This is a genomic window from Allobaculum sp. Allo2 (assembly GCF_022701175.1).
GTDB lineage: Bacteria > Bacillota_I > Bacilli_A > Erysipelotrichales > Erysipelotrichaceae > Allobaculum > Allobaculum fili.
In genome coordinates this window covers 2,596,125-2,710,481 of record NZ_CP078088.1, presented here as the reverse complement: position 1 = coordinate 2,710,481, position 114,357 = coordinate 2,596,125, and the positions used below count along the sequence as shown (strand labels likewise).

At 51.6% G+C, this 114,357-nt stretch carries 102 protein-coding genes, 8 tRNA genes, 1 other RNA gene and 27 pseudogenes (1 of these 138 cut by a window edge); 105 read left to right on the top strand and 33 right to left on the bottom strand.

All coding sequences use genetic code 11. The features are described from left to right. From KWG61_RS16760 to istB, 4 genes are all read left to right on the top strand, one after another. On the top strand, positions 1-545 hold the 3' portion of the coding sequence (locus tag KWG61_RS16760; RefSeq protein WP_367614410.1) for a transketolase C-terminal domain-containing protein. It extends 463 nt beyond the left edge of the window; 545 of the gene's 1,008 nt are visible here — the last part of the coding sequence; the start codon falls outside the window, past its left edge; it ends in the stop codon at positions 543-545. Positions 546-1,310: 765 nt separating this feature from the next. After that, entirely contained in the window at positions 1,311-1,538 is a 228-nt protein-coding gene (locus KWG61_RS15575) for a hypothetical protein (protein WP_242744574.1), read from the top strand. A 4-nt stretch (positions 1,539-1,542) separates the two neighbouring features. Beyond that, positions 1,543-2,001: a hypothetical protein gene (locus KWG61_RS15570; protein ID WP_242744573.1), complete on the top strand. Its 459-nt coding sequence runs from the start codon at positions 1,543-1,545 to the stop codon at positions 1,999-2,001. A gap of 387 nt (positions 2,002-2,388) precedes the next feature. Continuing rightward, positions 2,389-3,210 carry an IS21-like element helper ATPase IstB gene (istB, locus tag KWG61_RS15565; RefSeq protein WP_242744572.1) on the top strand — a complete coding sequence of 274 codons (822 nt, stop codon included), beginning with the start codon at positions 2,389-2,391 and terminating at the stop codon, positions 3,208-3,210. Positions 3,211-3,289: 79 nt separating this feature from the next. On the opposite strand, the gene KWG61_RS15560 is transcribed toward istB, so the two are convergent. Both KWG61_RS15560 and KWG61_RS15555 read right to left on the bottom strand, forming a co-directional pair. Further along, complete coding sequence (locus KWG61_RS15560) at positions 3,290-3,499, bottom strand: hypothetical protein (RefSeq protein WP_242744571.1); 210 nt, start codon at positions 3,497-3,499, stop codon at positions 3,290-3,292. Between the two features lie 56 nt (positions 3,500-3,555). After that, complete coding sequence (locus KWG61_RS15555) at positions 3,556-4,299, bottom strand: TIR domain-containing protein (RefSeq protein ID WP_256460901.1); 744 nt, start codon at positions 4,297-4,299, stop codon at positions 3,556-3,558. Positions 4,300-4,647: 348 nt separating this feature from the next. On the opposite strand from KWG61_RS15555, the gene KWG61_RS15550 reads away from it, so the two are divergent. Continuing rightward, the gene (locus tag KWG61_RS15550) at positions 4,648-5,175 is read left to right on the top strand and encodes a flavin reductase family protein (RefSeq protein ID WP_230267509.1); all 528 of its coding nucleotides are present in this window, start codon (positions 4,648-4,650) and stop codon (positions 5,173-5,175) included. Between the two features lie 141 nt (positions 5,176-5,316). On the opposite strand, the gene KWG61_RS15545 is transcribed toward KWG61_RS15550, so the two are convergent. From KWG61_RS15545 to KWG61_RS15535, 3 genes and pseudogenes are all read right to left on the bottom strand, one after another. Then, a complete protein-coding gene (locus KWG61_RS15545; RefSeq protein WP_242744569.1) occupies positions 5,317-6,429 on the bottom strand; it encodes a glycosyltransferase in 1,113 nt (370 codons plus the stop codon). A 136-nt stretch (positions 6,430-6,565) separates the two neighbouring features. Beyond that, a pseudogene (locus KWG61_RS17915) lies at positions 6,566-6,940 on the bottom strand (glycerol-3-phosphate acyltransferase); the annotation flags it as partial. A 274-nt stretch (positions 6,941-7,214) separates the two neighbouring features. Further along, a tRNA-Asn gene (locus tag KWG61_RS15535) sits at positions 7,215-7,290 on the bottom strand. Between the two features lie 154 nt (positions 7,291-7,444). Between KWG61_RS15535 and KWG61_RS15530 the strand changes: the two genes are divergently transcribed. The 8 genes and pseudogenes from KWG61_RS15530 (at position 7,445) to KWG61_RS15495 (ending at position 11,719) form a co-directional block, all read left to right on the top strand. Next, entirely contained in the window at positions 7,445-7,675 is a 231-nt protein-coding gene (locus KWG61_RS15530; protein WP_242744567.1) for a hypothetical protein, read from the top strand. Positions 7,676-8,037: 362 nt separating this feature from the next. Beyond that, a complete protein-coding gene (locus tag KWG61_RS15525; RefSeq protein ID WP_242744566.1) occupies positions 8,038-8,283 on the top strand; it encodes a hypothetical protein in 246 nt (81 codons plus the stop codon). Then, on the top strand, positions 8,253-8,720 hold the full coding sequence (locus tag KWG61_RS16645; RefSeq protein WP_367614409.1) for an HAD family hydrolase: 468 nt from the start codon (positions 8,253-8,255) through the stop codon (positions 8,718-8,720). Before KWG61_RS15525 ends, KWG61_RS16645 begins: the two co-directional genes overlap by 31 nt. Then, positions 8,699-9,112 (top strand): HAD-IIB family hydrolase, encoded by a 414-nt coding sequence (locus KWG61_RS16640; protein WP_256460725.1) that lies wholly within the window; start codon positions 8,699-8,701, stop codon positions 9,110-9,112. The genes KWG61_RS16645 and KWG61_RS16640 overlap by 22 nt, the downstream gene beginning before the upstream one ends. A 178-nt stretch (positions 9,113-9,290) precedes the next feature. Then, positions 9,291-9,827, top strand: coding sequence for a manganese efflux pump MntP family protein (locus KWG61_RS15515; protein WP_242744565.1), 537 nt, complete (start codon positions 9,291-9,293; stop codon positions 9,825-9,827). A gap of 263 nt (positions 9,828-10,090) precedes the next feature. Continuing rightward, the gene (locus KWG61_RS15510) at positions 10,091-10,465 is read left to right on the top strand and encodes a sodium:calcium antiporter (RefSeq protein WP_242744564.1); all 375 of its coding nucleotides are present in this window, start codon (positions 10,091-10,093) and stop codon (positions 10,463-10,465) included. Positions 10,466-10,563: 98 nt separating this feature from the next. After that, a pseudogene (locus KWG61_RS17910) lies at positions 10,564-11,009 on the top strand (sodium:calcium antiporter). A gap of 170 nt (positions 11,010-11,179) precedes the next feature. Beyond that, the gene (locus tag KWG61_RS15495) at positions 11,180-11,719 is read left to right on the top strand and encodes a nitroreductase family protein (RefSeq protein ID WP_230267515.1); all 540 of its coding nucleotides are present in this window, start codon (positions 11,180-11,182) and stop codon (positions 11,717-11,719) included. A gap of 359 nt (positions 11,720-12,078) precedes the next feature. On the opposite strand, the gene KWG61_RS15490 is transcribed toward KWG61_RS15495, so the two are convergent. Continuing rightward, the gene (locus KWG61_RS15490) at positions 12,079-12,516 is read right to left on the bottom strand and encodes a hypothetical protein (RefSeq protein WP_242744562.1); all 438 of its coding nucleotides are present in this window, start codon (positions 12,514-12,516) and stop codon (positions 12,079-12,081) included. A gap of 19 nt (positions 12,517-12,535) precedes the next feature. Here KWG61_RS15490 and KWG61_RS15485 point away from each other — a divergent pair, with 19 nt between their 5' ends. Continuing rightward, the gene (locus KWG61_RS15485; RefSeq protein WP_242744561.1) at positions 12,536-13,429 is read left to right on the top strand and encodes a hypothetical protein; all 894 of its coding nucleotides are present in this window, start codon (positions 12,536-12,538) and stop codon (positions 13,427-13,429) included. Positions 13,430-13,495: 66 nt separating this feature from the next. On the opposite strand, the gene KWG61_RS15480 is transcribed toward KWG61_RS15485, so the two are convergent. Together KWG61_RS15480 and KWG61_RS15475 are read right to left on the bottom strand one after the other, a co-directional pair. Beyond that, positions 13,496-16,126, bottom strand: coding sequence for a transglycosylase domain-containing protein (locus KWG61_RS15480; protein WP_230267517.1), 2,631 nt, complete (start codon positions 16,124-16,126; stop codon positions 13,496-13,498). Between the two features lie 3 nt (positions 16,127-16,129). After that, positions 16,130-16,614: pseudogene (locus KWG61_RS15475) on the bottom strand (Holliday junction resolvase RecU). 398 nt (positions 16,615-17,012) lie between these two features. Here KWG61_RS15475 and KWG61_RS15470 point away from each other — a divergent pair. Both KWG61_RS15470 and rnpB read left to right on the top strand, forming a co-directional pair. Further along, positions 17,013-17,468 (top strand): DivIVA domain-containing protein, encoded by a 456-nt coding sequence (locus KWG61_RS15470; RefSeq protein ID WP_230267519.1) that lies wholly within the window; start codon positions 17,013-17,015, stop codon positions 17,466-17,468. A gap of 44 nt (positions 17,469-17,512) precedes the next feature. Then, positions 17,513-17,871: RNase P RNA component class B (gene rnpB, locus KWG61_RS15465), an RNA gene on the top strand. A gap of 156 nt (positions 17,872-18,027) precedes the next feature. Here rnpB and KWG61_RS15460 read toward each other — a convergent pair. From KWG61_RS15460 to KWG61_RS15430, 8 genes and pseudogenes are all read right to left on the bottom strand, one after another. Continuing rightward, positions 18,028-18,576: an energy-coupled thiamine transporter ThiT gene (locus KWG61_RS15460; RefSeq protein WP_230267520.1), complete on the bottom strand. Its 549-nt coding sequence runs from the start codon at positions 18,574-18,576 to the stop codon at positions 18,028-18,030. 323 nt (positions 18,577-18,899) lie between these two features. After that, positions 18,900-19,472, bottom strand: a complete 573-nt coding sequence (locus tag KWG61_RS15455) for a transposase (RefSeq protein WP_256460724.1) — start codon at positions 19,470-19,472, stop codon at positions 18,900-18,902. Between the two features lie 17 nt (positions 19,473-19,489). Further along, positions 19,490-19,687 (bottom strand): annotated as a pseudogene (locus KWG61_RS17905) (transposase); the annotation flags it as partial. A gap of 15 nt (positions 19,688-19,702) precedes the next feature. After that, positions 19,703-20,362, bottom strand: coding sequence for a transposase family protein (locus tag KWG61_RS15450; protein ID WP_242744560.1), 660 nt, complete (start codon positions 20,360-20,362; stop codon positions 19,703-19,705). 116 nt (positions 20,363-20,478) lie between these two features. Continuing rightward, the gene (locus KWG61_RS15445; protein ID WP_230267522.1) at positions 20,479-21,312 is read right to left on the bottom strand and encodes a VanW family protein; all 834 of its coding nucleotides are present in this window, start codon (positions 21,310-21,312) and stop codon (positions 20,479-20,481) included. Further along, complete coding sequence (locus KWG61_RS15440) at positions 21,309-21,848, bottom strand: YqeG family HAD IIIA-type phosphatase (RefSeq protein WP_230267523.1); 540 nt, start codon at positions 21,846-21,848, stop codon at positions 21,309-21,311. The genes KWG61_RS15445 and KWG61_RS15440 overlap by 4 nt, the downstream gene beginning before the upstream one ends. Continuing rightward, positions 21,842-22,285 carry a hypothetical protein gene (locus KWG61_RS15435; RefSeq protein WP_242744559.1) on the bottom strand — a complete coding sequence of 148 codons (444 nt, stop codon included), beginning with the start codon at positions 22,283-22,285 and terminating at the stop codon, positions 21,842-21,844. Before KWG61_RS15435 ends, KWG61_RS15440 begins: the two co-directional genes overlap by 7 nt. A 5-nt stretch (positions 22,286-22,290) precedes the next feature. Beyond that, on the bottom strand, positions 22,291-22,611 hold the full coding sequence (locus tag KWG61_RS15430) for a hypothetical protein (protein WP_242744558.1): 321 nt from the start codon (positions 22,609-22,611) through the stop codon (positions 22,291-22,293). A gap of 1,259 nt (positions 22,612-23,870) precedes the next feature. Here KWG61_RS15430 and KWG61_RS15425 point away from each other — a divergent pair. The 3 genes from KWG61_RS15425 (at position 23,871) to KWG61_RS15415 (ending at position 26,480) form a co-directional block, all read left to right on the top strand. Further along, complete coding sequence (locus tag KWG61_RS15425; protein ID WP_242744557.1) at positions 23,871-24,275, top strand: hypothetical protein; 405 nt, start codon at positions 23,871-23,873, stop codon at positions 24,273-24,275. Further along, a complete protein-coding gene (locus KWG61_RS15420; protein ID WP_242744556.1) occupies positions 24,275-25,060 on the top strand; it encodes an MBOAT family O-acyltransferase in 786 nt (261 codons plus the stop codon). The genes KWG61_RS15425 and KWG61_RS15420 overlap by 1 nt, the downstream gene beginning before the upstream one ends. Before the next feature lie 112 nt (positions 25,061-25,172). After that, positions 25,173-26,480: a DHHW family protein gene (locus KWG61_RS15415; protein ID WP_242744555.1), complete on the top strand. Its 1,308-nt coding sequence runs from the start codon at positions 25,173-25,175 to the stop codon at positions 26,478-26,480. 167 nt (positions 26,481-26,647) lie between these two features. Here KWG61_RS15415 and KWG61_RS15410 read toward each other — a convergent pair whose 3' ends face one another. The 3 genes and pseudogenes from KWG61_RS15410 to KWG61_RS15400 all read right to left on the bottom strand — a co-directional run bounded on the left by KWG61_RS15410 (position 26,648) and on the right by KWG61_RS15400 (position 30,571). After that, positions 26,648-27,688, bottom strand: a complete 1,041-nt coding sequence (locus KWG61_RS15410; RefSeq protein ID WP_242744554.1) for a metallophosphoesterase — start codon at positions 27,686-27,688, stop codon at positions 26,648-26,650. Positions 27,689-27,967: 279 nt separating this feature from the next. Further along, positions 27,968-29,775, bottom strand: a pseudogene (locus tag KWG61_RS15405) (ribonuclease J). Positions 29,776-30,115: 340 nt separating this feature from the next. Continuing rightward, positions 30,116-30,571: a hypothetical protein gene (locus tag KWG61_RS15400; protein WP_242744553.1), complete on the bottom strand. Its 456-nt coding sequence runs from the start codon at positions 30,569-30,571 to the stop codon at positions 30,116-30,118. Between the two features lie 139 nt (positions 30,572-30,710). On the opposite strand from KWG61_RS15400, the gene KWG61_RS15395 reads away from it, so the two are divergent. After that, positions 30,711-30,896: a hypothetical protein gene (locus KWG61_RS15395; protein ID WP_242744552.1), complete on the top strand. Its 186-nt coding sequence runs from the start codon at positions 30,711-30,713 to the stop codon at positions 30,894-30,896. Positions 30,897-30,939: 43 nt separating this feature from the next. On the opposite strand, the gene def is transcribed toward KWG61_RS15395, so the two are convergent. Beyond that, positions 30,940-31,485: a peptide deformylase gene (gene def, locus KWG61_RS15390; protein WP_230267529.1), complete on the bottom strand. Its 546-nt coding sequence runs from the start codon at positions 31,483-31,485 to the stop codon at positions 30,940-30,942. A gap of 224 nt (positions 31,486-31,709) precedes the next feature. Here def and KWG61_RS16635 point away from each other — a divergent pair, with 224 nt between their 5' ends. From KWG61_RS16635 to KWG61_RS15160, 50 genes and pseudogenes are all read left to right on the top strand, one after another. Next, positions 31,710-32,141, top strand: a complete 432-nt coding sequence (locus tag KWG61_RS16635) for an FtsW/RodA/SpoVE family cell cycle protein (RefSeq protein WP_256460723.1) — start codon at positions 31,710-31,712, stop codon at positions 32,139-32,141. Beyond that, the gene (locus KWG61_RS15385; protein WP_256460722.1) at positions 32,026-32,925 is read left to right on the top strand and encodes an FtsW/RodA/SpoVE family cell cycle protein; all 900 of its coding nucleotides are present in this window, start codon (positions 32,026-32,028) and stop codon (positions 32,923-32,925) included. Before KWG61_RS16635 ends, KWG61_RS15385 begins: the two co-directional genes overlap by 116 nt. A 5-nt stretch (positions 32,926-32,930) precedes the next feature. Next, the gene (locus KWG61_RS15380; protein ID WP_242744551.1) at positions 32,931-33,104 is read left to right on the top strand and encodes a hypothetical protein; all 174 of its coding nucleotides are present in this window, start codon (positions 32,931-32,933) and stop codon (positions 33,102-33,104) included. A gap of 162 nt (positions 33,105-33,266) precedes the next feature. Continuing rightward, positions 33,267-33,638 carry an adenylyltransferase/cytidyltransferase family protein gene (locus KWG61_RS15375; protein WP_242744550.1) on the top strand — a complete coding sequence of 124 codons (372 nt, stop codon included), beginning with the start codon at positions 33,267-33,269 and terminating at the stop codon, positions 33,636-33,638. Beyond that, positions 33,596-33,775, top strand: coding sequence for a hypothetical protein (locus KWG61_RS15370; RefSeq protein ID WP_242744549.1), 180 nt, complete (start codon positions 33,596-33,598; stop codon positions 33,773-33,775). Before KWG61_RS15375 ends, KWG61_RS15370 begins: the two co-directional genes overlap by 43 nt. 330 nt (positions 33,776-34,105) lie before the next feature. After that, the gene (locus KWG61_RS17900) at positions 34,106-34,537 is read left to right on the top strand and encodes a ribonuclease III domain-containing protein (protein WP_367614228.1); all 432 of its coding nucleotides are present in this window, start codon (positions 34,106-34,108) and stop codon (positions 34,535-34,537) included. Next, the gene (locus KWG61_RS17895) at positions 34,474-34,791 is read left to right on the top strand and encodes a putative dsRNA-binding protein (protein ID WP_367614227.1); all 318 of its coding nucleotides are present in this window, start codon (positions 34,474-34,476) and stop codon (positions 34,789-34,791) included. Before KWG61_RS17900 ends, KWG61_RS17895 begins: the two co-directional genes overlap by 64 nt. A 121-nt stretch (positions 34,792-34,912) precedes the next feature. Continuing rightward, positions 34,913-35,287: a hypothetical protein gene (locus KWG61_RS15360; protein ID WP_242744548.1), complete on the top strand. Its 375-nt coding sequence runs from the start codon at positions 34,913-34,915 to the stop codon at positions 35,285-35,287. Further along, entirely contained in the window at positions 35,245-35,922 is a 678-nt protein-coding gene (locus tag KWG61_RS15355) for a PHP domain-containing protein (RefSeq protein WP_242744547.1), read from the top strand. Before KWG61_RS15360 ends, KWG61_RS15355 begins: the two co-directional genes overlap by 43 nt. Then, on the top strand, positions 35,901-37,334 hold the full coding sequence (locus KWG61_RS15350; protein ID WP_242744546.1) for an exonuclease domain-containing protein: 1,434 nt from the start codon (positions 35,901-35,903) through the stop codon (positions 37,332-37,334). The genes KWG61_RS15355 and KWG61_RS15350 overlap by 22 nt, the downstream gene beginning before the upstream one ends. Further along, entirely contained in the window at positions 37,238-38,080 is an 843-nt protein-coding gene (locus KWG61_RS15345; RefSeq protein WP_242744545.1) for a hypothetical protein, read from the top strand. The genes KWG61_RS15350 and KWG61_RS15345 overlap by 97 nt, the downstream gene beginning before the upstream one ends. Positions 38,081-38,090: 10 nt before the next feature. Beyond that, a complete protein-coding gene (locus tag KWG61_RS15340) occupies positions 38,091-38,747 on the top strand; it encodes a hypothetical protein (RefSeq protein ID WP_367614408.1) in 657 nt (218 codons plus the stop codon). Beyond that, a complete protein-coding gene (locus tag KWG61_RS15335) occupies positions 38,740-39,123 on the top strand; it encodes a hypothetical protein (protein ID WP_242744544.1) in 384 nt (127 codons plus the stop codon). The genes KWG61_RS15340 and KWG61_RS15335 overlap by 8 nt, the downstream gene beginning before the upstream one ends. A gap of 245 nt (positions 39,124-39,368) precedes the next feature. Continuing rightward, positions 39,369-39,653, top strand: a complete 285-nt coding sequence (locus KWG61_RS15330; RefSeq protein WP_230267534.1) for a type II toxin-antitoxin system RelB/DinJ family antitoxin — start codon at positions 39,369-39,371, stop codon at positions 39,651-39,653. Positions 39,654-40,061: 408 nt separating this feature from the next. Continuing rightward, positions 40,062-41,309, top strand: a pseudogene (gene glyA, locus KWG61_RS17890) (serine hydroxymethyltransferase). Beyond that, positions 41,302-41,817 carry a 23S rRNA (pseudouridine(1915)-N(3))-methyltransferase RlmH gene (locus KWG61_RS15320; RefSeq protein WP_242744543.1) on the top strand — a complete coding sequence of 172 codons (516 nt, stop codon included), beginning with the start codon at positions 41,302-41,304 and terminating at the stop codon, positions 41,815-41,817. Before glyA ends, KWG61_RS15320 begins: the two are co-directional and overlap by 8 nt. Before the next feature lie 257 nt (positions 41,818-42,074). Next, the gene (locus KWG61_RS15315) at positions 42,075-43,703 is read left to right on the top strand and encodes a hypothetical protein (protein WP_230267537.1); all 1,629 of its coding nucleotides are present in this window, start codon (positions 42,075-42,077) and stop codon (positions 43,701-43,703) included. A gap of 382 nt (positions 43,704-44,085) precedes the next feature. Continuing rightward, positions 44,086-45,268: pseudogene (pgk, locus tag KWG61_RS15310) on the top strand (phosphoglycerate kinase). Positions 45,269-45,289: 21 nt separating this feature from the next. Continuing rightward, positions 45,290-46,044 (top strand): annotated as a pseudogene (gene tpiA, locus KWG61_RS15305) (triose-phosphate isomerase). A gap of 461 nt (positions 46,045-46,505) precedes the next feature. After that, a complete protein-coding gene (locus tag KWG61_RS15300; protein WP_230267540.1) occupies positions 46,506-46,844 on the top strand; it encodes a hypothetical protein in 339 nt (112 codons plus the stop codon). A gap of 132 nt (positions 46,845-46,976) precedes the next feature. Further along, positions 46,977-47,153, top strand: a complete 177-nt coding sequence (locus KWG61_RS15295) for a hypothetical protein (RefSeq protein WP_242744542.1) — start codon at positions 46,977-46,979, stop codon at positions 47,151-47,153. A 746-nt stretch (positions 47,154-47,899) separates the two neighbouring features. Then, positions 47,900-48,115, top strand: a complete 216-nt coding sequence (locus tag KWG61_RS15290; RefSeq protein WP_242743373.1) for a hypothetical protein — start codon at positions 47,900-47,902, stop codon at positions 48,113-48,115. Positions 48,116-48,120: 5 nt separating this feature from the next. Then, a complete protein-coding gene (locus KWG61_RS15285; protein WP_242744541.1) occupies positions 48,121-48,999 on the top strand; it encodes a transposase in 879 nt (292 codons plus the stop codon). Between the two features lie 286 nt (positions 49,000-49,285). After that, positions 49,286-50,017 carry a transposase gene (locus KWG61_RS16630; RefSeq protein ID WP_256460721.1) on the top strand — a complete coding sequence of 244 codons (732 nt, stop codon included), beginning with the start codon at positions 49,286-49,288 and terminating at the stop codon, positions 50,015-50,017. Then, positions 50,005-50,574, top strand: coding sequence for a transposase (locus KWG61_RS16625; RefSeq protein ID WP_256460720.1), 570 nt, complete (start codon positions 50,005-50,007; stop codon positions 50,572-50,574). Before KWG61_RS16630 ends, KWG61_RS16625 begins: the two co-directional genes overlap by 13 nt. Positions 50,575-50,864: 290 nt before the next feature. Then, a complete protein-coding gene (locus KWG61_RS15275) occupies positions 50,865-51,287 on the top strand; it encodes a nitroreductase family protein (protein WP_230267807.1) in 423 nt (140 codons plus the stop codon). Positions 51,288-52,172: 885 nt separating this feature from the next. Continuing rightward, on the top strand, positions 52,173-53,312 hold the full coding sequence (locus tag KWG61_RS15270) for a hypothetical protein (protein ID WP_242744540.1): 1,140 nt from the start codon (positions 52,173-52,175) through the stop codon (positions 53,310-53,312). 616 nt (positions 53,313-53,928) lie between these two features. After that, a pseudogene (gene ispF, locus KWG61_RS15265) lies at positions 53,929-54,403 on the top strand (2-C-methyl-D-erythritol 2,4-cyclodiphosphate synthase). Next, positions 54,400-54,842 (top strand): annotated as a pseudogene (gene dtd / locus KWG61_RS15260) (D-aminoacyl-tRNA deacylase). The pseudogenes ispF and dtd overlap by 4 nt, the downstream one beginning before the upstream one ends. Then, positions 54,799-55,674, top strand: a pseudogene (gene folD / locus KWG61_RS15255) (bifunctional methylenetetrahydrofolate dehydrogenase/methenyltetrahydrofolate cyclohydrolase FolD); the annotation flags it as partial. The pseudogenes dtd and folD, both read left to right, overlap by 44 nt. 24 nt (positions 55,675-55,698) lie before the next feature. Beyond that, positions 55,699-55,910: pseudogene (locus KWG61_RS15250) on the top strand (DUF951 domain-containing protein). A gap of 5 nt (positions 55,911-55,915) precedes the next feature. Further along, entirely contained in the window at positions 55,916-57,016 is a 1,101-nt protein-coding gene (gene ychF / locus KWG61_RS15245; protein WP_230267812.1) for a redox-regulated ATPase YchF, read from the top strand. A gap of 246 nt (positions 57,017-57,262) precedes the next feature. After that, the gene (locus tag KWG61_RS15240; protein ID WP_242744539.1) at positions 57,263-57,415 is read left to right on the top strand and encodes a hypothetical protein; all 153 of its coding nucleotides are present in this window, start codon (positions 57,263-57,265) and stop codon (positions 57,413-57,415) included. A gap of 23 nt (positions 57,416-57,438) precedes the next feature. Beyond that, the gene (locus KWG61_RS15235) at positions 57,439-57,630 is read left to right on the top strand and encodes a hypothetical protein (protein ID WP_242744538.1); all 192 of its coding nucleotides are present in this window, start codon (positions 57,439-57,441) and stop codon (positions 57,628-57,630) included. Continuing rightward, on the top strand, positions 57,627-57,926 hold the full coding sequence (locus KWG61_RS15230; protein WP_242744537.1) for a site-2 protease family protein: 300 nt from the start codon (positions 57,627-57,629) through the stop codon (positions 57,924-57,926). The genes KWG61_RS15235 and KWG61_RS15230 overlap by 4 nt, the downstream gene beginning before the upstream one ends. A gap of 451 nt (positions 57,927-58,377) precedes the next feature. Beyond that, positions 58,378-58,446 (top strand): annotated as a pseudogene (locus KWG61_RS17885) (zinc-ribbon domain-containing protein); the annotation flags it as partial. Between the two features lie 257 nt (positions 58,447-58,703). Next, positions 58,704-59,450, top strand: coding sequence for a hypothetical protein (locus KWG61_RS15225; RefSeq protein WP_242744536.1), 747 nt, complete (start codon positions 58,704-58,706; stop codon positions 59,448-59,450). Next, on the top strand, positions 59,447-59,764 hold the full coding sequence (locus KWG61_RS15220) for a hypothetical protein (RefSeq protein WP_242744535.1): 318 nt from the start codon (positions 59,447-59,449) through the stop codon (positions 59,762-59,764). The genes KWG61_RS15225 and KWG61_RS15220 overlap by 4 nt, the downstream gene beginning before the upstream one ends. Then, a complete protein-coding gene (locus KWG61_RS15215; protein ID WP_242744534.1) occupies positions 59,761-60,384 on the top strand; it encodes a hypothetical protein in 624 nt (207 codons plus the stop codon). Before KWG61_RS15220 ends, KWG61_RS15215 begins: the two co-directional genes overlap by 4 nt. A gap of 82 nt (positions 60,385-60,466) precedes the next feature. Then, positions 60,467-61,261, top strand: a complete 795-nt coding sequence (locus KWG61_RS15210) for a hypothetical protein (RefSeq protein ID WP_242744533.1) — start codon at positions 60,467-60,469, stop codon at positions 61,259-61,261. 2 nt (positions 61,262-61,263) lie between these two features. Continuing rightward, complete coding sequence (locus KWG61_RS15205) at positions 61,264-61,944, top strand: hypothetical protein (RefSeq protein ID WP_242744532.1); 681 nt, start codon at positions 61,264-61,266, stop codon at positions 61,942-61,944. A 56-nt stretch (positions 61,945-62,000) separates the two neighbouring features. Continuing rightward, complete coding sequence (locus KWG61_RS15200) at positions 62,001-63,311, top strand: type IV secretory system conjugative DNA transfer family protein (protein WP_230267818.1); 1,311 nt, start codon at positions 62,001-62,003, stop codon at positions 63,309-63,311. 427 nt (positions 63,312-63,738) lie between these two features. Then, positions 63,739-64,937, top strand: a pseudogene (locus KWG61_RS17880) (ABC transporter substrate-binding protein). Positions 64,938-65,009: 72 nt separating this feature from the next. Continuing rightward, positions 65,010-65,888 (top strand): branched-chain amino acid ABC transporter permease, encoded by an 879-nt coding sequence (locus KWG61_RS15190; RefSeq protein ID WP_230267820.1) that lies wholly within the window; start codon positions 65,010-65,012, stop codon positions 65,886-65,888. Positions 65,889-65,891: 3 nt separating this feature from the next. Beyond that, entirely contained in the window at positions 65,892-66,854 is a 963-nt protein-coding gene (locus KWG61_RS15185) for a branched-chain amino acid ABC transporter permease (RefSeq protein WP_230267821.1), read from the top strand. Next, positions 66,854-67,633 (top strand): ABC transporter ATP-binding protein, encoded by a 780-nt coding sequence (locus tag KWG61_RS15180; RefSeq protein WP_230267822.1) that lies wholly within the window; start codon positions 66,854-66,856, stop codon positions 67,631-67,633. Before KWG61_RS15185 ends, KWG61_RS15180 begins: the two co-directional genes overlap by 1 nt. 8 nt (positions 67,634-67,641) lie before the next feature. Next, positions 67,642-68,354: pseudogene (locus KWG61_RS15175) on the top strand (ABC transporter ATP-binding protein). A gap of 100 nt (positions 68,355-68,454) precedes the next feature. Beyond that, complete coding sequence (locus KWG61_RS15170; RefSeq protein WP_242744531.1) at positions 68,455-69,024, top strand: CBS and ACT domain-containing protein; 570 nt, start codon at positions 68,455-68,457, stop codon at positions 69,022-69,024. A 193-nt stretch (positions 69,025-69,217) separates the two neighbouring features. Beyond that, positions 69,218-69,790: an alpha-amylase family glycosyl hydrolase gene (locus KWG61_RS15165; RefSeq protein WP_242744530.1), complete on the top strand. Its 573-nt coding sequence runs from the start codon at positions 69,218-69,220 to the stop codon at positions 69,788-69,790. Positions 69,791-69,798: 8 nt separating this feature from the next. Beyond that, on the top strand, positions 69,799-70,512 hold the full coding sequence (locus KWG61_RS15160; RefSeq protein WP_242744529.1) for an alpha-amylase family glycosyl hydrolase: 714 nt from the start codon (positions 69,799-69,801) through the stop codon (positions 70,510-70,512). A 202-nt stretch (positions 70,513-70,714) separates the two neighbouring features. On the opposite strand, the gene KWG61_RS15155 is transcribed toward KWG61_RS15160, so the two are convergent. Then, positions 70,715-71,263: an SMI1/KNR4 family protein gene (locus tag KWG61_RS15155; RefSeq protein WP_367614226.1), complete on the bottom strand. Its 549-nt coding sequence runs from the start codon at positions 71,261-71,263 to the stop codon at positions 70,715-70,717. Between the two features lie 234 nt (positions 71,264-71,497). After that, positions 71,498-72,217, bottom strand: coding sequence for a hypothetical protein (locus KWG61_RS15150; protein WP_230267826.1), 720 nt, complete (start codon positions 72,215-72,217; stop codon positions 71,498-71,500). A gap of 496 nt (positions 72,218-72,713) precedes the next feature. Here KWG61_RS15150 and KWG61_RS15145 point away from each other — a divergent pair, with 496 nt between their 5' ends. From KWG61_RS15145 to rpoC, 8 genes and pseudogenes are all read left to right on the top strand, one after another. After that, positions 72,714-72,935 (top strand): hypothetical protein, encoded by a 222-nt coding sequence (locus KWG61_RS15145; protein WP_242744527.1) that lies wholly within the window; start codon positions 72,714-72,716, stop codon positions 72,933-72,935. 44 nt (positions 72,936-72,979) lie between these two features. Further along, positions 72,980-73,282, top strand: a complete 303-nt coding sequence (locus KWG61_RS15140; protein ID WP_242744526.1) for a hypothetical protein — start codon at positions 72,980-72,982, stop codon at positions 73,280-73,282. 146 nt (positions 73,283-73,428) lie between these two features. Then, positions 73,429-74,802, top strand: coding sequence for a Trk system potassium transporter TrkA (gene trkA / locus KWG61_RS15135; protein WP_230267828.1), 1,374 nt, complete (start codon positions 73,429-73,431; stop codon positions 74,800-74,802). After that, positions 74,799-75,611: a TrkH family potassium uptake protein gene (locus tag KWG61_RS15130; RefSeq protein ID WP_242744525.1), complete on the top strand. Its 813-nt coding sequence runs from the start codon at positions 74,799-74,801 to the stop codon at positions 75,609-75,611. Before trkA ends, KWG61_RS15130 begins: the two co-directional genes overlap by 4 nt. Then, a complete protein-coding gene (locus tag KWG61_RS16610; protein WP_256460717.1) occupies positions 75,596-75,997 on the top strand; it encodes a potassium transporter TrkG in 402 nt (133 codons plus the stop codon). Before KWG61_RS15130 ends, KWG61_RS16610 begins: the two co-directional genes overlap by 16 nt. Next, positions 75,892-76,425: a potassium transporter TrkG gene (locus tag KWG61_RS16605; RefSeq protein ID WP_256460716.1), complete on the top strand. Its 534-nt coding sequence runs from the start codon at positions 75,892-75,894 to the stop codon at positions 76,423-76,425. The genes KWG61_RS16610 and KWG61_RS16605 overlap by 106 nt, the downstream gene beginning before the upstream one ends. A 537-nt stretch (positions 76,426-76,962) precedes the next feature. Beyond that, a pseudogene (locus KWG61_RS15120) lies at positions 76,963-81,213 on the top strand (DNA-directed RNA polymerase subunit beta). Continuing rightward, positions 81,204-85,143 (top strand): annotated as a pseudogene (rpoC, locus tag KWG61_RS15115) (DNA-directed RNA polymerase subunit beta'). The pseudogenes KWG61_RS15120 and rpoC overlap by 10 nt, the downstream one beginning before the upstream one ends. Before the next feature lie 243 nt (positions 85,144-85,386). On the opposite strand, the gene KWG61_RS15110 reads toward rpoC, so the two are convergent. The 3 genes from KWG61_RS15110 to tnpB form a co-directional block, all read right to left on the bottom strand. Further along, positions 85,387-86,745: a transposase gene (locus tag KWG61_RS15110; RefSeq protein WP_242744360.1), complete on the bottom strand. Its 1,359-nt coding sequence runs from the start codon at positions 86,743-86,745 to the stop codon at positions 85,387-85,389. Between the two features lie 37 nt (positions 86,746-86,782). Further along, on the bottom strand, positions 86,783-87,226 hold the full coding sequence (locus KWG61_RS15105) for a hypothetical protein (RefSeq protein ID WP_242744358.1): 444 nt from the start codon (positions 87,224-87,226) through the stop codon (positions 86,783-86,785). Positions 87,227-87,318: 92 nt separating this feature from the next. Continuing rightward, a complete protein-coding gene (gene tnpB / locus KWG61_RS15100; protein ID WP_242744259.1) occupies positions 87,319-87,705 on the bottom strand; it encodes an IS66 family insertion sequence element accessory protein TnpB in 387 nt (128 codons plus the stop codon). A gap of 108 nt (positions 87,706-87,813) precedes the next feature. Between tnpB and KWG61_RS17875 the strand changes: the two are divergent. From KWG61_RS17875 to KWG61_RS15090, 3 genes and pseudogenes are all read left to right on the top strand, one after another. Beyond that, positions 87,814-88,009, top strand: a pseudogene (locus KWG61_RS17875) (cation-transporting P-type ATPase); the annotation flags it as partial. After that, positions 87,998-90,478 carry a cation-translocating P-type ATPase gene (locus tag KWG61_RS15095; RefSeq protein ID WP_242744524.1) on the top strand — a complete coding sequence of 827 codons (2,481 nt, stop codon included), beginning with the start codon at positions 87,998-88,000 and terminating at the stop codon, positions 90,476-90,478. The pseudogene KWG61_RS17875 and the gene KWG61_RS15095, both read left to right, overlap by 12 nt. Before the next feature lie 291 nt (positions 90,479-90,769). Then, entirely contained in the window at positions 90,770-92,278 is a 1,509-nt protein-coding gene (locus KWG61_RS15090) for a phosphomannomutase/phosphoglucomutase (RefSeq protein ID WP_230268006.1), read from the top strand. 170 nt (positions 92,279-92,448) lie between these two features. On the opposite strand, the pseudogene asnA reads toward KWG61_RS15090, so the two are convergent. After that, a pseudogene (asnA, locus tag KWG61_RS15085) lies at positions 92,449-93,455 on the bottom strand (aspartate--ammonia ligase). A 427-nt stretch (positions 93,456-93,882) separates the two neighbouring features. Here asnA and KWG61_RS15080 point away from each other — a divergent pair. From KWG61_RS15080 to KWG61_RS14980, 20 genes and pseudogenes are all read left to right on the top strand, one after another. Then, positions 93,883-94,946: pseudogene (locus tag KWG61_RS15080) on the top strand (branched-chain amino acid aminotransferase). Further along, complete coding sequence (locus KWG61_RS15075) at positions 94,906-95,682, top strand: sugar O-acetyltransferase (RefSeq protein ID WP_230268003.1); 777 nt, start codon at positions 94,906-94,908, stop codon at positions 95,680-95,682. The pseudogene KWG61_RS15080 and the gene KWG61_RS15075 overlap by 41 nt, the downstream one beginning before the upstream one ends. A 31-nt stretch (positions 95,683-95,713) precedes the next feature. After that, positions 95,714-95,980 (top strand): hypothetical protein, encoded by a 267-nt coding sequence (locus KWG61_RS15070; protein ID WP_242744523.1) that lies wholly within the window; start codon positions 95,714-95,716, stop codon positions 95,978-95,980. Positions 95,981-96,344: 364 nt separating this feature from the next. Then, entirely contained in the window at positions 96,345-96,548 is a 204-nt protein-coding gene (locus tag KWG61_RS15065; RefSeq protein WP_242744522.1) for a hypothetical protein, read from the top strand. 29 nt (positions 96,549-96,577) lie between these two features. Continuing rightward, the gene (locus KWG61_RS15060; protein ID WP_242744521.1) at positions 96,578-96,847 is read left to right on the top strand and encodes a hypothetical protein; all 270 of its coding nucleotides are present in this window, start codon (positions 96,578-96,580) and stop codon (positions 96,845-96,847) included. Positions 96,848-96,998: 151 nt separating this feature from the next. Beyond that, a complete protein-coding gene (locus KWG61_RS15055) occupies positions 96,999-98,399 on the top strand; it encodes an LTA synthase family protein (RefSeq protein WP_242744520.1) in 1,401 nt (466 codons plus the stop codon). Between the two features lie 497 nt (positions 98,400-98,896). Beyond that, on the top strand, positions 98,897-99,436 hold the full coding sequence (locus KWG61_RS15050; protein ID WP_242744519.1) for a thiamine pyrophosphate-binding protein: 540 nt from the start codon (positions 98,897-98,899) through the stop codon (positions 99,434-99,436). Then, a complete protein-coding gene (locus KWG61_RS15045; protein ID WP_242744518.1) occupies positions 99,415-100,527 on the top strand; it encodes a thiamine pyrophosphate-binding protein in 1,113 nt (370 codons plus the stop codon). The genes KWG61_RS15050 and KWG61_RS15045 overlap by 22 nt, the downstream gene beginning before the upstream one ends. Beyond that, a complete protein-coding gene (gene ilvN, locus KWG61_RS15040; RefSeq protein WP_242744516.1) occupies positions 100,527-100,922 on the top strand; it encodes an acetolactate synthase small subunit in 396 nt (131 codons plus the stop codon). Before KWG61_RS15045 ends, ilvN begins: the two co-directional genes overlap by 1 nt. Further along, positions 100,829-101,073 (top strand): annotated as a pseudogene (locus tag KWG61_RS15035) (hypothetical protein). The gene ilvN and the pseudogene KWG61_RS15035 overlap by 94 nt, the downstream one beginning before the upstream one ends. 86 nt (positions 101,074-101,159) lie before the next feature. After that, a pseudogene (gene ilvC, locus KWG61_RS15030) lies at positions 101,160-102,214 on the top strand (ketol-acid reductoisomerase). 468 nt (positions 102,215-102,682) lie between these two features. Continuing rightward, a pseudogene (locus tag KWG61_RS15025) lies at positions 102,683-103,534 on the top strand (CAP domain-containing protein); the annotation flags it as partial. Further along, complete coding sequence (locus KWG61_RS17870) at positions 103,453-103,758, top strand: hypothetical protein (RefSeq protein WP_367614407.1); 306 nt, start codon at positions 103,453-103,455, stop codon at positions 103,756-103,758. The pseudogene KWG61_RS15025 and the gene KWG61_RS17870, both read left to right, overlap by 82 nt. 217 nt (positions 103,759-103,975) lie before the next feature. Beyond that, positions 103,976-105,632 (top strand): annotated as a pseudogene (ilvD, locus tag KWG61_RS15020) (dihydroxy-acid dehydratase). Then, a pseudogene (locus KWG61_RS15015) lies at positions 105,629-106,845 on the top strand (ATP-binding protein). Before ilvD ends, KWG61_RS15015 begins: the two co-directional pseudogenes overlap by 4 nt. Positions 106,846-106,878: 33 nt before the next feature. Further along, positions 106,879-107,747, top strand: a pseudogene (gene ilvA, locus KWG61_RS15000) (threonine ammonia-lyase). Between the two features lie 131 nt (positions 107,748-107,878). After that, positions 107,879-108,022 (top strand): hypothetical protein, encoded by a 144-nt coding sequence (locus KWG61_RS14995; RefSeq protein WP_242744509.1) that lies wholly within the window; start codon positions 107,879-107,881, stop codon positions 108,020-108,022. A gap of 41 nt (positions 108,023-108,063) precedes the next feature. Further along, on the top strand, positions 108,064-108,435 hold the full coding sequence (locus KWG61_RS14990; protein WP_230267993.1) for a Rid family detoxifying hydrolase: 372 nt from the start codon (positions 108,064-108,066) through the stop codon (positions 108,433-108,435). Positions 108,436-108,801: 366 nt separating this feature from the next. Then, on the top strand, positions 108,802-110,454 hold the full coding sequence (locus tag KWG61_RS14985) for a sulfatase-like hydrolase/transferase (RefSeq protein ID WP_230267992.1): 1,653 nt from the start codon (positions 108,802-108,804) through the stop codon (positions 110,452-110,454). A 52-nt stretch (positions 110,455-110,506) separates the two neighbouring features. After that, positions 110,507-110,647 carry a hypothetical protein gene (locus KWG61_RS14980; protein WP_242744507.1) on the top strand — a complete coding sequence of 47 codons (141 nt, stop codon included), beginning with the start codon at positions 110,507-110,509 and terminating at the stop codon, positions 110,645-110,647. Positions 110,648-110,780: 133 nt separating this feature from the next. Here KWG61_RS14980 and KWG61_RS14975 read toward each other — a convergent pair. From KWG61_RS14975 to KWG61_RS14965, 3 genes are all read right to left on the bottom strand, one after another. After that, positions 110,781-110,856: transfer RNA gene (locus KWG61_RS14975), tRNA-Lys, on the bottom strand. 8 nt (positions 110,857-110,864) lie between these two features. Then, positions 110,865-110,940 (bottom strand) — tRNA-Thr (locus KWG61_RS14970). 3 nt (positions 110,941-110,943) lie between these two features. Then, positions 110,944-111,019 (bottom strand) — tRNA-Val (locus KWG61_RS14965). Between the two features lie 9 nt (positions 111,020-111,028). Here KWG61_RS14965 and KWG61_RS14960 point away from each other — a divergent pair. Beyond that, a complete protein-coding gene (locus KWG61_RS14960; RefSeq protein ID WP_242744505.1) occupies positions 111,029-111,373 on the top strand; it encodes a hypothetical protein in 345 nt (114 codons plus the stop codon). Between the two features lie 51 nt (positions 111,374-111,424). Here the strand turns inward: KWG61_RS14960 and KWG61_RS14955 are convergent. From KWG61_RS14955 to KWG61_RS14940, 4 genes are all read right to left on the bottom strand, one after another. Further along, positions 111,425-111,498 (bottom strand) — tRNA-Gly (locus KWG61_RS14955). Between the two features lie 11 nt (positions 111,499-111,509). Next, positions 111,510-111,585: transfer RNA gene (locus tag KWG61_RS14950), tRNA-Lys, on the bottom strand. 8 nt (positions 111,586-111,593) lie between these two features. Next, positions 111,594-111,669, bottom strand: a tRNA-Thr gene (locus KWG61_RS14945). Between the two features lie 3 nt (positions 111,670-111,672). After that, positions 111,673-111,748: transfer RNA gene (locus KWG61_RS14940), tRNA-Val, on the bottom strand. A 443-nt stretch (positions 111,749-112,191) separates the two neighbouring features. Between KWG61_RS14940 and KWG61_RS14935 the strand changes: the two are divergent. From KWG61_RS14935 to KWG61_RS14925, 3 genes and pseudogenes are all read left to right on the top strand, one after another. Beyond that, positions 112,192-112,466 (top strand): annotated as a pseudogene (locus KWG61_RS14935) (response regulator); the annotation flags it as partial. Positions 112,467-112,484: 18 nt separating this feature from the next. Further along, entirely contained in the window at positions 112,485-112,874 is a 390-nt protein-coding gene (locus KWG61_RS14930) for a DNA-binding response regulator (protein WP_367614406.1), read from the top strand. Beyond that, on the top strand, positions 112,867-114,096 hold the full coding sequence (locus KWG61_RS14925; protein WP_230267989.1) for a cell wall metabolism sensor histidine kinase WalK: 1,230 nt from the start codon (positions 112,867-112,869) through the stop codon (positions 114,094-114,096). The genes KWG61_RS14930 and KWG61_RS14925 overlap by 8 nt, the downstream gene beginning before the upstream one ends. The last annotated feature ends 261 nt before the right edge of the window (positions 114,097-114,357 follow it).

The following is a 114,357-nucleotide window of genomic DNA, read 5'->3' as shown; positions in this document are numbered from 1 at the left end:
CAAACATGGTCGTATTCCGCCCGGCGGATGCGAAGGAAACAGCTGCAGGCTGGACGCTGGCCGCAAAACGTACCACCGGTCCTACCGCACTCATTCTGACCCGTCAGAACGTGCCGCAGCTGGAAGAAACGTCGAAGGAAGCCGTCAAAGGCGCCTACATCCTTCGTGACAGCAAAGCCGAACTGCCGCAGGGCATTCTGATCGCTTCCGGTTCGGAAGTGGCTCCGACCCTGAAAGCAGCACAGCTGCTGGAAAAAGAAGGCATCGACGTTCGCGTTGTCAGCATGCCTTCTATGGAACTGTTCGAAATGCAGCCGGAAGACTACCGCGAATCCATTCTGCCGCGCAAAGTCAAAGCCCGTACTGCTGTTGAAGCGTCCAAGGACTTCGGCTGGGGCCGCTACGTTGGTCTCGACGGCGAAGTGGTCGGCATGAAGAGCTTTGGCGTTTCCGCACCAGGAAGCCAGCTGTTTGACTACTTCGGCTTCACTCCGGAAAACATTGCCGAAACGATGAAACGCGTACTCGCCCGCACTGCGGAATAAGTTTCCCATCCGGAACACTCGAACGGAAGACAGATCGATTTCAGAATTGAAATCCAGATTCTCATACAATGAACAAAGAGGCTGTACGAAAAAATGAATTCGTACAGCCTCTTTTTCATTTGGTGTGATCTGGCGTTCTCTGCTTATAGCCGAATGTTCGCCAGAGAGCATCGTGCGGATTTCCATTTCTTACTTCTTCTTACTTCTCTTACTTCCTTTTGGAAAAGAAGAAAAATTGGATCGGAACAGAAAATCGGTTTCGTTATTTCGCTGCGCCGGACAGCAGCTCCTGTTTTTGTAGTTTAAAACTGGTCCAAAAGCGAAAATCGGATTTGAAAACTGGGCCACCTGACTTGTATCGTACTCCGTAATGGAGGACTAGAAAGTGCATACTCAGATGACAGTTTTCAAATACATCGATTTACGAACACAAGGAATCTCATCCAGAAAAGCCGCTGCGCTGTGCTCGATCTCGAGAACCACTGGTGAGAAGTAGTACAGGAAGTACAAGGAAAGAGAGAGTCTCTGGAAGCTGATCCAACCCACGAAAACAGCCGGACGTTTATTGAGGAGTGTATCGATCCGCCTTCATACGACAGTTCATCCAGACAACCTCGGAAATACAGTCCAGAGGTCGACGCGCTTCTGGATCAAATTCTTGAAGACGAAGAAGAAAAGACACGCCTGCTCGGGTCTGGCCATAAGCAGCAGCTGACCTGCTTACAGATCTGGGATCTGATCAGGGCTGCTGGATTCGACATTGGATTGTCGACCCTCACAAAAAGGGTCAAAGAGAAAAGGAACAGGCACAGAGAATGCTTCATCAGTCAGGACTACGAACCAGGTGACCGGTTTGAATACGATTTTGGCGAAGTGAAGCTGATGATTAATGGTCAGAGAAAGACGTTCTATCTGGCCGTTATGACTTCGCCATGGTCAGGCTATCGAGCTGCCTGCCTGTACGAAAACCGGAAAAGTCAGGTCTTCTTTTGAATCGATGATCCGCTTTTTCAATGAAGTCGGCGAAATCTTCAGAGAGGGCGTTTACGACAATATGAGAAACGTCGTCTCGAAATTCATAGGAAGAAACGAGAAAGAAATTAATCCGGAACTTATCCGCTTCGCCCATTACTACGGGTTCAGGGTAAACGTTACGAACGCATTTTCTGGAAATGAGAAAGGATCCGTCGAACGTTCCGTTGAAGTAGTTCGAAATAAGAGCTTCGCCTTGAAATACAAATTCGACAGTCTCGAAGAAGCTAGAATGTGGCTCAAGGATCGTCTGGATGAACTGAATAAAGATACGAAGCGGAAAGAAGAACAGCCGTTTCTGAAGCCGCTCCTTCCTGACTATGAAGCGGCTCAGATCGCTGAGCGGATAGTAAATAAATACTCTTTAATCAGCGTTGACAATAATCAGTATTCCGTTCCCGATAATCTGATTGGTAAAAAGTAAGAGTTAAAACCTACACAGAAACAATCAAAGTTTATTACGAACATGAACAGGTAGCTGAACATCAGAGAATCAATGATGGAAAACAAAAACGTGCTTCGATATTCGGCACTATCTAAGCACGCTGCGTAAAAAGCCTGGAGCTTTAAGAAACAGTACAGCCCTCAAAGCGGATCCAGAACTCAAATCAATTTACGACAACTATTTTAGCGAAAAGCCGAAAGAATTCATAGAAATACTCACCAGACACAAAGACCGGCCTATGGAAGAAATCAAAGATCTGCTCAGGATAGAAGCCTGTCAGGCACCTCAGCGCCAATCTGTCTATGAGCCTCTGGCCGCACAGGTAGAAGAATACCAGGCCCTCTTTGCCTAGAAAGCGAGTATGAAATGAACATTGAAGCTTACGCCAAAAGGCTGCGCCTGCCTTTTATCCGCCAGAACTATAAGGAACTGGCTGCCCAGGCGAGAGAAGATCACCTTGATTACGAAGAATTTCTGGAAAAGGTCCTCAAAGGCGAAACGATCAGCCGCAATGAAAACTGTATTCAGAAGCGGATCCAGCTGGCGCATTTCCCAAATCGGATGTCTCTGGAAGACTTTCAAACGGAACATTTGAGAATCGAAATCCAGCAGAAAGTAAAAGAGCTCTCAAGTCTGGACTTTATAAAAAATGGAGAAAACGTAATCCTGATTGGAAATCCAGGAACGGGAAAAAGTGCCTTGTCTATCTGTCTGGGTATGGAAGCCTGTCTGAACAATATGAGCGTTCTGTTTATCGGGGTGTCCGATCTGTTGATCGAGATCCGTGAAGCCATGAGCCAGAACCAGCTGCTTCGATATAAGAAACGTTTTGAAAGTTTTGACCTCGTGATATTGGACGAACTTGGATACTGCTCATTCGATCAGAAATCTGGTGAGATTCTGTTTAACTTGATTTCGAGTCGCAATGGCAAGAAGTCCTTGATCGTCACAAGCAATCTGGAGCTCAACCGCTGGAGCGAGATTTTCAAAGATGAAGTACTGACGTCAGCGATGATTGATCGACTGGCTTATAAGGCCTACATGATCAATATGACCGGCCAGAGTTACAGGCTTCGTGAAACCAAGAAATGGGTTGAAGAAAAATCAGGCGGAAAAATCAGAAAAGCGCGTCACCCCCTAGGGGGTGAAGGGAGAAGGAACTGCTCTGGAAAGAGCAGTCTTCTATAACCCAAAGTGGACCAGTTTTCAATTGACAAAAACAGCTCCTTCTGCTCATAGCGGATTTCAACTTTTTCAATGCCATCCATCAGCTTTTGGTCAGCCGGACGTATTCGCCCTCGCTCCGGCTTCGGCTTCTGGCTGCCTTTTGAACATAATCTTCGCAAAGAAGCGTACGAAGCGTATGTTCGAACATGCGAATTTCCTTGATCTGAAACCGTTCTTTGGCCTGTCGGTCCGGCGAGTCGTCCGCATTCAGTTCCAGAATGCGCTTTACCGTATCGTAGGATGCGGTCACAATCGACGGAAAATCGACGATATGAAGCGTATCGGCGGTGAGGAGGTACTGAAAGTTCAGAGGCCGAAAGCGCGCCTGTTCGATCCGGGCCGGACTGAAAATAGGATCTTTCCCCAGGAATTCTCGGACATCTTCCGTATGCAGAGAAGAGGAAGCAAAATGTGAATTTTCCATGCGCCCTGGGAAATCAGCGTTTCGGCTATGTGCTGATCTTCGGGTTTAAAGATCGGGGGTTCGTCCAGTTTCTCAATCAGACGGAAGACGAAATTGCGCATGTAGGAAACTGCCAGCGCATTGGCCGCTCCGATGACCATCGGTGCCGTCACATCGGTCGTCTGTTCAATGTAATCGTGGATTCCGTCGATCGAACGATTCGTCCGTTCAATGATTTCATGAATCCGTTTTGCGGTCAGCTCCATCTCCTCCGTGTTCCAGGGATCAAACCGAAAAGCCGGCAGTGCGATTCCTCCGTTTACACCGGACAGATCTTCGGGCAGACGGACCGATTCGTCACTGAGCAGGATGACTTTTTCCGGACCGAGGGCCATGACACAGAGACCGATCTCAAAGAGCACGTTGTCCCGCATCGTCTTTTCCCGGATTTCTTCGCCGTTTCGAATGAGTGTCGTTTCATCATGCCCTTCGCAGATCAGAATGGCGTAGTCAAACGACGGAATCTTTTTGATGAGCATCGGCAGAAGCGCGATCTGCTCTTCGTTTACGGCCTGCGCGAACAGATCCCTCCATTCGCTGACCTGATAGTCATATTCTTCCAGGCGGTATTTCAAATGCTGAAGAATACCGCTTTTTCGGAAAGACCGCTTGAAAACAGAACAATAGAAATGCCGTTCGCAGAATTTGTCATCTTTCCTCCCCGTCTATGCCTTTTCTTCTTTGGACTGTCCTAAAATAGGAATACATTCCCATACAAAAGGCCTGCCTTTATTATAAAGAGATTCCCGGAAGGAAAATCCAGAGGAGGAAAACGGGTACGTTTGCGTGTGCAGTCGGGATTCTTTCCTCACTTTTGCGTCCAGTATTCGGGGTACACCAGACGGCCAGAAAACATGGAGCAGGCCAGAACCCGTATAAAAAGCTAGACACTCATCTAGCTGGAAATCCACATAGAAAGAAGGAAAGAACAGAATATGATCACTTCAAAACCGATGACGCTTGCCGAAGTTTCCGGTATTGTGCTGGAACAGCTGCCCAAAGGCATTCTTCTGACGACGCAGGATGGCGATGTTCGCGATACCATGACGATCGGCTGGGGCGGCCTGGGAACCAACTGGGGAATGGATGTCTTCACCGTGTATGTGCGGGAAAGCCGCTTTACCAAAACGCTTCTCGATGCCAACCCCGTCTTTACGATCAGCTGCCCGATGCCCGGCATGGATGTCCGGTCGATTTTAGGCTTCTGCGGAACGAAATCCGGCCGGGACGTAGACAAGTTCGAAGCCTGCCATCTCCACACCGTTCCGGGCGAGGAAGTGTGTACACCGGCGATTCTGGAGTTGCCGCTGACGATTGAGTGTCAGGTGCTTTACGCCCAGAAGGAAGATCCGGCCAGCATTCCTTCCGAAATCCGGAAGCACTATTATCCAGAAGGGGACAATCATACAATCTATATCGCACACATTAAAGCGGTTTATCTCCTGCAGAACGACGAACAGTAAAACGGGTCTTCCGCGCGATACTGCACATTTCCATATACAGACAGACAAAGGCGGATCCTCCAGATAAAGGGAGGATCCGCCTTGATTTGTAAATTGAACGTTATTCGGCAAGTCCGGGAAGAAAAGGATCGGACTGCGGATTCATGGACGCAGCCAGTTCGCACCAGTCGCCAAGCCGTCTGGAAATGCCGGTAAAAACGGGTCTGGCGGCGTATTTTCGGGACGGTGATGTTTCAGCATGTGTGCAGCTAGAGAAGCGATCTCGTCGTTTGTACGGGCGTAGCAGGCATAGCCGTGACGTTCGAAAAACTCCGCGTTCTGTGTTTCACATCCTGGAATCGCAAACGCAAGCAGCAGCGGCGTTCCGGAAGCGGCCGCTTCGGTAATGGAAAGGCCGCCTGGTTTCGTAATAAACAGATCCGCCAGCTGCAAGTACTGAAAAATGTTTTTCGTAAAGGCCACCGGGGAAATGGATGGATCGTTGAACTTTTCGATGCGGCGATACAGTTTCCGGTTGTTGCCGCAAAGCACGAGAATGTGCAGATCCGGCTGGTCTTCAAGCAGCGGCTGCAGGGAAATGAGCATGGGCCAGAGACCTTTAATGCCCATCGATCCGCCGCCGACTAAAACGTAGCGTCTGGAAGGACTCAGCCCTAATGCCTTGCAGGCTTTATCCCGGCTGGTGCGCAGATCGAACTTGCGATCGACGGGAATGCCGCAGGGGATCATGCGGGAGTGATCGACGCCTTCCTGAAAGAAGGTCTCCACCAGATCGGGATGGGGAATGGTCATCCAGTCCGTCTGAACGTCGCTTTCAAAGGGAATGCACGTATAGTCGGTGGGAATCATTACGCTAGGCGGAACGTGCAGACCATGGTTTTTCAGCCAGGTGAGCATGAGTCCCGGATACGGATGCGAACACAGGATAAGATCGACTGGATGTTCGCTCAGCCAGCGATGCAAAGCCAGAGCGGTCTTTTTCTGGACCGCCAGAACGGGATTGGGCAGGCTGAAGTTTCGCTCGCCTTCTTCGTACAGGCGGCCGAGCTGATAGACGGCGCCAAAGAGATGCGGCGAAAGCTGCACCATGGAAACGTAGGCGCTGCCGACGCGCCTGGCCATCTGCGGCGAGCGCAAAGAATACGGGTCGAAGAAATGTACGGTCCAGCCGCGCGCCGTGAGTTCGTGGACCATAGCGTGTGCGGCGGAATTGTGACCGCCGCCGGTCGAACAGGACAGAATCAGCGCTTCCATAAAAGCTTACCTCCATATCCGGCCGGGCTTCTTTGGACAGGCCGAGTCTTGCGAGTACAGAAACTGAAGTCAGAGCCGCTCCACCGACTAAAACGGAAGCGGCCTGCAAAGCCAGACACATGGGGGCGTAAAGAATAAAGACAAGCCCCGTCATGTAGAAATTCGGACGAATTCGAATGACCAGCGTAAAGGTCAGAAAAAGCACGATTAAAGCCAGCGTGGGCAGAAAGCTCACCTGACCGGCCCATACGCCAAGGGCGGAGCCAAATGTGGCGGCGATGCCTTTACCGCCGCGAAAACGATAGAAAATGGGGAACAGGTGTCCAAAGACCGGCGCCCACATGACCAGCATCAGACTGCAGGGGATCAGGGCGCATTCTGGCGTGCGGGTGTACAGATAAACCGGAAGGAAGGCTTTGCCCAGATCGCCGAGCAGAACGAACAGACCGCACCAGAACCCGCCTTTTTCAAAGGCGTTGAAGGTGCCGGGATTGCCGTCCTCGGTTCCCAGGGTGGCGTCTTTTTCGAAAACAGTGCCGAGTAAAGGTGAATATAGAGAATGCTCCCGGAAAGATAACCGAACAGCAGATAGGCGAATAGTGTCATCATGATTCTCTATATTATATCGAAAAGCCCTTCAGGACCTTTCAATCATGCCAAACGATTTTGTGAGATTGCCTATCGCATTGGATTTACAAAAAGTTACGCACGAAAAGGAGAAGCCAAAAGCTTCTCCATCAAAAATCGCATAAAAAAGCGGAGCGTTAGCTCCGCGATTGATCAAATGGCGCCTGAAACAAGACTCGAACTTGTGACCTGCCGGTTAACAGCCGGATGCTCTACCGACTGAGCTATTCAGGCATTTGATCTTGGCTCATCAGCGGCTTTTTCAACCCGCTCCCTGAGCGCAAAGATAATTTATCATTTTCCCTAACCCCGTCAACAAATTTCATTCAAAAATTTTAAATTCAGATTTAAAAGTATATGTGGGTCAATCAAAAACCGGAAAAATCCGATGGGTATAAGGGATTTCGCCATAAACGCTCCTCAGAACAAACCAGAAAAAAGTTTTCCACAAGGTCCGGATAAAACAGAAATGAGGCTCTCTGGACTCTATACGGGCATCCAAATGCAGAAGAAAATTTCAAAAATGGAAATTTTCTCCCGAGAAACGCGTTCCACTTCAGAAAAAAAGCCGATCCGGGCGGTTCAGGAACAAAATCCGGCTGCAAAACCAGACGCTTGAACCGTCTGCAGCACCGAGAGGAACAATGCAAGCGTTAAACCGAACCTCAGCAGAAAGGGAACAGGCTTCAAAGTTCGGTCGCTTTGGGAATGCGATAAGATGATCAGTGTATTTTGATATTGGATCCATCGCCTTAACCCCCATGCGTTTTTCTGGAATGGCTGCACATAGAATGAACCGCGAGAAGCAATACCAGAGAAGCAATACCAGAGAAGCAAAATGGGAAAAACAAAACGGGAAAAGCTGTGCAGAAAACACGGCGGGAGGCGACAGGCAAAACAGTACGTGATGGAACAGAAGCCGTACGGGACGAAATAAACGAAACAAACAGCACGAGATAATACAAGAAGGCAGGGGAAAGTATGTTCACAAACACAGACAGCACAAAAATGAAGGATGCAAAGACTTTAAGCGAGACGTCTTCTCTTTTGAACAATTTGAAAGAGATCCAGACACTCGCTGCATCCTTGCCCGCAGACCGTCCCGATCCGTCGCGGATTCGGGCCGTTATTATGGATATGGATGGCACGCTGCTCAACGCGAAAGAAGAAATCTCCCCAAAACCCGTGCGTATCTCATTGGGCTGGAACAGGCGGGCATCCGTCTGATTCTGGCTTCAGGGCGCAGCTATAAGCGGCTTCTTCGCTATGCGAACGATTTGAGAATGGACGAATACGGAGGACTGCTCATTGAAGTGGACGGCGTCGCTCTATACGATCTCTCTGCAAAGGAACGTACCAAATACCACGAGATGTCTTCGGAAGAAATCCGGGAGATCTACACGTGGCTGATCGGACAGAACGCGGAAAGCCAGGCCGTATTTGACGACGGCATGTTTGTCTATTTTTCTCCGGCGATACGGGAACATAAAATTTTGCTGCGCGGGGAAAATCATCTGGATGACGACTATCCCTGGACGGCAGGGCCATGGAAATGGCTGGCGGACATGCGCGACGGCTATCCGGAAATTCATTACGTAAAAGCGCCGAGGAAATTTTCAAGCCCGTCAACAAGCTGCAGATCATGCAGGAAGAACAGCCGCTGATCGAACTCTTCGAACGGATGCAGGCGCGCTTTGGCGATCGGTTTTCGATTTATCGAACGACGCCGCGTCAGCTTGAAGTGCTGCCTCTGGGCTTTTCGAAAGGCGAAGGCCTTCGCCGGCTGATGGAACGGGAAGGCTGGCAAAGCGATCAGGTCATCGCGTTTGGCGATGGGGAAAATGACGTCTCCATGTTTGAAACCGTGCCTTTTTCCTTTGCGATGGGCAATGCGAAAGACTTCGTAAAACAGCAGGCGTGGGCTGTAACGGATTCCAATACGCAGGACGGAATTCGAAAAGCGCTTATGGCGCTCGGCCTGCCCGCAAACACGAAAGCCCATACCAAAAATGAAAGCGAACTCTGCGTCTGCGCACGCAAATCGGCTTTGTTTTAAGCCTTTTGAATTGTGTACTTCCCGATCGGAGTAAACGCGGACAAATCATTTGAACGATCGAGAACGACACGTTCGAAGATTTCGTGGGGTATAATATTCCGGCTTAGCCTTCCTGCCGGACAGTTCTGGCAGAGTGGAAAAGACGGTCGGCAATTTCAAAACGGAAAGAAGGAATTACATGAATCTGGTAACGGTCATCATTATGTCTGCGGCACTTGCCATGGACGCCTTCGCTGTTTCGATTTGTAAAGGTCTGGCCACAAAGCATGCCGACGGGAAAGTCATGCTCGCCTGCGCCTTGTGGTTTGGTCTGTTTCAGGGCCTCATGCCGGCTCTTGGCTACTTCTTCGGCGCGATGATTGTCGGCGCCGTACAGTCGTTCTCGAGCTGGATCGCCTTTGGCCTGCTGGCCTTCATCGGGATCAATATGATCCGTGAATCCGGAAAGGAAGAAGATACCGATTCTTCCATTGAAACCGGAGAAATGTTCATGCTGGCGATTGCGACGTCGATCGACGCGCTCGCTGTCGGCGTTTCCTTTTCGATGACGCCGGTAGAAATCGTCGCCGCATGGCCGGTCTGGGCGAATGCGATGCTTGCCTGTGTGATCATCGCGATTGTCACCGGAATCTTCTGCGCCTTCGGCGTATGGCTCGGTTCCGCCGCCGGAAGTCACTTCCAGAAAAAGCCAAAATTGCGGGCGGTCTGGTTCTGATTCTGATCGGCATACACATTCTGCTTTCTTCTTACGGAATTCTCTGATCGCTTCGCAGGACCTCGTCCGACGGGCATCCAGGCGGAAGAAGAGGCAATTTGAAAAGAGAGTAGAAAGTTAAGAGCGTTGAAATGGCAGAACGGAAACACCGCAGGCGCGGCAAACCGAAATCTGCCGTTTTTACGTCGTATGACAGTACATACAACAGTACATACGACAGACCTGCGTCCAAACCGGAGCATGGTTTTTAAGAAAGGGTATCTATGGCTTATTTATGGCTTATCGTCGGCTTCGTCCTGCTGATTAAGGGCGCCGACCTGTTTGTGGACGGCGCAAGTGCCGCCGCACTGAAAATGAAAGTTTCGCCGGTTATTGTCGGTCTGACGATCGTCGCACTGGGCACCTCGCTTCCCGAAGCGTCCGTGTCCATTTCGGCGTCCATTGCCAACAGCAACGCTCTGGCAATTTCCAACGTACTGGGATCGAATATCTTCAATACGCTCGTCGTGGTCGGCGCCAGCGCGGCAATTACCCCGTTTGTCATCCATAAAACGGTTCTTCGCCGGGATATGGGGTCAACATTTTCTGCTCGCTGCTTCTGCTTCTCTTCCTTCTCGGAGGAAACCTCAGCCGCGTAGAAGGCATTCTTCTTCTGATCATCCTGGCGATTTATCTTTACGTGCTGATCCGGGACGCGAAAAAGAACCCGGTCGAAGAAGACAGCAATGAAAAGCAGATGCCGACCTGGAAAATTCCGGTTCTGCTTCTGATCGGCATTGCGGCCATCGTTCTTGGCGGCGACATCACCGTCGACAGCGCCAAGGAGATCGCGGCGAGTCTGGGCATGTCCGAAAACCTGATCGGTCTGACCGTCGTTTCGGTCGGAACGTCGCTGCCGGAACTGGTTACTTCCGTGACCGCGGCGAAAAAGGCGAAAGCGGCCTTTCGATCGGGAACGCCATCGGCTCCAACATTCTCAACATTCTTTTCATTCTCGGCGCTTCCGCGACGATCTCGCCGCTTAGTGCAGACATGTTTAACGTGATCGATTCCGCCATTCTTCTGGCCGTCGCCATCGGAATGTTCGCACTGTGCTGGTTCTCTCCAAAACTCAATCGAACCAAAGGCATCTGCATGATCCTGGTTTACTGCTGTTTTGTGGCCTATACCATCCTGCGCTGATCCATTCTTCTCGTTTTGCATCGAATGAAATCGAGATCCTGCTACAATTTCTGGTAAAGCAGGATCTTTTTCGCTCCGCACTTCGGTGTCTGAAGGAAAAGACATCATGCAGCAGCGGCCTAAAAATACAGGCGCCAGTACGGCTATCCTGCATCAGAGGAGAATTTTCCATGAAATTTGATAAAGTACTCGAAAATCGTCGAGCAATCCGCCGCTATAAAAACGAACCGATCGACCATGAGGACATCCGCAGAGTTCTCAAGGCCGCCATTCTTGCGCCAAGCTGGAAAAATTCGCAGTGCCCGCGCTGGTATGTGGTCACCAACGATCAGCTGCTCGCAGAGCTCCGGGAAAACGGTCTTCCGGCTTTTAACGCGAAAAACACGGAAAACGCCCCGTGCCTGATCGTCGTATGCTATGAACCGCGAAAAAGCGGCATGGGCAATGACGGCGAATACGCCAATGCGATCGGGGAAGGCTGGAGCTGCTTTGACTGCGGCCTCGCGGTAGAAAACCTCTGCCTCGAAGCGAAGCGTCTCGATCTCGGAACGCTCATCATGGGGATTTACAACGAACAGGCCATTCGTCAGGCGCTCTCTATTCCAGGAGAGCTCAAAATCATGTGCGTCGTCGCTTTAGGAAAACCGGATATCGATCCGGAAATGCCAAAGCGAAACAAGCTGAAGGATGTCGCTGTCTTCAAGGACTGATTCCTCCCGGACACTTAATCCTGCCCATTCCAGCCGCTGAATCCGCTCGTTCTACAGAAAACACACCAGCAGAAAACACAAATGGACAAGGCAGCCCGCGCGGAACGCTTCTCGTTTGGCACGGAACGGCTTTGTCCTTTTTCGTGTTCTGCGCTTTCTGGATCTGAGCTTTTTCCTTTCTTTTTCATGATCAGGTGCTGTCCAGGCTTTGTGTGCGTCGTTTCAAACAGGGATAGGGAATAGACGAGATTCCCGCTACAATAGAATGCACAGGCCCGCAGAACCCTTTAACCGGAGAAAGGAGGCGAGGAGCGCGTGAAGAAACAGAACGTTCTGAAACGGACCGCCCAGTCGATTCGTCATTTTTTGAACATATCCATTCGTATTGGGAACTCTGGAAAAATCGAAGAGAGTACGGGGCGATTGAGTCCAACGCGACGATTCGAGAAATTCACGCGTTTGATCGCGTTAAGCCGGGCGATCTCGTCTACTGTGAAATGCCCATGAGCGACTGGGCACTTGCGGATGTCCCCAAAGGCCATCGCTGCCGTCCTTACCTGATTCTGGCCAAAACCGAAGACGGCCTGATCGGCTGTCCTTCCTCGCACAAGCGCCGAAAGAAAATTTCCAGCTGGGTCCAGATGGAACTGAAACCGGAAGATTACGATCAGTTCATGCTGTTTGGATCCCGTTACCACGCGCAGGGCAGCACGTTTGTGGATCTGAGCCACTGGGAGGAAATCCCGGCGCGTAAAGTGCTCTCTTTCCACCAGCCTGAAAGAATCGGATCGACGCATTGCCGATCGAATTCTGCGCATGGTCGGCACTCGAAAAGTCAGCACGCAGAAAAGAAAAGGAAGTCCGAAAGAGGAAGAAACCGTCTGGCAGATTTCCGCGCGTCCCCAGTCCAGAATTCCAGGGGATATTGTTTCGCTTTCTTCCGGGGAGCCGTTTCTGATCAGTACGGTGGATCAGGATACAGCCTGGGGCTATCGGCTTTCTTCCCCAGACAGTCTCAGCCCGATTCCAAGGTGCTTTCCGTCGAGAGCATCAATCATTACTTCTTCCCGTTCGCGTCCCTTCAAAAGAGAAGCTCGAGCAGCCGGAGCAGTATCCGCTGATCAGCTTCTGCAAAACCTCTACGCTCCTGCAGAAAGAAAAGGAGCTCAAAGCGCGCAAGGCACAGGACGAGCAGAACGAAAACCCGGCTCGCAAAAGACCGGTGCGGCTCCCGCGTTTGCCCGCAAGGAACGAATCCGGATCACCCGTCAGTGCGGCGGGATCTTTCAGGATTTCTTCAGCGAAAACGAATACGTGTACATGTGGACGTATAAGCAGAGCGAAAAGTATCTGGATCTCGACGAGTTTTATGACGGCAACGTGGTGATTCGTGAAATCGAACGAAATCGTCTGACCGAACTGGGAATGCTCATTGCGGACGACATTTTTGAAGAAGTACTCGATACGCTTGTAAAGCGCCGCTCACTCAGTGAAGACGAGGCACAGCTGCTGCGCGAAAACTTCTACAATCCGCCAGAAGCCGAAGAAGAGGCGCCAGCGGATTTAACCGACCTGACGGAAGAGAAAACGGAAGATGGCGTAACGGAAGAGCCAGGGATAGCGCAGGCCGAAGCACAGGAGATTCCAGAACCAGAGACAAATCCAGATCCGGATACGCAGACCAAACCGCAGCCAGACAATAAGATATGAAAAAACGGACAGATCGCAGAGATCTGTCCGTTTTGATTTAATGCGTTTGTCTTTGGCGACGGGTTTCTAGAGCATCGCTCTCTGACTGCGTTTCAGGAAAAACTTTGGATCCGCCGGCGTGAGCGAGGAAATCTCAAAGGTCAGCGCACTGTTCGCTTTGTGGCCGAGCGTCTGATAAAACGTTCCGCGGGCCGCATAGGCGGTACCGTTTGAGGATGTCGTGCTTTGCGGAGCTACATCCGGGGTGTCCGTTGGCGGAACCTGCGTTCCAGGATCATTGCCCGGATCATCTGGCGGCGTGCCTGGATCCGTTGGCGGGGTCGGAATGCTGGGATCATCGCCCGGATTCTGACCTGGAGGCGTCTGATTGCCGGGATCCTGATTGCCGGGATCATCAATTGGAAGATCCGGATCTTCGGAAGGTACTTCGGATTCTACATCCGGTACGCAGGCGTTGTTGTTGAGCTTATAGCCGTCCGGGCAGGAGCAGGCTCCGTTATCAAAGGAACCGCCGCTGGCGAGGCAGGCTTTACGGTTGGCTTCAAGAAGCTGGTTGGTGTAGCTGTCGCCGGCATCCGGATCGCCTTTTTCAAGGAATTCGGTTTTGATCAGACCGCCTTTGTAGTCGGAAATCTGATCCGGACGCTCGATTTCATGGTAGTTGCCGTTTGGCGCCAGGTAATCGAGCATGTAGCGGTTGATGTGGAAGGCCGGTGCGGCTTCGAGTTCGGTCCAGCCCATGTAGTAGCCCTGCATGAAGTAGGCAGGCAGATAGCCGGACCATGTCGCAATCGAATACGTTGAGGTGTAGCCGATGGACCATTCGTCTTTCATAACTCCGGCCGGGATGCCGTACTGGGCCCCTTCTTCTTCCCAGGAGGATGTACCGGATTTCGCGTAGGCCACATAATCCGGGCTGCCGAGGATTTCGTTGTAGTTCTGATAGCCGCCGTAAACAACTTCCTTGAGCAGCGTGCTCATCATGTAGGCGGCCTGTGTGGAAATCAGTTCGTATTCAGTCGAATCGCCGCTGATTTCCATGTTGTCGGAACGGCGGATGATTCGTCGGATCCGGTGCGCGTTGATTCGGGTACCCTGGTTGGCAAACATCGAGTACGCCGAAGCCATCTGGGTAGGGGAAGCGTACATGTCGGCACCGCCGATCGAATACTGCGGGGCGAAGAGTTCGGCGGTTCGCTCATCGAAGCCGAGCTTCTTACAGAAGTCTACCCAGTAATCCGTACCGGTCGCGTCGACAAGATCGATCATCGCTGCGGCGGCGGTGGTGTTTTTCGAAACGCCCAGCGCTCTGGCCAGCGACATTTTCCCATCGTATTTTCCGTCGGAGTTTCGCAGGTTGGATCCGCTGTGCCAGTAGTCTTCCGGTTTGTCGTCCACGATATGGGCGGTTGACCAGCCGAGAATATCAAAGGTTGAGCTGTAGGCGAGCAGCGGCTTCATGGCGGAACCCGGCTGACGGGTGTTCATGGAGTTGTCCTGCTTAACCGATACCGAATCGGAATGGTAATGACGGCCGGCACCGACGGCGATAATTTCACCGGTGCTGTTGTTGATGATCGTCGTACCGAAGTCCATCATCTCGTTCGGGAAGGCGACGACTTCGCCGTTCATGATCTTATCGAGCTCGCTTTGCGCGCCCTGATTCAGAGCGGTGTAAATGTCCATCGGGATAATGGCCGGGTCCTGACCGGTCAGGCTCTGTGCTTCCTGAATGACCTGGTCAATGTAGGCCTGGTTCGGGTCAACGGAAATGGTTTCGTGATAGTTCAGCGCGAACGCCAGATCTGCGTTCTTTTCGAGGTTGTATTCCTCTTCGGTGATGTAGCCGTGGTTGAGCATCAGCTGAAGCGTCGTGTTTCTTCGCTCCTGTCCGGCGGCGAGATGGTCGATCGTATCGGTTTCATCCGACGCGTTGTGGATGTTGTTGAGCGGGTTGTTGGTAAACGGCGCGTTGATGCTTCCGGCAAGGAAGGCGGCTTCGCCAAGGTTCAGCTGCGAGACATCCTTATCGAAGTAGTAGCGCGCGGCTTTCTGTATACCTCGTGTGTTGTTTCCGGAACCAAACCAGATTCGGTTCAGGTAGAACTCCATAATGTCTTCCTTGTCGATGGTCTGTTCCGCAATGAGAGCCAGGTAGATTTCCTGGATCTTCAGCTTGATTTTATCGAGGGTGGAAAGCGAACCTTTTTCCGCTTCCAGCTTGGCTTCCTGGTTTTTGGTGAAGGCGTTGTCGATCATCTGCATGGTCAGTGTCGAACCGCCCTGGCCAAGACTTCCGCTCTGCAGGTTGGAAAGAGCGGCTGCCGTGAAACGCGGAAGGTCAAAACCGTTATGAGTAAAGAAACGGGAATCCTCTACCGCCAGGAAGGCGTCGATGACATTTTGCGAAAGCTGATCGTACGTAATGTCGTCGCGGATTTCGGAACCAAATTCATAAAACATGTTTCCGGAATCATCAAAGATTCGGGAGTTGGATAATGTGGACAAGCCGTCCTTGGAAAAGCGCATGCCTTCCGGGTCGTTAATAATATTGACGAGCACGAAGAAGACCGAAACGCATCCGACCAGAAACAGGGTCAGAACGGCGATCGCGATCTTGTTCCAGGCATCGAGCGTCTTTCGCGGCTTGCCAGTAGGGCGGGCGGAAGGTTGGCGCCCGTGTTGCTGCTGTGCCATTTTCTATTTGTCTCCTTTCAAAGGGGTTTCCATATAATAAGCTGCATATTTCTCGTCGACTGCAGACAGGTAGTCGACTCTTGGATAAAGTCCTTCTTTAAGCAGAATCCCATTCTGTTCAAACCATGAAACAGGAATGGATTTCGCCTGCGTCTGCTGGTGTGCGGCGATCAGATCGCCGGCATCGACCAGATACGTTTGCATCAGACTTGTAAAGCGTACAATAAAAAACCGATCCTGCCCTGTTCCTGAACACGCTGAAGGTGTTCAATCTGATGTTCCTGGACGAGATATTTAGGAAAGCTTGTACGGTTCTGCGTCTGTTTGGCTTCAAAGTCTACGTATCTTCCTCGATAGAGACCGTTGTAGTCGGTCGTGGAGGGCGTTCGATAGTAGGCTTCCGTGATTTTCGCACGGCCCCGGCTGGGGTAGTCCACATGGACGACCTGTACAGGGGTCGGCTTTTTATAGATCAGGGCCCGCTTCATCTCCCGGTAGTACAGATTGGAAGCGTTGAGATCGTCTTCCAGACTGGACCCCCGGTCTGCATGGTTGTCGCTCATGCGGCGCACGCCCTGCGCCTTGTGCATTCCGGCGGGATATTTTATCTGACTCATCGTCTGAATTATATAGAAAAACCATGGCGCTTTCAACGAACCAGACGGCTCGTCCCGTTCCATGCAAAAAGACATATTCAGGATATTCCCGCTTTATTTAAAGGATATTAAGTGTTTGTTTTCGTTTTCTTAAATTCGGCTTTCACGAGCGTAAGACGATGGAGTCACATATTGTGAAATTATACTATAAAATCACAAGAAAGGAACCTTAAGGATTGAGGTGTTTCTTTTCATTTGATATAATGACAAACGCAATGGAGGAAGTTCACATGGCATTCAGATTAACCGCCCAGCAGATTTACGATAAGGAATTCCCGTCCAAGGAAAAAGGCTACGACGCCGATCAGGTTGACTCGTTCCTGGACGATATTATTGAAGATTATCAGGATTTTGATGATCAGAGCAGAGAACTCTCCTCCGCACTGATTCATTCCAACGAACGCGTGGTCCAGCTTGAACAGGAAAACAAGGACCAGGCCGCAAAACTCGCCGACCTTCAGGAACAGCTGAAGGCGCTCACGGAACAGGTGGCAAACCTGACCGCGGAAAACGAAGCGCTCTCCAGCCAGGCCCAGGAAGCCAAAGAGCAGGCGGAAGCCAGCGCCAAGGCGCTTGAAGAAGCTAAAGCGGCAGCCGAAGAAGAAAAAGAAGAAGAGAAAGCCGAACCGCTCACGCTCGAAGAGCGCGTAGCCCGTCTGGAAGCGGCTGTATTCGCTTCGCACTAATTTTAATTTTAATCGATTCTTTGAATCGACAAATGGTTCTGAACAGAACGACGCAGCTGCTGGCAGCCTGACTGCCAGAGGAAAGTCCATGCTCGCACAGTCTGCGATGACTGTAGTGTTTGTGCCAGCCGAATCAATAAGACTGGGGTGTTCGCAAGAACATACGGCTGTACGGAAGCCTAAAAAGGAATCCTCCTTTCATGGCCGACGTCTTTAAAAGTGCCACAGAGACGAAGCTTTTTCGGAAACGAAAAGGTGGAACGGGTAAACCCCTCAAGCGAGAAACCCAAATTTGGTAGGGGAACTGTCCGAGGCCAACTGAAGCCAGAGACAGATGCGTACGCATAGATAAATTGCTGCGGCTTTTTGCTTTCGCGAAAAGAACAGAACATGGCTTATGACTTTTGCTCAGACGTTTGTACGTCCGGATTCGTCCGGGCGTTTTTTATGCCTTCTGCATCGAACAAAGAAAAAGGCCAGAACGGATCGGGAAGATCCGTCCTGGCTGTCTGCAGACCATGGGTAAGTTTGAAACGCCGGGTCTGCCGATACCGTTTTTCTAAACGTGGAAGGAAACTCGTTTGGACAGCGCGCGAACGAGCAGCGGAACGAGAATCAGATCGACGATCAGGGTCGGAATCATATAGGAAGACTGATAGACGATGGATCCCCACCAGGTAACGCCGTAGAAGACAACGCCGGAAATGGTCGAGGACAGAAAGCGGATCAGGTTGGTGATCAGCACACCGGAATAAAAGTACTTCCAGTTTGGGAACAGGCATGCGATGCCGTACACGGAAAAGGCGATGAAATAATCGAGCAGAAACTGTGTAAAGCCCAGAATATACATCTGTCCGGTAACAAACTGAATCAGAACCGAAAGCATGGCGGTAATCAGACCAAGCTGCCAGCCGAGATGATAGCTGGCCAGAAGAAGCGCGATAGTTCCCAGACCGAGCGTTCCGCCCTGCGGCATACGGAAGAGCGGCAGGGTATTGCTCAGGTAGTCGAGAACAAAAAACAGCGCCAGATACATGGCCATGTAGGCGATGCTTCGGGTGGTAAATTTGCTGTCCTTGCGGACACTCGTTTTTGAACGATCAGACATTTTCGTTTTCTCCTTTTTATACGCAGAAGAAAGCCGGATTTTCATGACTGCACGCCGTTCGTGCACCAGAGAGCGAAATACCAGAAGAAGGCTGAACGCTTTTCCTTTGCGCCTGAAAAGAATTCTCTTCCTTATTCTGGACCATTCAATCGAGCAGCGAACGAACAGACGTATTGTAATACGCAAAGAGGACGGGCGCCTGAAATTGGACACGTTCGCATTCAATTCTTCCTTTTCTCTGTGCGTTTTCCTTCTCTATGCGTTTTCCTTCGTTTACACTGCCGCTTTTCGGCCGAATCGAAACGCTTCCCTCGTCTGAGTTATTATTTTTGGCTCATTTTCACTAGAAAAATGGTTCGATGAAAAATTTTGTGGAATTTGGGATTCTTGGTTGATGGGTTTCTTGAAGCATCGATGATCTTAAGAAAGAAATACCCATCATCCTTGAAACCATAAGCCTGTCGTCTGACGGTCTTGATCTTGTTATTGATTCCTTCAATCTTTTCTGAAGATATCCCGTAAATGGCATGCGAAAGGATCCCTTCATAATGGTTCTCGCTGAGTCGCGCAAACCATTTAAAGTGCTTGTTTTTCGTTCCTTTGCACGTGTCAATCAGTGAATTCAGCAGCTGCGCCATCTCCTCTGGATCTGAGCGTTTGAAGGCTCTTTCCAGCTGGTCTTTTACCAGATCGCAGGTCATGAAGAGAGAGTTCACCTTGAGCAGTTCGTTATACCGTTTGACAAAACCTGTTTTGGCAAGAACTGGCTTTAACCCAAACAAGGTGTTCTCGCCACCCATCATGGCTCCAGCCTTCCCTTTTGCATCTTTGGAAGCCAGCGTTGCCTTAGAAGACATCAGAATATACTTCGACCCTTTGAGAAGCCTGGCCTGCACGATTTCACCGCTTGCGATCAGCTCTCTCTCTGAGCATCCTTCCGGACTTCAGAGACCACTTTATCGTTAAAATTCTTAACGATATGAAAATAGTCAAATACGATAGAAATCCATGGGCATCGATCTTGAAATGCTTCCTGAAAATCAGAGTTCATGTCACAGGCAACAGCTTGAACATGACTCATCCATTCAATACCCGCATGATCAATAAAATCGTATACGACCTGTTTCTACTTGCCTCTGGCAATCCAAAGAACATGGCCGGTTTCCAGATCGATGATATGGGTGGCGTATTTATGGCCGTTATGAAGCTTGAATTCATCGATAGCCAGATATCGACTGCAGGTATCGGTTTTCTTCAGCACTGGTCCGAGTTCCGTCTGATCCGTATAAAGCCTGCTCAGCCTGGCTTTATCAATCTCGCCAACGAGATGAGCTCCGACACCAGTCCGCTCAGCGATTTCCTTCAGGGTATAGCGGCCGCTTGCCAGCAGATCTTCAATGTACGATTCGAGAGCTGTAGTAATCGTATGCTTCTGTGCTCTGAATGGAATAGATCGCATTTGTGTATGATGGCCGTTCTCGCAGAAGAGGCGCTGAACCTTCACGGTGACATGGATATAAGTCAAGCCAAAGGGAAGGTGGCGTAGTGTGATTGAACGAGATGATTTGATGTGCATCTTCTGACCGCAAACGGGGCAGATTCGTTCTTCATCAGTGACTTCACAGAGTACTCCGTCACACTGATAGATGGAATGATTTCCGGAAGCATCGATCCGGGAATAAACACCTGACTGGGTAAAGCCCGGCAGCGATGAGGGAATGAAAAGCAGACCGTTATTCGATTCATTGGAAACTTGAAAAGCAGCTGAAGAGTTAGTAGAGTACATACGGGATCTCCTGTATCTGGTAGTCTTGATCGACTTTTCCAGCTTACGGAAGACCCTTTTATTTTCTATATGAAGACATTGGCTCGGAGGATCCCACAAATATTTTCGTAGAGCCATTATTTTTCGGAGGTGCGAATCATGTCTTCAGGAATCATGGATGGATCAAACATGACCTTGGAATGGTTGTTCCAGATCAGCTCGCGGTTTAGGAGATAACCGTCAGCATCGCAGACTTCCTTATAAATTTTGCTGATGCGGTAATAGGTATCGCCTTCTTTTTCAAAATGATGATCGTCTTCCGTGATGCGATAAGTCTGATCAAATGGATGGATGCTGCGAAGTTCCGCCGTCAGGGTGTCGTCCGGGCAGATGATCACCAGCTGGAAATCCGCATCCGTTTCGTTTTTGAAACGGTAGTCCACATAGTTGTAGGCAACCGAGGTTCCGTTGGCCATGGGAATGCGATGGTCGAGATCGCACGCCAGCGCATCGGAATGCTGGTGGAATTCGGTAATGGTTAAAGGACTGCGTAAAACCGCGTTGCAGATCACGTTGGCCAGATTGCACAGACCGCCGCCCACATCCACGATCAGACGGTTGTCCTTAATGACACGTCCTTCACGGTAGCCTTTCTTACGAGAAATGGAACCGACGGTTTTCCAGAAGGAGAAGGTTTCGCCTGGATGAATGATCATGCCGGTCAGCTTGCTGGAAGCGATGTGGACATTGACTGCTTTGTTTTCCTGCGTGACGGGATCGATTCCCGGTCCCTTTTTCATCATGGGAACGGAATAGGAAGCCACCACATACGGAAGCGGTTCCTCCTGCCGTGTTCTGGAGATGGTTTCTTTCGAGACCAGGTCCTGTATGTTACGAACCAGAATGCCTTTGTTTACCGACAGCTGCCATAAAAACGGATAGCGTTCGGAAAGAGGTCTGCGCTCACTCATGCCTGTTCTCCTTTCTTCAGACGGATATGACCTAGCCGATGATCGTATCGGCCGTTTTGAAACAGTTTCAGAAGAGCGGCTTCTACATAGCGGGTTTTTCCGATCTTCTGTCCCGGAACGGTAATGTAGTGGACCAGAATACTGGGGATACCTGCACCATTGGCACAGACAATATCCTTGAAAATCTGATCGCCGATGACTACGGCCTGATCCGCCTTCAGATTCAGCATCTCCAGGGACTTCCGGCAGGCAGCGGGATCGGGCTTGCCCGCTTCGGCAACGTATGGCGAATCGATATTTTTCAGAAAATCCAGAATACGCTCTTCGCTGTTATCCGAGAGGATCAGCGTCTGAAAGCCGAGCTGATGCAGTCTGGCAAACAGCCCGTCCACTTCGGGTGTGGATGGAGCGCCATGATGAACGAGCGTATTGTCGAGATCAAAAATCAGCCCGCGAATGCCCTGAGCGTAGAGCTTTTCATAATCGATCGCAAAAACCGAGGGGACGTATTCATACGGATAATACTTTTCTAGCATGTCGTCTCCTTTTTCGTTTCAGCCGCCCTGTCTTCTGCAGATTTGTCTTTCGCTGCCGGGCGTGCCGTATCCCCAGTATTCTCCGTGTTTGTCAAAGGCGTCTGCATATACTGGCAGACCGTTTCAATCTGCTCATTGATCGGGCCGCCAAAATGATTTTCGAAAAAGGCGCTGCCGATCGTAAAGGCCCAGGGCCTGCAAGCGCGCAGCGTGTCGAGACGGCCATAATCGTTAATGCTTCCCGCAACGCATACCGGAAGCGGGCAATGGGCGACGAATTCACGAATCAGCAAGTCTGCATCTTCGGGACTTCGATAGCCAAGCAGATCGATGCCGTCCACGCCGGCTTCGGCCAGGGCTCTGGCTTCTTCAAGCATCTCCAGGGCGCTTCCATATAAAATGGAAGGCCGCTCTTCCACTCTTCCGACAAAAGGCATGTACTTCAGACCCGCTTTTTGCAGATGGCGTGAATGGCCGGCGAGTACTTCGTACCCATCATCATTTCAAAGCCGCATTCCACGGCAAGAAGGGCGCCTTCGAGTCCTTCTTCTTCGCTGTAGGCGACGACTTCAAGCGCCGTGTGCTTGCCGCAGTCTTTCATGCGATGACACAGTGCCTTCATCTGTTCAAGCGGCAGCGGTTCTTCTTTAAAGCCAAACCATGCCGCGGGGCTGTTTCTGCACTGTTCAAAGACAGCCTCTGCGTCGGGAATGGTCAAATCGTTATGCGTAAGCATGACAATCAGCTGGGGAAAATCTTCCATTCAGGAGCTCCTTTCTGCGTTGAGACGGATTCAGATCCGTATCCATAAATCTATAGAACGGTCAGCCGCTGGAATCGAGAAGATCCCGATCCCATAGGCTTTAGACAACCGGTTTTAGACAATAGGGGTAGACAAAATGGAAAAAACAGGCTCTTTGTACAGATGAAAAATGTATAGAACCTCTTACAATCTTCAAAAATAAATCATTTTTCCAGCCCTGTACAGAAAGAGCTCCTGCAAAAACCAGGGATCGTCTTGGGATCAAGCAGGAAAGAACCATTCAGAAGAGCTTTCTCTATCGGGAAATACGCGATTTTCGGGGATCCGCTTACGTTTTGGAAAGTCAGTTCAGCCGCATCTTTAAACGGCAGGAGACAGAGCCAGACAAGGAACCCAAACTTGGGATCTTCTCGCCGCCAATCGAAGCGCTGCAGTCGAAGAATAGACAATTTTGACGATCAAGATAAATTGGATTGGACCTCGCATATTTTGATGTTTCTTCTTTCCAGCGCACGAGCGATTCAGCGCGCTCTGTCCGGGACGTTTGTAAGGTGGTATGGTATTAGGGCAAAAAGAGGACACCGGCTGATTTTGGGCTTGCGTACGCTTGAATATCGACAGAAATCGGTCGAAATCAAAGCGGAGCACAGCCGCTCAGAAAAGCTTTTCTGTGTCTTCTTTTCAAACTGAGTTATGGAAAATACAAATTGATTTTCAGAAATCGGGATAGATTTGTCCGTTTTTTGACGCTTTTAAACGGACGCTCAAAGGGGTCAGCAAAAGAGGCTAAAACGGATCGCACAGCGCATGGAAGCGTTTCGGTTTTCCAAATTTGTCTCTTCGAGATCCGTCCAGAATCTGTCCGGGTCTGATCAATATCCTTTTGGTGTTGGAATCGAGTTCGAATCGCCGCTTTGCCCGAAACGAAATCCAATTTGTATAGAACAGAAAAATACGGCAGTCCGACCAGGATTCTTTTCCGGCATCCGGAAAACTGGACGGCGGATCCGTTTTGAACAGGAAGGGTACTATGGTTTTTCCAGTCTGTTATTCGTCTTTGCTTTTCTCTCGATCAGCATGGGCATTTACTTGTGCGTTCCCAAACGCTATCAGAATACCGTTCTGCTCGTATCGTCACTGATCTTCTATTCCTGGGGCGGTCCGATGTATCTTCTCCTTTATTAGGAGAAACCGCGATCAGCTGGGTGTGCGCCCTGCGAATCGGAAATCTCAAAAGCAAAAAGAAAAAGAAATTCTGGATGACGGTGGAATGCGTCGCCCTGCTCGGGCTGCTCGCCATTTTCAAATACACCGGCTTTATCGGCTCTACTATGCAGGCGCTCACCGGCTTTCCAGAACACGTCGCGCAAATCGTTTTGCCGATCGGCATTTCCTTTTATACGTTCCAGCTTCTGTCCTATGTCATTGATGTGTACCGCGGAGAAGTGAAGGCTCAGCGAAACTACGCGCGCCTGCTTCTGTATTCTTCGCTGTTTCATCAGTGCATCGCCGGACCGATCGTTCGCTACAAAACCGTAGCCGATGAAATCGAACATCGTTCCGTCACGATGAACGATGTGTACGCCGGCATTCGCCGCTTCAGCATCGGTCTGGCCAAAAAGCCATTCTTGCCAACGGCATCGCACAGGTCGCCGATCAGCTGATGTCTACCAACGCGCAGACGCTGGCCGCAACGCCGGTGCTTGGCGTCTGGATCGGCGCGCTGGCCTTTACGCTCCAGCTGTATCTCGACTTTTCCGCCTATTCCGACATGGCGATCGGCATGGGCCGCATGGTCGGTTTCCATTATCTGGAAAACTTCAACTATCCGTACATGGCCGTTACCGTTCAGGATTTCTGGAGACGCTGGCACATTTCCCTGTCTTCGTTCTTCCGGGATTATGTGTACATCCCGCTTGGCGGAAGCCGCGGCGGTACTCTCATTTACGTACGCAATATGATCGTCGTCTGGTTTCTGACCGGTCTGTGGCATGGTGCCTCCTGGAACTATGTTCTGTGGGGCCTTTACTACCTCTGCTTCCTGCTGCTCGAACGCTTTGTCATTCGTCAGCGGATTCCCAACGGCTGGAACCGCCTGTATACCTTATCCGTAGTCCTCTTAGGAACGGTGATCTTCCGCTTTGAAGATGCGAACACGCTGCTTCTGGCATTCAAAGGTCTGTTTGGACTGAACGGTGCCGGCTTCTTCAGCTGGTCCGTATGGTCCGTCTTCCTTTCCAATATTTTCCTCATCGCCGCCTGCATGATTGGATGCACGACGCTGAGCGTCTGGATCGAACGTCTGTTTTCGGTTTGGGCCAGCAATAATTCCGTCGGCTTCGCCCTCTATTCCATTGAACAGGTCGCTCTGCCGCTGTTCCTGCTTGCTATATCCGTGCTTGCGCTTATCGGCAACGCCTATAACCCGTTCCTGTATTTCCAGTTCTGATCCGTTAACCCAAGTCGTGTGAAGCGGTCTTTCCGCTTCCTAGAAAGATTGATATGAAAAACGATTTTCCAGAAAGCAGCGAAAAATTCTTTATTATTCGAGAGCGCTGGCGGTGGCCCTGTTCTGTCTTTGCATGGCCATCGGGACGATCAACGGACTGCTGCTGCCGCTGCGTCCCAATACTTCCGCGATCGAAAAGCGCGATCTGACCCCGTTTCCGACGTTCAGCCTGACCTCCTTTATGGATGGATCCTGGTTTTCGCAGATTTCCACGTGGTACGCGGACAGCTATCCTGGCCGCGAAAAGCTCGTTGCGATGAACAACGACCTTCAGAAGCTCAAAGGCATTCCGCAAAACGAGATGGTCATTGGCGGCAATGTCACTGCCGATGAGATCGGCGGCAAGGAAAAAGCCAGTTCCAGCGCCGCGAGCAGCGAACAGGGACAGTCCGCCGACAGCCAGTTTGAAAAGCGCACTGAAGCGCCGGAAACCAATCAGCTGGCCGCCGATATTGAAGACTCCATCATGGAAGGTCTGCTGATTAAAGACGGCGGCGCCTATGGCGGCTTCTACTTTGTACAGGAAGCCTGCGATACGTATACTTCCGCTCTCAACCGCGCAGCGGAGGAGCTGAAAGGGATCACCAACGTCTACTCGATTCTCGCTCCGGTAAACGCCTCGATCATGCTCGATGACGAAACGTACAAAAAGCTCTCCGGTTCCGATGCCAAACAGGGCATTGAATACTTCTATTCCCGCTACAACGATCTGGTCAAACCCGTTGGCACGTACGACATCCTGAAGGAACATTCTTCCGAACCGCTCTATTTCCGTACCGACCATCACTGGACACAGCTTGGCGCCTATTATGCCTATCTCAACTTCTGCAAAGTCAAAGGGATCGAGCCTGTGAACAAGGATGAACTCGAACGTCTCGAATACTATCCGTTCACCGGTTCCTATACCGGCATGGTGCCGACCGCTACGTTCACACCCGATACGTTTGAAGCCTGGGTGCCCAAAGGCGGCAACACCATGAAAGTATTCACCGGCGACTTTGGCAACCCCAACAGCGATCAGTACTACGATGCGCAAGTCGTAAATACGTCCGAAGCCATCGACCAGTACAACCATTACATGCGCTTTATCGCCGGCGACCAGCCCTTCATTGAAATCGACAACAACGAAATCAACGACGGCAGTTCCGCCCTGGTCATCTCCGAATCCTACGGATGTGCGTTCGTCCCCTGGATCGTCAACAACTACGACAAAGTCTATGCGATGGATGAACGCTATGCGGAAGGCAACTTTGTAACCTTCTGCAAGGAAAACAACATCACCGATCTGATCGTCGTCAACAACATCCAGCTGGCCAACACCACCACACTGGCAGCTGCCATCGACGAAAAGCTCCACTAATTTTCAAAATAGCGAAAGGCCAGTCCGAATCAAAACGGACTGGCCTTTTTCAAGGGTCGAGTTTGTATTTGGCTCAAAGCGGCTGAACCGGATGAGAGAAGTCTGCGAAGAGTCTCTCCAAAAACAGAAAAAATGGATTTCTTGTCAATCCGGATTGGCTGTATCCCTTAGTTTTCCGCAGGAGCGGCTTCTGGATTCTCCACTGGCATTTCAGTTTCCGCAGATGGAGTTTCGCCCTCCATAGGCTGATCCGTACCGGACTGCGCATCTTCTGCAGGTGCGTCGGTTTGAGAAGAGGCATCGCTTTGCAAACTGGATGTGAGCAGCGGCGCCTGCGCTGGAGCATTGTCGTCGGCTTTGGAGCCGGAGACGAGCGTGAAGTAAGAATATTCGACGGGGGAATTGATTTTGGCGGGAACATCCACGCAGCCGATGCCGCTGGAAATGGTGTACGGGAAAGAAAGCTTCTGAGACTTGGATCGGTTGATCTGGGTGCTGCCTTCCACCGTCCGGTAATTGCCGAAAATCGGCCATTTCACCTGCGATCCGTGGGAGTTTCCGCAAAGCGCAAGATCGGGACGAAGCGAAGAATTTTGTACCGCAAGCAAATTGTCGGGGAAGTGGGAAAGCATCAGACAATACGTGTCGCCGGGAATGGTGGACGCAATCGCTTCCGGGTCGGGCTGCAGGCCCAGACCGGCGAGGCGAATGCCGCTGCCCGAACCGTTGGAAAGAAGAACCGAAGCGTTGTCGAGCATTTCGACCTGGCTTCGACCGTAGACGTCATTGACTTCGAGAAGACGGTTCATGGACGTCTGATCCTGTTCGCCATAGACGGCGAATTTTCCGCTCGGCGCTTCGACGCGGCTGATCCAGTTCACCATCTGATCGCGCATTTCACCGCTGACTTCCGCATTTTTCGAGAAGAGATCGCCGCCGATCAGCAGAACGTCCGGATCCAGAGAGGCGATTTCATCAAAGAGTTTATCGCCTTTTTCAACGGGGAAATTCTCGCCGTATTCGATGTCACTCAGATAGACGATCGAAAGCTGGTTCAGAGAGGCGGGAATTTTCGTCGAACGGATTTGCGAAAAGTTCGAGTGCACCTGGTAGGGGGCAACGAAAATGCCGTTGTAAAGGGTCAGGGTCAGGCAGGTCATGCAGAATACGGCAATGCCGATCACCCACATGGAAATTGTCAGCCACAAAGGCTGTCTTCTTTTCGGGAATGTACGCGATGCGCGGTTCGTCTGGCCATAATCCTGCTCCTTTCGCCTAAAAAATGGGTTCATGGACAATCTATTATAAATCATTGGCTTCCATAGAGATATCCTCTTTCTTTTTCGAGCAGTGTTCCCGCGGGCGGCGCGTGACCGGCTGGACTAGACGGACCGGGACCGGGATTCCTGCTCCAGATCGAAACGATGCGGAGAAGAAAAGCTTCAGAGGTATGGAAAAGGCGGTCTGTGCAGACCGCCTGGTAAAAATCAGAATGAATTTGTGGATCGGCTAAAACCGAGGGCTGGATTCTCTCGATCAGCTGTTTTCCTGCGAAGCCGGTTTGGCGGCGGGTGCAGGTTTGTTTTCCGCCGATCTGGATCCGTGCACTGCGGCATGGGTCTGGGTATGACCGGCGTTTTTCTGGCCTGCTGTCTTGCACGATGCTGCGCGGCGAGTTCTTCCATGGCTTTCTTGGAGTTCAGAATAACCGGAATAACGATCGGGTTGCGGTGCGTCTTTTATAGAGGAAAGGCTCCAGAGAAGAACGGATGCAGTTTTTGATGTCCGCGAACGTCGTTCTTTCTTTCAGTCGGGCCTGCAGGTTGGTCGAAACGATGAATTCGGCTTCCTTGAGCAGCGCCTGCGCGTCTTTCAGGAAGACGAAGCCGCGGCTGACGATAACAGGTCTTGCCAGCAGCTTGTTGGCGCTGGAATCGATCGGAACGATGACAGCCACCAGACCGTTGTCGGCCAGGATGCGGCGGTCTTTGAGAACCGCGGTAGAAAGACCGGAAATGTCGTTGCCGTCGACGTAAATGTCGTCACCCTGGTAACGCCAGTCGGACTGGATCACTTCGTGGTTGCGCAGCAGCAGAACGTCGCCGTTGGCGCAGACGAAAATGTTCGATTCCGGAATGCCAAGTTCCATGGCGGACTGACGATGCTGCATTAACATTTTGTGTTCGCCGTGAATCGGCATGAAGTAACGCGGCTTGATCAGCTGCATCATCAGCTTCTGCTCCTGCTTGGACGCGTGGCCGGTCGTATGCAGGTTGTTGAGCACGGATTTGTTCAGAACCGTTGCGCCGGAGCGGAACAGCTTGTCGACAATCTTGTTTACGGAAGCGTCGTTGCCTGGAATCGGGTTGGACGAGAAGACGACGGTATCGGTCGGTTTCAGGTGAATGAAGCGGTGGGTACCGTTGACGATGCGGCTGAGCGCGGCGAGCGGTTCGCCCTGGCTTCCGGTGCAGAGAATGCAGATTTTGTTATCGGGGGTGGTGCGCAGTTCTTCTGGAGACAGAAGATCTTCGTTGCGGATTTTGATAACACCCATTTTGCGTCCGATGTCGACTACATTTTCCATCGAGCGGCCAAAGACAGCCACTTTGCGTCCGGTTTTGAGCGCGGCTTCAATAATCTGAGCCACACGGTAAACGTTGGATGCGAACGTCGCGACGATCATACGGTGCGGTGTGCTGGCCATAATGCGCAGAATTTCGTTGGAAACGTCCTTTTCCGAAATGGAGAAGCCGTCGACGCCAGAGTTGGTGGAATCCGACATGAGCAGATCCGGCTTGAGCGCGCCGATGTACGCCATTTTCTGGTAGTCCGCGTTCTGACCGATCGGGGTCAGGTCGAACTTGAAGTCGCCGGTGTGAACGATCGTGCCGTTTGGCGTGGTGATCATGACGCCGAGCGAATCCGGAATGGAGTGGATCGTGTTGAAGAAGCCGATGTTGAAGTACTTGGTCTTGATGGCCGAGTTTTCGTTGATTTCAATAATTGGAACTTTCGGCGCGTCCTTGTGTTCGGAAAGCTTTTTCTCAATGAGGGCTTTCGCGAAGCGCGGTGCGTAAATGGCATCGATGTTGACTTGCTTGATCAGAAAGGGAATGCCGCCGATATGGTCTTCGTGACCGTGGGTAATGACAAGGATTTTTCGCTTGTTATTATTGCGGATGAGGTGGTGATAATCCGGGATGACGTAGTCAACGCCTAACAGATCATCATCCGGGAACAGGACGCCGCAGTCGACGATGGCGATTTCATTGCCCTGTTCGTAGCAGTACATGTTCTTGCCGACTTCGCCCAGTCCGCCAAGCGCGTAAATCTGCGTATCCGTCGGGAGAACTTTCGTTCGAGTGGACGGACTGCCGATGGCGGGGACAGGGGAGTGGACAAAAGGCTTGCCGACACCTTTTGAATTGCGGCTGTTTCCGGAATGGCCGGAAGATTTGTGATGCGCCGGATTATTCGATCGGGGCGCAGAAGTGCTGCGGGGTGCCGGTTTCTTCTGCGCTGCAGGCGCCTTTGGGGCGCGTTCTGCAGAAGAAGGAGCAGCCGCAGTTGACGTGTTGTTAACTGGTTTTTCGTTCATTGGAATGGTAGAACAGATCCTTTCTAAAACGGGGCTAAGTCTTAGCCGTCAGGGGAGTATTCGAAGGTTCTGCGCTCCAGCCGGTTTCATTCACTCTGGTATCCATAAAATATGGAAACCAAAAGAAAGGACGAAAGGGCAGGGCAGCAGCCGGAAAAGAAAGGAAAAGATTTCCCGTCTGCTTAAAAGACGGGAGGATTCGATCCTGATCAACTGGGGTGAATACTGAAAATGCGCAGGCAGGGGGTTCAGTCCTGCAGGCGTGCGCGCAGCGTGCGGGCAGGGAAGAGGGGTTCTCTTCAGTATGCCGCTTCTTATCTTCTATTTTAGCATAAGGGCAGCCGCTTGCCGGACTGACGAAAGATTTACTAAAAGAAGAAAAGCGTTTTTGGATTCCTCTTCTTATCGCCTGTTTGATCGCCGGTTCTTTCATCTTCCTAAACGGTTTTTTCCAGACCATATTTCCGATCCGGTCTTCCTGTTTTCCCACGCAGAAAGAAACCGGTCCGGCCGGTCTTCTGGAAATCTTTGGATATTGTTGCACAGAATCATTGCTTTTATAGAATTATCGCTCACGATCCGGACAGGAAAGACAACCTGAAGTGTTTTTCGACAAGGGCTGTTATGAAATGGATGTTCTCGCATGCAAAGACGCTGCCTCCCCGTCGGTCCAGAAAAAGCCAGAAAGAGGGAATTTGCAGTCGAGCACAGTGCCCGTAAGGGAGAGGAAGGAGAAAGTAAGGAGGACGGCGGCAATGAAAAAGAGTACTCTGATCGACAGAATACTCCTGGAAAAGACGGTTTTCGAAATTTGACGGGCTCTGCATCGGCGCGGAGGCTTCATCGTTTCTGTTTAACTTATTCCACAACGGTATAGGCTGCCGGTGCGGGATCGTTTAAATGATCGTAGTAGAGAATGCCCGACAGATGATCGATTTCGTGCTGGAGCACGATCGCCGCATAACCGGTTGCCTGAATGACCACGTTGCGGTCGGTGAGCAGATCGTAGCCGCGCACTTTGACCCGGTCGTAGCGGAAGATTTTTCCTGGATGGGCTTCCGGCACGGACAGGCATCCTTCGCCGTCCGGCAGACACGTCATCATCTTGGAGCGGGAAATGATTTTTGGATTGGCGAGCGCCCATTCGAGGGTCGTGCCGTCATCCGCGTCGACGACAACGGCGATCATTTTCTTGGGAACGCCGACCTGAATGGCCGCAATGCCGACAGCGGGCGAGAGATTGTTTTTCTCGCACAGTTCTTCATCCTGACTGTCTTTTACGTAGCGATGCATCGCGAATAACAGTTCGCGGTCTTCCTCGCTGAGCGGAAGCTCGACATCCGCCGACAGCGAGCGGATTTCGGGCTGATCATCGTGAATAATGGAATCATTGGAAAGTACCATATTTATGCCCTCCGTTTCCTAAACGGTATTCTAATGGTTTTCTATGGCCCTTTCAAATGCGCAAGAGCCGGTGTCCTGACGGTATGATAAAATGAAAGTCCATTTAAGGGGAGTAACTCCAATGAATTCAACAACGGTTTCCCCATCTTCTGCCAAAGGCAGAAAAAGGGAAGTTTGATATAAAAGACTGGCTCGTACCCGCCGGCGGCAGCGATCGCTGGCTGATGGGAGCCGTTATTGTTCTGATGATTTTTGGATCCATGATGGTCCTCAGTTCCAAACAGGGAACGACCGTGGGCATGACGCGTTCCTACGTTCAGGAAATCCTCAAACAGATTGGATTTGTGGTCGTATCCTGGGGAGCTATGGTCTTCATCTCCCGCAAGTTTGACTGGATGAAGCTCTTCAATGCCAAAACGCAAATATTTCTGTGTCTGTTCTATATCCTCCTGCTGTTTGCGGTTCAGCTTGTCGGTATTGACGTGAACGGTTCGAAGGCGTGGCTTCGTCTTGGGCCTCTCACGATACAGCCATCGGAATTTGGCAAGCCGCTGCTCATTTTGCTTCTGGCGTCTTCTGCACGAAACGCCGGGAAAAACATTCGGAACCCATTCCGTTTGGACAGCGATTCTTTCTGCCGCTTTTTCTGCTTCTGATCAGTGTGTTCTTTATCGGGGCGCGCAGAAAGACTTTGGTTCGCTGATCATCACGCTGGGCATCGGTCTGGTCGGCCTGCTGGCGACGGCGGATGCGGATCTGACGAAAGTACAGCGCTATATCGTGATCTTTCTGTTTGTGGTGCTTCTTCTGCTGCTCGTCGGCATTTACTTTTCGGACTGGTTTGTGACGCTGTTTCGAAACGTCCCGCTGCTTCGCCACATCGCCGTTCGAATCGAGAATATGAAAAATCCTTATATCAATATTCATTTTGAAGGGTATCAGCCGGCCAACGCGCTGTATTCTCTGGGCGATGCCGGATTTTTCGGCCGCGGCTTTGGCGGTTCGGTTCGTAAATACGGCTTTCTGACGCAGGCGGAATCCGACTACATCCTCGCGATTGTCATTGAAGAGTTCGGCTTTTTCGGTCTGCTTCTGATTACGGTCTGCTACTGCATTCTTCTGTGGCGTCTGCTCCACTGGGCTCTGGCGACCGCAAAGCCGCAGTTTAAAGTCATGCTGCTGTGCTCGGCAGCGTATTTCCTGCTCCACTTCTTCATCAACATCGGCGGCGTCAGCACGCTGATTCCAATGACCGGCGTGCCGCTGCTCTTTATTTCGGCCGGCGGTTCCGCTCTGCTTGCGGTCGGTATTGTACTCGGTCTCGATTTTTACGCGATCAGTCAGATTCAGATCGAACAGGAAATCGAAGCGCAAAAGAAGCCGAACAGGCCGCGCTTGCAGCCCGCGCGCTCGAAGACGATCTGCAGCTGCAGGCGATGATAGGTATGGGCGAGACAGCTGGACAGGAATTTGCGTACACTGAGCCGGAACGCACGAGCGGCGTGCTTCACGCGCGTTCGGTACGACGGAGTGTCACGCACGATTCGCCTGCGGCGAAAACCGGAACTTCAAGAGGAAGAAACGCGGGAACACGCAGCCGGAAAAAGAGAACGCGCTAGGCAGGGCGCAATCTGTGCTCGGCACGAGACGGTGAGCGGCGCAGCCGCAGCGCCATTTAGACAAAAATTAATAGATACGAAAATCGAATAGAAGATAAGCAACTCGAATCGATAAGAAGGCGGTCTGGGAAAATCATTCCAGACCCCGGAAAGGATACGCGTATGATCGGAGCCTTTGCCGGATCGTTTGATCCGCCTACCGTAGGGCATGAAGATACGATTCGCCGCGCCGCGGCGGTTTTTGAAGAAGTGATCGTTCTGGTCGCTTCCAACTCCCTCAAGCACAATCTGCTCGAACCCGAACGGCGCGTGGAACTGCTCAAAGCCATTTGCGCGGATCTGAAAAATGTCCGTGTTGAGCTCTGCCCCGGACTGACGGTGGAGAGCGCCAAAGCAGCGGGGGCCAATGTGCTGATCCGCTCGATGCGCAATCCTTCCGATTACGAAGGGAAGCGGCCAACGCCTGGGCCAACACAAAACTGGATTCAGGAATGGACACCGTCTTTCTGCTTGGCGATCCGGCGTATTCGATGATTTCCTCGACGACGGTGCGCGAGTTTCTGAAATACCATCAGAGCATTGAATCGATGGTTCCGCGCTGCGTATTCGAAGCACTTCAGCCCGAACTGGCGCATTCGCAATCGGCCAATTCGGACCTCCAGATCGGATAGAAACCGCCGGACAAATCGGGGTACAAAAACGAGGTCCATTTGTCCTCCGACAAAATGGGCGTGCAAGCTGCAGGCTTTCGCACTTTGCGATGCGCCTCAAAACTCGCTACACTCAGTTCAGTGCCTTCTGTTCTTTCTGTTTTTCCATTAAAATTGAAATGAATCTTCACAGCGGTCCATGATCGCTGTTTCTTCCTGTCGGCCGTGCATGCAGCCGGCAGATTTTTCGAAAGCACCTATTGTATAAAGAAGAAACTTTGTGCATTTTACAAAATCCCGAAATAAAATATGCCGCACAAATATGCGGCTTGACTGAAAGGAGCATCCCGAATGAGAACACTGACCGACTGGGTTCGAGAACGCGGCTATGAACCGCACAATCTGAAACTCTACTATGAGGCGTGTACGCATTCCTCGTATATCAACGAAAACGACACCGATGTCGAATGCAACGAACGTCTGGAATTCATGGGCGATGCGGTGCTGCAGATCTGGAGCTCCGATACGCTGTTCAACATGGTTCCGCCGCTCAACGAAGGAAAAATGTCGATGATCCGCGCGCAGACCGTCTGCGAAAGCGCGCTCGCCCGTCTGAACAAGCAGCTGGGCTGGTACGAATTTCTTCGCCTCGGTCATGGCGAAGAGAAAACGGTGGCCGCCATAAACCGTCCATTCTCGCGGACCAGTTTGAAGCCTGCATGGGCGCCATTTACCTCGATCTTGGCTACGATGCGGCCAAGGATATTCTCGATGAATACATGAAGCCGCTCATTACGGCGAAGAAGCCGGATGATGTCACCGACTTCAAGACACAGCTGCAGGAATATGTGCAGACCGATAATAACCGCCAGACGATTCAGTATCGTCTGCTCGAAGAAAGCGGACCGTCCAACGCTCCGAAATTCCGCATGGGCGTGTTCCTGGATGACATCTGCATGGGCGAAGGCGAAAGCAGTTCGAAAAAGCGCGCAGAACAGAAAGCGGCCAAAGAAGCGCTTGGAAAGCTGGCCTGCTGATGGGAGTGCGCGTCCTTGAACTGCTGGGGGATGTCGCGTTCGAAGAAGAACTTGGATCGTTTCTGGAACAGGCGTCGCTCTGCAAGACGCCCTGCTTCCATTCGAAGACAAAAAACTGGAAATGTACTGGAAGGTGGATCGAATTCCGCCTTTCCGTCTTTACAGCGCTGTCGTCCACGATCTGAAGCTCGCTTTGCATACCGATATTTTCCTTGGCTTTGAACCCGAATCGAGCGAAGTCAATCTCGTGCTGATGGAACCGTATCTGCGCGATCTCGTTTCCAGAAACCGCGATCTGAAAGTTTTCGGCGACCATACGCCGTCCATGAAAGAAGACGGCACGCTTTCCTATACCGTCTACACGCCGGATGCGCAGGACGCCATCGAAGCCAGTAAGGCGACGCTCGAAGACGAACTCAAAAGATCGGCTTTTCGTGCGCCGTTGAAGGGGTTTTGCGCGAGCGGACGTACGAAGAAGAAGCCGTCCCCAGCGTAGCGGTCCAGATGCCCGCGCATAAACCGCAGCCCCGTCCGGAAACTCCCCAGAACGGTGGCAAGTCATCCTGGCGCCGCCGCCCGGCCTCTCAGGCGGAAAAAGTCGCGATCCGTGAACTCGAAGAAGGCATGGATAACGTGGCGATCGAAGGCCGCGTGTTCGCCGTCGAAGTGCGTGAACTCAAAGGCGGCTCCAAACTGCTCGAGCTGTATTTGTCCGACGATGACGACGCCATGTTCTGCAAGACGTTTGAAAGCCGCTCGATGACGCTCGAGATGATGGAGTCGTATCACGTCGGCCAGTATCTGCGCATCGTCGGCTCGCTCGCTTACGACAACTACAAGCACGGCATGGCGTTCCGGATCCGCACGATCGAAGAAATCAGCGCCCCGCGCATTCTCGACCAGGAACCGGAAAAGCGCATCGAATGGCACGTTCATTCCACGTTCTCGGAAATGGACGGCGTCAGCCCGATCGAATCGTACATTCAGCAGGCCTGGGACTGGGGCATGGAAGCGATCGGCCTCTGCGACCATAACGTCGTGCAGGCGTTCCCGATGGCCCAGCACAAAATCGAAGCCCTGAAGAAAAAGCGCCGGAGCGCGAATTCAAAATGCTGTACGGATGCGAGATGACGATGGTCGACGACGAATACACCGTCGCCTGGAACCTGCGTGATCAGCGTCTCGATGAAGCGGAATACGTTGTATTCGACCTGGAGACGACGGGTCTCTCCAGCCGCCTCGACAAGATCATTGAATTTGGTGCCGTCAAAATGAAAAACGGCGAAATCATTGACCGCCGCCAGATGTTCATTAACCCGAAGCGCCAGATCCCGGCATCCATTACCGAACTGACCCGCATTCGTCAGTCGGATGTCGATGACGCGAAACCGATGGAAGAGGTTTTTGATGACATCCGCGCCTTCATCGGCGACGCGATTCTGGTTGCCCATAACGCGAAGTTTGACTACGGCATGCTGAACGCGGCCGCCAGAGAACTCGGCAAGCCGGAATTCGACAACCCGGTCATCGATACCCTGCCGGCAGCGCGCGCCATGTTCGAACTGCGCAGCTACCGTCTGGGCGCGCTCTGCCGCCATTACGACGTCAGCTATGACGGCGAAGGCGCGCACCGTGCCGACTACGATGCCGAAGTTCTGAGCCTGGTTTTCCTGTACCTGCTTCGCGACTGGGGCATGGACGCCACGCTCGAATCGATCGCCCATCCCGATCCGACAAGCGCTCTGCGCAAAAACTTTGCCTATCACGTCACCGTCTATGCGAAAAACAAGCAGGGCCTGAAGGAACTGTTTGAACTGATTACGCTCTCGCATACGAAATATCTCAAATACAATCCGAACTCCACCAACGTTACCGGCGAGCCGCGCATCCCAAGACGCATCCTGCAGGAATACCACGGCAAGCGAAACCTGCTCTTTGGATCGAGCTGCCAGAACGGCGAAATTTTCGATCTGGCCCATACGCGCAGCGAAAAGGAACTTTGCGACGCGATCGGTTTTTACGACTATCTCGAAGTGCAGCCGCTTCCCGTGTATAAAAACCTGCTCGACAGCCAGACCATTCACGGTGTGGACGAACTGAAGCAGATTCTGACGTTCATTCTCGATGGCGGTCAGAAATGCGGCGTTCCGGTCATTGCGTCCGGCGACTGCCATTACGTGTCGCCAAGACTTAAACGCGTTCGGGACATCTTTATCAACTCCAAACTGGCCGGCGCTACCCGTCATCCGCTCTACATCCGCGATGAATCGCTGCGTCTGCGCACTTCCGCTCCGGATCAGGCGTTTCTCAATACGCGCCAGATGCTCGATGCCTTTGACTGGGTGGACGACAGGCTGCGCCATGAAATCGTTCTCGACAATCCGAAAAACTGGCCGCGCAGTGCGAAGAGCTGTTTCCGATCAAGGACCGGCTGTATCCGCCAGCCATGGAAGGCTCGGATCAGAAGCTGCGCGACATCTGCATGCAGACGGCGGCCGAATGGTACGGCACGCCGCTGCCCGAACCGGTCGAAGCCCGGCTGACCCGCGAGCTCGACGCGATCATCGGTGCCGGCTACTACGTGGTTTACTACATCTCGCATCTGCTCGTGAAAAAGAGCAACGAAGACGGCTATCTGGTCGGTTCGCGAGGATCGGTCGGTTCGTCCTTCGTCGCGACGATGTCCGGCATTACCGAGGTAAACCCGCTCAAGCCGCACTACCTGTGTCCAAAGTGCAAGCATCTCGAATGGATCGAAGATCCGAATATCCATTCTGGATTCGACTTGCCGGACAAGAACTGTCCGGAATGCGGCACCCCGATGAAAGGCGACGGCCAGGACATTCCGTTTGAAACGTTCCTGGGCTTCCACGGCGACAAGGTTCCGGATATTGACCTGAACTTCTCCGGCGAATATCAGCCAAACGCCCACGCCTTTACTAAAACCATTTTCGGAGAAGACCACGTCTTCCGTGCCGGAACCGTAGGTACCGTGCAGGAAAAACCGCCTACGGCTACGTCAAAGGGTACGAAGAAGAAATGCACATGGAAGACCACCCGTTTTCGGAATACAAGCGAACGGACCTTGCCCAGGAATGCGCCGGCGTCAAGCGGACGACCGGCCAGCATCCAGGGGCATCGTCGTCGTACCGCTCGATATGGACGTGCACGACTTCACGCCAGTGCAGTATCCGGCCAACAATCCGTATGCGGAGTGGAAAACAACGCATTTCGACTTCCACCAGATTCACGACAACATTCTGAAGTTCGATATTCTCGGCCACGTTGACCCGACCGCCATGAAAATGATGGAACGGCTGACCGGGGTCGATGTCCGCACGATTCCGATGAACGACCCGGCGACGATGTCGGTGTTCTCCTGCTGCGACGCGCTCGGCCTCGATACTACCCGCTACAAGGAAACGACCGGCGCGGCCGGTCTGCCGGAATTTGGTACGCCGTTTGTTCGCGGCATTCTCGAACTGACCCGGCCGACGACTTTCGCCGAGCTGGTTTCCATTTCGGGTCTGTCTCACGGTACGAACGTCTGGCTGAACAACGCCAAGGATCTGATCGACAACGGTACATGTACCCTGCGTCAGGTTATTGGATGCCGGGACGACATCATGGTTGATCTCATCCGCTACGGTCTGCCTTCCGCCGACAGCTTCAAAATCATGGAAAGCGTGCGAAAGGGAAAAGGCCTCAAGCCGGAATGGGAAGAGCTCATGCACGAGCACAACGTTCCGGACTGGTATCTCGATTCGTGCCATAAGATTAAGTACATGTTCCCGAAGGCGCATGCCGTTGCCTACGTTATGATGGCGGTGCGCATCGCCTGGTTTAAAGTTCACATCCCGCGGGCGTACTACTGCCAGTTTTTCTCCATCCGTGCCGATGCCACCGATCTGGCGGTCATGACCAGCGGTCTGACCGCCGTGGAAAAAGATGTTTGAAATCGAAAGCATTCGCCAGCAGAAAACCCGCAAACTGGAAAAGAAGGAAGAAGATCTGTACGACACGCTCGAGCTGGCGTATGAAATGTACATGCGCGGCTACCGCATTTCGCCGCTGTCCATTACCCGTTCGCACGCAACCGAATACATCTTCGATCCCGATGACGATCACGCAATCATTCCGCCGTTCTCGGCCGTCGACTCGCTGGGTGAAAACGTAGCCCGCTCGATCGTACAGGCAAGAGAAGAACGTCCGTTTATTTCCAAGGAAGATCTGCTCCGCCGTACAGGCCTTTCCAAAACGCTGATTGAACGCCTCGATTACCTCGGCGCCCTCGAAGGACTCGCCGAACAGGATCAGCTGACGCTGTTCTAAATCCGGTTTTATCCGGCTTTCAAGGGCACTCTGGATCCTTCTGAAAAATGCCTGCTCAGCCTCGTTTTCCATTTTCAGAATTTTGACAGAGCGTGTTTCAGACGCAGTTGAAAAGACGGCTTTCGGGCCGTCTTTTTCTTTAGAACGTTATGAGACATTGCCTTGCGTTTGCACAGATGGTCCGGCATGTCCGTCTCGAGGGAGCGGGGCCCATGGTATAATCGGGGAAAAGCGAGGTATCGAGAATGGCAACAACGAATGTAAGCTTTGAAATGAACGAAAAGCTCAGAGACGAAATGGCTGAGCTGTGCGAAGAACTGGGCATGGATATCGACGATGCATTCCAGCTGTTCGCAAGAAAAATGGTCAACGAACAGGAAATTCCGTTTGAAGTCACCGAAAAGGATCTTCCTGTATCTGAAACGAAAGAAACGATCCGTGTCATCGTAAAGTGGAGCGCCATCTGCGCAGCGGCTGCCGCCAGCGTGGCTCTCATCGTGCGTCTGATTCGCGCCATCCGTCGCCGCTAGACGATCGGTCTGTGCGTCTTTGAATCGACGCGAGCTGGGCGTGCTCCAAACGCCCTCTACTTGAAATCGAAACGAAAGCCGCCCTTTTTTCTCCAAAAGCCGCGGCTTTTTCTGTGCCCGGATCGGCGGTATGCATTGCGCAAACCGGATTTTGACATTCTCTTTTTCCGATGCGCCTTTCTGCCGGGTTGGGGAAGACTGAACGCTCTGAAATCGCGCAAGTTCTGCAAAAGTGACTGTGCTGGACAGGCACTGTCTTTGTGTGGTGCTACATTTGTAAAGCCGGAACGAATTTCAGAGATTTTGATCGAAACTGTGAATTTTTCGGGCAAAGCGCAAAGGGATCCGAGAAAGAATGAGCACGCCTTTTGGTTTCTGTTATCCTATGAGACATGACGCGCAGGCGTCATGACACAAAAGGAGACATATATGAGAGATCTTGAAATGTTTGAAATTATCTCCCGCGAAGAAAAACGTCAGAAACAGAACGTTGAACTGATCGCTTCGGAGAACTATGTGTCGAGCGAAGTCCGTGAAGCTCAGGGCTCTGTCCTCACAAATAAATACGCAGAAGGCTATCCTGGCAAACGCTACTACGGCGGCTGTGTCTACGTTGACCAGGCCGAAGAACTGACCCGTCAGCGCGCGAAGGAACTGTTTGGTGCCGAACACGCTAACGTACAGGCGCATTCAGGAAGCCAGGCCAACATGTCCGTTTACAACACCGTCCTTGAACCCGGCGATACCGTACTCGGTATGGACCTGACCAGCGGCGGCCATCTCACACACGGTCACCCTCTGAACTTCTCCGGTCGTACGTATAACTTCATCCCTTACAATGTGGATCCCGAAACGGAACGCATTGATTACGATAAACTCGAAGAACTTGCTATGGAACACCATCCGAAACTGATCGTTGCCGGCGCTTCCGCTTACCCGCGCATCATCGATTTCGAACGTCTTGGCGAAATCGCGAAAAATCCGGGGCTCTGCTCATGGTCGACATGGCGCACATCGCCGGTCTGGTTGCAGCCGGTCTGCATCCATCGCCGGTTCCCTATGCCGATTTTGTAACGACAACCACGCATAAAACACTGCGCGGCCGCGCGGCGGCATGGTTCTCTGCAAGGAAGAATACGCGAAGAAACTCGATTCCCGCACGTTCCCTGGCATGCAGGGCGGACCGCTCGAACATGTCATCGCCGCAAAGGAATTGCCCTTTACGAAGCCAGCCAGCCCGAATTCAAAGCCTATGCGCAGCGCATTCTCGACAACGTGCAGGCGATGGCCCGCGTCTTTGACGAAGAAGGCATCCGCATGGTTTCCGGCGGAAGCGACAACCACCTGCTTTTGCTCGACACCCTGTCTTCGCTGAACATGACCGGCAAGGAAGCCGAACGTCTGCTCGACGCAGCTGGCATTACCGTCAACAAGAACACCATTCCGTTCGATACTCAGAAACCGTTCATCACATCCGGTATCCGTCTTGGCTCCGCAGCCATGACCAGCCGCGGTCTGGGCGAAAAGGAATTCGAACAGATTGCCCGCTGGATCGTTCAGGTTCTCAAAGCCGGCGACGATGCGACCGCAGAAGCCGTTCGCGAAGAAGTACGTAAGCTGACCGCGAAATACCCGGCTGAGGCCGTTCTTGATTAAGCTGTTCTGTATAGGCAAAAACAAGGACAAGGCGCTTCGTGCTTTAGAAGCGGAATACGTCAAGCGCATGAGCGCGTTTGATCGCATGGAAGTGCTGGAATTCAAGGACGAACCCGATACGAAATCGCAGTTTGAAAAGGAAGCTGTCCGCATTAAGAAAGCGGAAGGCGACCGGGTCCTTGAAAAGATCCGCCCCGATGATTTTGTGATTCTTCTCGACCTGCACGGAAAAAGCTGGTCCTCCGAAGAATTCGCGAAAGAGCGGGCATCCTGGACGAATGCCGGCAAGCCGCTTGTCTTTGTCATTGCCGGATCGCTTGGTCCCAGCGAAGAGCTAATGAAACGGGCGAATGTGCGATGGAAGCTTTCCGATCTGACGTTTACGCATCTGATGTGCCGGGTGCTGACGCTAGAGCAGATTTATCGCTCGTTCATGATTGAAAAGGCCGCTCCTACCACAAATAGGGCAGCCGGAATAAATCGATCGTTTTCTCTTCTCTTCTTTTGAGAGAAAAGAGAGCGGATTGAAAAAATTACCGAAACGTTTGGCGGCATCTGTCCAGTATCCGGATGGGTGCCGCCTTTTGTGTCGTATAATGAGAAACAGATTTCTGCCCTGCTTTTTCTCTGACTGTCTGGTCCGATTTCTATATGCGAACAGGAAACTGGATCCGTTCGAAAAGACGCAGAGAAAAAGAAACGGGCAGCATTACAAGGGATTTCCGGAAACCGGCCGGTTCTGGAAATCAGATTCAGGGGACTTTCATGAAAAAGAGAGCCATTCGCTACATTTGTATCGCCGGAACGATTCTGTTTGCGTACTTCATGTTCGTCGGCATTCTTCAGGCCAGCGAAGCGCAGAACGCACTGCTCAGCGCCACCGGCGGCACACAGTCCAGAGTCAGCATCGGCCTGATTGTCTGGATTGTCTTTTGCGGGATCGCCAGTTTTCTGTTTCTGGGCTATGGGGTAATGTCCAGAGGCGGCAAAAGAAACTGGCAGGAAATGATTCATTCGAAAAGAATGGAACTGAGCATGCTTGTGACCGGACTGACCGGCGCTCTGTTCTCGCTGCTTCTGTCGGCTGTACTCATTCAGTCGCTGCCGACGTACAAGTTCAGCAGTTCCGCGATCGCCTCGGCACACAAGCCGCCAAAAACGGAAACGATCGCCTCATCCGCTTCTTCTTCAACCGCTTCTTCGCAGGCACCCGCCTCGGAACAGCCGGCTTCTTCGGAAGAGCAGAATGAGCCGGGTGTGCTCGATCAGGCTTCTGGCGTCAACACGATTGAAGACGCGCAGACGCTGACCGCCAGACTCGACAGCGCGCAGCCTGATCAGAGCGTGGTGCTGGCCAAAGGTCTGGCTTCAGCGACCCTTTCGCAGTCCATTCTCAACAAAACCGGAAACTCCACAAACCTCGACAATACGATGCGCTATGGCATTAACGCCGCCATCCTTGGTACGCCGGGATCGACGATCAACATCCTCGGTACCGTTCTGAACACGAACGCGGTCGGTGCGCCTGCAGTAGCAGTCAGCGGCGAAAACGCCACCGCTTCGGTAACCGACTCGGATGTCACCGCTCTGGGCGACAGCTCGCCGCTTTTCATGGCACTTGATCACGGTTCGGTTTCCGTTTCCAACGGTCTGCAGAAAACGCTCGCTAACAGTTCGCCGATTTTTTACGTCGATGCAAACGGCAGCGTGACTGCGGATTCCAGCGTTACGGAAACAAACGGTCTGGCTTCGCCGACGCTGCTCAACGCGGGCACCTTTAACGGCAGCCGCCTGAGCATGGCGTCCAACACGTCTTCGGCAGCCGTTCTGATTCCGGGATCAAAGACAACGCTCGCCAACTGCGCGATTACCATGAACGGACTGGACAGCGATTCCGGCATGGAAGGCGCCTTCGTGGCCCGCACGGACGGACGCTGGGAAAAGGCGCAGGGTCTGACAGAACTGACGCTCAACAGCTGCTCGTTCAGCTACATCGGCCGGGCTGACCATCCCAATGGAGCGGCGTTCGCGGTACGCGACAGCGACTTCGTTCTGAACATGAACGCCTCCATGCAGCTGACCGGATTTACAACGCTGGTGCAGGCGGAACGCTCCAAAGTTACGATCAATGCCGTAACCCAGGTTGTGTACGGCAATATTAACGGCGACGAAAACAGCGAAGTGAACATTACCCTGACCGGCGCATCCGGACTTGGCGGATCAATCAATTCCGATCAGCGCATGAAAACCGCTGTTCTGCACATGGACGCCTCGTCCACGCTCGCTCTGAGCAGCGATATTTATCTCACCGAATTCGTTAACGAAAATCCGGCGGGAACCAACATCATCACCAACGGTTTTCACATTTACGTCAACGGACAGGCGGTCATCTGACCCCTGTCCGTTTTTTCAACCTGCACCGTTCTGGTCTTTGCGTCGGATCTGCTCCATTTCCCAGCGGACCAGAACCTGGACGCGTGAAGATCGTTCCGCCCCTGGGCTTTTCCAGCGCCGCTTCAGATATTCTGTCCGCGTTCATATATCTTTCTCTCATGCCGGCATACTTCCGGTACGCCGGGCGCTTTGCGGACCCGGCCTTTTCCATTGGATCGGCAAAATAAGGCTGTCTGAGCGAAATTCATGTAAGCGGTTAACACTTCGATGTTTGCGTAAGAATTCACAAGCTCACTTTTGGAAATTTCAAAGCATCCCGGCCGGTGATATACTAGAAAAGAACGTACGTAAGTACATGATTAAAGGAGGAAACACTGCATCCATGGCAAAGAAAACTGTCAAAGATCTCGATGTGAACGGTAAGAAAGTCATCGTCCGCGCTGATTTGAACGTACCGCACAAAGGCAGCGAGATCACCAATGACAATCGCGTTAAAGCCGCTATTCCTACACTCAAATATCTCACGGACAACGGCGCGAAGGTCATCCTGATGTCCCACCTCGGCAAAGTAAAAACAGACGAGGACAAAGCGAAAAACGATCTCGGCATCGTCGCTCCGCGTCTGCAGGAACTGCTTCCTGATGTAACTGTAAAATTCTGCCCCGTTACACGCGGCGAAGAACTTGAAGCAATGGTTGACGCCCTCAAACCAGGCGAAATTCTGCTCATGCAGAACACTCGCTACGAAAAAGGCGAAAGCAAGAACGATCCTGAGCTCGGCAAATACTGGGCTGGTCTTGCAGACATGTTCGTAGAAGACGCGTTCGGTTCTGTACACCGCGCACACGCTTCGACCGTCGGCATTCCTTCCAACCTGCCGGATAATGCACTCGGCTTCCTGGTGGAAAAAGAAGTAGACATGCTGGGCAAGGCTGTAGACGATCCTGTTCATCCATTCGTAGCCATTCTTGGCGGTGCAAAAGTATCCGACAAGATCGCAGTTATCGAAAACATGCTCGACAAAGCCGACAGAGTTATCGTTGGCGGCGGCATGGCCTACACCTTCGAAAAAGCACTCGGCCACAATGTCGGCAACTCCTGCTTGAAGAAGACAAAATTGATCTTGCAAAACAGATTCTGAAAAAGGCGAAGGCAAGCTGGTTCTCCCTGTAGATACCGTAATTGCGGACGCATTCTCCAATGATGCCAACACCCAGATCGTCGGCGAAGACATTCCTGATGGATGGATGGGCCTCGATATCGGACCAAAATCCATCGAACTCTTCAAGAAAACCCTTGAAGGCGCGAAGACCGTTGTATGGAACGGCCCGATGGGCGTATTCGAAATGCCAAAATTCGCAAACGGCACACTCAAAGTCTGCGAAGCCATTTCGGAACTGCCAGGCGCTACAACCGTAATCGGCGGCGGCGACTCTGCAGCAGCAGCTATCCAGCTCGGATTCGAAGACAAGTTCAGCCACATCTCCACAGGCGGCGGTGCTTCTCTTGAATACATGGAAGGCAAAACGCTCCCAGGCATTGCGATCATCGCAGAAAAAGACTAGTGAGAGACTGAGGATTGAATCATGAGAGACCAGATTATTGTTGGAAACTGGAAAATGAATAAGAACAACGCAGAAACCAAAGCGTTCTTTGAAGAAGTTGACGCGAAAGCCGTCAGCGACAAAGGACTCTACGGCGTAGGCGTTCCATTCACGGACCTGAAAACCGCACTCGATGAAGCGAAAAACCTCATCGTAGCCGCTGAAAACGTACACTTCGAAGATGCCGGCGCTTTCACTGGCGAAGTATCCGTTCCCATGCTCGAAGAACTCGGCGTGAAATACTGCATCATCGGTCATTCCGAGCGTCGTCAGATGTTTGGCGATACCAACGAAACCGTAAACAAGAAAGCCAAAAGCTTCTTGCGGCAGGCATCACTCCAATTCTCTGCATCGGTGAAACAGAAGAAGAATACGACAACGGCAAAACCAAAGATGTCATCACGGAAGAACTCCAGGGTTCCCTGAAAGACATCCCGGCTGAAGAATATGCCAATATCGTTCTTGCCTATGAACCAATCTGGGCAATCGGTACCGGCAAATCCGCTTCGGTTGAAATCGCGGAAAACTGCTGCAAACTCGTTCGCGACGTCGTTCGTGAAATCGCAGGCGACAAGGCTGCGGAAGAAGTTCGCATTCAGTACGGCGGAAGCGTTAAGCCCAACAACATCGTTGAATACATGGCTCAGCCCGATATCGACGGTGCTCTGATCGGCGGTGCCTCCCTCAAACCGGATTCCTTCATCGAAATCATCGAAAAACGAAGTAGTCCAAAATAACAAAGTAATCCCGGAAACAAGCCTGGCCATTGCGGCTGGGCTTTTCTTCTGCCCGCATTTCCAGTGCAGCGTCCGGAGAAAACGGGCGGCCGATAGCCAGCGTCCATTTCGAAACATTTTTTCGGGAAGAGGGAGCGCTTTCTAGGCACAAAGCAGGAGTGTACGTGCCCCTTTACGATTCGCGGACGATCTAAAAAAGTGCGCTACAATATTAACAGTTCATAAGCAAACGGACATTACAAAGCCAGTTCGTTAAAACGAGAATGAAATAATTCAACTCGAGTAAAGAAAAGAGCCTGTCCTGATTTGCTAAAATGTGTCCTGAATCGCAAGAAAAACACAATACGGACAAATGGGTCGCCGAACTTGTCGGTATGAGCACACAATGGCGTAGAAAGCGAGGAATCTTTCTGCTTAACATAACCAAAAGAGACTTTATAAAGCTGATTGAAAGACTTCTGATGCGTGTTCGCCAGGAGAACATCGATTCGTTCGAGATCTCTCAGGAAGCCAGACGAATTTATCAGGAAGCCATGCCCAGCGTCGGCGGATCGATCGACCGGTTCATCCTGTACGGCTACACCGTATTTCTGGAAAAACGGGAAGAGTGCGACGGTCTGGCGAGCGTGGAGGAACACATGGATCTTTCATTTGTCATCCCGCGGCGCTCCCTTCTTCTGTTTCTCGAACAGGTGGCTATTTTGCAAAATGCGACGCCCGAAGAGGCAAAACGCAATGCCGAAGCCGTAGTCACCTGGTTCGAAAAATGGCAATTCAAGTTTCCAAACTCATTTGTATAAAAAGTCAGCTAAACTTTCCGTGAAGTGAAAAAGTAATTTCCACTTTTTCGCACCAGATATGGAATTTGCTTTTTCACTTCCCAGACATTTTTCCAAAGGTGGAGGTATAGATAAAAGGTGGAGGTATAGATAATGGAAAAGGAAAGCAAAATCATTGTTGGCTTTAAGACCGTCGTTTTGGGGCTGTGCCTTTATATTATTGAACTGCTGTCTTTACCTGTTTTCGGTATACTGCAAAAATGCAGACAAACGGCGATGGGTTTTACAGTGATTTTTGGAAGTACGCAGGAGTACAGCCTTACCCCGTAATCTTTATATTGACCGGCATTGTGATTGTGCTGGGAATTGCGTTAATAATTCTGGGATACAAGGACAAGAAATAAATCGCTGTTTACAAAATGGCAACAGATGAAAAATGCTGTTCCTGTATCCATCGTGAAGCGAAAAAGGAAATTCCATATCTTAAGCGTTTTTTGATCCACGAGAATTTTGTCTTGCAAGAGTCGATATTTATTTTGAGTAGAACTTTCCCAACGAGCTTAACTATACAAATCGCTCGTTTTTGAAATTTTATCTCATTAGAGAGCCTTTTTCGAGGCTCTCTTTTAATTCTGCCTGGCTTCATGACCAGACATGCGATTAACAAGCATTATTAAGCAAAAATCGTAAATCAATTTGATTCTTTGAAATTTCATTTTTATTATAAAAATCCTCCCTGTATAGATTATTTAATGATATAAGACAGATATAAATACACTATATGAAAAGGAGCCAAATATGTCTGTTCCAGCTGAGATTCGTGCCGTACCACGTCCCAAAAATTCGATTGTCTATGCCTATGGAAAAACAAGGATCGATACGCTGTCAAGCAGCGAGTCGGCTGTGTCCGCAAGAACGGCCATTGTTATCCAGTCGATGGTCCTACTATCGGCCACATCATTAATGGCAAATTCGTACCTCTTGAAGAACCGACTTCTCCAGCGGTTCATACATCTAAGACAGTTCTTAAAGACTGGGCCAATGTTGAGCTCTGTTACAGGCAGTCCGCTGAATTGATGGAAGAACTGCTTCAGGTCTATAACCGTCAGGACGCCGATAAGATTCTGTGCATGGCCATTCTTCGCGTCTGCTATCCGCATATCAAAGACTGCGAACTCAAAGAGAGTTACGATGAGTCGTTTCTGACGGAGCTGATGCCAGAAACCGCGATGAGCAAGAATACGATCAGTACATTTCAAAAGATCTTGGTAAAACATGCAACCGAATTCTGAAGTTCATGAAAAACCGGGCAGCCAAAGTTGGGATTGATGATCATCTTCTGATCGATGGAACACTGAAGTCGAACGACTCCAGACAAAACACGCTCTCGGAGTTTTCCAGAAAGGCCAGACTGAAAGGAAGACGGGATATTTCCGTACTTTATGCATTTGATCTGGAAAAAATGGAGCCCATCTGTTCGCAGTGCTTTCCCGGCAATATGCTCGATCTGACATCCTATGACAGTTTTGTGAAACAGAACGGTATTCAAAGCGGAATTATGGTTGGTGATAAAGGGTTTCCCGTCAAATCGATCGAAGAAGTCCTTAAAGACTGCCCGCAGCTTCATTACTTCAACCCGCTTCATCGGAATGCCAAGCTTGCCTTCGATCATGAGATGTATAACTTCGAGGGCGTGATCGAAGGCTGCTGCGGCTTTCTTGGGCAGATGGAACCGATTCAGTTTAAGAAAGAGAAGCTGTCCAATAAGGGAAAATGGCTCTACAGTTTCCGTGATCCGAGAAGAGCGGCTCAGGAGGAGACGGACTGGCTGGATAAGCATCGTAAAGATAAGTACGATTTCGAAGAATACGAAAAGAAAAAGCGTACATTTGGAACAGTGGTCTTTGAATCAGATGTCGATCTGTCTCCGGAAGATGCCTGGAAGACCTATAGTTATCGCTGGCAAATCGAGATCGTTATGCGGTACTACAAGAACGCCCTCGGCTTTGATGTAACCAGAGTCCATGATGACTACTCAGTGATCGGCAGCGAATTCATTGATTTTCTGTCGACCGTCATCACGTTCAGACTTCTGAACCTGTTCGACGAAAAAGGCCTCCTTGAGGACATGAGCTATAAAAAATCATGCACATCCTGCAAAGAGGCAAAAGAATAAAAATGATAATGAGTGGGAACTGATCAAAATGAATCCAAGCCAGATTGCAATTCTTCAAAAACTTGATCTGATTCCACGACCAGATTCGGTAGATAAACCCAAAAGGAAACGTGGTCGTCCACGCAAAAATCCGACCGTATAGTTTAGCTGATTGGGAAAGTTCTATTTGAGTATCGGCTTTTTATGTGGAAAATCGAGAGTGTAAGGTCTTTTGTGTAAATTCCATCAAGACATCAGACTGATACAACCAGCTTGAGCCTGACAAATTTATACAAGGAGACCACTTATGCCACGTAAAGCTAAAGCTGGCCAACCATTCAGGAACAGATTGCTTCAACCATCGTTAAGGAATACAAACCTAAGACGTTTAAAGAAGCCTCAGACCTCATCAAGGAAATCTTTGGCCCTGTCCTTGAACAGATGCTCCAGGGAGAACTTGATGCGCATCTCGAGTTATACCAGCGGATCGCATGATCCTAAATCGACAGAGAATCGCCACAATGGCTATTCTGAGAAGACGGTAAGGTCTTCTCAGGGCGAACTGGATCTGCGTATCCCTCGTGATCGCCTTGGTACATTCGAACCGCAGGCTGTTCCTAAAGGCAGCCGGGATATTTCCGATATCGAGGACAAGATCCTGCGTATGTATGGGCAGGGTATGTCACAGCGCGACATCTCCGACATCATCCAGGATATCTATGGCTTCCCGGTCTCTGCGGATACGATTTCAAACATCACTGATCGTGTCTATCCGGTTGTTGATGAGTGGCGTCATCGTCCCCTGAAGAAGTGCTATCCTTTCGTATTCGTTGACTGCCTTTACGTATCAGTGAAAACCGATCATGGTGCCAAAGAACAGGCTGTATATGTGGTTCTTGGCTATGACACGGAAGGCTGCAAAGATATCCTTGGCATCTGGATCGGCGAGAGCGAATCCAGGCACTTTTGGATGGAGATCTTTGACGAACTGAAGGCACGAGGCATAGAAGACATTTTTTCCTGTCCATGGACGGTGTAAGCGGGCTTGAAAGCGGCGCTAAGGCTGTATTTCCGAACGTTACTGTGCAGCGCTGCATTGTTCATATTCTTCGTAACTCGCTTAAATATATTCCAAACAAAGAAAGAGCTGGTTTCTGCAAGGATATCAAGAGAGTCTACGGTGCTTTGAACGCTAAAGAAGCAGAGGGTGCTTTCGATGAATTTAAGGAGAAATGGAGCCAATATCCTGGTTCCGTGAGCGTCTGGGAACGTAACTTTCATCACGTACTCCAGCTGTTTAACCACGGCAGCGCTGTCCGAAAGATAATGTATACAACCAATGCGATTGAGTCGGTTAACTCCAGCCTGCGAAAAGTAACAAAAAGGGCTCGTTTCCAAATGAGGATTCAGTTTATAAGGCTTTGTATCTACGCATTGTGGAGCTTGAGAAGAAATGGCAGGGACGAACGGTTCAAAACTGGGCAATGGTACGCAATCAGCTCCTGTGCGAGGAAGAACTGGGTGCCAGGCTGGAGAAGTACTCAGCCAGATAAGCGGCAGATCCGAAATCCGCTCATGAAATTTTCTTCCGCTTAAACCCTTTACAGCGGGTCCCCGCTCCCCTGCACTCCCTGAAGACGTCCCCGCCGTCGAAAAATGCCACCCTGGCAGGGACGTCACAAGTCTAGCAGGGGGCGCCCGCTATAAAGGGCCGCTCCAGAAATTTTCAATCGCTCATCGTCCAGCGAGGTGTTTCGGGCCTTCGAAACGGCCAAATGTTTCAACTACCAAAAACGAATTTACACAAAATTCTTTACATACCCTATCAGTCAGGCATTACAAGTATGCAATGGTGTTTTTTGTAAAACAGATCAGGAGGTATACAGATGAATTTAGTATTAGACTTGTTTCGCACAAGAAGAAGTTATAGGAAATACAGCGAAAAACCGATTGATGAAGCTGTATTAAAACAAATTATGGAAGTTGGACTTATTTCTCCAACAGGGGATAATTTCAAGACTGTAGAACTGATACTAATAAAAGATAAAGATCTGTTAAATGAAATCGCAAGTATGCGAAAGGCTGCAGCTATGCTTCGCCATGCAGGTGCTGCAATTATTGTGCTTGTAAATACCCAGAAGACAGATTTGTGGATTGAAGACGGAGCTATATCTGCGTCGTATATGCACCTTGCCGCCGATGCTTTAGGAATTGGAAGCTGCTGGATCCAAGTGAGAGCAAGAGATGCCGTAGACGGCAAAGAATTTGAGGAAAACTTCAAGAGAAATTCGATATACCAGAGTATATGAAACCGCTTTGTATCTTATCGTTAGGAAATGTAGATTACCAACTGCCCGCTCACTCCATAGAAGATATTAACTGGGATAATATTCATTCTGAGAAATATTAAAATAATGAATTTTCAGAAAAAGGAGAACGCGGATATTTTTGTCAATTGAAAACTGGTCCACTTTGGGTTGAAGAAGACTGCTCTTTTCAGTTGCAGAATCCGCAGTTTGAGTTCGATATTCTGAATTCTCGGTTCAGGATTCCGTTTTTTGAGTTTAAGATTCCGACGTTTGAGTTCAAAATTCCAAAAAATCAGAAAAAATCAGTTTGAGTTATTTAGCCCAAAGCCAGAATCAGGTCCTCTGATTCAGGTTTTGGGCTGTTTTGTAATACTTCTCACCAGCGGTTCTCGAGATCGAGCGCAGCGCAGCTGCTCTTCTGGATGAGTTTTCCTGTATCCGTAAATCGATGGATTTGAAAACTGTCATCTGAGTATGCACTTTCCAGTCCACCATTATGGAGTACGCAAAAGTCAGGCGGCCCATTTTTCAAATCCGATTTTCGCTTTTTGGACCAGTTTTAAACTGCAAAAAACAAGAGCTGCAAGACGAAACGAAATGCATTTTGAAATGGAACTTCCATAAAAGTAATTTCCATTTTTCGCGCCAGGCATGAAATTTACTTTTTCGCTTCACACAACTAAACTTTCAGTCTTTTCCCTTTACCCTTTTCACCCCGAATCTTTATACTATCTTTATAAGTGCTCCGGCATCTGGACAGGATTCGGGGCTGTTTCTTTAAAGCGACAATGTATATTAAAATTCACCCCGTTGTTGTCCGCCATTTTCGAGTCGCCTAAGATAGGAAATGGAGGGATCGCATACAAAAGTTTGGAGGGTATTGAGATGAAGGCAAACGAACCATCTGCCGTTAAGGCAGCAGCCGCTATATGTACTCTGTCTGTGATCGGAGCCACGGTTTCCACGATCACTGCCTTCACCACCAGTGAAGCGCAGAACAGACTGGACGATAAAGTCTATGCCGCGCAGGAAACCCCAAGCCCTGTCCAGCTGGATACGAAATATTATCTCGAAGCACCAGCATCCCAGTCTGATGCAGTCCAACAGAGAACACTTACCGATTCACAGGCCGAAGATGTGGCCCGTCGGGAACTGGCCCGTCTGGAAGCGCAGGATCGCGAGAAAGCCGCTGTCGCTCTGATCGAAACTCAGAGTGAACCGGCAGACCCCAATCCAGAAGTCCAGTCCGAGGATCCCGCCGCACAGAGCGCAGATCTCGACCCGAACGCGGATGCTTCTTCTGAGCAGACGCTGGAAACGCAGGATTCTGTCGTTGCCGACGCAGCGATGAATGCGCAGCCTGTTCTTACACAGCCTGTCGCTGAGCAGCCGGCAGCACAGCCCGCAGCGAATATGCCTGCAGAACAGGTTCCCGTGGCACAGGTTCCGGTTGTGAATGGCAATGCGTCCGTAGCGGGAGGCGAATCCATTCCGGAAAGCGGCGTCGAAGCCGATAACAGCGCCGATCAGGCGATGACCGGCGATGCGATCAATCTGGACGAAACGATCACGGTACAGCCGATTCTTCCGGTTGTCACCGATCCGGTTCAGACCGATCCTTCTGCCGTTACCCAGATTCCGGAAGACGACCTTCCTTCGGATTATGATCCAAACGCGCAGCCTCCAGCGGATAATCCGCCTGACGATCAGCCGCCGATCGACGATCCGAATCCGCAGCCGCCCATCACCCCGAATCCGCCCAGCAATGTCGATCCGGGGCAGAATCAGCCGGGTGACGATGACAATAAGCCTGCCGGCGATTACTCCGCTTTGAACGCGGCCATCGCCCAGTCGGCCCTCAGCCTGGTGGGAACGACCGACGGACTCTCCTGCACGGAAGTCGTTCAGCTCGCTCTGGCAAAAGCCGGCGTCAGCGATGCCATGTCGCTCTGGCCAAAGGATTATGCGGCGATGTACGGCTACTACACGGATTACGCCGCAGCCAGGCAACCTGATCTACTATGAACAGGGCGGGAACGGTCTGGACCATATCGCCATTTACATTGAAACGGCATGGCCGTCCATGGAAACTACGTCATTGACGGCAAAGGCTATACCAAAATTGCACCGGTAGAAACCGGAAATTATTCTTACTATGCATTTATTCAGGTCTGCCGCTAGGCCGACCGAAAACAAGCCGATCCTTCCGTTGAACGGTTGAAGTTCAAAGATCTAGACGAATCTGCCCATTATGCGGATTCGTCTTTTTCTTTGGAGCCAGAAGAATCTGGATCGGTCGGGGCTTTGAAAGCTGCCCGGTGCTTCCTTCCTTTTTCTTCTCTTTTTTTCTTCTCTTTTTCTGTTTTGAAATTTCCGGATCTTCTTTCAAATTTCTGTATCTGCGAAAAACTTCCGTACAATGAAAGAATCAGGAACGAAAGCGCGCTCACTCTGCCTGGCCGGATTGCCGGAAAGACGCATGGCCTCTTATGGCAGAAAGCCGGCTTAAAACTCAATACAGAATTCGGCTTTGTCTGAAGTGTTTTTCGTTTTCTGGAATCGGAAGAAAAGCTTTCGTCCTGTTATGCGGCTGCCAATGCGGCGGACGGGGTACGAAAGCTGGAGGTTAACTATGGCACGAATGAGAATCGGGCAGGCCATCGACATTCATCCGCTCGAAAGCGGAGGCCGCTGGTGCTTGGCGGCGTAGAGATTGACTCGCCCAAAGGCCTGAAAGGCCACTCGGATGCGGATGTGCTTCTGCATGCGATTGCGGAAAGCATTCTCGGGGCACTGGCCCTCGGCGATCTGGGCGCCAATTTCCCGGACACCGATCCCAAATACAAAGGCATCGCCTCGACGCTGCTTCTCGATGAAGTCTATCGGAAAATGCGCGAGAAAAATATCATATCGGCAACGTCGACGCGACAATCATGGCCGAAAAGCCGCATCTGGCCGGCTATAAGGCGCAGATGACGGAAAATGTCGCGTCCATTCTTCACTGCGACGTCGATCAGATTTCCATTAAGGCAACCCGCGGCGAAAAGCTTGGCTTTGTCGGCAGACAGGAAGGAATGACCGCTCTGGCTGTCTGCCTTCTGGAGGAAGACGAATGAAAGTCGTCATTCAGCGCGTAAGTCACGCCTCCTGCACGGTGGACGGTGAAATTATCGGCCAGATTCAGGACGGACTGCTTCTTCTGGTGGGGTTTAACCGGGAAGACGATGCGTCGGTTTTGCCGAAGATGATTCGCAAAATTGTCAACATGCGCATCTTTGGCGATGAAGAAGGCAAGCTGAACCGCTCCGTCCTGGATATAAAAGGAGAAGTGCTTTCGATTTCGCAGTTTACCTTATACGCTTCCTGCAAAAAGGAAATCGTCCAAGTTTTATCGAAGCAGCCCCTGCAGAGCAGGCGCGCATGTTATATGATCAGTTTAATGCACTGCTTGAACAGGAAGTCCCCGTACAGAAGGGCGTCTTTCAGGCAGATATGAAAATTGATCTGCTCAATGACGGGCCGATCACCATCGTACTCGACAGTAGAGAGGTATAGAAAAATGATTCTTTATGGAAATGAACTTGCTGCAAAACTGCAGGCAGGCATGAAAGAGGAAATCGATCAGATCAAGGAAAAAGGTCTGCGCCTTCCGTGCCTGTCCGTCATTCTGGTCGGCGACAATCCAGCCAGCCAGTCCTATGTCAAAAGCAAAGCCAATGCCTGCCACAAAATCGGCATTGAAAATCGCACCATTCATCTTCCTGCCGACATTTCTCAGGAAGAACTCGAAGCCGTTGTACAGAAAGAAAACGAAGATCCAAACGTTGACGGCATTCTGATCCAGCTGCCGCTGCCGGCTGGTTCCGGACTGAACGAAGAAAAGGCACTGATGGCCATCAGCCCCGACAAGGATGTCGACGGACTTCATCCGCTGAACGCCGGCGCGCTCGCACTTGGCCGCGAAGGCTTCGCTCCATGCACCCCGCGCGGTGTCATGGAAATTCTGAAAGAAGCCGGCTATACTGATCTTTCCGGTATGCGTGCGGTAGTCATGGGCCGTTCCAATCTCGTCGGAAAACCGGTCGCGCAGCTTCTGCAGAACGCCAATGCCACCGTTACGGTCATCCATTCGAGAACGAAAGACGCGCCTTCGATCTGCCGCGAAGCCGACATTCTGATCGCCGCCATCGGCAAGCCGGAATTTGTAACTGCTGAATATGTCCAGGACGGCGCCATCGTAATCGATGTAGGAATCAACCGCGTAGACGGAAAACTGAAAGGCGACGTAAAATTTGATGAAGTGGCTCCGAAAGCGTCCGTCATCACGCCCGTACCGAAAGGCGTCGGCCCGATGACCGTATGCATGCTTCTCGACAACACCATCGAAGCCTGGAAAAACACGAGGGAATTCATGACTGATATTCAATACGACCTTGGCGACATTGTGGAAATGAAAAAGAGCACCCCTGCCATCTTTCCAAAGAATGGAAAATCATTCGCATGGGCGCCGATATTCGAATCAAGTGCCAGGGCTGTCAGACCAGCGTTCTGATGCCGCGTTCCAAATTTGAGAAAAAGCTCAAGCGCGTCATCCGGAAAGCGGATCAGAACAAGGAGGAATAGAATCAATGTCTTTAACTGCAGGAATTGTCGGACTGCCAAACGTAGGCAAGTCCACCCTGTTTAATGCCATCACCAACTCGCAGGCGGAGGCTGCCAACTATCCGTTTGCGACCATCTCGCCCAACGTCGGCGTCGTTGAAGTACCCGATCGCCGCGTAGACCGCCTGACGGAACTGTTTCATCCGAAGAAAACGATTTATACGACCTTTGAATTTACCGATATTGCCGGTCTGGTCAAAGGCGCGTCCAAAGGCGAAGGACTGGGCAACCAGTTTCTGGCGAACATCCGGAACACGGATGCGATCTGCCATGTCGTTCGCTGCTTTGACGATCCGAACATCACGCATGTGGAAAACTCAGTCGACCCGGTTCGTGATGCCGAAATTATCAATCTCGAACTGATCCTCGCCGATCTGTCGACGGCAGAAAACCGCATTGCCAAAGTTGAACGAAAGGCATCGAGCGGCGATAAGAGCGCCAAAGCGGAAATGAATCTGCTTTCCCGTCTTAAACCGCATCTGGAAGCCGGAAATCCGGCCCGCTCTCTGGAAATTACGGAAGACGAAGCGCCGATTCTGCACCAGTACGGTCTGCTGACTGTCAAACCGGTCATTTACGTAGCCAACATGGATGACGAAGGCATCGCCGATCCGTCGGCCAATCCGTATTTCCAGGCACTGTCCAAAATGGCCGAAGCCGAAGGCGCGCGCATCGTTCCGATCTGCGCCCGTCTTGAAGAAGAACTTTCCAGTCTGGAACCGGAAGAAAAGGACGCGTTCCTCGAAGATCTCGGTCTTCCGCAGTCCGGTCTCGATCATCTGATTCAGACTGCGTACGCGACGCTCGATCTCTGCACGTTCCTGACTGCAGGCACCGACGAATGTCGTGCATGGACATTCAAGCGCGGCATGAAAGCGCCGGACTGCGCCGGCGTCATTCACACCGACTTCAAGCGCGGCTTTATCCGTGCCGAAGTGTACGCCTTTGATGACATCGATCGTCTCGAAAGCGAACAGGCGGTTAAGGAAGCCGGCAAGCTGCGCCTGGAAGGCAAGGACTATGTCGTTCAGGACGGCGACGTGATGCATTTCCGCTTCAACGTCTAATCCGACAGGACGGTATTCCATTCCATCTGAAAACAATTTGACTCTCCGTCTCGATCGCGGAGAGTCTTTTGAATTCTTACACTGTGCCCAAATCAAACCGGAATCCTTTTCTTTTGGATGGCGTTCTGTATGATGGGTATACGGTCCCAAAATGTATAGCCGCAAAAGAATGCTTTTGCGAACTCCAATGGACCGAATTCGACGCAAATGACTTTGAAAGGCTCTGGCTTTGCGAAAGGAGAATTTATGTTATCTGCCCTTCGAACATTCGATCTGCGCATGATTTCGATTTATCTGATTGCCGTTTTCCTTTCCATGACGCTTCATGAAATGGCGCATGGACTGGTCTCCTACTGGCTGGGGATTCGCTGGCAAAATCGCGCGGACGAATTTCTTTAAACCCGTTCCACCATATCGACTGGATGGGTCTGCTCTGCCTGCTGCTCTTTGGTTTTGGATGGGCCAAACCGGTACCGGTCGATCCATCCCGCTACAAGGATCCGAAAACCGGCATGATCTGGACCGCTTTTGCGGGTCCGATGACCAACTTCCTGCTTTCCTTTGTCTGCGTGTTCCTTTTGAAGTGCTGGTTTATTTCACCGGCGGCTTCGTGAACACTGCCATCGGATCGTATCTGATCTCGCTTCTGTCCGCGACCGCGGTGATGTCCATGGGATTTGGCGTCTTCAACCTGATTCCGATCCCGCCGCTGGACGGATCCCGCATTTTCTGGGCATTTTTGCCGGACCGAGAATACTTCAAAGTCAATAATCCGCCTGCCTGGATGTCCCTGCTGTTTCTGGTTGTGATTTTCTCCGGCATTCTCGATGGACCGCTGGCCATGATGCGTTCCACCATGATCGGCTGGATGGAAAGCGGAGCGCTCTGGCTGCTTTCTCCGTTTATTTAAACGGCCTGTTTACGCGCGGGGACTGGATCATCCAGTCCAAGGCGCCGCACAAACGAAAGAGATCGAACGGGATTGTCTGGAAATTCCGTTCTGAACCGCTCTGTTGTGAACCCTTTTTGAGTCTGTACGTACTGCAATGGTACCTGCAGACTCTTTTTCTTTTCCAAAAAGGCGGGATCCATTATTCGTTTGCACGCTTCGAAAAGCCATCGCCTATAGAAAAACGAAAGGTACAATCCGGTATTGCAAGAATGAGCAGCGCTTGCATAAATTGATTGATTTTCAGAAGAATTGGACGATGCAGGGAAAGGCTACGGTACAAAAAGACAATGACAGTCAAAAGAAAACGTGAGTGTCAAACCAGACGCTCAATTTTCCGTACCTGTTGCGCTTTAATTCCGTACCTGTTGCGCTTTAAAAGAAAAAAGTAAGAAAAGAAAGAAGGAAAATTATGAAATACTGTGAGCACTGTCATGCTCCCATTTCCGATACGGCGCTGTTCTGCACCAGCTGCGGAACGCCTGTTTCCAAATCCTCTCCGGCCAGTCAGCCGGCAAAGTCGAATCCGGTCCAAAACGCATCGGCGCAGAGAGTTCAGCCTGGCAAAACTGTTCAGCCGGCAAAAATGCCGGATATCCTCAGAATGCCCGGGCGGTATCCAGTACGCCTTATGCGCAGAACGCGCAGCCCGTCCAGAATGCGCAGAACGGATAGTTTTCGAATGCGGTAAAGACAAACGCCCAGACGCAGTCCGTTTCTTCCGCTGCCTCTTCCGCCATGCAGACCGTGCAGGCGGTCGTCGGTTCGGTTCAGTCGTTTGTGGATAATGCCTCGGCGGCTTACCGGCCGGTCGCTCAGCGCGCAGTGGAAAATGCGGAAGCGCCAAACCGGGACAAGACGTGTCATGGCGTAATTCTTTCGGACGGGGAAATCGTAATCCGGGACTACGTATGTGCCGATATCCGCTCCCCGCGCTGCATGGGATATCTTACCGTAACGAATAAGCGCGTCCTCTTTAACGGAGAAGGCAGCGGAAGCCGGATCGCTCAGCAGGCCTGGATTGACGGCGTCACCGGCGTTACCGCCTATTACGGGCGCGACATTCAGATTTCGATGGTCGTTGGCGGAGCACTTCTTCTTCTCTGTTCCCCCTTTGCAGCGATGGTCAATCCGCTCGTACTGTTTCTGTTTATGGGGCTGGGGATCTTACTGATCATTGTCGGCCTGATGCAAAAATGCTTCAAGCTGAGCATTCATTCCAGCAACTACACCGGCAACAGTATTTCGTTTGGGAGCGGGCCGACCAACATGCTCGGCAATGCGGCGCTGCTTTCGCTGACCGGCGGCCCGACTGTCGACACCAACAAGATGATGGATGAGCTCGGCGCTCTGATTCAGGATCTTCAGACGCAGGGCGATCTGGCCATCAAAAATGGAAATAGCCGATCGAAATTCTGCGATCGCAACAAAGACAGGCATCGGCTTTCGCTGCCTGTCTTTGTTTTGGAAAGGAAATCGAAATGATTGATATTAATGTAAATCGTCTCGCAAAACGCATTCAGGAAGAGTGTCCGTACCTCGATGCGCAGGCGGCAATGTATTACGCCAGAGACTTTCAGCGCACCTTTGAAGACGGCTCGAAACCCGCACTGGAGCGATGGATGAATCATGAGCCGTTTGAGACGGATGAAAAATATACCGTTCCTGTGATTCAAAAAATTCACAGAGCCGGAGGAATTGTGGAAGCATTCCGTCTTTACGATCTGTGGAAAAAGATCCCGTCCTGGGCGAACGGCTCATCTGGCAGGGACCGCGCTAAAAGGAGCAGAAAGTCATGAACTTACGACAGATGCGCTTTGCGCTTATGAGCGATGAAAAGCTCTATCAGTCTTTTGCTTCTTCGAACTGGAACCGGATGAGCGTCGAAAACCGGAAGGCAGCGCTGCAGGAGCTGGGCAATCGCGTCGCAGACGAATACGGGATTGAACGCCGGCCGATGTGGTTTGAACCCATGAGCGGAGGACGCTTCGGATCTTTTGATGAGAATGAAAATGTCGTATGCCTCAACCGCTACCTTGTGGAAGAAGGCCGGCAGTATATGGCGGAAAACGGGCAGCTGTATTACTGCGATCGTACGGATGCGCCGGCCGAACTGGTGAATACGGTTTATCACGAATACTATCACGCCTATCAGCGGGATGCGATCGACGGAAAAGTGACGCATCCGGATCCCATGGAAGTCAAAGTCTGGGAAAGCAATTTTAAACGGGATGCGGGCAATCAGCTCGTGAACTACTACAGCAATCAAGACAAAGTGGATCCGCGCTATAACGTCCAGTCCGGGAGCGAACAGCCGACCGCAAAGGAGAAGAAGGCGTTCGAAAAGTTTTTGAATCCAACGAAAGAACTCTCGGCAAAGACCAGATGTATGAAGAGTATAAAAATCGCATGCCTGTGATTCATATTCCAGACACCTTCAGGATGCGATCAGCCAGTTACAGGATCCGAACATCGAAGAAAATCTCGATAAAGAGATGCTCATGAAATACTGCGATGATCATGGAATCGACTATAAAGCAGAGGACAGCTATAAGGATGTCTGCAATCGGATTCGGCAGGCAGAGCATCCAGAACTTGGTCCAGCTAAGCCCGCTTCCGAAAAATCTCTGCTGACCCCGGAACAGGAGCGGCTTAAGCAGTACATGGATGATCATGGATACAGTCCGGAAAACCAGACGGAGTATAAGCGGGATCCGGAATGGCAGCGGCTGCATCAGGCAGTTTATGGAGAACGCGAAGGCATAAATAACTTGCCGCCGGATCCCTCTTTCCACAAAGAAGCGGAAAAGGCCGAGCAGGAAGACCAGACGATCAACAGAGAACTGAACACGGAGGTTTTACCAAAGAAAGCGGAAGAAGCTGCCGAAAGCGAAGACCAGGATCAGCAGGAAGGCGAAAGCAAAACAGCGGAAGAGACCGAGGACGAATCTGAGGCTGAAAGCGAAGGTCAGAGCGAGCAGGAAGGCGAAAGCGAAGCGGTCGAAGAGACCGAGGACAAATCCGCAGCCGAAAGCGAAGATCAGACTGAACAGGAAGATCAGGTCGAGTCCGATGAACTGAACATGGACGACTCCCCGAAGAAAGTGAAGACGAAACTGAGCAGGAAGATCAGAGTGAAAGGTCTGAAGAGACCGAGGACGAATCTGAGGCTGAAAGCGAAGATCAGAGCGAACAGGAAGAGGAAAGCGAAGCGGTCGAAGAGACCGAGGACAAATCCGCAGCCGAAAGCGAAGATCAGACTGAACAGGAAGATCAGGTCGAATCCGATGAACTGAACATGGACGACTCTCCCGAAGAAAGTGAAGACCAGAGCGAACAGGAAGATCAGGTCGAGTCCGATGAACTGAACATGGACGATTCTCCCGAGGAAAGTGAAGACGAGACTGAACAGGAGGATCAGGTCGAATCCGACGAATTGAACATGGACGACTCTCCCGAAGAAAGTGAAGACCAGAGCGAACAGGAAGATCAGGTCGAGCCCGATGAACTGAACATGGACGATTCTCCCGAGGAAAGTGAAGACGAGACGGAACAGGAGGATCAGGTCGAATCCGATGAACTGAACATGGACGACTCTCCCGAAGAAAGTGAAGACCAGAGCGAACAGGAAGATCAGGTCGAGTCCGATGAACTGAACATGGACGATTCTCCCGAGGAAAGTGAAGACGAGACGGAACAGGAGGATCAGGTCGAATCCGACGAATTGAACATGGACGACTCTTACGACGAAAACGAAGACCAGAGAGAACAGGAAGATCGGAACCATTCGGATGATGTAAACATGGATGAATCGGCAGATCAGGAAGAAGAAACATCTGAAAACGAAGAACAGGCCCAGTCCGAAGATCAGAGTCTGTCCGATGAGCCCAGCATGGAGGACGGTTCTTTGCCATCAGACAGCGGGGAGAGTTCCTCTAAAGAGGAGGAAGAAGACGAACAGAAGGGCATATCCTACTGATTCCTCCCAGCTAGTCCAATGCTTCAGCCTCAATGTATGGAAGAAAGGAAAAGAAAATGGAATACAACGAACAGATTCTCAGCGGTGAATATCTTCATGATGATCTGACTTACGTAGAACAGACGGCAAAATTCGGCCTTCCCGGAACGCTTCGAACCGGGAACAGTGTACTGCTCTGTCCGGGTGAGCAGATGCTGTCACGCCATCTGCTTCTGCTTGGCGGAATTGGAAGCGGCAAATCCAACTGCTTCAATCACCTGATCCGCAATGTCCGTGCCGGACTGACCGGACAGGATGTGCTGATCATTTTTGATACCAAAGGCGACTATTACGATGAGTTTTACTGTCCGGGCGATGTCGTCATCAGCAACGATGCCCGGGCTACCGGCGGCGCTGGTTTTGACTGCTGGAACGTCTTTAACGAAGTCATGATCGATGACCGCGTCGAAGAAAACGTCTACGAAATTGCCGGTACGCTTTTTTATGACAAGATTCACAACAGCTCGCAGCCGTTTTTCCCAAATGCGGCGAAAGACCTGTTTACGGCGCTGATGCTGCACATGAACCGCTCCGAGAAAATGGCGGCGCATCACAATAACAAGGCGCTCCGTTCCATGCTGGATACGTTCTCTCCGGAAGCCATGAAGAAAATTCTTCTTTCCTATCCCGATCTGAAGTCGATGAGTACGTATATTGATGATCCGAAGTCCGGACAGACAATGGGCGTCGTCTCGGAACTGCAGCAGGCAGTGCGGGAAATTCTGATCGGCAATTTTAAGCAGAAGGGAACGCTCTCCATGCGGGAACTGGTTCGCCAGAAAGGCGGCCGTGTCATTTTCATCGAATATGACACGGGCATCGGCAATCTGCTTACACCGATTTATAAGCTGCTGGTCGATCTGGCAATCAAGGAAGCGCTCTGCCGCAAGAGCAACGAAGGAAACGTTTATTTCATGCTCGATGAATTCCGGCTGCTTCCGCATCTCGAACACATTGACGACGGCGTCAATTTTGGACGAAGCCTGGGCGCCAAGTTCGCGATCGGAATTCAGAACGTGGATCAGATTTCGGCAGCGTATGGCGAAAACCTGGCGCGAAGCATTCTTTCCGGTTTCGCGACAACGTTCGCTTTTCGGGTCAACGATTCCAATTCCCGCGGCTACATCAAGGATCTTTATGGAATGAATCTGCGTTCGGCAAGCTTCCTGTCCAATATCACGTCAAGAGGACTGGTCGAGCAGATTCGGGAAACGACGGTCGTTGAAGACGTGGATATCACCCGGCTACAGATTGGCGAAGCCATTATCAGTACGCTGGGCATGCCGCCTTTCCGCTTCCGGTTTGATGAGTTTTTCTCGTCGCGCTGACTTTGGAATGCGATCCGCACCCCGTAAGGTACTCACAGAAACGGTTCGCAGATCGCAAAAACCAGAGAATAAAACCCGTCCGATCGAAATTTTGGCTCGATCGGGCGGGTTTTGTAGGAATGCGTCTGCTTGTGGAAAGGAAACGACGGTTTTCGGAAAGGATCGGATCGGGAAGAAAAGTGCGCTTTTTGACGGCAGGGAGAACGGTTGTACGGGTGACTCGGGCGTTTTCGATCCAAATCGGGTCAAATGTGAATGAAACGTGTACACCAAAGCAAGAAGTTTTCATTTCATTTTCAATTATTTTCATGAAAAAACGTACAAAGCACACAAAAACGCAGAAATAAGGGAAGGGCACGGGAAGATATGTTGAGATTATCGGTTTTGCGTTTAATATTTAAGCTATCTTTTTAGAAAGAGGAACAAAATGACAAAACACTTCTGGAAAGCAGCCGGAGCCACATTACTCTGCACATCCATGCTCGCTGGCTGCTCAAGCACTCCTGCAACTGGCAGCAGTACCGCAGATTCTGCTGCAGGCTCTTCCGCCAAAGCTGGCGATACCGTTAAAATCGGTCTCAACTTCGAGCTGACCGGTCAGGTCGCTGACTACGGCACAAAAGAAATTAACGGTGCGAAAATCGCTGTACAGCAGTTCAACGCCCGTGAAGACAAGCCCTTCACCGTAGAAACGGTTGAATTTGATGACAAGGGCGAACCGGCTGAATCGGTTGCTGCAATTACGAAACTGATCGAACAGGACGGTGTTGTCGGCGTTGTCGGACCTGCGACTTCCGCAAGCTCCATCGCTACGTATGAATTTGCGACATCGAAGCAGGTTCCTGTAATTTCTCCTTCCGCAACGCAGGTAAACGCCATGCTCAAGGCAGATGGTACACCATATGAATATGCGTGGCGTGTCTGCTTTGAAGACAGCTATCAGGGCAAAGGCATGGCGGAATATGCCTACAACAATCTTGACGCGAAAAAGCCGTTGTCCTGAACGAAGTATCCGACTACGGTTCCGGCCTGGCCGAAGCCTTCACCGAAGAATTCGAAAGCCTCGGCGGCGAAGTTCTCGACCGTTCCGAATACCAGTCCGGCGACAAGGATTTTGCAAGCTTCATTACCAAAATCAAAGACCTCGACTTCGATGTTATTTACGTTGGCGGCTACTATAACGAAGCAGCCCAGATCGTAAAGGCAGCCAAGGCAGCCGGCATTGAAAAACCGATCATCGGTGCAGACGGATTTGACTCCGCTGACTTCATCCAGCAGATCGGCAACGACTACGCCAACAATATTTATTACACAACCGCCTACACAGCGATTGATCCAAGCGAAGAACTGTCCAAGTTCATCGAAGACTACAAAGCAGCATACGGCGAAGAACCAAGCATGTTTGCGGCGCTTGCCTATGATGCAACCAACCTGCTCCTCTCCAGTCTCGAAACGTCCGGTGCGACGGGTGCAGAACTGAACGAAGCCATCAAGAAAGCAGACTTCTCCGGTATCACTGGATCCTTCACATTTGATGAGACAAACCACACTCCAGCAAAATCCGTTCTCGTTGTTGAACTCGTTGACGGTGTTCAGTCCAACGTCAAGGAAGTAAGCGTAGAATAAGCTGAAAACCTGAATCCATTCAGAAAGCAGGGGTCTGATCCCCTGCTTTTTCAAAAGAAAGGAGAACTCCATATGGAAGTGTTTCTGCAGCAGGTGATCAACGGACTGTCGCTTGGCAGTATTTACGCGCTGGTCGCCCTCGGCTATACGATGGTGTACGGAATCATCAAACTGATCAACTTTGCACACGGCGACATCTATATGATCGGTGCCTACACAGCCTTTTTCGTAACTACCTACATGGGCATGAGATTTCTGCCGGCCCTGATCGTGTGCATGATCGTCTGCGGAATTCTCGGTGTACTCATCGAACGCATTGCCTATCGTCCTCTGCGAAAGGCGCCCCGTATTACCGCGCTGATTACCGCGATCGGCGTCAGCTATGTCATTGAATACACGACCCAGATGTTCATGGGCACGTCCACAAGAACGTATCCGAAGCTTCTGCCGGATACCTCATGGCAGCTCGGTCCGGTTCGTATTTCCTATATTCAGATGGTCATCTTTACCGTAACGATCGTACTGATGATTCTTCTGACGCTCGTCATTCAGAAAACAAAAATCGGCCGCGCGATGCGTGCCGTTTCCGCTGATGAAAATGCCGCCAAGCTGATGGGTATTTCCGTCGACAATACGATTTCCTTCACCTTCCTGATCGGTTCCGCCCTCGCGGGCGCGGCCGGTATGCTGGTCGGTGTGTACTACAACGCAGCCAGCCCGCTGATGGGTATGGTTCCTGGTCTGAAAGCGTTCGTTGCGGCCGTATTCGGCGGCATCGGCTCCATTCCGGGCGCGCTTGTGGGCGGTCTGTTTATCGGCGTTGCCGAAACGCTGGTCGTTGCCTACGGCTCCTCGCTGTACCGCGACGCCATCGTGTATGCCATCCTGATTCTGGTGCTGATCATCAAGCCGACCGGTCTGTTTGGCAAGAACGAAAGAGAGAAGGTGTAATCCATGGCAAAACAGGTTCTGACAAAAACCAACCTGATCTGGACGGTGATTGCACTGAGCATCTTTACCCTCGTCTGGGTTCTGATGGGCGCGGGCGTTATCAACTCCTACTATGAATCGACGATCTTTACGATCTGCTTCAATATTATTCTGGCTGTCTCCCTGAATCTGATTGTCGGCGTCTGCGGACAGTTCTCCTTAGGACATGCGGGATTCATGGCGATCGGCGCCTATTCTGCCGGTATCGTTACGAAAATGATGCCCAACTACGGCGGCATGGCGCTGGGCATTCTGATCGGCTTTGTCATTTCGACGCTGGCCGCTCTGGTCGTTTCCATTCCGACGCTGCGTCTGCGCGGCGACTACCTCGCCATTGCGACGCTGGGCTTTTCAGAAATTATTCGAATCTGCATTCAGAACATGAAAATCACCAACGGCGCAGCCGGTCTGATGGGCATCCCCAAACTGACCACCTGGCCGATCCTGTTTTTCGCGGTTGTGCTTTCGATTATCGTCTGCACAAACTTCGTCCGCTCGACCCAGGGCCGTGCCTGCATCGCCATCAACGATGACGAAATCGCAGCCGAAGCCATGGGCATCAACACCACGAAATACAAAGTCATGGCGTTTATTATCGGTGCCATTCTGGCTTCTCTGGCCGGCAGCCTGTTCGCCAACTACTTCTATGTACTGAACCCGAACCAGTTTACCTTCAACAAATCGATCGACATTCTGGTTATGGTCGTCTTCGGCGGCATGGGCAGCATGTCCGCTTCCGTTATCGCGGCCATCGCGATCGGCATCCTCAACATGTGGCTGCAGCAGTTCACCGACCTGCGCATGATCATTTACGGCGCCGCTCTGGTTCTGATGATGATCTTCCGTCCGCAGGGCATCCTTGGCTCCTGGGAACTTTCCATCGAGCGTTTCCTGAAAAAGCGTAAACTGAAAAAGGAGGAAGCGTGATGGACTCCGTATTAAAAATTACCGGCCTTTCCAAAAACTTCGGCGGTCTGGCTGCGGTTTCCGGCATCAACATGGAAATCTACCCCGGCGAACTGATCGGTCTGATCGGACCGAACGGTGCCGGCAAGACCACGCTGTTCAACTTGCTGACCGGCGTGTATGAACCGTCCGAAGGTCTGATTGAACTCAATGTCGACGGCAAGAAGCAGCAGATCGGCGGCATGAAGCCGTACAAGATCACCGCACTTGGCATGGCGCGGACGTTCCAGAACATTCGTCTGTTCAAAAGCATGACCGTTCTGGAAAACGTCAAGCTCGCCATGCACAAGAACGCCGGCTACGGCGTATTCAACGGTCTGCTCCGTACGTCCCGCTATTACAACGCGGAACGCTGGATCGAAGAAAAAGCCTGCGAATATCTGCAGGAAGTCGGTCTGTACAAAAAGCGCTACGACAAGGCGACGAACCTGCCGTACGGCGAACAGCGCCGCCTGGAAATCGCCCGGGCGCTGGCAACCCAGCCAAGCATCCTCTTTCTGGATGAACCGGCAGCCGGCATGAACCCGCAGGAAACCGAAGAGCTTACCCAGCTGATTCATCATCTGCGCGACAAGTACAAGCTCACCATCATTCTGATCGAGCACGACATGTCCCTGGTCATGAACCTGTGCGAACGCATCTTCGTTCTGAACTACGGCCAGCTGATCGCGTCCGGAACGCCGGATGAAATCAAGAACAACGAATTCGTCATCAAGGCGTACCTGGGCGAGGAGGTGTAAGCATGGCTTTGCTCGAAGTTAAAAATCTCCATGTTCACTATGGCGTAATCGAAGCGCTTAAAGGCGTTTCCATTTCCGTTGAACCCGGACAGATCGTTACGCTGATCGGCTCCAACGGCGCCGGCAAGACTTCGCTTCTGCAGGCCATTTCCGGCATCGTGAAAAGAGCGAAGGCGATGTCATCTTCAAGGATGAGTCCATTTACAAAGCCAAACCGCGCCATATCGTGTCCAACGGACTGGTGCAGGTTCCGGAAGGCCGCCACGTCTTCCCGGGTCTGAGCGTGTATGAAAACCTGATGATGGGCGCCTATCTGCGCAAGGACAAGAAGGGCATCGCCGAAGATCTGCAGAAAGTCTACGAACGCTTCCCGATTCTCGAAAAACGTAAAAACCAGGATGCGTCGACGCTTTCCGGCGGCGAACAGCAGATGCTCGCCATGGGCCGCGCCCTGATGGCCAGACCGCAGCTGCTTCTGCTCGATGAGCCGTCCATGGGTCTGGCTCCGATTCTCGTCAAGGAAATCTTCAATATTATTCAGGATATCCAGAAGACGGGAACGACGATTCTGCTCGTTGAACAGAACGCCCGCATGGCTCTTTCCATTGCGGACTATGCCTATGTACTGGAAACCGGGAAAATTTCCCTGCAGGGACCGGCCAGCGAACTGGCACAGTCTGAAGACGTCAAGAACGCCTATCTGGGCGGAAGCGCGTCCTGATCGGCGCAAAGGAGACCACTATGTTTCGCGTATACAACTTTATGACGAAAAATCCCATCACGGTCGGCAGCGACGAAAGATTTCCGCCGCGCTCGACCTGATGCGCTACAACAAGATTCACCGCATTCCGGTCACCGATGAAAACGATCATCTGATCGGTCTGATTACCGAAGGCATGATCGCCGCCAATAACAAGGCGACCAGCCTCAGTATTTACGAACTCAACTATCTGCTGTCCAAAACCGATGTTCGCACCGTCATGATCAAGCACCCGATTTCCATCGGCGAAAACGCGCTGCTCGAAGAAGCGGCCGAAAAGCTGCTCAAAAACGACATCGGCTGCCTGCCGGTCGTGAACGACAAGGATCAGGTGACGGGCATTCTGACCCAGAACGACATTTTCAAGGCGTTCCTCGACATGCTTTCCTGGGGACAGAAAGGCACCCGCATCATTCTGTCCTTGCCCGAAGGCGTAGGCGTTCTCGAAAAAGTCAGCCGCATTTTTGCGCAGAACAACATTTCGGTAACATCCATCAGCGTGTACGAACACGGCCAGGAAAACGCGGAAGTGCTCGTTAAGACAACGGGCCCGTTCGATCAGAAACGAATGACTGAGCAGTTTTCCAAGGAAGGCTTTACCGTACTCGACATCGAAGAAGTCGAAGCGTAATTCAGAAGTTCTTCCTTATACGATTGAAGCGATACGATTTATGCAGTCTGGGACCGGAGAAATCCGGTCCTTTTTCACGCATGCGCTTCTGGGGACCTGAAAGGACGGCCGGGTATGAGGCGCAGGCAAGGCAAACCCTGCATACGGCCGCTATACTGAAACCGAAAAATACCGCAAAGAAAGAAGGAAAACTATGGCTGAATCCACCAATCCAAATCTCAGTAAGCAGATGATTTATTCCGTATTCGTACGCAACCATTCCAGAGAAGGAACCTTTGCGAAAGTCGAAGAAGATCTCGACCGCATCCGCGATCTGGGAACCGATATTCTCTGGCTCATGCCGATTCACCCGACGGGTAAAGTCGAGCGCAAAGGCGAGGACGGAAGTCCCTACGCGATTGCCGACTACTGGAAAATCGATCCGAAAATGGGAACGGAAGAGGATCTGAAACATCTGGTGCAGAGCGCGCATGAAAAAGGCATGAAAGTCATTCTCGATATTGTCTTCAACCACACTTCGCCCGATTCGAAAATGGTCCAGGAATATCCCGAATGGTTTTACCGCGATGAAGACGGCAAGCCGTATCCGATGTTCCGGGAATGGAGCGATATCGTCGATCTCGACTTTTCGAGCAAAGCGCTTCAGGAGGAACTCATTCGAATTCTGAAGCATTACGCTTCGATCGTGGACGGCTTTCGCTGCGATGTCGCCAGCCGCGTACCGGCCAGTTTCTGGAAAAAGCCAGAGCGGCCTGCGACACAGTAAAGCCGGATTTGTTCTGGCTGGCGGAAAGCTGTCATCTTCCCTTTATTAAGTTCTGCCGTGACAATGGCCGCGTCGGCGAAAGCGATTCGGCGCTGTATGAAGCGTTCGATGTGCTCTATGACTACGACGCCTTCCCGTACTGCGAGAAAATTTTTGAAGACGGCAAGCCGATGGAAGAATGGGTCGACGCGCTGATCCGTCAGGATGCCGAGCTTCCACAAAACGCCATCAAGCTGCGCTATCTGGAAAACCACGATACCGACCGGATCAGTCAGTACGTAAAGGACTGGCCGCTCTGGAAAAACTGGACGGCGCTGCAGTTTACGCTCAAAGGCATGCCGCTCGTTTACCATGGTCAGGAAATTCGAACAAGTCATCGTCCGGACATTTTTACTGCCGATCCGATCGCATGGAAAGAAGACGATGCGGCAGCAGACTGGATTCGAACGCTGGCGCATCTGCACAAAACGCTGTTCTCGGCGCAGCCGGTCATCGACTATGAAATCGATGAAACACATCCTGTTCTGCGCATCAGCCGGGACGGTTATGCGGGTGCCTTCCTGCTCGCAAAAACCGAGCCGGATGCTCTGATTTCGACGAACCTGAAAGACGGCGTATGGTACAACCTCTTTACCGGAACCGACTTTGAAGTGGCCGATCACCATATGAAAGCCGCGGATTTCCCGGTTCTCGTACAGATGGAAGACGAAGTCAAAGACTGACCTGAGGAAAAGCAGAAGCAAATCGCAGAGCGTGAAAACGGGAAACGCACTGAAAACAAGTCCTGCAATCCCGCTTTTGCACACAATCCGTATACGCATCCGAATAAAACGTTAAGAAACAAAAAACGCTCGTCGGCCGCAGGGGACTGTATGAAAATACAGACAGCTGCGCCGACGGGCGGTTTTCTTATGGCTTTGTGTGTTATGCATTCGATCGCAGAAAAAGGTTACGATCTGCGCCGCTTTTTGCGGATGCGTCTGGAGAGATCCTGATCCGCACTGCTGGAGCCGGCGCACTGCGCCTGTTCAAGCATCTTAAAGAAGGACTCGATATCGCTGGCGATTTCCTTCTTCTTGGACGGCCTCTCCAGCGGCAGCAGAACGATCGATCCCGTACTGGTGTCGAGGAAAAGTCATCGTCCGTATCGCTTAAAGCGAGCGGAAAATACGTATCGGGAATGAGATTGCCCATCGAGTACAAGTCGAGAATATGATCGGCTGACATATTTCCGGTAAATAAAGGAATGAAATGATCGACGACATACGTATGGCCGTCTACCTCCAGAGGGGTATGGAACATACTCATACCGTTGCACGTGCGGTAGAAGTCCTTGAGGGCGCCGGGAAGACACAGATTATAGCGGTCTTCAAATTCCAGGAGCATTTCTTCCGAGAAAGGTAAAGGGTCCTGGCCGGGGTGAGGAATGAATACATGAGGTATACACCTCCTTTTCTCAAGTATAGGCGCCATAGGGACCTCTCATTTCGTCGCCGGAGCGAAATTATCAAACCTTAATGGGAAAAAAGAATATAAACAAAGGCCGCCTAAAGATCCAAAACCATTATGGAGAAAATGAATAGAATGTAACAATTTACATTTCCAGCTCAAAACCGCGCGCAAACGGTCAGAGCGGATCGCGACGGCAGACCAAAGAAAAAGCAGGCGAAAGCATCCGCCTGCAAATAGAAAAACTGAGTCCTGGTTTTACTGGACGGGCCAGGAAGCGAGATCCGAAGGGAAGTCGATTTGAACGGTTCCGCCGACCTGATCGATTTCGATATCGGCCTGGAAGGTAAGCGGCGTGCTGGCCACGTCGATGTCATACGTTCCCTTGAGGTCGATCGACAGTTCCCTGATCGTCTTGTTTTCGATCTCGACTTCAAGGACGGTTTTGTCTACGTCGACCGCGCCATAGGAATCCAGAAATTTGGCGACTTCCGAAGGTTTGAGCACAAAGGTGTATTCATTGCCCTCCACTTTTACGGATTCGAAGAGGTTTTCCCGCTCGCTGCGGGAAAGTTCCAGAAACGGGTTGGGCATATGGAAACCGTCTTCTTCGTTAATACCGAGATTTGCGGCGAGAGAAGACGATTTGGTTCCGGCATAATTAAGATACGTGTGACCGTCACGAATATAAAAATCGGCGTCCACGCTCTGTCCGGCCACGCTGCCTTTTCCGAGAAAAGCCAGTTCAGCCGGCTGGCTTTGATACGCAGCGTTGAAATCCAGATCGACGCCCAGAAGATTCATATCCCCGTGGGCTTTGAGCGAATCGGCTTCACAAAGGCGGTTCCAGGATTCGAAAAACAGGTTTACAGCCTCCTTTTTCTGGTCAGCATTGCTGTTGGAACAGCCGGCAGCCAGAGAAGAAAAGGCGAACAGCGTACAGAGCGCTGTAGTGCGAAATGCGTGTTTTGAGAGCATGCGTTCTCCTTTCAAAAGAAATTGGACCGGTCTGCATCGACTCAAATCAGAAGGAAGAGCAGAGCGGCAGGGTTATTAAGCGGGAAACAGGCGGCAAAGAATGTCCGCCTGACAAAATGCAGAAAAGCAGCAATAAGAAATAGCAATAAGAAATAGAAATAAAAATAGAAATAAGAAATCAAGGATATACTGTCCGGTTTTCGTCTTTTCCGGATTGTTTTCAGAAAAGGGAACCGGCGCAACAACAGAATATTCAGAAATTCGAAAAAATACAGGCAGATTCACGGATCTGTCGAAGCCAGAGACGAAAGTGCTTTGCGGTTTTCGATACAATAGTCTGAAAGCAAACCATACAGATTGAATGACGATCGATCCGCCACGGTTTATAAATCCTATCTATGCAGGTACTCTATAAATCGTCAGCCCATGCGGACGGCTAAACCGTCGAAAAAGAAAAAACAGAAAAGGGCATCTATAGAAACAGGGAGGAACCTCTATGATCCTGATTGAACGCGCCAGCACGATGAATGAAAAGCAGCAGAAGGCTCTGCTCAAAGCTCTGGGAAACCATTCGTATTCCTGGATCCCGGACGGATCCGACGAAAAGACGATGCGCGATCTGCTGCAGGCGGCCGAGGCGTCCCCTGTACCAGCGTCGATGCGCCAAGTGACACGCATGCCGATTCCAGCACAGACGAAGCTGCTTCGGACGCGCTGACGATTCTGTATCTGGACGGTTTCGATCACGATGCCGTGTTTACTTTGTACGACAAGCTGAATCAGGCGCAGATCGGTCCGTTTGAATGTGCGACAGCGACCGAAAACAATCTGTACTGGACGCTGGCTGCCCTGAAAAAGGAAATGTTAGCGGAAGCGGATTACATGCGAAAGTACGGCGAGCTCAAAGAGCGGCTTTCCACGATCGATCTGCTGCGCATGCAGAAAGATCCGACCTACCAGAAATTCATTTTCATGGTCATGTCCATGGAGAAGGAAGAAGAAATCGATCCGGTTGCTCTGGAATGGATGCTTTATAAATTTAAGGAATTCGACGCGTCCAGATAGAGGATGCGTGACTGAGATTAAAAACGACGAAATGGAAACCAAAGAATTTCCAAAGAAAGCCCGCGAAAGAGGATGCTTTCAAAATCTGTATCGCGAAATAAACCGTCCTGAGTGCAGGAAGGCACGGCGAAGTAAAGGAGCTTGTTATGCAGATCATCATTGCAGGTCTTGGAAAAGTCGGAATGTGCCTGACTGGCGAACTTTCGGCGGAAGGGCATGACCTGACAGTTGTGGATACAAAGCCGGAGCAGGTGCGCAAGGCGACGTCCAAATTCGACATCATGGGATTCAGCGGAAACGCCGCGGATCCGGATACGCTGGCGGAACTCGATGTGGCCGACGCGGATCTGTTTATCGCGGTGACGACGCAGGATGAAGTCAATCTTCTTTCCTGTCTGCTCGCCAAACGGGCCGGCTGTTCCAAAACGATTGCCCGCGTTCGCAATCCGGAATACAGCTCGTCCATGGACTATCTCAAGGAAGCGCTGGGCCTGGAAATGATCATCAACCCGGAACTGCTGGCCGCCAAGGAAATCGAACGCGTTCTCTCGCTTCCCGGCGCGATGAATGTCGATGACTTTACGAGCGGTCATGGCGAAATTCTGAAACTGCGCATTCAGCCGGGATCCTGTCTGGACGGCTTGCGCGTTAAGGAAATTCATTCCCACATTCACGCCGAAGTGCTCGTCTGCATCTGCCAGCGCGGCAAGGAAACGTACATTCCGGACGGCGACTTTGTTTTGCACGCGCGCGATCTTCTGTATATAGCCGGTGCCCGCGCGCAGTCCGTCAAGTTCTTTTCAAGCGCCGGTCTTCCGGTCGGCGGCATCCGTCATGTGATGGCGGTCGGTGCCGGCAAGCTGTCTCACTATCTGATCGAGCTGCTCGAACGTGCGGGCATTGAAACGACAATTATCGATAAGGATCTCGACGCCTGCGAGCGCATGACCGTTCTGTATCCGGATACGGTCGTCATTCACGCGGACGCCTCGAGCCAGAACGTGCTGCTCGAAGAAGGTCTGGAGGAAATGGACGCCTTTATCGCCATGACCGGCGTGGATGAGCAGAACGTCTTTCTCAGCCTGTTCGCCCAGCGCAAGGCGGATCTGAAAACCGTAACGAAAGTCACCCATATTGATATGGATGAACTGTTTGAAGACTTTGAACTGGATACGGTCATCAACCCGAAGACGCTCAGCGCGGAATACATCATTCGCCACGTGCGTGCGCTGGCCAATTCCATGGGCTCCAATATCCGGACGGTGCACCGTCTGGCCAGCGATCAGGCGGAAGCGCTGGAATTCCAGATCCGGGAAGGATCGAAAGTCATCGGCGTGCCCCTGATGCGTCTGGCGCTCAAAAGCGGGGTGCTGATCGCGCTTATTGAGCGAAAGGGCATGCTCATTCTGCCGCGCGGAAACGATGTCATTTTGCCCGGCGACCTGGTCGTGGTCATTACCAACCGTAAAGGCTTTACGGATGTGGACGACATTCTGGAAGGGAAGAAGAGAATCCTATGAACCTGTTTGTCATTGCCTACGTACTTGGACAGGTGTGCAAGTTTGAAGCGGGCTTCATGCTTCTGCCCATGGTCTGCGCCCTGTGCTACAGCGAATATTCCATCGCGCTCATTTTCTTTCTGTGCGCCCTGCTGTGTCTGACGGTCGGCTTTTTCCTGACGCTTAAAAAGCCGGAACACATGCGCATACGGCCGAAGGAAGCCATGGCGGCAACCGCCCTTTCCTGGGTCGTGATTTCCGTTCTGGGCTGTCTGCCCTTCATGATCTCGGGCGAGATTCCCCGGTTTGCGGACGCGTTTTTTGAAACGGTCTCCGGGTTTACCACCACGGGATCGAGCATTTTAAGCGATATCGACGCGATGTCCTGCGGCAGCCGCTTCTGGCGTTCGTTTACGCACTGGATCGGCGGCATGGGCGTTCTCGTCTTTGTGCTGGCCATTCTGCCTTCGACGAGCAGCACGTTCATGAACCTGATGGTTGCCGAATCGCCGGGTCCCTCGGTGTCCAAGCTGGTGCCGAAAGTCCGGCAGACAGCCAAGTATCTGTACACCATTTATCTGACGATGACGATCGTACAGATCGTTTTGCTTCTGCTTGCGGGCATGCCGCTGTTCGATTCGATCACCCTGACGATGGGAACGGCCGGAACGGGCGGCTTCAGTGTGCGCAGCAGCGGATTTGCGGACTATACGATGCTCCAGCAGGGAATTATCGCGGTGTTCATGGTTCTGTTTGGCATCAACTTCAGCTTTTATTTCCTGATTGTCCGGAAAAATTCAAAGCGGCCGTTTCCATGGAAGAAGTTCTGACGTATCTGGCGATCATCCTCGCGGTCGTGCTGCTCATCGTGACATCGGTATGGTGGATGTTCCCAAATCTGTTTGAAGCGTTCCATCACGTCTTCTTTACCGTCTCGTCGATCATTACGACGACCGGCTACGCCACGGTCGATTTCAACCAGTGGACCTCGTTTGCGAAAACGCTCGTCGTTCTGATCATGTTCATCGGCGCCTGCGCCGGATCGACGGGCGGCGGCATTAAGGTCTCCCGCATTAACGTCATGTTCAAGGGCATTAAAAGGAACTGCAGATGCTTCTGCATCCCGGCCTGGTGCGCAAGGTCAAAATGGATGGCAAGCCGATCCCGCACGAAACGGTTCGTTCCATCAACGTGTTCATCGCCATTTATCTGGTGACGTTTGTCGTGTGCCTCGTTCTTGTAACGCTCGACGGCAAGGATCTCGTGACCAGTTTCACCGCGGTAGCCGCTACGCTCAACAATATCGGTCCGGGTCTAGGCGAAGTCGGTCCGATGGGCAATTTTGGCGCGTTCTCGGATTTTTCCAAGTATGTCCTGAGCTTTGCGATGCTGGCCGGGCGTCTTGAACTCATTCCGCTGCTTCTGCTGCTCATCCCGCAGATGTGGGAAGGCACGATCAAGCTGACCCGCCGCATTCGCACACAGTCCTCACGCGCGAAAAACCAGGGCTTTCAGCGCGAACCGTCCAGCCCCGAAAAAGGCTGCGTCCAAAACCGGAGCCCCGGCGAAAACCGAAAGATCCGGATTTCGAACCGAGTCCGGCGCTTGCACGAAAACAGAGGCCAAGGCGCCTGCGCCTGCTGACCCAGACCTCGCTGGAATGAGTACGGGCCAGAACGGAAAAATGGTTTCTTTCTGGCTGTAAGGACGGCTTAGAAAAACGGAGCGGAAAAGTACAGATTTTTCGCACAATGAAATTTACGCAAAGAAAAACAGTCCAGGAGCGATTTCGCTTGGAAATCGCTCCTGGACTGTCTGCGTCTTAAGTGTTCAGGATTGGCAGATCCTTTGGAAAAGTCGGGCGTTTTGCGGGCGCTCTGTTCGATTTTTCGGGTATGGACCTTCAGAATAAAGGGAAGTACAGATTCGCAACAGTGCGAAAATACGAAAAAGTAAGAAAAGCGGACGATTTCAGGGGCCGCTAAGGGGCGCGTGCGCTCAAAAAAGGAGGGGTTTCGACTGGTATTAGCATTAAAACTGCCAGAATGCAAGAATTTTCAGAATAAAAAGAACAATCGATTGATAGGCTGGCAAGCTAATAATATTATAGTAAATTGCTAAATAGTCAATAAACCGAGGGTTTTTGACTGTTTTTGAAATTCAGAAGAAAGGATCGTGCGCATGGACAGCAATAAACCATACCAAATCGTTCCGGAAGGAAAAAAGCATTCCGTCGGGACTATTCCAAAGTATCCGGCAAGCTCGAACTTCCAAACCTCGTAGAAATTCAGACCAACTCGTTTGAATGGTTCAAAAATACGGAATCCAGGAAGTATTCGAAGAAATCTTCCCGATCGAGAACCACGGCAGAAATATCAAACTTAAATACAAAGGCTTCCACTTCGAACCTCCAAAATGTTCCGCGCAGAAAGCCATGGAGCGTGAGTGCAACTACGCTTCACGCTTAGATGTTGACATGGAACTTGAAATTGTCAATGAGAACGGAGAAGTCATCACCAAGCAGGAAAAAGTCTTCCTTGGCGATTTCCCGATGATGACTGAAACCGGTACCTTCATTATCAATGGAGCGGAGCGTGTCATCGTCAGCCAGATCGTTCGTTCTCCAGGCGCCTATTTTTCCGAAAGCTTTGACAGCAAAACTGGAAAACAGAACTACGCCAGTGAACTCATCCCGAGCCGGGGAACCTGGCTCGAGTTCATGACGGAGCAGAAGAAGAACACCAACGGACGAGCCATTATGACATCGATCGACAGCAGCCGCAAAATGCTGTCTACCATCTTCTTTAAAGCACTGGGCATGTCCTTCTCCCTGGAAAAAGGAGACGACACCCAGGATACGACTGCACTCGATACCTTCATGAAGGCGATCGACAAGCAGGCTAAGGATCCGATTCAGGATGAAACCCATCGCGAATACATGGATCAGTATCTGATGCTGTTCAACGGTTTCTTCGGCAAGTCGGAAGAAATCGAAAACACCCTCCTGGCTGACAAAGTCATGACCACTGAAGAAGCGCTGCTTTCCTTCTACGGCAACCAGCGCTCCGACGAAATCCCGACTCTGGACGGATCCATCACGCTGATGCAGAACAAGCTGTTCGATCCGCGCCGCTACGATCTGACCAAAGCCGGACGCTACAAACTCGGCAAGAAACTTTCCGCCGTCTCCCGTACGATGAACAACACCCTCGCCCAGGACATCCTGGATGTTAACGGAGACGTCGTTTACCCCAAAGGCACCCATGTGACCCGCGATATCCGCAACCGTCTGCGTGAAGAACTCGCCAAGGGTACCTACATGAACCCGTTCCCCTTCAAGCCGGAATTCCTTGAAGCGGACATCGTGACCATTCCGGCCAGCTACCGGACCGGTCTCATCGGCCGTGTCCTGGCCGAAGACATCACCATCGACGAAGAGCTGTTCGAACGCGGACAGGTTCTTTCTGAAGAAGATGTCGCTAAAATCGTTGAGCACGGCAAGGACGTCAGGATTTACGCCGGTCTGATCGCCAGACCCGTTATCCTGAGTGAAGAAAACTTTGATCCGGTTCTCAACTACGGTCAGCGTCTGTACACTCTCGGCCGTCTGACCAACGCAAAAGGTCAGGATCTCGTCAACTCCGATCTCGACCTCATTGCCGGCCGCTATGAAATCGGCGTTACCCCAGAACGCTTAAGTGATGCCGCCGTCTTCGATCTGAAGACCCGCATGAACGACGAAACCGTCACCGCCTGGCTGATCGGTGCCGCCGTACAGGAATTCGACATTGAAGACAAGAACGGCGTTCGCCGTCACATTATCGGCAACGACCCGTTTGCTCAGATTCACACGATCACCATTCCGGATATTTATGCCTTCTTCGACTACAACCTGAGCGTTATGGAAGGCATCGGCGAAACCGACGACATCGATATGCTCGGCAACCGTCGTATCCGTTCCGTCGGCGAACTCATCCAGAACCAGTTCCGTATCGGTCTTTCCCGTATGGAACGCGTGGTTAAGGAAAGAATGTCGATTCAGGAAGCCAAGAGCATTACCCCGAAGAAGCTGACCAACGTCCGCCCGCTGACCGCTGCCATTAAGGAATTTTTCTCTTCCTCGCAGCTGTCGCAGTTCATGGACCAGCAGAACCCGCTGGCTGAGCTGACCAACAAGCGCCGTATTTCCGCGCTGGGCCCAGGCGGTCTGACCCGTGATCGTGCCGGCTTCGAAGTTCGAGACGTTCACTCGTCTCACTATGGCCGAATCTGCCCGATTGAGACCCCTGAAGGTCCGAACATCGGTCTGATTTCCAACCTCACTACCTATGCAAAAATCAACGAGTACGGCTTCATTCAGACTCCGTACCGTGTTGTAAACAAGGATGGAACCGTTTCGGAAGAAGCGCGTTATCTGTCCGCGGATGAAGAAGCGGATTACGTTATCGCTCAGGCGAACGAAGTGCGCGACGGCCGTCTGATTCACGACCGTGTCGTAGCCCGTAAAGGCGGCGAAACGATTATCGCCGACCGCGCCGATGTCGAACTCGCCGACGTATCCCCAAAACAGATCGTTTCGGTAGCGACCGCCTGCGTACCGTTCCTCGAAAACGATGACGCATCCCGAGCCCTGATGGGTGCGAACATGCAGCGTCAGGCCGTACCTCTGCTTTCTCCGCATTCCCCGTACGTCGGAACCGGTATCGAATACAAGATTGCCAAAGACTCCGGCGTCGGCATCATCGCCAAGGAAGACGGCGTAATTACGTATGTCGACTCCCTGCGAATCGTAAACACCGATGCAAACGGCGTGGAACATACGTATCACCTGCGCAAGTTCAGCCGTTCCAACGCATCGACCTGCATTAACCAGAAACCGATTGTCAAAGTCGGTGAAGAAGTCGAAAAAGGCGACATCCTTGCCGATGGACCGTCCATGGAAAACGGCGAGCTGGCTCTGGGTCAGAACGTAACGATCGCGTACATGACCTGGTACGGCTACAACTATGAGGATGCCATCATCATGTCCGAGAGAATGGTCAGCGACGATGTCTACACGTCCATCCATCTTGAGGAATACGATATCGACTGCCGCGAAACCAAGCTTGGACCGGAAGAAATCACCCGCGACATTCCAAGCGTATCCGAAGCCGCCATTAAGAAGCTGGACGAAAACGGCGTCATCATGGTCGGCAGCGAAGTGCACGAAAACGATATCCTTGTCGGAAAGGTAACCCCGAAAGGCCAGTCTGAATCTTCTCCGGAAGAAAAGCTGCTCCTGGCGATCTTCGGCGAGAAGTCCCGCGAAGTGCGCGACAACTCCCTGAAAGTACCGCACGGCGGTGCCGGCATCGTGCATTCCACCAAGGTGTTCAAACGAGGAGAAGAAGGCGTGGATCTGCCGCCTGGAGTTATCAAGCGCGTCAAGGTCTACATTGCTCAGAAACGTAAGATTTCCGAAGGCGACAAAATGTCCGGCCGTCACGGTAACAAGGGTGTTATTTCCAAGATCCTGCCGATCGAAGACATGCCGTTCATGCAGGACGGCCGTCCAATCGACATCATCCTGAACCCGTTCGGCGTACCTTCCCGTATGAACATCGGTCAGATTCTTGAGATTCACCTCGGCTATGCCGCCAAGAAACTGAACCAGAAATTTGCGACGTCCGTATTTGACGGTCTTTCCAACGAAGATCTGGCGGATGTCATGAAAGAAGCCCAGATGACTTTCGATGGAAAACAGGTTCTGTACGACGGTCAGACGGGTCTCCCTTTGATGAACGTATCTCGGTCGGCGTCATGTACATGATCAAGCTTGCCCACATGGTTGACGACAAGCTGCATGCCCGTGCCACCGGTCCGTATTCCACCATCACCCAGCAGCCTCTTGGCGGTAAAGCACAGAACGGCGGCCAGCGTTTCGGTGAGATGGAGGTATGGGCTCTTGAAGCTTATGGCGCCAGCCATACGCTGCAGGAAATCCTGACCATCAAATCCGACGACATCACCGGCCGTATCCAGACGTACGAAGCCATCACCAAGGGCCAGGATATCCCGGAACCTGGCGTTCCGGAATCCTTCCGCGTACTGATCAACGAACTTCAGGGTCTTGCCATCGACGTCAAACTGTTCGATGACGACGGCAACGAAGTTTCTCTGAACGCTTCGAGCGCGAAACCTGGTCAGAAATACGTGGAAGATGACAATGCAAAAATCGACATCATTCAGGATGCTGAAATTGTCGATGACGGCAAAGCCGATGCAGAAGTCAGCGATTCCCCTCTTGAAAACGATCTCGATCCGAATGCTGTAGCCCAAGCGCTCGAAGGCACGACCTACGCAGGCGACGATACAGAAGATGTCCAGAGCGAGCTCGACCAGGAGGAAGATGAAACCAAAGAACTGGAGGGCGAACTTCTCGAATGTCAGTAAACAATTTTTCCTCGATTCAGGTACAGCTTGCTTCTCCGGAAACCATTGAAAAATGGTCCCACGGTGAAGTAACCAAACCTGAAACGATCAACTACCGCTCGCAGAAAGCAGAACGTGACGGCCTGTTCTGCGAACGCATTTTCGGCCCGACCAAGGACTACGAATGCTTCTGCGGCAAATATAAAAAGTCCGTCACTACAACGGAATGGTCTGCGAACGCTGCGGCGTTGAAATCACGCAGTCCAAAGTCCGCCGCGAGAGGATGGGCCACATTCATCTGGCCGCTCCGGTCGCACACATCTGGTATCTGCGCGGAATTCCTTCCCGCATGGCCCTGCTTCTGGATCTGACACCGAAGCAGCTTGAAGAAGTTGTATACTTCGTCAGCTATATCGTTACCGATCCAATGGACAGCGACCTGTCCTACAAGCAGGTTCTCGCTGAAAAGGAATACCGTGAAAAGCTCGCACAGTACGGACCTGGCGGATTCAAGGCCAAGACCGGTGCGGAAGCCGTTCTGGAACTGCTGCAGAATGTCGATCTCGAAGCTGAGTACACGAAAGTGACTTCGCAGCTCGAAGATGCGGCCGACGGCAGTGAAAAGCGCAAGAAACTGATCAAGCGCCTGGATACCATCAACGCGTTCCGTCATTCCAACAACAAGCCGGAATGGATGATTCTTCAGAACATCCCGGTTATTCCGCCTGATCTGCGTCCTATGCTGCAGCTGGACGGCGGCCGCTTCGCGACCAGTGACCTGAATGACCTGTACCGCCGCGTCATCACCCGTAACAACCGTCTGAAACGTCTGCTCGATCTCGGTACGCCGAACATCATCGTGCAGAACGAAAAGCGTATGCTGCAGGAAGCTGTCGATGCTCTGATCGATAACGGACGCCGTTCCAAGGCGATCACCGGTGCCGGCAACCGTGCGCTGAAATCGCTGTCTCACTCCCTGAAAGGTAAACAGGGACGTTTCCGTCAGAACCTGCTCGGCAAGCGTGTAGACTTCTCCGGACGTTCCGTAATCGCGGTAGGACCGGACCTGAAAATGTACCAGTGCGGTATTCCGCGTGAAATGGCGATCAACCTGTTCAAGCCGTTCGTTATTAACGAAATCACCGCTTCCGGCGCCATCCCTGGCATCAACAACCCGAAACAGGCTGAAAAACTGATCGAAGCCCGTGACGAAAGAATCTGGCCGATCGTTGAAAAAGTTATCGAAGGCTATCCTGTACTGCTCAACCGTGCGCCTACGCTGCACCGTCTGGGTATCCAGGCCTTCCTTCCAAAACTGGTTGAAGGACGCGCCATGCGTCTGCACCCGCTGGTATGTACTGCGTTCAACGCCGACTTTGACGGCGACCAGATGGCGATTCACGTACCGCTGAGTGAAGAAGCACGTGCCGAAGCCCTCGTTATGATGCTTGGCAGCCATAACATTCTGGGTCCAAAAGACGGCAAGCCTATCGTTACGCCTGGCCAGGACATGGTCATGGGCAACTTCTATCTGACGATGGAAGAAACCAGCGAAGAACTTCATGAAGAAGCCGACCGCTACCGTGCAGCCGGCATCGAAAAAGAAGCCGAAGCCTGGGACCGCTATGCGAATGCAGAAGGTACCGTTTACGCCGATGTGGACGAAGTCATGCTCGCCTACAAGACCGGCCAGGTTCACCTGCACTCCCGTATCGCTGTGCCTGTATCCGGCCTGAACAAAACTTCGTTCGCTCCCGAACACGCCAATGACTATCTGGCGACAACCGTCGGAAAAATCATCTTCAACGGCATGTTCCCGGAAGACTTCCCGTTCCTGAACGAAGTTTCCGCCGAAAACTTCCAGGCGACTCCGGAACGCTACTTCATCAAACCGGGTGAAGACGTGAAGGAATTCATCCGTGAACTCCCGCTTGCGGAAGCCGTTAAGAAAAAGACCTCGGAAAAGTCATCGCCGAAGTCTTCAAGCGCTACAAAGTGGATGATGTTGCCGATATTCTTGACCAGATCAAGTCTCTCGGATTCAAATACTCCACCGTTGCCGGCATTACGGTTGCGCTGTCCGACATCGAAGTTGCTCCGAACAAGGAACAGCACGTCGATGAAGGCCGTGAAAAAGCCGACGAACTCAAGCACTACCAGCAGAAAGGTCTGCTCACCATGCAGGAATGGGAGCGTCACCTCAACAAGCTCTGGGATAACGTCAAGAACGATATCGTAGACGAGCTGATGAGCAACCTGCCGCGTAAAAACCCAATCAACATGATGGCGACTTCCGGTGCCCGTGGTAATACTTCGAACTTTACCCAGCTCGCCGGCATGCGCGGTCTGATGGCCCGCCCGGCGAAAGGCAAATCCAGAGCCGGCGAATACGTTCCATCCATCATCGAGGTACCTATTTATTCCTGCTTCCGTGAAGGTCTGAACGTATCCGAGTTCTTCATTTCCACCCACGGCGTACGTAAAGGTCTGACCGATACCGCGCTGAAGACAGCTGAATCGGGTTACCTGACCCGTCGTCTGGTTGACGTTGCGCAGGATGTCATCATTAAGGAAGACGACTGCGGAACCGACCGCGGCTTCAAAGTCAGCGAACTGATCGACCGCAAGAACAACACGGTTATCGAATCCCTGTACGATCGTCTGGTTGGCCGTTACAGCCAGCAGGATGTTCTGAACCCGGAAACGGGCGAAGTCATCGTTCCAGCCGATACGTACATAACCGAAGATCTCGCGCAGAAGATCGTCGATGCCGGCGTTAAGGAAGTAACCATCCGTTCGCCGTTCTCCTGCAAGACCACAAACGGCATCTGCCGCAAGTGCTACGGCAAGAATATGGCAACCGGTAAAGACGTTGAAGTCGGCGAAGCCGTAGGAACCATGGCTGCGCAGTCCATCGGTGAACCAGGTACCCAGCTGACCATGCGTACGTTCCATACCGGCGGTGTTGCCGGCGGTGACGGCGGCGATATCACCCAGGGTCTTCCGCGTGTAGAAGAGCTGTTCGAAGCGCGTCACCCGAAAGGCGTTGCCGTAATTGCCAAAGTGACCGGTGAAATCACTTCCATCAAACGTATAGAAAACTCGCTGCGTCAGGAAGTTATCATCAAGTCCGAAAAAGAAGAAGTATCCCATAAGATCAACGCAAACCAGACTCTTCGTCCATGGGTTGCGGTCGGCCAGAAAATCGTGGCCGGTCAGCCTCTGACCGAAGGTCCGCTTGACCCGAAGGAACTGCTTGCGGTTGCCGGCGTAACCGAAGTTCAGAACTACATCCTGAAAGAGGTTAAGAAGGTTTACCAGTCGCAGGGTATCGAAATTGCCGACAAGCATCTGGAAGTCATGATTCGCCAGATGATGCGTAAAGTTATCGTTGTCAATCCGGGCGACACCGATCTGAATACCGGTGTTCAGCTCTCTCTGAACAACATCACCCGCATCAATCGCGACTACCTGCACCAGAACAAGATCCCAGCCGAATTCAAGCCGGTTCTGCTCGGTATTTCGAAGGCTTCGGTAGAAACCGACTCCTTCCTGTCTGCGGCTTCCTTCCAGGAAACGACTAAAGTACTGACCGATGCCACCATCAAGGGTAAAGTCGATCACCTCGTCGGCCTGAAGGAAAACGTCATCATCGGTAAGCTGATTCCTGCCGGAACCGGCTGCACCGGCGACCGTCCGCAGAACCGTGAAGTCCGTGCCATGGCGGAAAAACTGCGCAAGCGCCGTCTCGAACGTCAGGTTAAGAAGACGACCGACAGCCAGTTCGACAGCTTCGCCAAATCGGCGATGGGCACTGCGGAAACTAAGGATGCCGCTCTGCCAGAACCTGTAGCGGAAGATCTTCCAATCCCGGAAAACTATTCCATCCTCAACGACCCGGAAAGCTTTGCGGATGCCATTGATCATCTCGATATTAAGGGCTCCAAGTAAGGCAGTCTGTATCGTGTTGTCTTGAATTCTCCATGAAATCATCAGATTTGTATGAAGAATTCCGAAAATAAAACAAAACAAGAAAGGCCTGGCTGTTTTCGAACAGTCAGGCCTTTTATACTGGGCACATGTTTTTGGCTGCCCAAATGCCTCGTAAGTGTCAAACAATCGACGGGTATACGCGAGACTGAATATTAGATACGCTAAACGGGATCCCTTTCGAGATCCCGCTTGGCGTATTTTTTATTCTTCATCGTTTTCTTCATACTTCGGATCCGGTCCACGGTATCCAATTCGAAGATATTCAGGTAAATCCTTTGAATACGGCAGAAGTGACTTCAATACATCTACCGCGATTTCATCGTCTTTGAACCATTTGAGTTCATCCAGAACGTACTCCATGTAGCGCTCTGGATTTAAGTCGTTCATTTCAGCCGATCGAAACAAAGTCATAAACGCTGCGACGACTTCCGCACCTTTGATACTCTTCGTAGTCTGGAAGTTTTTGCGATTGATCACGAATGGCTTTACGGCTCTTTCTGCCACATTATTGTCGATCGGATAATCACCGTCTTCCAGGTACCTTCCCAACGAGTTCGCTCGATCCATGAAGTACTTGGCTGCTCTGTAGGCGGTGCTTCTTTCCTCGAATCCACTCTGAATCTCCATCATGACTCTTGTGAGTCTTTCAAAGCAGGGCTTTGAAAGTTCCTGCCGAACTTCGGTTCTCGCCTCGTGCGAGTAAGAAGCAACGTGGGATTCGATGTGGTAGAGCTTCCCGAACAGAGACAGGGCTGTGAGCAGAATCTGGAGACCCGGACTTGGTTCGGGTCTCTCTGTTTCGTCCAGCTGGGCTGCCGCTTCTGCGGCCTCTTCGTCGTTCTCCAGTGTGGTCTTTTCCCACTTCAGGACGTCTGCCTGATACTGCGCGAAGTCTGACCGGACTTTGATGGCTTCGAAGATCTTTCTTCTCGCATGGGCCATACAGTTGAGCTTTCTGCAGGGGACATAGTAGCTGGCATATGCATAAAGCCCGTCTGTCATAAGGGCATGACGAAAAGAACCGCCAAGGAGGGCGATTACGAACTCCTGTTTCTTGTAAGGGAAAAACTTATAGACAGCCATCTGGTTCTCTTCATAGATTCCGCTGACGGCGACAACCATAGAAGACTGTTTTCGATCTTTAACCTCCGTGCACTTTAAAACCGTCTCATCCATATGGACGACGTTACAGTTTGGGAGATCCTCAATCATTTGTTTTACGAGGGGCTTCAGATAAAGATCGTAAGTTTTTTCCAGGATGTTGCCCATGGTCTGACGGCTGATCGGCAGTCCCGTGAGACTCAGGTGCTTTTCCTGACGATAGGCCGGGGTTCCCATTACGAACTTATCGTAGGCAATTCCCGCGACCATAGAGGAAGTTGCGACACTCTTGTCGATCAGTGCAGGCTCGTCAGGTTCGGCGGTGCGGATGATGGCTTTCCCGTTTTCATCCGTACACTTGTTTGGGCACGCGACTGTCTCACGCAGCACTTCTTCCAGCCTATAGCGAGCGGGAATCCGATGAATCCTATAGTGACGTTTCATTCCAACAGTTTTCATCTCACAGCCGCAAACTGGGCAAATGCGCTTTTCCCTTCTACACTGAAGGTAGTGGTTTCTTTGACCGCTTCCTGCTTTCTGCACTTGGTGGAAGGTTTTTCTTGCTTCCTTCAACAGAACTGAGCTTTAAATCTTCAGCTTCTTTACGATAGCGGTCTCCCTCTTCCTGATATTTCGTAGCCCGGTTAAAACAAACATCGGCTTTCAGATCAAGCTGAGCCAGCTGTTTATTCAGAATATTGATATCTGGGCCGCCGTCCTCGTTTTCAGAGTAATCCAGTTTCAAGGGAACCATCTTTTCCGTAGAAGGACCAAAGCGGCCGCTTTTCACGGCTTTATTGATTTCTTTAGCGAAATAGAGATCCAGGTACATATCCTCAATAAATTTGTCTTTCTCTTCTTCCGTCATGGTGCTGATCTGATGATGAAGATCTTCGAGGAGCTCGTTGCGGATTGTCTGGTAAGGGTTCGGCACATCCATGTATTAATTTTAACATATTTAGAGCGATAGATAAAGTAAATTAGATGATTTATCTTGATATTCCTTCAAGAAAATCATCCTTTTAAATTGGTTTAAACATACTTATAAGTTCGTGGCAGAAATGCCGGCTGGGGAACAATCGACAGACCGGAAAGCAGAGAAGCCAGCTGCGAACAGTCAATTCGCATGAAGTCGGACTGGTCAGGGCTGACAGGCCACTGAAGGGAAGATCTGGAGAGTCGCTTATAAACAAGCCAGAATCCATTTCCGTCACGAAGGATACCTTTGATCTTGTTCTTCTGTCGATTAACGAAGAGAAAGAGGGATCCATCCAGCGGATCCAGAGCGAGAGGTCCTTGAACCAGGGAGACGTAACCGTCAATTCCTTTGCGAAGGTCAGCAGGCATCTGAGCCAGATAGATGTTTTTAACTTTGGAGAAATCGATACCGAGATCGATTGCAGGGATGATTGATTCCATGAAAAAGCCTCCTTGAATAAAGGAATTATCCCAAGGAGGCGGTCGAGAAAATACCCGTCTTTTATTTGACGCTTACAATGCCTCAGGCACTGCGGGCGTTTTCAAAAAATGCTCTTGTTATACTCGATTTGTCTAAAGACAGAAGGAGACTTTATGAAATTTTATGATCAGTCTCCTGCACAGACCGAAAAGGAACTCAAGACGAGTATCCAGAATGGTCTGAGCAGTGAAGAAGTCAAGGCCCGGCTTGCCAAATACGGGCCCAACAAGCTTCGAGAAAAAGCAGAAAACCATGTTCGCCCGCTTCATGGATCAGTTCAAGGATCCGATGATCCTGATCCTTGTTGCGGCTGCTGTTATTTCGCTGAGCGTATCGCTTCTGAATCATGAAGGAATCAAAGGTCTGTTTGAACCGTTTCTGATTCTTCTGATTGTCGTCGTGAACGCGATCATGGGTGTCATGCAGGAAGACAAGGCGCAGAAAGCGCTGGATGCGCTGCGTAAAATGTCTGCCCCGCAGGCGAAAGTCATCCGTGACGGCAAGGAAACACTCGTGGAATCGAGTGAACTCGTTCCCGGCGATCTGATTCGTCTGGAAGCTGGCGATTACGTGCCGGCGGATGCGCGTCTGATTACGTCTTCGGCATTAAAATCCGAAGAGTCCGCCTTGACCGGCGAGAGTGTTCCATCCACGAAGGAAGCGGATGCGATCATCGAGGAAGGCGCTCCGCTGGGCGATCGAAAGACGATGGTGTATTCCGGCTGTTCGATTTCCTACGGTACCGGCACGGCGCTCGTTACCGCGACCGGTATGGATACCGAAATGGGCCGCATTGCCAACCTGCTCGATAATGAAAACGAGACGATGACGCCGCTGCAGAAAAAGCTCAACACCCTGGGCAAGTATCTCGGCATTCTGGCGATCGTCTGCTGCGCGATTATCTTCGTTGTGGGCCTCATGGACGGTCAGCCGCCTCTGGAACTGTTCATGACGTCCGTATCGCTGGCGGTATCGGCTATTCCAGAAGGTCTGCCCGCCATCGTTACCATTGTTCTTTCCATTGGCGTTCAGCGCATGGTCAAGAAGAACGCCATTATCCGCAAGCTGCCGGCGGTCGAAACCCTCGGCTCGACTTCGGTCATCTGTTCCGATAAAACCGGTACGCTGACTCAGAACCGCATGACGGTCGTTGAAGGCTATGTCGACGGTTCGAACGTCGTGGAAAAAGTGACCAGCGACAGTTCCAAAGGTCTTCGTGAACTGCTTAAATACGGCACGCTCGATTCCGACGGTACAATCAGCTGGGAAAACGGCAAAGCCATTCAGATCGGCGATCCGACGGAAACGTCCATTGTCATGGCCGCTGACGAAAACGGCATGAAACAGGAAGATCTGAACAAGGAATATCCGCGTGTTGTGGAACTTCCGTTTGACTCGGATCGAAAGATGATGACGTCCATCAACAAGATGGATGGAAAATACGTTGCCATCACTAAAGGTGCGGTTGACGAAATGCTCGATAAGATCACGCATGGCGACAAGGAAAAAGCCAGAGAGATCAACCAGAAAATGTCGGAAAACGCGCTGCGTGTCATTGCGATTGCCAAGCGTGAATTCGATGAACTGCCTTCCGATCTTTCCGCAGAAAACATTGAGAAGGATCTGACGTTCCTGGGCATGGTCGGCATGATTGACCCGGCAAGACCGGAAGCCAGGGATGCGGTTGCGGAAGCCAGGAAAGCCGGCATCCGTACCGTTATGATTACCGGCGACCACGTAGTTACCGCCAGTGCGATTGCCAGGGAACTCGGCATTCTTGAGCCGGGTGAAAAAGCCGTTACCGGCCGTCAGATCGACGCCATGAGCGATCGTGAACTCGACCAGAACGTCAACGACATCGCGGTTTATGCGCGCGTATCGCCTGAAAACAAGATTCGTATCGTAAAGAGCTGGCAGCGTCAGGGTAAAGTCGTTGCCATGACCGGCGACGGCGTCAACGACGCGCCGGCTCTGAAATCCGCCGATATCGGCGTAGCGATGGGCATTACCGGTACCGATGTTGCCAAAGGTGCAGCGGACATGACGCTGACCGACGACAACTTTGCGACGATTCTCGCAGCGGTCAAGGAAGGCCGCGGCATTTACAACAACATCAAGAACGTCGTCGGCTATCTGCTTGGCACGAACATCGGCGAAGTCATCTGCGTATTCCTGGTCATGCTGATTTCAAAACAGAGCATTTTCCTTTCGATGCAGCTGCTGTGGATCAATATGGTCACCGACTCTCTGCCCGCCATTGCGCTGGGCATGGAAGCTGTCCCCGATTCGGTTATGCTGGCAAAACCAAAACCGCGCAATGAAGGCATCTTCGCCCGCGGCTTCGGTCTGCGGATCATCCTTCAGGGTCTGATGTTTGGCGCCCTCGCGATTATCGCGTTTTACATCGGTGAAAATACGATGCATGTGGAAAACGCCGGCCGTACGCTCGCGTTCATGGTTCTTGCCTGCTCGCAGACCGTTCAGGCGTATAACATGCGTTCCGAGCAGTCTCTGTTCAAAATCGGCGTGTTCTCCAATAAGCATCTGAACTACGCGGCTCTGTTCTCCCTTGTCATGATGGCGCTGGTTCTCTTTGTTCCAGGTGTCATGAGCGCATTCAGTACGATTTATCTGACGGGCGAACTGTATCTGATCGGTATCGGTCTGATCTTCGTTCCAGTCGTTGTGATGGAATGCTCGAAAGCGTTCGGCCTGATCCGCCATGAACACTAAACATTCTTCCAATTTATGAAAAACTGAATTCCATTTTCACCCTGCGTTGCGGATGGAACAGAACGGCTGTCGAAAACCTGCACGGTTTAGACAGCCGTTTTCTTTATGCGCTGTCCGGCAGAGAGGATGTCGGTACGGCTATAATGAAAACGATGGAAAACGATTCTCGATCGGGTTGGTAAAGCCAGAAAGAATCTGTTTTCAGACGAAATACGAATACCAAGCCAGAGCGCAAGGGCAAATCACGCTTGCGGATCTGGATGAGAAAACATACGCAAAGGAGAGAATACGATGAATTTAAAAGAACTCCAGAACGGCAGCGATATTCGCGGAGTTGCCCTGGATCTGAATCCGGAAGAGCCGGTCAATCTGACCGATAAGGAAGTGCGCGCTCTGGCTCGTGCGTTTACGGCCTGGCTGCGCAAACGGACCGGCAAAACGGATATGACGATCGCGGTCGGCCGCGATTCCCGTCTTTCGGGTCCAGCTCTGGCGCATGCGGTCATGGACGGCCTCGTTTATGATGGCGTGGACGTTTTTGATACTGGTCTTTCCACGACGCCGGCGATGTTCATGTCGACCATTTTTGATGATTTCGATGCGGACGGTGCCATTATGCTTACCGCCAGTCACATGCCGGCTAACCGCAACGGCATGAAGTTTTTCTATAAAGGCGGCGGCCTGGATTCCAATGAAATTGCTCAGGTCATCGATATTGCCGAACGGGAAGCGTTCAACCATAAACCCGGCGGTTCCATTACCAAATCGGATCTGATGAGCGTCTACGCGGAGCATCTGCGCAACATCATTCGGGAAAAAGTCGATCAGGAAGCCGTGAACCCCGATCTTCCGCTTGAAGAACTTCACGTGGTTGTAGATGCCGGAAACGGTGCCGGCGGTTTCTTCGTCGATCAGGTTCTGAAGCCGCTTGGCGCGAATACCGAAGGCAGCCAGTTCCTCGATCCGGACGGACATTTCCCTAACCACATTCCAAACCCGGAAAATCCGGAAGCCATGGCATCGCTCGTAAAGGCGGTAAAAGACAATCATGCGGATCTGGGCATCATCTTCGATACCGATGTCGACCGCTCTTCTGCTGTAGACGGCAATGGGAACCCGATTGGACGTAACGATATTGTCGCTCTGGCATCCGTTCTGGCGGCTCGTCATCATCCGGGCATGACCGTAGTAACGGATTCGGTTACGTCCGATGAGCTTGGCGAATTCCTGGAGAAGCATAATATCCAGCATCACCGCTTCAAACGCGGCTACAAAAATGTCATTAACGAAGCCAAGCGTCTGAACGACGAAGGCGTCGATGCCGAACTGGCCATTGAAACCAGCGGTCATGCGGCGTTCCGTGAAAACTACTATCTGGATGACGGCGCCTATCTCGCCAGCCGGATTGTGGTCGAAGCGGCTTCGCATTCCATCAGCGATCTGATCGCTTCGCTCGGCCATCCAAAAGCCGAAAAGGAACTCCGTCTCAAAATTAACGAGAAGGCGTTCAAGGAATATGGCCGCCAGGTCATTGAAGATCTCAAGGCGTACGCCGCGCAGGAAAGCAGCACGATTACGCTCGTACAGCCAAACTACGAAGGCGTCCGTCTGAAATTTGGTACGGATCATGGCGACGGCTGGGCTCTGCTGCGCATGTCGCTGCACGAAAATCTGCTTCCGCTCAACATCGAATCCAAACAGACGGAAGGCGCCAAGATCATGGCGCGCGAACTGCTTGAATTCCTCGAACAGTATCCTTCCCTCGATCTGCATCAGATTCGCGAATTCATCGAAGAATAAAGGGATTCTCAAACGATTTTGTTCTTCGTAACCTGCAAAGATCGAAACTGGAATTTTAAAAATGCATACAAAAACAGCCGCGTGAGCGGCTGCTTTTCTTTGAATCAGCAGGACGGAAAGAACTGCCCAGTGTCTAGCCTGTGTCGAATGGAAATACAGGATTCTTATTCTTACAGAATCTGAATGCCGGCTTCTTCGCATGCATCGAGCATATCCTGCGGCCAGATGGACGCCTGAACTTCGCCGATGTGCGCTTTCTTAAGGAGAAGCATGCACAGTCTGGACTGACCGATACCGCCGCCGATGGTGTATGGCAGTTTCTGTTCCAGAATGGCTTTATGGAACGGCAGGTTTTCCCGGTCGAGCGCGTTTTCCGCTTTCAGCTGGTCGTGCAGCGAGTTTTCGTCGACGCGGATACCCATGCTGGAAATTTCCAGCGTGGTCTGGAGCGGTTCGTACCAGAACAGGATATCGCCGTTAAGCTGCCAGTCGTCGTAGTCCGGCGCGCGGCCGTCGTGCTTCTGACCGTTGGACAGCGGAGCGCCGATTTTCATCAGGAAGATGCATCCGTATTCTTTTGTCGCCGCGTCTTCACGTTCTTTCGGAGAAAGATCGGGATAGCGGTCGAGAAGCTGCTGGGATGTGATGAAGGTAATGGAATCGGGAAGGCGGTTTACCGCCTGCGGGTATTTGTACCAGACTTCGTGTTCCATGTGCTTGATGATTTTAAAAATGCGAAGTACATGTTCGCGCAGCGTCTGCTCCGTGCGTTCGTCTTTGGCGATGACTTCTTCCCAGTCCCACTGATCCACATAGGCGGAGTGGAGATTGTCGAGGTCTTCGTCCTTACGGATCGCGTTCATGTTGGTATAGAGACCTTCATGAAGGCCAAAGCCGTACTTGCCTAAAGCGGCGCGTTTCCATTTCGCGAGGGAATGCACAATTTCAATATCTTCTTCCGGAAGGACTTTCATGGAAAAGTGAACCGGCTGTTCCACACCGTTCAGGTTGTCATTCAGTCCGGAACTTTTCGGTACAAAAGCGGTGCCGAAATACGGGTGAGGTTCATTTCCTTGCCAAATTCGTGCTGAAAAGTATCCCGAATGTATTTGATGGCTTCCTGGGTCTGCCGAATATCGAGGACCGGGTCATAGTTTTCTGGGATGATCAGATTCATTTTGTTTCCTTCTTTCTTTCTGGAAAATCTGAAACAGTATAGCACGCACGTCATTGGCTGATTCCTCTGGTCATTCCAATCCGCAAAATTCGGGAAAAGAGGGTTCAAAAAGGTGGGGAAAGGAAAGCATTTTTCATTTTTGCGGTGTCCTTGAGAAAAGGCGGCGGCAAACCGAAACGGACGGAAAATCCGAAGGCAGTGACGGCGGGAACAGCCCGGACAGCTATCCGGGAGCCGTGTTTTTCTTAAAATCGTCAAGTAGTGAAAACAAAGAAACATTTTGAAAGCGGCCTGAAAGAAGATTGTCGGTTTTGGCATGGTTTTGATTCATTTTTCGTCGGGATCACGGCGTTTGCCCCGCACCGATTGCCAAAGAATTATGCGGGGCGTAAGGTTAAGAAAATTCAAAGAAGGAAGGTTTATTTGTATGGATATTCGTTTTGAACCGCGCAAAGAACTGAAAGAAAAACCCCAGGGCCCGCTTGGCTTTGGCAAATACTACACCGACTACATGTTCATCTGTGATTACGATAAGGATCAGGGCGGCTTTCATGATGCCCGCATCGTCCCGTTTGGACCGATCGAAATGGATCCGGCTTCCATGGTTCTTCATTATGCGCAGGAAACTTTTGAAGGTCTGAAAGCCTACCGCACAAAAGACGGCAGCATTCAGCTCTTCCGTCCGGAAAAAACGCGCAGCGTTTTGCCAACTCCAATAGCCGTCTGTCGATGCCGGCCGTTCCGGAAGATCTGTTTGTACAGGCCATTGAAGAACTCGTCCGCGTCGAAAAGGACTGGGTTCCCGCTAACGAGGGCGAATCTCTGTATATCCGTCCTTACATGTTCGCTTCCGAAGCCGCTGTTGGCGTACATCCGGCGGTTTCCTATAAATTCATGATCATCCTTTCCCCGGTAGGCGCCTACTATCCAGAAGGCATGGCTCCGGTAAAAATCTGGGTGGAAGATGAATACGTACGTGCCGCTCCAGGCGGAACCGGCTTCACCAAGTGCGGCGGCAACTACGCCGGCTCACTGAAAGCACAGGAAAAAGCCGAAGAACAGGGCTATACCCAGGTTCTCTGGCTGGACGGTGTCCACAAGAAATATGTCGAAGAAGTCGGAAGCATGAACGTCATGTTCCTGATCGACGGCGAAATCTGGACCGCTCCGGTTGACGGAACTGTACTGCCGGGCGTAACCCGCGACTCGATTCTGCACATCGTCCGCGATCTTGGCTACCCTGTTCACGAAGAACATCTGTCCATTGACGATCTGATGGCCGCTGCCCGCGACGGAAGACTGCAGGAAGCGTGGGGTACCGGTACCGCAGCCGTTATTTCTCCAATCGGCGAACTTTGCTACAAAGGCGAAAAAGCCGTTATCAATGACTTCAAGACAGGTGACCTCACCCAGAAGCTGTACGATACGCTGACCGGCATTCAGTGGGGCAATGTCGAAGACAAATTCGGCTGGACGCGCAAAGTGTGCTAAGTCCGGTTCAACAATGAATCCAGATTCAAAACAGGAATCGAAAAAGAATACGGACGCGGCTAGTGTTGCGTCCGCTTCTTTCGATTCGCCTCTCGATCCCGATCTGAGCCATCCGGAAATTTCTCTGCAGTCCAGCCGCAGAGATGCCGGTCTTCTGTACGATGTGTATGGAGTAAAGGACGGCCACTGGAGTTTTGCCCGCCAGACGATGCGCCAGATCGCGCAGGCGCCGACAGAAGAAGAAGCCCAGACGCTGCTTCGCGTGCTTGTGCCCAACATGAGTGCCAACGCGCATATCGTCTTGCCGTTTTACTGCGATCTCGGTCATCGGATTTATATTGGAGAACACTCCATGATCAATATGGACGGTCTGATGCTCGATGAAGGAAAGATCGTAATTGGAAATCATGTTCTGATCGGGCCGCGCTGTTCGTTTTACACCCCGGTTCATCCCATGGATCGAGACATTCGCAAAACGGGTCTGGAAAAAGCGCTGCCCATCGTTATTGAAGATCATGTCTGGATCGCCGGCAGCTGTGTGATCAACGGCGGCGTCACGATTCATGAAGGCAGTGTGATCGGCAGCGGTTCGGTTGTGGTTGACGATATTCCCTGTGGTGTATTTGCGGCTGGCAATCCGTGCCGCGTCATTCGCGTGCTTGATGAAAACGACCGAAAAGCTGCCAGACAGGAATACGAAGACTGGAAACAGGCCTGCAGAGCGATCGGCCGCTGAGAAACCGGTGGGAAAAGCCAAAAGCTGAGATTTGATTTCAGCGCCTGCGGGGTTTAAACTTGGTCCAGAGGACATATATTATGAGTTCAATTGTCAAAGACCTGACGGATATTCAGGGAAAAAACATATCGTAACGTCGATTGAATACGACACGCCAAGTGAAGCCAGCCAGGATGAAGTGTTCTCGACGGTCCGTGAAATTCTTGCTGACAACCTGGACGCCTTCTCCAAGATCACATTCGATCTGGTAGACGGCGGAGAGAAAGTCCGCGTCGAAGTAACGGAAAACAGAAAATAAACAGGAAATGCAAAAGCACCTTCGGGTGCTTTTTCATTTGAAAGAATAAAAACATTTCACATAGTTTCAAAAGGATTTGGCCCTTTCTTCGAAGATTTCAGGAAAATCCTCAATCGCTTGTAATCCATGCCGAATCCCGTATTATGTGAAATTAGTGTCCGTTTCTCTCAATCGGAAAACCGGATTTTACGCGAAGGTAAAATCGGAATCCGCTTTTAAAACGGTTTTGGAAAGAGAAAACGGAACCGAAAACACAAAACGAAAAACCTTTTTACGGGCAAGCTGCCAAAGACGGTTTACGCGGATGCAGCAGGCCGTAAAAATTTAATGAGGAAAGAAGCAGAATCGGAAAGGAAAAAGGATTATGTGGATTTTTACTGGAATTCTCGCTTATATCCTGTTCTGGCTCGCCTGCATTGTTTTCTATACGATCTATTACCTGACGCAGGTCATTCAGGTGACCAGCTTCTCCCAGGTTCTGTATACGCTGAACGCGGGTGCAGAAGGAGCGCAGGGAACAATCGGGGCGGCTGTAGCGGGATTTTTGAACAGAACTGGCTGCTGCTGATCATCGGTACGCTCGTTTTTGGAGTGTACATGTATTTCTGCATCAAGCGCATCCGCTTAAAGAAAAAAGGCCGCAGGCTGTTTGCGGATAAAAAATGGAATCTGGCGTTCAACCTGTCTTCGGTTGCGGCGATTGTGATCTGTGCCGCGCTGGCGATCAGCGGCGTCTTTACCGGACTCGATGCGGTCGGCTACGAAGAATATGTCAAGAACGCCAACCGCGTCAGCGAACTGTATGAAGACCATTTCGTACAGCCAGACGACGTCAAGCTGACGTTCCCCGAAAGAAGCGCAACGTGATCCATATTGTTATGGAATCCATGGAAAGCACGTACGCCAGCCGCGAAAACGGCGGGGATATGAGGAAGACCTCATTCCGAACCTGACAGCGCTCCAGCAGGAAGGCGAAAACTTTGCTGCAGCGGACAATCCGGACGTACAGGGCGCCTATGTGACCAACAACTCCGGCTGGACAATTGCCGGACTCGTTGCGCAGAGCGCGGGCGTACCACTGAATGTCGGCAACCAGGCGTTCGTTCACAATCTGGACTCGGATGTGCAGTTCATGCCGAATCTGACGGCGATGGGCGACATTCTGAAAGAAAACGGCTATAAAAACTACTTCATGTGCGGTTCGGAAGGCGCCTATGCCGGACGGACCAACTACTATAAGCAGCACGGCGATTACGAAGTGCTCGACTACGATGAAGCCATCCGCGAAAAGAAGATTCTTTCCGATTACCGCGTATGGTGGGGCTTTGAAGACGAGAAGCTCTTTGACTGGGCCAAGGCAGAACTGGATACGATTTCGAAAAACGAGGAACCGTTCAACTTCACCATGCTCACGGCCGACACGCATTTCGTAGACGGCTACAAGTGCAAGGACTGCACGGACGAATTTGACGAGCAGTACAAAAACGTCATTCACTGCTCGGACCGCAAAGTCGGCGCCTTCATCGACTGGCTCAAGGAACAGCCGTTTTACGAAAATACCACGATCATCCTCTCGGGCGACCATCTGAGCATGGATGGATCGGTCGGTCCGAACATTCCTTCGGACTATTCGCGCAAGGCGTACTTCACCGTGCTCAACGGCCCGGAATATACGCTGAATCAGACGCGTGAATACTGCACGCTCGATATTTTCCCGACCATTATCGAAGCGATGGGCATCGATATCGAAGGCCATCGTCTCGGTCTGGGAACAAGCCTGTATGCAAACGAACAGACGCTGATCGAAAACCTTGGTCTGCTGGCGTTCAATGCGGAACTTGCTTCCAAGTCGGATTACTACAACAACGTCATCATGAGCGGCGACCAGACCAACGGCGGCAATCAGAAAGACGACATGCCGAAAAACGAAATGGTTGAACAGCCGGACGGCAACTTCTATGAAGAAAATGCGGATCAGTTCAAGGATCCGGACTACTACTATCCGCCTGCTGTCAACAACAACATTTACGTACCTCCAGTTGTAACCCCGCCATCCGATCCCGGATATGCCCCGGACCCGGGCGGAAATGATCCCGGAAACAACAGTTCAGGACAAGCTCCAAATCTGCCTCCAGCTGAGCCGCCTGTCAATCCCGGAGACAATACGGGCGACGATTCGCAGGGCGGATCGACCACACCTCCCGGCGGAGGCGATACGGGCGGATCGACCACACCTCCCGGCGGAGGAGACACAGGCGGAACAACCCCGCCTGGCGGAGGAGACCAGGGCGGAACCGTCACGCCTCCTGGCGGCGGCGATCAGGGGACAGTGACGCCTCCTGTGGAACAGCCAGCGCCTCCGGCAAGCGATGCCATCCAGAGCGCACCGCAGGAATCCGCAGTTCCTTTGCAGGCTTAGATTTGCAAAACAGGAAACAGAGTCCTGCTGCCTGTCGCTGAAAAATACGTCCGCTTTAAGAAAACGAATGAACGATGCCTTCTTCATCCCAGAAACGATGAAGAAGGCATTTTTTAATGGCAGCGATTCGGTTTGGCGCAGGGGAATCTAAGCCGCTGGCGGGAAGATCGCAGACTATGGACGTTTTTCTCACTCTTTTTGGACAGGATTGAACAAGAACCGAAACGATTTTGATTTTAAAAATCGGCTTGCCTAGAATGGATAAATACAAATCGCTCTTCTGGTAAAGCCGAATTTATTGTCTTTTTAATGAAACCGGTTACAGAGAGCAGGAGAAATGTAACAAAATGGAAATAAACACAAGTTTTGGAAACTTGTTACATTTTCTTCACCACCGAAAATTTCGGTGTGATATAACAAACCTAATCGAAAAAAGGAAGGTTCATCATGAAAAAAGCGGTGCGGAAATCATCGTAGAAAGCCTGCTCGAACAGGGCGTGGATACCGTTTTCGGCTATCCGGGCGGACAGGTTATTGACCTCTATGATGCTTTATATGCCTATCAGGATCGTCTTAAGCACGTGCTGTGTTCGCATGAGCAGCATGCCTGTCATGCGGCAGACGGCTATTTCCGGGCAACCGGAAAAGTCGGTACGGTCATTGCGACATCCGGTCCGGGCGCGACCAACCTGGTGACCGGAATCGCGACAGCCTATCTGGATTCCGTTCCTCTGGTGGCCATTACCGGAAACGTATCCACGAATCTGATCGGGCGCGACTCCTTTCAGGAAGTAGACATTACCGGCGTGACTCTGCCGGTTACCAAACACAACTTTTTCGTCAACTCCATCGACGAGCTGGCACAGACCATTCATAAAGCGTTTGAAATTGCCAAGTCCGGCCGTCCGGGTCCGGTGCTGATCGACGTTCCCAAAGACGTTCAGCAGGGAATTACGGATTACGAGCCGCTTGGCTATTCCGAAAAAATGCCGGAAAAACTGTCAACGAAAAACAGATGGCTGCTGCGGTGGAAATGATCAACGAAAGCCAGCGCCCCTATATTTATATTGGCGGCGGTTCGCTGGGCGCGGAAGTTTCCGATGAAATCATGCGTCTGGCCGAAAAGATCGATGCGCCGATCGGCTGCACGCTGATGGGGCTTTCCGCCGTAGCGACCGACCATCCCCGCTACCTCGGCATGGAAGGCATGCACGGCCACTACGCCTCGAGCATGGCGCAGAACGAATGCGATCTGATCATCGCGATCGGCTGCCGCTTCTCCGACCGGGCTACAGGCAACGTAAAGAAATACGCCAGACAGGCGAAAATCCTGCATCTCGATATTGATGCGGCAGAGCTCAATAAAAACGTAGCGGTAACGCTCGGCCTGGCCGGCGACATCCACGACGCGGTACAGCGACTGCTCGACGCGGTCAATCTGCAGACGCATCCCTCCTGGCATCAGCGCATAGCCGATCTGAAGCAGGCGGAACTGAATCAGCAGGAACAGCTCGCCAATCCGCATAAGCTGACGCCGCAGGCGCTGATTCACGAAGTGGCGCGCTATTGCGATGCCTCTACGCCGATTGCGACCGATGTCGGCCAGCATCAGATGTGGGTCGCTCAGTCCTTCCCGTTCCAGCAGCCGCGGACGTTTGTTTCCTCCGGCGGCCTGGGCACGATGGGCTTCGGTCTTGGCGCCGCGATCGGTGCTGCATTTGGTTCTGGCAAGCGCACGATTCTCTTTACTGGAGACGGCAGCTTCGGCATGAACCTGGGCGAACTCGCAACACTCAAGGCAACCGGCGCTCCAGTCGTTGTTGTCATTTTCAATAACAAGGTGCTCGGCATGGTCCGTCAGTGGCAGACTCTGTTCTATGGCGCCCATTACTCGAATACAAACCTGGAAGACCGCGAAAGCGACTTCGCGAAAATCGCGGAAGCGTTCGGCGTTCCGGGATTCCATATTGATACGCTTGAAGAAATGCCGGAAGTCATCGCCAAAGCCATGGCGAAGAGCGGCCCGGTCGTGATCGACGTCAAAATCGATCCGGATGAATTCGTACTTCCGATGCTTCCGCCTGGAGGCAGCATGGAGCAGATCATCACCCTGCGGGAGGAAATCTGATGGAAAAATTTGAAATCGCCTGCCTGGTCGACAACTACTCCGGCGTACTGACGCGCGTCGCCAGCATGTTTACCCGCCGCGGCTTCAACATCAACTCGCTGACCGTCGGCGCTACCGAAGATCCGGCGATCTCCCGCATTACGATCTCGGTCAACGGAGACGAGAAAATCCGCTCCCAGTGCATTAAGCAGCTGAGAAAGCTGTATTGCGTAAAAACGTTAAGGAAATGGTTCCGGCCCAGCGCGTATCGCGCGAACTCGCGCTCATCAAGCTGCGCAACACCCCGGAAACCCGTCCGGAAATCGTCAGCGCGGTGGACATTTTCCGCTGCAAGATTATCGACTTCTCCCCAACACCCTCTGCGTGGAAATTACCGGAGAATCGACAAAGATTGACGCGTTTCTCGAAATCGTCCGTCCCTACGGCATTCTCGAAATGTCCCGGACCGGCGTTGTGGCGCTTCAGAGAGGCTGCCACTACCTGTACGAAGACGATCTTGATGAATTCGCCTTCATGGAAACTGACCGCAAGGACCTGATCGGCTAGTCTTGGCCGAACGGAACTTTTGGCCGCTGCCCACTGGCAGCGAGATCTGCTCCATCCAGTTTTAAGGTTTGGAGCAGCCCGTAAATTTGAGGGAAAACTCCCAGGAAAGGACATACGATCTACATGGAAAACAGAATTTTTATGAACAGGACTGCGATGTAAACCGTCTGAAAGGCAAGAAGATCGCAATCATCGGCTACGGCTCTCAGGGTCATGCGCATGCGCTCAACCTCAGAGACTCCGGCGCAGACGTTGTGATCGGCCTGTATGAAGGCAGCCGCTCCGCGAAAAAGCCAAGGAACAGGGCTTCGAAGTTCTGCCGGTTGCTGAAGCTGCAAAAGCGGCCGACATCATCATGATTCTGATCCCGGATGAAAAGCAGAAAGACGTGTATCGTACAGAAATCGCGCCAAACCTCACAGCCGGCAAGACACTCGCCTTTGCCCACGGCTTCAACATCCACTTCGGACAGATCGTTCCGCCTGCGGACGTTAACGTCATCATGGTCGCTCCAAAAGGACCTGGCCACACCGTTCGTTCTGAATACGAAGCCGGAAAAGGCGTTCCTTCTCTGATCGCTGTAGAACAGGATGCAACCGGCGACGCGCTTGAACTCGGTCTGGCGTATGCAGCTGGAATCGGTGCTTCCCGTGCGGGCGTTCTGGAAACGACTTTCCGTACTGAAACCGAAACCGACCTCTTTGGCGAACAGGCCGTGCTCTGCGGCGGCGTTGTCGCTCTGATGCAGGCTGGTTTTGAAACTCTCGTGGAAGCGGGATACGACCCAAGAAACGCCTACTTCGAATGCATTCACGAAATGAAGCTGATCGTTGACCTGATCTACCAGTCTGGTTTCGAAGGCATGCGCTACTCCATTTCCAATACCGCTGAATACGGCGACTACATCACCGGCGAAAAGATCATCACCGAAGATACAAAGAAAGCCATGAAACAGATCCTCAAGGACATCCAGGACGGTACGTTCGCAAAAGACTTCCTGCTCGACATGTCCGATGCAGGCGGCCAGGCGCACTTCCGCGCAATGCGAAAGAGAGCCAAAGAGCATCCAAGCTCCAAAGTCGGCGAAGAAATCCGCGCTCTGTATTCCTGGGCTGACGAAGACAAACTCGTCAACAACTAATGGAATTGCCTCGTGCAACCGAAAAAGGCCCGTTTGACGGGCCTTTTGATTCATCGCACAAAACGACAGACTGACGGAAAGAGGACCAGATCGTACCCGGTCCGAACCATCCGCGCTGAAGAATTCAGAATACATATATTCGATATATATAATGGAGAGTATAACGAATTCAAATAAAGGAGATCAGGCCATGGATTGTCCGTCCAGTAAAGAAGCCCGTTCGCTCAAAGCACACGGGATCACCAATCGTATCCATTCTGCAGAGAAAAACAAAGCCATCTGCAGCCGCAAAAACAAAACGCATGGCTCGCCTCGAGTCTTGCCGCCTGCCTGACACTTGGTGCCAGCGGAACATTTACGCGCCTGCAGGCACAGGAACCGGAAGAAGCGGAAGTCCATAGGAGTGACGTACCTGCAGATGGAGTCGGAATCTCGCTTTCGTCCGCGCAGAAGGTTCGGCGCATCGATATGACGCACTCCGGAAAAACGGTCGAAGAGTGGGTCGCCCTGTATGACGGGAAAGATCCGCTGTCTTTAGGCATTCTTGGATTTCTGCTGACGCGTCCGGAAAAAGAAGCGGCGGCTGTACTGATTTACGGCCTGGAAAACGGCATCGGCGATTTGCACGATTCCCGCGATGCCATGTCTATCGCTCATTTTCGACAGGCTCTGGACTATATCGATCAGTGCAACGCGCTGCGCCGTCAGGAAAATCAGCCGGAACTGAGCGTTTCGCTGACGATGATGGCCGTCGCCATGGTGCAGACCGACTATTCCTCCAACAGTCTCGATCATTCCCGAATATTTGATGTCGGGGAAAACCTGTACTGGGGCGGGTCCACCGGCACACCCTTTGGCAGCGGAAGCAATCCGTTTGACTACTGGTACACCCGTGAAAAACCAGAGCGGGGAAGCCATTATCGCAATATCGTCGATCCGCGCTATGTACTGACCGGTTTCGCCATTGCGCAAAACGGCAAAAATCCAGGACCGCTCTTTGGACAGGTGTTCTTTTTCCAGGATGCGGCGGAAACGATGTATACGACCGACGAACTGCGCGGCGCCCTCAACGAATACGAACAGAAGGCGCTGGAAGGAACGTGGGAACCCCAGCCAGGCGATGGCAATCAGAACATGTACCGGCTGTACAACCCGAACTCCGGCGAGCACTTTTATACCGCCGATCGAAACGAGCGAAACAGCCTGATTCGCTTTGGCTGGCGCTATGAAGGCATCGGCTGGATCGCGCCGTATACCGGCAGCGCGGTTTATCGTCTGTACAACCCGAATGTCGGCGACCATCACTACACCCTGAAGGAAACGGAAAAAGACTTTCTGGTCAGCCAGGGCTGGACGGAGGAAAAATCGGCTGGTATTCCAATACCGATCAGGCCAGCGCTCTGCCGCTGTATAGGGCGTATAACCCGAACGCGAAAACCGGCGCGCACAACTTTACCGTCAGCGCCGCGGAACAGAAATTTCTGACCGAAAACGGCTGGAAGGGTGAAGGCGTTGCCTGGTACGGCGTAAAACTCCGCAAATAAAGCAGGCGGATAGGCGCTAGGAAAAATGCAGATCATGGTCCGATGAAGACAATCATCCGATACAGTGATCCAATCCATAAGAAGAAAAGAACAGTCGAGGCCAACAGAATATCGGCCTTTGACTGAAGAATACGAAAGAGAAAAGAGATTTACCTAAGAGAAAAAGAGGAAGGTTCCCAGATCCGCTTCCGGATTTGCGGGGCCAAAGGAGTACGCAATGAAAAGCGATGAAATGAAGAAGGGGTTTGATAAAGCCCCGCAGCGAAGTCTGCTGCACGCACTGGGTCTTACCCAGGAAGAAATCGACCGTCCAATTGTCGGAATCGTCTCGAGCTACAACGAGATCGTTCCCGGCCACATGAATCTCGACAAAATTACCGAAGCGGTCAAAACCGGCGTGGCGATGGCTGGCGGAACGCCCATCGTTTTTCCGGCGATTGCGGTGTGTGACGGAATTGCGATGGGCCATAACGGCATGCGCTATTCTCTGGTCACCCGCGATCTGATTGCGGATTCCACGGAAGCCATGGCGCTCGCCCACGCGTTTGACGCTCTGGTCATGATCCCAAACTGCGACAAAAACGTTCCCGGTCTGCTCATGGCAGCCGCCCGTCTGAATCTGCCGACCATTTTCGTTTCCGGCGGACCGATGCTCGCCGGCCGCATCGACAAGCACAAAACGTCGCTTTCCAGCATGTTTGAAGCCGTCGGTGCCTACAAAGCCGGAAAAATCGATGAAGCCAAACTCGATGAATACGAAAAGAACACCTGCCCGTCCTGCGGTTCCTGCTCCGGCATGTATACCGCCAACTCGCACAACTGCCTGAGCGAAGTGCTGGGCATGGCTCTGCCGGGCAACGGTACTATTCCGGCTGTGTATTCCAAGCGCATTGAACTCGCGAAGCACGCGGGCATGCAGGTTATGGAACTGTTCCGCAAGGATATCCGTCCGCGCGATATTCTCACCGAAAAAGCGTTCAAAAACGCACTGACTGCCGATATGGCGCTTGGCTGCTCGACGAACTCGATGCTCCATCTGCCGGCGATCGCGCACGAATGCGGCATCAAAATCGATCTCGACAACGTCAACGAAATTTCGGAACATACGCCAAACCTCTGCCACCTCGCTCCAGCCGGTCCGACGTACATGGAAGATCTCAATGAAGCGGGCGGCGTGTACGCGGTATTAAAGGAACTCGAAGATGCCGGTCTGCTGGAAACCGATCTGATGACTGTAACCGGCAAGACGATGCATGAAAATCTGGCCAATGCCAAAAACCTGGACGAAACCGTCATTCGTCCGATCGACAATCCGTATACGAAAACGGGCGGTCTGGCCGTCCTCAAAGGCAACCTGGCGCCCAACGGCTGCGTCGTAAAACGTTCCGCCGTCGCTCCGGAAATGTTAGTGCACACCGGACCGGCCAACGTTTTTGAATCGGAAGAAGAATGCATTGCCGGCATTTTCGGCGGCAAAGTCAAACCGGGCGACGTCGTTGTCATCCGCAACGAAGGTCCGGCTGGCGGTCCCGGCATGCGGGAAATGTTATCGCCGACCTCGGCCATTGCCGGCATGGGTCTCGATAAGGAAGTCGCTCTCATTACCGACGGCCGCTTCTCCGGAGCCACTCGCGGCGCTTCGATCGGTCACGTTTCGCCAGAAGCCTGCAAAGGCGGTCTGATCGGCTACGTATGCAACGGGGATCTGATTTCCATCAACATTCCGGAATATTCCATTGAACTGCTCGTGGACGACGAAGAAATCGAACGCCGCAAAAGAAATGCCCGCAAAAGAACCGCGCAAGGTCGAAGGCTATCTCAAGCGCTATGCCGCTCAGGTGCACGGCGCGGATGAAGGAGCGGTTCTTTCATGAGCCGCAGCGTAAATCTCGATTTGCTTTACGATCGGATTTGCGGTCTGGCGGTGTTTCGCAATTTGTACGAAGACGAAGTGTTCAAGGCGTTTGCGGATATGATTCAGGACCATTCGCATTTTTCCAGCAGTCTGAACCAGTACGCAGCCCGCTTTGCGGGTCTGCTCTACATGCAGGAAAATCCCAGCTGGCCGGACTATCTGCGCGATCTGGTCTGCCGCACGTCGACCTGTCTGTCCCGATGGCATCTCGCCGGTCAGCCCAAAAATGAGCTGATTTTCAATCAGGCGATGTATGAACTGGATGCACTGAGCGAAGCCAGCCGGCTTTCCAGCCGGGATCTCGGCCTGCAAAGCGAAATGTGGAACTGCAAGGCGCAGGATCTGAAAACGGAGTATCTGGAAAGTCTGGAAACGATGAAAACCCGCGGCACGGGCCTGTTCGCCCAGTATTCAATGTTCCGGCTGGCCAGCGAAGACAAAGTCCGTCTGATTCCGGTACGCAGCGGCGATCCGATCACGTTCGACCAGCTGTACGGCTACGAAGACCAGCACGCCAGACTGATCGAAAACACGATGGCGCTTCTGAAAAATCTGCCCAGTTCCAACCTGCTGCTTTACGGCGACGCGGGAACGGGCAAATCCGCCAGCATCAAGGCGGTGCTCAATCGGTTTAAAACCGAGGGTCTGCGGCTGGTGGAAATCGGCCGGGGACAGCTCGATCTGCTTCCCGATCTGCTCGATACCCTGGCTGAAGAGCCGCTGAAATTCATTGTCTATATCGATGATCTGTCCTTTGGCGAAAACGACGACTCCTTCGCGGCGCTTAAAGCCGTGCTAGAAGGCAGCGTCTGCGCCCGCAGTGCAAATGTGGTTATTTATGCCACCAGCAACCGCCGCCATCTCGTCAAGGAAAGCATGTCGGCCCGTACCGGGGACGACGTGCACCGGCGGGATACGCTGCAGGAAACGCTCTCGCTTTCTCAGCGCTTTGGACAGTGTCTCTTTTTGAAAAACCCGATAACCGCAGCTTCTTTGAAATTGTCGATGCGGTTTTAGAAGAATACGGCCTGCACGCAGCCGACCCCAGGGCCATTCATGAACAGGCTTCGGCCTTTGCGCTTGCGCAGGGCGGCCGATCGGCCAGAGCGGCAAGACAGTTTGCCGCGCATCTGGCAGCAAAGGAAGGACTGAACGAAGATGTTAACGCTTGAAAAGATTTACCAGGCCCGTTATGTCCTCAGGACATCGCCCGTCAGACGGACCTTATCCCCGCTGCCAAGATTAAAAGCGGCTGCAATGTATTTCTGAAAACCGAAAACCTGCAGAAAACCGGCTCGTTCAAGCTGCGCGGCGCCAGCTTTAAGATTTCTCAGCTTTCGGAAGAAGAAAAAGCGCACGGCGTCATCGCCTGCTCCGCGGGCAACCATGCCCAGGGCGTAGCGCTCGCCGCCCAGGCCTGCGGCATTCCCGCCATCATCTGTCTGCCGGAAGGCGCCCCGATTTCAAAGTTGAAGCGACCCGCAGCTATGGCGCGCAGGTCGTTCTCGTTCCGGGCGTATATGATGATGCCTATGCGGAAGCCCTGCGTCTGCGCGACGAAATGGGCTATACGTTCATTCATCCGTTCGACGATGAACTCGTCATCGCCGGTCAGGGAACGATCGGTCTCGAAATTCTCGATCAGATCGATGATCTTGACGCGGTCGTAGTTCCCGTTGGCGGCGGTGGGCTGATTTCCGGTGTCGCCTACGCCATCAAAACCTTGCGCCCAGACGTTAAAGTGTACGGCGTACAGGCCGAAGGCGCGCCAAGCATGGCGGCGTCTCTGGAAGAAGAGCGCATCGTCTGCCTCGATAAAGTCCGTACCGTCGCCGACGGCATCCAGGTAAAAGAACCTGGCGAACACACGTTCGATCTTTGCCGCAAGTATGTTGATGAAATTGTCACGGTTAACGACGATGAAGTCGCGACCGCCATTCTGAAGCTGATCGAAACGCAGAAGCTCATCACCGAAGGCGCCGGCGCCGTATCGGTAGCCGCGGTCATGTTCGACAAAATCCCGACCGAAGGCAAGAACATTGTCTGCATCCTCTCGGGGGCAACATCGACGTAACCATTCTTTCGAAAGTCATTGAACGCGGTCTTCTCACGTCCGGCCGCAGCGCGACTCTGGCGATTCAGCTTTCCGACCGTCCAGGTCAGCTGGCCAAAGTCTCCGCGCTGCTCGCTTCCTTAGGGGCCAATGTGGACAGCGTCTTCTATGAAAAAGCGAGCGAAGGCGCATCGATTACCGACTGCGTTTTGCGCATCAATATTGAAACCCGCGACCAGGACCATATCGATCTGGTCGAGAAAACGCTGATCGAAGAAGGCTTCCAGCTCCTTTAAAGAGAGCAAAGAGCCTGAACTTCGATCTGGAAAGGACCTTTATGAAACAGATTTCTACACCGAACGCTCCAGCGGCCATCGGGCCATACTGTCAGGCGGCTGTCGTAAACGGCCTCGTATTTACGTCCGGACAGATTCCGATCAATCCGGCAACCGGCGCCGTCGAAGCTGTGACCATTGAAGAGCAGACCGAACAGGTCATGAAAAATCTGACCGCCGTTCTCGAAGCAGCCGGAACCAGCCCGAAAAAGGCTGTGAAGACCACCTGCTTCCTGGCCAATATCGAAGACTTTGCGGCCTTCAACGCCGTGTACGCGAACACCTTTACCGAAAAGCCGGCACGCAGCTGCGTAGCCGTCAAGGATCTGCCCAAAGGCGTTCTCGTTGAAGTGGAAGTAATTGCCGAACTGTAATTCCAGCCAAACTGCAACTGCAGAAAACGCAGAAAATTGACGGAAAAAGCCAGAAGCGATGATTCGATCCAGAAGATCAGCAATCATCGCTTTTTCATATGGAATGGAGGACTTGAAACGGAGCCTTTTCCCGCTGTTCCGGAAAACATCGACGAGCGGGGCAGATACACCGCAAGATACGCCGTCCGACGCTTTGAGAAAAGGGAAAGCGGGCGTTCTGCAGGCGGCGAGAAATGCTTTCGCTTTTGAAAGATACCGGTTTCATTAAATGAAGACATATTAAAAGATTCTCAACATTGACTAGCCCTCCGTTAAAACTTCAGCCTCGCAATTGAAATGCGATAAGGAAGCATTACAATATGGGGCATGTCACGTAAGAAACTGACCATTCTTCTGGGTACTATTGCCTATATATTCTTTATTCTGGGGTGCATACTGGCGTATGCGGTCCAGTACATCACGCAGGTGATTCAGGTCGAATCCTTTTCCCAGTTCCTGTATACGATGCAGGTGGGCATGGGCGGTGCCAGCAATACCATCGTCCAGATCCTGCAGGGCTTTCTGCTGAATTACGCGCTTTGGATTGTCCTGGGAACGCTGCTGTACGGCTTTCTGCTCCACAGCCAGCTTTCCAGAAAGAACCGCACGCATACCCGCAAAAAGTGGATGGCGTCGAATGCGATCAAGGCGATCAACTGCGGCAGCCTGCTGTGCATGACGGGCTGCGTGGGACTGATGATTTCTCAGCTTCAGAAAGGCTATGAAGCGCTGAAAATTGATCAGTACATCGAAGAACAGAACAAGATTTCCACGCTCTACGAAAACCATTACGTCAAACCGGAAGCCGACTTGATTCAGGTCCCGGCGAAAAAGAAAAACATCATCTGCATTTATCTGGAGTCGATGGAAGCCACATTTTCCGACAGGGAACACGGCGGCGGATTTGATGCGGATCTGATCCCTAACCTTACCCGGATCGCTAAGGAAAATACCGACTTTTCCGCACAAGGGGATATCTGTCTTAACGGCGGTCAGGTGACCAGCCAGACGTCCTGGACAGTTGCCGGTCTTTGCGCGCAGACGTCCGGAACGCCCCTTGGCATTTCTAACTCGCAGTACAATCACACCTTCTCGGAATCGATGCTCTTTCTTCCGAAAGTCGTCAGTCTTGGCGACATTCTGGAACAGGAAGGCTATACGAACTATTTCATGTGCGGTTCCGAAGCCAGCTATGCGGGACGCGCCAACTACTTCCGCCAGCACGGAAACTATGAAATTTACGATGTACAGACCGCGCGCGACGAAGGCGACATTCCGGAAAACTATGACGAGTGGTGGGGCTTTGAAGATGAAAAGCTGATCCGCTTTGCCAAAGAGAAAATTACAAAACTTGCCGCGCATGACGAACCGTTTAATTTTACCATGCTTACAGCGGACACCCACTTCAAGGACGGCTATTTGTGCAAGAACTGCCCGGATGATTTTGATGAGCAGTATGAAAACGTCATCCGCTGCTCCGACAAGCGGATCGCGGAATTTGTCGAATGGATCCAGCAGCAGGATTTTTATGACGATACGGTTATCATGATTTCCGGCGACCATCTTTCCATGGACAGCCTGATCAACCAGAGCGTCGGCATCGATTTCCCAAGACGGACCTATTTTACGGTTATCAACGGCGCGCCCTATACGCTCGATCGAACCCGCGATTACTGCACGCTCGATATTTTCCCGACGACGCTCGAAGCGATGGGCTTTACGATTCAGGGTCACAAGCTCGGCCTGGGAACGTCCCTGTACGCGGATGTTCCGACGCTTTGCGAAGAGTTTGGCTTTGATGATCTCAATACGCAGATCGCCTATCGATCCAAACGGTTTGAAGACGAAATTCTCAAAAACGACGGCTATACGCCGGAAGAAGAGGACGACGGCTTCTTGCCCTTCTTCTTCAACCGCGACGATTCGTCGAGTTCGTCCAGTCATCAGACGCCAAGACTTCCTGTATTCGAAGAAGAATAAACAGAAACGAAATGCGAAGCATTCCAGAATGAACGATAAGAGGCACCTTTCCATGGGCGCCTCTTTTGGTATGTCCGCACAGCAGCTGCGCAAAAGGATTATCTGGACGCTCTCGTCTCTGTGCTGCTCGGGGAGTCATGCTCCTGGGTTTGATCCCAGCCGGATCGGCCGGACCGTCGAGCGGCGGTTTTAGAAACAGAAAAAGCCTGTCGGAGCGGCAGAGAAGAAAAGCGCCGGATCGACAGGCTGTCTAAGGAAAGCTGCGCATAGAAAGCAGTACAAAGAAAAAGACAATAAAAAAGCTCCTTGCGGAGCGAATTTTCAAATGGTGACTCGGCAGGGATTCGAACCCTGGACCCCTTGATTAAAAGTCAAGTGCTCTACCAACTGAGCTACCGAGTCATTTTAAGTGGTGCCGACTAGAGGACTTGAACCCCCAACCTACTGATTACAAGTCAGTTGCTCTACCAGTTGAGCTAAGTCGGCGAATGGTGGAGGCTAACGGGCTCGAACCGCTGACCCTCTGCTTGTAAGGCAGACGCTCTCCCAACTGAGCTAAGCCTCCTCTTGCTGAATGCCTGATCATTGTAGCTCATTCATTTTTCATTTGCAAGAAAGTAAACCTGACTTTGAAAAATCGGAAAAGGGAAGAAAGGCAGGAAGAACTGCAGGGAAGAAAATGCGCCAGGTCCGCCTCTGCATCTCTGGAGCCAGGCAACCGCATGTGCGTCTGGAAGGCGGATGTTTGCCTTTGCCGGTTTCAGAAATACAGAAAGGAAAGAGGCAGCGGCAAAATACGGTTTGCCTGCCATACGAGCAGCCAGATCCGAAAAAATGGCAAAAAATACCGGGTGAGCATCCCGGGACGTTGTGGTCAGCCTGCATGACTGAACGCTCTATATTTAAAGCCCAGACCTGACATGAAGAAATATATAGTGCAGAGGGGTCAGGCGGCGGACTGCCAAAAAAATGGAGCAGGTGATGAGAATCGAACTCACGTAGTCAGCTTGGAAGGCTGAAGTTCTACCATTGAACTACACCTGCAAAAATAAAAATGGTGACTCGGCAGGGATTCGAACCCTGGACCCCTTGATTAAAAGTCAAGTGCTCTACCAACTGAGCTACCGAGTCAGGAAAAATGGTGCCGACTAGAGGACTTGAACCCCCAACCTACTGATTACAAGTCAGTTGCTCTACCAGTTGAGCTAAGTCGGCAAATGGTGGAGGCTAACGGGCTCGAACCGCTGACCCTCTGCTTGTAAGGCAGACGCTCTCCCAACTGAGCTAAGCCTCCATTCGCTTAACGCTTGATCATCATACCCAAAGCGGTCCGATCGTGCAAGTATTAATTTCAAAAAATGAAACGAGGGCGGAAGAAAACGCGTTGCCCATTTTGGCAAGGCGTGTCTTTTTCCTTTACCTGTCGTATTTTTGGCTTTTTATCTTTACGAAGTCCATTCGAAAAAAGTAAACTTTAAAGTTTCTTTCAGCTTCCCCGCTAAAATAGAAGCTGAAAAAATCCGGGAGCGTACCGATCCAGCAGCCGTCAAAAGACGGTTGGACCTGAAATTTCTCTGAGTCTGGAAACGGAGTCGACAGCCTGCTGTCCTCGGCACGCTTGCCGCAAATGAAAAAAGAAACGATGGATCGGGAAGCTTTCCTGGATCGAAATCGTAAACAGACAAAAATATATATCGAAAAATCGGCGAAAGGCCGGTTTCTGGAAAGGAGCCGAATATGAAAATTTTAATTGTGGAAGATGAAACGCGTCTGGCCGAAGCGACAGCCGCGATGCTTCGCCAGAATGCCTACAGTGTGGATCTGGCGTTTGATGGAGAAACGGGATCCGAAAAGGCGTCCAGCGGCATTTACGATCTGGTTATTCTCGATGTAATGCTGCCAAAAAAGACGGCTTTGAAATTCTCGAAGATATTCGAGTGCTGGCTCCGGAAACCCGGGTGATCATGCTGACGGCACGCGGCGAACTGAGCGATAAGCTGGCCGGTCTGAAAAATGGAGCGGACGACTACATGACCAAGCCGTTTCATATGGAAGAACTGCTGGCCCGTGTCGATATCCAGCTGAAGAAAACGAGCGCCGTGAAATCCAATAAGCTTGAATATGGCGACATTTCACTGGATCTGCAGTCGTGCATGCTCAAAAGCCGGGAAAGCGGCGAAAGCATTCCGATTGCCGGCAAGGAATACACGCTTCTCGAATATTTCCTTTCCCATCCAGGACAGATTCTCAGCCGGGATCAGCTGTACTCCAAAGTGTGGGGCTGGGACAACAATATTGAATCCAATAATCTGGAAGCCTATCTTTCCTTTCTGAGAAAGAAGCTGCGTCTGCTCGGTTCCAAAGTGGAACTGAAATCGGTACGCGGTCTGGGCTATCGCATGGGGATGAAAGATGAATGAACTTCGTCGGAAGATGATGCTCACCCTGTTCGGGCTGCTGAGCATCATGGTCTGGCTGATTGTCGGCGTCTTTGATTTTCAGAACTACGCGACCGTACAAAACGATCTATCCGCCAGTATTCTGGAGATTTCGGAAATGACCCGCGAACTCTGGAATCCGACCGCGCTTGGTCCGTTTCCGCAGGACGAAGATGAAGATTCCCGGCTGGCTCTGCTTTATGAAAATCCAGTCTACATGATCGTCTTCAATAACGCGCAGAAGCCCATGCATTTTCTGACCACGCAGGATACAGATGAAGGGACGATCAACAAGATTGTCGAGAAAGCGCAGTTCGTCGAGAAAACGAGCCGCCCGGATACGAATCCGGCGATCGGCAACCTTCTGGTGAGCAGCTACGTGTGCTATCATCCGTCCAACAATATGGTGATGATGATCGACGTAACCGCCATCCGCAACGAACTGATCAGCCATCTGTTCATATCCATCCTGATCGGCATCGGCTTTGAAGGCCTGCTGTACATCGCCTGCCGCAAGGCGGCAGCCTGGATGATCGGCCCAATCGAAGAGACATTCAAGAAGCAGCGCCAGTTTATCGCCGACGCGTCCCATGAACTGAAGACGCCGGTCGCGGTCATTCTGGCCAATGCTGAAGCCATGGAAAAGGACCCGAACCCCAAATGGCTTTCCAATATTGAAGAAGAAGCCAGCCGCATGAACGGTCTGATTACCGATCTGCTGGATCTGACGCGAAACGAGCAGCAGGAAATCCAGATGCTTCCGGTCAACCTTTCCCGTCTTGTGGAAAAGCAGTGCCTGATTCAGGAAGCGGTCATGTTTGAACATCATATTGAGCTGAGCGAAACCATCGAACCGGATCTTACGGTGAACGGTCAGTCGTCTATGCTCGAACAGGTGATCGCCATTCTGCTCGATAATGCGGCGGCGCATTCCGATGGAAAGATCGCGGTCACGCTTCGCCGGCAGGGAAAAGACGTTCTGCTTTCGGTTTCCAATACCGGCGTTCCGATTCCGCCCGATCAAAGGGAAAAGATTTTCGAACGCTTCTATCGTGCCGATGAATCGAGAAACCGTTCCTCCGGCCGGTACGGTCTCGGACTGGCCATCGCCAAAAGCATCGTGAACCGGCACAAAGGCAAGATTGAAGTTGACTGCCATGGCGGCTGGACCACCTTTACGGTCGTTCTTCACGCAGCGGCCTGATCCGATCCGGTCTATATGCAAATCCATGTGTAACAGCCAGAAGGCGCGAGAACGATCGCGCCTTTTCCCTGGCTGCAAAGAGAGCCTGAACTTCTGGCAAAATACCTTTGTCCGCACGGGGAAGACAGATTTTGCATCGCCTTTTGAAATGGTATTTTCTAAACCGCTCGAATCTGGATATTATGGATCTGTTTGCGGATCGATCGGTCTTTTGGAATTTTCCGTTTCGATGGTTCACCAGTCTCAGTGAATCAAACTGGA

Excerpts from the sequence above, each read along its gene's own strand:
- KWG61_RS15570 (WP_242744573.1), top strand. The coding sequence starts at position 1,543 with ATGATCCGCTTTTTCAATGAAGTCGGCGAAATCTTCAGAGAGGGCGTT.
- istB (WP_242744572.1), top strand. The coding sequence starts at position 2,389 with ATGAACATTGAAGCTTACGCCAAAAGGCTGCGCCTGCCTTTTATCCGC.
- KWG61_RS15550 (WP_230267509.1), top strand. The coding sequence starts at position 4,648 with ATGATCACTTCAAAACCGATGACGCTTGCCGAAGTTTCCGGTATTGTG.
- KWG61_RS15545 (WP_242744569.1), bottom strand. The coding sequence starts at position 6,429 with ATGGAAGCGCTGATTCTGTCCTGTTCGACCGGCGGCGGTCACAATTCC.
- KWG61_RS15530 (WP_242744567.1), top strand. The coding sequence starts at position 7,445 with ATGGGTATAAGGGATTTCGCCATAAACGCTCCTCAGAACAAACCAGAA.
- KWG61_RS15525 (WP_242744566.1), top strand. The coding sequence starts at position 8,038 with ATGTTCACAAACACAGACAGCACAAAAATGAAGGATGCAAAGACTTTA.
- KWG61_RS16640 (WP_256460725.1), top strand. The coding sequence starts at position 8,699 with ATGCAGGAAGAACAGCCGCTGATCGAACTCTTCGAACGGATGCAGGCG.
- KWG61_RS15515 (WP_242744565.1), top strand. The coding sequence starts at position 9,291 with ATGAATCTGGTAACGGTCATCATTATGTCTGCGGCACTTGCCATGGAC.
- KWG61_RS15510 (WP_242744564.1), top strand. The coding sequence starts at position 10,091 with ATGGCTTATTTATGGCTTATCGTCGGCTTCGTCCTGCTGATTAAGGGC.
- KWG61_RS15495 (WP_230267515.1), top strand. The coding sequence starts at position 11,180 with ATGAAATTTGATAAAGTACTCGAAAATCGTCGAGCAATCCGCCGCTAT.
- KWG61_RS15490 (WP_242744562.1), bottom strand. The coding sequence starts at position 12,516 with ATGCGTCGATCCGATTCTTTCAGGCTGGTGGAAAGAGAGCACTTTACG.
- KWG61_RS15485 (WP_242744561.1), top strand. The coding sequence starts at position 12,536 with ATGGTCGGCACTCGAAAAGTCAGCACGCAGAAAAGAAAAGGAAGTCCG.
- KWG61_RS15480 (WP_230267517.1), bottom strand. The coding sequence starts at position 16,126 with ATGGCACAGCAGCAACACGGGCGCCAACCTTCCGCCCGCCCTACTGGC.
- KWG61_RS15470 (WP_230267519.1), top strand. The coding sequence starts at position 17,013 with ATGGCATTCAGATTAACCGCCCAGCAGATTTACGATAAGGAATTCCCG.
- KWG61_RS15460 (WP_230267520.1), bottom strand. The coding sequence starts at position 18,576 with ATGTCTGATCGTTCAAAAACGAGTGTCCGCAAGGACAGCAAATTTACC.
- KWG61_RS15450 (WP_242744560.1), bottom strand. The coding sequence starts at position 20,362 with ATGTACTCTACTAACTCTTCAGCTGCTTTTCAAGTTTCCAATGAATCG.
- KWG61_RS15445 (WP_230267522.1), bottom strand. The coding sequence starts at position 21,312 with ATGAGTGAGCGCAGACCTCTTTCCGAACGCTATCCGTTTTTATGGCAG.
- KWG61_RS15440 (WP_230267523.1), bottom strand. The coding sequence starts at position 21,848 with ATGCTAGAAAAGTATTATCCGTATGAATACGTCCCCTCGGTTTTTGCG.
- KWG61_RS15435 (WP_242744559.1), bottom strand. The coding sequence starts at position 22,285 with ATGCCTTTTGTCGGAAGAGTGGAAGAGCGGCCTTCCATTTTATATGGA.
- KWG61_RS15430 (WP_242744558.1), bottom strand. The coding sequence starts at position 22,611 with ATGGAAGATTTTCCCCAGCTGATTGTCATGCTTACGCATAACGATTTG.
- KWG61_RS15425 (WP_242744557.1), top strand. The coding sequence starts at position 23,871 with ATGACGGTGGAATGCGTCGCCCTGCTCGGGCTGCTCGCCATTTTCAAA.
- KWG61_RS15420 (WP_242744556.1), top strand. The coding sequence starts at position 24,275 with ATGTCTACCAACGCGCAGACGCTGGCCGCAACGCCGGTGCTTGGCGTC.
- KWG61_RS15395 (WP_242744552.1), top strand. The coding sequence starts at position 30,711 with ATGGATGTTCTCGCATGCAAAGACGCTGCCTCCCCGTCGGTCCAGAAA.
- def (WP_230267529.1), bottom strand. The coding sequence starts at position 31,485 with ATGGTACTTTCCAATGATTCCATTATTCACGATGATCAGCCCGAAATC.
- KWG61_RS16635 (WP_256460723.1), top strand. The coding sequence starts at position 31,710 with ATGGGAGCCGTTATTGTTCTGATGATTTTTGGATCCATGATGGTCCTC.
- KWG61_RS15380 (WP_242744551.1), top strand. The coding sequence starts at position 32,931 with ATGGGCGAGACAGCTGGACAGGAATTTGCGTACACTGAGCCGGAACGC.
- KWG61_RS15375 (WP_242744550.1), top strand. The coding sequence starts at position 33,267 with ATGATCGGAGCCTTTGCCGGATCGTTTGATCCGCCTACCGTAGGGCAT.
- KWG61_RS15370 (WP_242744549.1), top strand. The coding sequence starts at position 33,596 with ATGGACACCGTCTTTCTGCTTGGCGATCCGGCGTATTCGATGATTTCC.
- KWG61_RS17900 (WP_367614228.1), top strand. The coding sequence starts at position 34,106 with ATGAGAACACTGACCGACTGGGTTCGAGAACGCGGCTATGAACCGCAC.
- KWG61_RS17895 (WP_367614227.1), top strand. The coding sequence starts at position 34,474 with ATGGGCGCCATTTACCTCGATCTTGGCTACGATGCGGCCAAGGATATT.
- KWG61_RS15360 (WP_242744548.1), top strand. The coding sequence starts at position 34,913 with ATGTACTGGAAGGTGGATCGAATTCCGCCTTTCCGTCTTTACAGCGCT.
- KWG61_RS15350 (WP_242744546.1), top strand. The coding sequence starts at position 35,901 with ATGCTGTACGGATGCGAGATGACGATGGTCGACGACGAATACACCGTC.
- KWG61_RS15345 (WP_242744545.1), top strand. The coding sequence starts at position 37,238 with ATGGAAGGCTCGGATCAGAAGCTGCGCGACATCTGCATGCAGACGGCG.
- KWG61_RS15340 (WP_367614408.1), top strand. The coding sequence starts at position 38,091 with ATGAAAATGATGGAACGGCTGACCGGGGTCGATGTCCGCACGATTCCG.
- KWG61_RS15335 (WP_242744544.1), top strand. The coding sequence starts at position 38,740 with ATGTTTGAAATCGAAAGCATTCGCCAGCAGAAAACCCGCAAACTGGAA.
- KWG61_RS15330 (WP_230267534.1), top strand. The coding sequence starts at position 39,369 with ATGGCAACAACGAATGTAAGCTTTGAAATGAACGAAAAGCTCAGAGAC.
- KWG61_RS15315 (WP_230267537.1), top strand. The coding sequence starts at position 42,075 with ATGAAAAAGAGAGCCATTCGCTACATTTGTATCGCCGGAACGATTCTG.
- KWG61_RS15300 (WP_230267540.1), top strand. The coding sequence starts at position 46,506 with ATGCGTGTTCGCCAGGAGAACATCGATTCGTTCGAGATCTCTCAGGAA.
- KWG61_RS15295 (WP_242744542.1), top strand. The coding sequence starts at position 46,977 with ATGGAAAAGGAAAGCAAAATCATTGTTGGCTTTAAGACCGTCGTTTTG.
- KWG61_RS15290 (WP_242743373.1), top strand. The coding sequence starts at position 47,900 with ATGGAAGAACTGCTTCAGGTCTATAACCGTCAGGACGCCGATAAGATT.
- KWG61_RS15285 (WP_242744541.1), top strand. The coding sequence starts at position 48,121 with ATGAAAAACCGGGCAGCCAAAGTTGGGATTGATGATCATCTTCTGATC.
- KWG61_RS16630 (WP_256460721.1), top strand. The coding sequence starts at position 49,286 with ATGCCACGTAAAGCTAAAGCTGGCCAACCATTCAGGAACAGATTGCTT.
- KWG61_RS16625 (WP_256460720.1), top strand. The coding sequence starts at position 50,005 with ATGGACGGTGTAAGCGGGCTTGAAAGCGGCGCTAAGGCTGTATTTCCG.
- KWG61_RS15275 (WP_230267807.1), top strand. The coding sequence starts at position 50,865 with ATGAATTTAGTATTAGACTTGTTTCGCACAAGAAGAAGTTATAGGAAA.
- KWG61_RS15270 (WP_242744540.1), top strand. The coding sequence starts at position 52,173 with ATGAAGGCAAACGAACCATCTGCCGTTAAGGCAGCAGCCGCTATATGT.
- ychF (WP_230267812.1), top strand. The coding sequence starts at position 55,916 with ATGTCTTTAACTGCAGGAATTGTCGGACTGCCAAACGTAGGCAAGTCC.
- KWG61_RS15240 (WP_242744539.1), top strand. The coding sequence starts at position 57,263 with ATGTTATCTGCCCTTCGAACATTCGATCTGCGCATGATTTCGATTTAT.
- KWG61_RS15235 (WP_242744538.1), top strand. The coding sequence starts at position 57,439 with ATGGGTCTGCTCTGCCTGCTGCTCTTTGGTTTTGGATGGGCCAAACCG.
- KWG61_RS15225 (WP_242744536.1), top strand. The coding sequence starts at position 58,704 with ATGCAGACCGTGCAGGCGGTCGTCGGTTCGGTTCAGTCGTTTGTGGAT.
- KWG61_RS15220 (WP_242744535.1), top strand. The coding sequence starts at position 59,447 with ATGATTGATATTAATGTAAATCGTCTCGCAAAACGCATTCAGGAAGAG.
- KWG61_RS15215 (WP_242744534.1), top strand. The coding sequence starts at position 59,761 with ATGAACTTACGACAGATGCGCTTTGCGCTTATGAGCGATGAAAAGCTC.
- KWG61_RS15210 (WP_242744533.1), top strand. The coding sequence starts at position 60,467 with ATGAAATACTGCGATGATCATGGAATCGACTATAAAGCAGAGGACAGC.
- KWG61_RS15205 (WP_242744532.1), top strand. The coding sequence starts at position 61,264 with ATGGACGACTCTCCCGAAGAAAGTGAAGACCAGAGCGAACAGGAAGAT.
- KWG61_RS15200 (WP_230267818.1), top strand. The coding sequence starts at position 62,001 with ATGGAATACAACGAACAGATTCTCAGCGGTGAATATCTTCATGATGAT.
- KWG61_RS15190 (WP_230267820.1), top strand. The coding sequence starts at position 65,010 with ATGGAAGTGTTTCTGCAGCAGGTGATCAACGGACTGTCGCTTGGCAGT.
- KWG61_RS15185 (WP_230267821.1), top strand. The coding sequence starts at position 65,892 with ATGGCAAAACAGGTTCTGACAAAAACCAACCTGATCTGGACGGTGATT.
- KWG61_RS15180 (WP_230267822.1), top strand. The coding sequence starts at position 66,854 with ATGGACTCCGTATTAAAAATTACCGGCCTTTCCAAAAACTTCGGCGGT.
- KWG61_RS15170 (WP_242744531.1), top strand. The coding sequence starts at position 68,455 with ATGCGCTACAACAAGATTCACCGCATTCCGGTCACCGATGAAAACGAT.
- KWG61_RS15165 (WP_242744530.1), top strand. The coding sequence starts at position 69,218 with ATGGCTGAATCCACCAATCCAAATCTCAGTAAGCAGATGATTTATTCC.
- KWG61_RS15155 (WP_367614226.1), bottom strand. The coding sequence starts at position 71,263 with ATGGCGCCTATACTTGAGAAAAGGAGGTGTATACCTCATGTATTCATT.
- KWG61_RS15150 (WP_230267826.1), bottom strand. The coding sequence starts at position 72,217 with ATGCTCTCAAAACACGCATTTCGCACTACAGCGCTCTGTACGCTGTTC.
- KWG61_RS15145 (WP_242744527.1), top strand. The coding sequence starts at position 72,714 with ATGATCCTGATTGAACGCGCCAGCACGATGAATGAAAAGCAGCAGAAG.
- trkA (WP_230267828.1), top strand. The coding sequence starts at position 73,429 with ATGCAGATCATCATTGCAGGTCTTGGAAAAGTCGGAATGTGCCTGACT.
- KWG61_RS15130 (WP_242744525.1), top strand. The coding sequence starts at position 74,799 with ATGAACCTGTTTGTCATTGCCTACGTACTTGGACAGGTGTGCAAGTTT.
- KWG61_RS16610 (WP_256460717.1), top strand. The coding sequence starts at position 75,596 with ATGGAAGAAGTTCTGACGTATCTGGCGATCATCCTCGCGGTCGTGCTG.
- KWG61_RS16605 (WP_256460716.1), top strand. The coding sequence starts at position 75,892 with ATGCTTCTGCATCCCGGCCTGGTGCGCAAGGTCAAAATGGATGGCAAG.
- KWG61_RS15110 (WP_242744360.1), bottom strand. The coding sequence starts at position 86,745 with ATGAAAACTGTTGGAATGAAACGTCACTATAGGATTCATCGGATTCCC.
- KWG61_RS15105 (WP_242744358.1), bottom strand. The coding sequence starts at position 87,226 with ATGGATGTGCCGAACCCTTACCAGACAATCCGCAACGAGCTCCTCGAA.
- tnpB (WP_242744259.1), bottom strand. The coding sequence starts at position 87,705 with ATGGAATCAATCATCCCTGCAATCGATCTCGGTATCGATTTCTCCAAA.
- KWG61_RS15095 (WP_242744524.1), top strand. The coding sequence starts at position 87,998 with ATGTTCGCCCGCTTCATGGATCAGTTCAAGGATCCGATGATCCTGATC.
- KWG61_RS15090 (WP_230268006.1), top strand. The coding sequence starts at position 90,770 with ATGAATTTAAAAGAACTCCAGAACGGCAGCGATATTCGCGGAGTTGCC.
- KWG61_RS15075 (WP_230268003.1), top strand. The coding sequence starts at position 94,906 with ATGTCGAAGACAAATTCGGCTGGACGCGCAAAGTGTGCTAAGTCCGGT.
- KWG61_RS15065 (WP_242744522.1), top strand. The coding sequence starts at position 96,345 with ATGTGGATTTTTACTGGAATTCTCGCTTATATCCTGTTCTGGCTCGCC.
- KWG61_RS15060 (WP_242744521.1), top strand. The coding sequence starts at position 96,578 with ATGTATTTCTGCATCAAGCGCATCCGCTTAAAGAAAAAAGGCCGCAGG.
- KWG61_RS15045 (WP_242744518.1), top strand. The coding sequence starts at position 99,415 with ATGGCTGCTGCGGTGGAAATGATCAACGAAAGCCAGCGCCCCTATATT.
- ilvN (WP_242744516.1), top strand. The coding sequence starts at position 100,527 with ATGGAAAAATTTGAAATCGCCTGCCTGGTCGACAACTACTCCGGCGTA.
- KWG61_RS14990 (WP_230267993.1), top strand. The coding sequence starts at position 108,064 with ATGAAACAGATTTCTACACCGAACGCTCCAGCGGCCATCGGGCCATAC.
- KWG61_RS14985 (WP_230267992.1), top strand. The coding sequence starts at position 108,802 with ATGTCACGTAAGAAACTGACCATTCTTCTGGGTACTATTGCCTATATA.
- KWG61_RS14980 (WP_242744507.1), top strand. The coding sequence starts at position 110,507 with ATGGGCGCCTCTTTTGGTATGTCCGCACAGCAGCTGCGCAAAAGGATT.
- KWG61_RS14960 (WP_242744505.1), top strand. The coding sequence starts at position 111,029 with ATGCCTGATCATTGTAGCTCATTCATTTTTCATTTGCAAGAAAGTAAA.
- KWG61_RS14930 (WP_367614406.1), top strand. The coding sequence starts at position 112,485 with ATGACCAAGCCGTTTCATATGGAAGAACTGCTGGCCCGTGTCGATATC.
- KWG61_RS14925 (WP_230267989.1), top strand. The coding sequence starts at position 112,867 with ATGAATGAACTTCGTCGGAAGATGATGCTCACCCTGTTCGGGCTGCTG.